General features: G+C 66.8%; 114 protein-coding genes and 1 pseudogene (1 of these 115 running past the window's edge). 49 read left to right on the top strand and 66 right to left on the bottom strand.

Annotation, left to right across the window (positions count from 1 at the left end; genetic code table 11):
* Positions 1–283: the 3' portion of an META domain-containing protein gene (locus IE00_RS04125; RefSeq protein ID WP_072295809.1), read on the top strand. It extends 176 nt beyond the left edge of the window; 283 of the gene's 459 nt are visible here — the last part of the coding sequence; the start codon falls outside the window, past its left edge; its stop codon occupies positions 281–283.
* On the opposite strand, the gene recO is transcribed toward IE00_RS04125, so the two are convergent.
* The 12 genes from recO to IE00_RS04065 form a co-directional block, all read right to left on the bottom strand.
* Positions 284–1,024, bottom strand: coding sequence for a DNA repair protein RecO (recO, locus tag IE00_RS04120; RefSeq protein ID WP_072295808.1), 741 nt, complete (start codon positions 1,022–1,024; stop codon positions 284–286).
* 81 nt (positions 1,025–1,105) lie between these two features.
* A complete protein-coding gene (locus tag IE00_RS04115) occupies positions 1,106–2,206 on the bottom strand; it encodes a Hint domain-containing protein (RefSeq protein ID WP_072295807.1) in 1,101 nt (366 codons plus the stop codon).
* A 180-nt stretch (positions 2,207–2,386) separates the two neighbouring features.
* A complete protein-coding gene (gene rarD, locus IE00_RS04110) occupies positions 2,387–3,319 on the bottom strand; it encodes an EamA family transporter RarD (protein ID WP_072295980.1) in 933 nt (310 codons plus the stop codon).
* A 40-nt stretch (positions 3,320–3,359) separates the two neighbouring features.
* The gene (locus tag IE00_RS04105; RefSeq protein WP_072295806.1) at positions 3,360–3,695 is read right to left on the bottom strand and encodes a DUF1491 family protein; all 336 of its coding nucleotides are present in this window, start codon (positions 3,693–3,695) and stop codon (positions 3,360–3,362) included.
* A complete protein-coding gene (gene era / locus IE00_RS04100) occupies positions 3,688–4,638 on the bottom strand; it encodes a GTPase Era (RefSeq protein WP_072295805.1) in 951 nt (316 codons plus the stop codon). Before era ends, IE00_RS04105 begins: the two co-directional genes overlap by 8 nt.
* A complete protein-coding gene (gene rnc / locus IE00_RS04095) occupies positions 4,635–5,294 on the bottom strand; it encodes a ribonuclease III (RefSeq protein WP_072295979.1) in 660 nt (219 codons plus the stop codon). The genes era and rnc overlap by 4 nt, the downstream gene beginning before the upstream one ends.
* A 26-nt stretch (positions 5,295–5,320) precedes the next feature.
* A complete protein-coding gene (lepB, locus tag IE00_RS04090; protein WP_072295804.1) occupies positions 5,321–6,112 on the bottom strand; it encodes a signal peptidase I in 792 nt (263 codons plus the stop codon).
* Positions 6,113–6,188: 76 nt separating this feature from the next.
* Positions 6,189–6,599 (bottom strand): holo-ACP synthase, encoded by a 411-nt coding sequence (gene acpS / locus IE00_RS04085; RefSeq protein ID WP_072295803.1) that lies wholly within the window; start codon positions 6,597–6,599, stop codon positions 6,189–6,191.
* A 37-nt stretch (positions 6,600–6,636) separates the two neighbouring features.
* The gene (locus IE00_RS04080; protein WP_072295802.1) at positions 6,637–7,371 is read right to left on the bottom strand and encodes a pyridoxine 5'-phosphate synthase; all 735 of its coding nucleotides are present in this window, start codon (positions 7,369–7,371) and stop codon (positions 6,637–6,639) included.
* A gap of 29 nt (positions 7,372–7,400) precedes the next feature.
* Positions 7,401–8,237 carry a 4-(cytidine 5'-diphospho)-2-C-methyl-D-erythritol kinase gene (locus IE00_RS04075; RefSeq protein WP_072295801.1) on the bottom strand — a complete coding sequence of 279 codons (837 nt, stop codon included), beginning with the start codon at positions 8,235–8,237 and terminating at the stop codon, positions 7,401–7,403.
* Positions 8,234–10,075, bottom strand: a complete 1,842-nt coding sequence (locus IE00_RS04070) for a tetratricopeptide repeat protein (protein ID WP_139291313.1) — start codon at positions 10,073–10,075, stop codon at positions 8,234–8,236. Before IE00_RS04070 ends, IE00_RS04075 begins: the two co-directional genes overlap by 4 nt.
* 88 nt (positions 10,076–10,163) lie before the next feature.
* Entirely contained in the window at positions 10,164–11,819 is a 1,656-nt protein-coding gene (locus IE00_RS04065) for an electron transfer flavoprotein-ubiquinone oxidoreductase (RefSeq protein WP_072295800.1), read from the bottom strand.
* Positions 11,820–12,061: 242 nt separating this feature from the next.
* Between IE00_RS04065 and greA the strand changes: the two genes are divergently transcribed.
* Together greA and IE00_RS04055 are read left to right on the top strand one after the other, a co-directional pair.
* On the top strand, positions 12,062–12,532 hold the full coding sequence (greA, locus tag IE00_RS04060) for a transcription elongation factor GreA (RefSeq protein ID WP_072295799.1): 471 nt from the start codon (positions 12,062–12,064) through the stop codon (positions 12,530–12,532).
* Positions 12,533–12,536: 4 nt separating this feature from the next.
* Complete coding sequence (locus tag IE00_RS04055; protein WP_072295798.1) at positions 12,537–13,457, top strand: hypothetical protein; 921 nt, start codon at positions 12,537–12,539, stop codon at positions 13,455–13,457.
* Here the strand turns inward: IE00_RS04055 and IE00_RS04050 are convergent.
* Complete coding sequence (locus IE00_RS04050) at positions 13,454–13,969, bottom strand: GNAT family N-acetyltransferase (protein ID WP_170864076.1); 516 nt, start codon at positions 13,967–13,969, stop codon at positions 13,454–13,456. The genes IE00_RS04055 and IE00_RS04050 overlap by 4 nt on opposite strands.
* Before the next feature lie 40 nt (positions 13,970–14,009).
* Between IE00_RS04050 and IE00_RS04045 the strand changes: the two genes are divergently transcribed.
* Together IE00_RS04045 and IE00_RS04040 are read left to right on the top strand one after the other, a co-directional pair.
* Positions 14,010–14,801: an AzlC family ABC transporter permease gene (locus tag IE00_RS04045; RefSeq protein ID WP_083554038.1), complete on the top strand. Its 792-nt coding sequence runs from the start codon at positions 14,010–14,012 to the stop codon at positions 14,799–14,801.
* A 2-nt stretch (positions 14,802–14,803) separates the two neighbouring features.
* The gene (locus IE00_RS04040; protein ID WP_072295796.1) at positions 14,804–15,133 is read left to right on the top strand and encodes an AzlD domain-containing protein; all 330 of its coding nucleotides are present in this window, start codon (positions 14,804–14,806) and stop codon (positions 15,131–15,133) included.
* On the opposite strand, the gene IE00_RS04035 is transcribed toward IE00_RS04040, so the two are convergent.
* From IE00_RS04035 to IE00_RS04020, 4 genes are read right to left on the bottom strand one after another with little or no spacing between them, the layout of a single operon-like run.
* Positions 15,118–15,744: a hypothetical protein gene (locus IE00_RS04035; RefSeq protein ID WP_072295795.1), complete on the bottom strand. Its 627-nt coding sequence runs from the start codon at positions 15,742–15,744 to the stop codon at positions 15,118–15,120. The two genes, IE00_RS04040 and IE00_RS04035, sit on opposite strands and share 16 nt — an antisense overlap.
* A gap of 5 nt (positions 15,745–15,749) precedes the next feature.
* Positions 15,750–15,902 carry an aa3-type cytochrome c oxidase subunit IV gene (locus IE00_RS04030; RefSeq protein ID WP_072295794.1) on the bottom strand — a complete coding sequence of 51 codons (153 nt, stop codon included), beginning with the start codon at positions 15,900–15,902 and terminating at the stop codon, positions 15,750–15,752.
* Positions 15,903–15,911: 9 nt separating this feature from the next.
* Complete coding sequence (locus IE00_RS04025; RefSeq protein ID WP_072295793.1) at positions 15,912–16,976, bottom strand: MBL fold metallo-hydrolase; 1,065 nt, start codon at positions 16,974–16,976, stop codon at positions 15,912–15,914.
* Entirely contained in the window at positions 16,973–18,670 is a 1,698-nt protein-coding gene (locus tag IE00_RS04020) for an acyl-CoA dehydrogenase (protein WP_072295792.1), read from the bottom strand. The genes IE00_RS04025 and IE00_RS04020 overlap by 4 nt, the downstream gene beginning before the upstream one ends.
* 111 nt (positions 18,671–18,781) lie before the next feature.
* On the opposite strand from IE00_RS04020, the gene IE00_RS04015 reads away from it, so the two are divergent.
* The gene (locus IE00_RS04015; RefSeq protein WP_072295791.1) at positions 18,782–19,729 is read left to right on the top strand and encodes an L-threonylcarbamoyladenylate synthase; all 948 of its coding nucleotides are present in this window, start codon (positions 18,782–18,784) and stop codon (positions 19,727–19,729) included.
* A 66-nt stretch (positions 19,730–19,795) separates the two neighbouring features.
* Here IE00_RS04015 and IE00_RS04010 read toward each other — a convergent pair whose 3' ends face one another.
* Positions 19,796–21,220 (bottom strand): Glu/Leu/Phe/Val dehydrogenase, encoded by a 1,425-nt coding sequence (locus IE00_RS04010; RefSeq protein WP_072295790.1) that lies wholly within the window; start codon positions 21,218–21,220, stop codon positions 19,796–19,798.
* A 219-nt stretch (positions 21,221–21,439) separates the two neighbouring features.
* Between IE00_RS04010 and IE00_RS04005 the strand changes: the two genes are divergently transcribed.
* Genes IE00_RS04005 through IE00_RS03995 form a run of 3 tightly spaced genes read left to right on the top strand, consistent with a single transcriptional unit; the run spans position 21,440 to position 22,578 of the window.
* The gene (locus IE00_RS04005) at positions 21,440–21,916 is read left to right on the top strand and encodes a hypothetical protein (protein ID WP_072295789.1); all 477 of its coding nucleotides are present in this window, start codon (positions 21,440–21,442) and stop codon (positions 21,914–21,916) included.
* Between the two features lie 5 nt (positions 21,917–21,921).
* Complete coding sequence (locus IE00_RS04000; RefSeq protein WP_072295976.1) at positions 21,922–22,206, top strand: I78 family peptidase inhibitor; 285 nt, start codon at positions 21,922–21,924, stop codon at positions 22,204–22,206.
* A gap of 39 nt (positions 22,207–22,245) precedes the next feature.
* A complete protein-coding gene (locus IE00_RS03995) occupies positions 22,246–22,578 on the top strand; it encodes a DUF2794 domain-containing protein (RefSeq protein WP_072295975.1) in 333 nt (110 codons plus the stop codon).
* 8 nt (positions 22,579–22,586) lie between these two features.
* Here IE00_RS03995 and hrpB read toward each other — a convergent pair whose 3' ends face one another.
* Positions 22,587–24,992 carry an ATP-dependent helicase HrpB gene (gene hrpB, locus IE00_RS03990; protein ID WP_072295788.1) on the bottom strand — a complete coding sequence of 802 codons (2,406 nt, stop codon included), beginning with the start codon at positions 24,990–24,992 and terminating at the stop codon, positions 22,587–22,589.
* A gap of 126 nt (positions 24,993–25,118) precedes the next feature.
* Here hrpB and IE00_RS03985 point away from each other — a divergent pair, with 126 nt between their 5' ends.
* Positions 25,119–26,489, top strand: coding sequence for a YcjX family protein (locus tag IE00_RS03985; protein WP_072295787.1), 1,371 nt, complete (start codon positions 25,119–25,121; stop codon positions 26,487–26,489).
* Entirely contained in the window at positions 26,486–27,550 is a 1,065-nt protein-coding gene (locus IE00_RS03980) for a YcjF family protein (RefSeq protein WP_072295786.1), read from the top strand. Before IE00_RS03985 ends, IE00_RS03980 begins: the two co-directional genes overlap by 4 nt.
* Before the next feature lie 4 nt (positions 27,551–27,554).
* On the opposite strand, the gene IE00_RS03975 is transcribed toward IE00_RS03980, so the two are convergent.
* Positions 27,555–28,001 (bottom strand): GNAT family N-acetyltransferase, encoded by a 447-nt coding sequence (locus IE00_RS03975; RefSeq protein ID WP_072295785.1) that lies wholly within the window; start codon positions 27,999–28,001, stop codon positions 27,555–27,557.
* A complete protein-coding gene (locus IE00_RS03970) occupies positions 27,998–29,476 on the bottom strand; it encodes a 2-isopropylmalate synthase (RefSeq protein WP_139291312.1) in 1,479 nt (492 codons plus the stop codon). Before IE00_RS03970 ends, IE00_RS03975 begins: the two co-directional genes overlap by 4 nt.
* A gap of 135 nt (positions 29,477–29,611) precedes the next feature.
* Here IE00_RS03970 and IE00_RS03965 point away from each other — a divergent pair, with 135 nt between their 5' ends.
* Positions 29,612–31,270, top strand: coding sequence for an NAD+ synthase (locus IE00_RS03965; protein WP_072295783.1), 1,659 nt, complete (start codon positions 29,612–29,614; stop codon positions 31,268–31,270).
* Positions 31,271–31,277: 7 nt separating this feature from the next.
* Here IE00_RS03965 and IE00_RS03960 read toward each other — a convergent pair whose 3' ends face one another.
* Positions 31,278–32,927, bottom strand: coding sequence for an MFS transporter (locus IE00_RS03960; protein ID WP_072295974.1), 1,650 nt, complete (start codon positions 32,925–32,927; stop codon positions 31,278–31,280).
* Positions 32,928–33,375: 448 nt separating this feature from the next.
* On the opposite strand from IE00_RS03960, the gene IE00_RS03955 reads away from it, so the two are divergent.
* The 3 genes from IE00_RS03955 (at position 33,376) to IE00_RS03945 (ending at position 36,341) form a co-directional block, all read left to right on the top strand.
* The gene (locus IE00_RS03955; RefSeq protein ID WP_072295782.1) at positions 33,376–34,293 is read left to right on the top strand and encodes a L,D-transpeptidase; all 918 of its coding nucleotides are present in this window, start codon (positions 33,376–33,378) and stop codon (positions 34,291–34,293) included.
* Positions 34,294–34,449: 156 nt separating this feature from the next.
* Positions 34,450–35,367: a hypothetical protein gene (locus IE00_RS03950; protein WP_072295781.1), complete on the top strand. Its 918-nt coding sequence runs from the start codon at positions 34,450–34,452 to the stop codon at positions 35,365–35,367.
* A 29-nt stretch (positions 35,368–35,396) separates the two neighbouring features.
* Complete coding sequence (locus tag IE00_RS03945; RefSeq protein WP_072295780.1) at positions 35,397–36,341, top strand: lytic transglycosylase domain-containing protein; 945 nt, start codon at positions 35,397–35,399, stop codon at positions 36,339–36,341.
* A gap of 4 nt (positions 36,342–36,345) precedes the next feature.
* Here the strand turns inward: IE00_RS03945 and IE00_RS03940 are convergent, their stop codons facing one another.
* Positions 36,346–38,544, bottom strand: coding sequence for a primosomal protein N' (locus IE00_RS03940; RefSeq protein ID WP_072295973.1), 2,199 nt, complete (start codon positions 38,542–38,544; stop codon positions 36,346–36,348).
* 122 nt (positions 38,545–38,666) lie between these two features.
* Here IE00_RS03940 and fsa point away from each other — a divergent pair, with 122 nt between their 5' ends.
* The 5 genes from fsa to IE00_RS03915 are packed head-to-tail and all read left to right on the top strand — an operon-like array spanning position 38,667 to position 42,462.
* A complete protein-coding gene (gene fsa, locus IE00_RS03935; RefSeq protein WP_072295779.1) occupies positions 38,667–39,320 on the top strand; it encodes a fructose-6-phosphate aldolase in 654 nt (217 codons plus the stop codon).
* A 30-nt stretch (positions 39,321–39,350) separates the two neighbouring features.
* Positions 39,351–40,031: a DUF484 family protein gene (locus IE00_RS03930; RefSeq protein WP_072295778.1), complete on the top strand. Its 681-nt coding sequence runs from the start codon at positions 39,351–39,353 to the stop codon at positions 40,029–40,031.
* The gene (locus IE00_RS03925) at positions 40,028–40,960 is read left to right on the top strand and encodes a tyrosine recombinase XerC (protein ID WP_072295777.1); all 933 of its coding nucleotides are present in this window, start codon (positions 40,028–40,030) and stop codon (positions 40,958–40,960) included. Before IE00_RS03930 ends, IE00_RS03925 begins: the two co-directional genes overlap by 4 nt.
* Positions 40,961–41,017: 57 nt before the next feature.
* Entirely contained in the window at positions 41,018–41,593 is a 576-nt protein-coding gene (gene msrA, locus IE00_RS03920; protein ID WP_072295776.1) for a peptide-methionine (S)-S-oxide reductase MsrA, read from the top strand.
* Complete coding sequence (locus IE00_RS03915; RefSeq protein ID WP_072295775.1) at positions 41,593–42,462, top strand: 50S ribosomal protein L11 methyltransferase; 870 nt, start codon at positions 41,593–41,595, stop codon at positions 42,460–42,462. The genes msrA and IE00_RS03915 overlap by 1 nt, the downstream gene beginning before the upstream one ends.
* 84 nt (positions 42,463–42,546) lie before the next feature.
* On the opposite strand, the gene IE00_RS03910 is transcribed toward IE00_RS03915, so the two are convergent.
* Both IE00_RS03910 and IE00_RS03905 read right to left on the bottom strand, forming a co-directional pair.
* Positions 42,547–42,741: a DUF1127 domain-containing protein gene (locus tag IE00_RS03910; RefSeq protein ID WP_072295774.1), complete on the bottom strand. Its 195-nt coding sequence runs from the start codon at positions 42,739–42,741 to the stop codon at positions 42,547–42,549.
* A 191-nt stretch (positions 42,742–42,932) separates the two neighbouring features.
* Positions 42,933–43,652, bottom strand: coding sequence for a 16S rRNA (uracil(1498)-N(3))-methyltransferase (locus tag IE00_RS03905; RefSeq protein WP_072295972.1), 720 nt, complete (start codon positions 43,650–43,652; stop codon positions 42,933–42,935).
* Positions 43,653–43,667: 15 nt separating this feature from the next.
* Here IE00_RS03905 and ubiA point away from each other — a divergent pair, with 15 nt between their 5' ends.
* The 3 genes from ubiA to IE00_RS03890 all read left to right on the top strand — a co-directional run bounded on the left by ubiA (position 43,668) and on the right by IE00_RS03890 (position 47,181).
* Positions 43,668–44,606 carry a 4-hydroxybenzoate octaprenyltransferase gene (gene ubiA / locus IE00_RS03900; RefSeq protein WP_072295773.1) on the top strand — a complete coding sequence of 313 codons (939 nt, stop codon included), beginning with the start codon at positions 43,668–43,670 and terminating at the stop codon, positions 44,604–44,606.
* 62 nt (positions 44,607–44,668) lie between these two features.
* Positions 44,669–46,855, top strand: a complete 2,187-nt coding sequence (locus IE00_RS03895; RefSeq protein WP_072295772.1) for an OmpA family protein — start codon at positions 44,669–44,671, stop codon at positions 46,853–46,855.
* On the top strand, positions 46,852–47,181 hold the full coding sequence (locus IE00_RS03890) for a hypothetical protein (protein ID WP_072295771.1): 330 nt from the start codon (positions 46,852–46,854) through the stop codon (positions 47,179–47,181). The genes IE00_RS03895 and IE00_RS03890 overlap by 4 nt, the downstream gene beginning before the upstream one ends.
* Positions 47,182–47,237: 56 nt before the next feature.
* Here the strand turns inward: IE00_RS03890 and IE00_RS03885 are convergent, their stop codons facing one another.
* From IE00_RS03885 to smpB, 3 genes are all read right to left on the bottom strand, one after another.
* Positions 47,238–48,419: an amino acid aminotransferase gene (locus IE00_RS03885; RefSeq protein WP_072295770.1), complete on the bottom strand. Its 1,182-nt coding sequence runs from the start codon at positions 48,417–48,419 to the stop codon at positions 47,238–47,240.
* A gap of 1 nt (position 48,420) precedes the next feature.
* Positions 48,421–49,275: a 3-mercaptopyruvate sulfurtransferase gene (gene sseA, locus IE00_RS03880; RefSeq protein ID WP_072295769.1), complete on the bottom strand. Its 855-nt coding sequence runs from the start codon at positions 49,273–49,275 to the stop codon at positions 48,421–48,423.
* Between the two features lie 66 nt (positions 49,276–49,341).
* Positions 49,342–49,815: an SsrA-binding protein SmpB gene (smpB, locus tag IE00_RS03875; protein WP_072295768.1), complete on the bottom strand. Its 474-nt coding sequence runs from the start codon at positions 49,813–49,815 to the stop codon at positions 49,342–49,344.
* A 66-nt stretch (positions 49,816–49,881) separates the two neighbouring features.
* Here smpB and IE00_RS03870 point away from each other — a divergent pair, with 66 nt between their 5' ends.
* From IE00_RS03870 to IE00_RS03855, 4 genes are all read left to right on the top strand, one after another.
* Positions 49,882–50,319, top strand: a complete 438-nt coding sequence (locus tag IE00_RS03870) for an ion channel (RefSeq protein WP_072295971.1) — start codon at positions 49,882–49,884, stop codon at positions 50,317–50,319.
* A gap of 38 nt (positions 50,320–50,357) precedes the next feature.
* Positions 50,358–51,374, top strand: a complete 1,017-nt coding sequence (locus IE00_RS03865; RefSeq protein ID WP_072295767.1) for a P1 family peptidase — start codon at positions 50,358–50,360, stop codon at positions 51,372–51,374.
* Positions 51,375–51,589: 215 nt separating this feature from the next.
* Positions 51,590–53,062, top strand: coding sequence for an NAD-dependent succinate-semialdehyde dehydrogenase (locus tag IE00_RS03860; RefSeq protein WP_072295766.1), 1,473 nt, complete (start codon positions 51,590–51,592; stop codon positions 53,060–53,062).
* Positions 53,063–53,184: 122 nt separating this feature from the next.
* Complete coding sequence (locus IE00_RS03855; protein ID WP_072295765.1) at positions 53,185–53,442, top strand: GlsB/YeaQ/YmgE family stress response membrane protein; 258 nt, start codon at positions 53,185–53,187, stop codon at positions 53,440–53,442.
* Between the two features lie 84 nt (positions 53,443–53,526).
* On the opposite strand, the gene IE00_RS03850 is transcribed toward IE00_RS03855, so the two are convergent.
* Entirely contained in the window at positions 53,527–54,273 is a 747-nt protein-coding gene (locus tag IE00_RS03850; protein WP_072295764.1) for a DUF1013 domain-containing protein, read from the bottom strand.
* Between the two features lie 185 nt (positions 54,274–54,458).
* Here IE00_RS03850 and IE00_RS03845 point away from each other — a divergent pair, with 185 nt between their 5' ends.
* Positions 54,459–55,094, top strand: a complete 636-nt coding sequence (locus IE00_RS03845) for a ribonuclease T2 (protein WP_072295763.1) — start codon at positions 54,459–54,461, stop codon at positions 55,092–55,094.
* A 7-nt stretch (positions 55,095–55,101) separates the two neighbouring features.
* Here the strand turns inward: IE00_RS03845 and IE00_RS03840 are convergent, their stop codons facing one another.
* Both IE00_RS03840 and IE00_RS03835 read right to left on the bottom strand, forming a co-directional pair.
* Positions 55,102–56,094, bottom strand: coding sequence for an NAD(P)H-quinone oxidoreductase (locus IE00_RS03840; protein WP_072295762.1), 993 nt, complete (start codon positions 56,092–56,094; stop codon positions 55,102–55,104).
* Positions 56,095–56,103: 9 nt separating this feature from the next.
* Positions 56,104–56,757 (bottom strand): COQ9 family protein, encoded by a 654-nt coding sequence (locus IE00_RS03835; protein ID WP_072295761.1) that lies wholly within the window; start codon positions 56,755–56,757, stop codon positions 56,104–56,106.
* Positions 56,758–56,849: 92 nt separating this feature from the next.
* Between IE00_RS03835 and rpsU the strand changes: the two genes are divergently transcribed.
* Complete coding sequence (gene rpsU / locus IE00_RS03830; protein WP_022705914.1) at positions 56,850–57,056, top strand: 30S ribosomal protein S21; 207 nt, start codon at positions 56,850–56,852, stop codon at positions 57,054–57,056.
* A gap of 65 nt (positions 57,057–57,121) precedes the next feature.
* On the opposite strand, the gene IE00_RS03825 is transcribed toward rpsU, so the two are convergent.
* Positions 57,122–58,261 carry an alkane 1-monooxygenase gene (locus IE00_RS03825; RefSeq protein WP_072295760.1) on the bottom strand — a complete coding sequence of 380 codons (1,140 nt, stop codon included), beginning with the start codon at positions 58,259–58,261 and terminating at the stop codon, positions 57,122–57,124.
* A gap of 9 nt (positions 58,262–58,270) precedes the next feature.
* Positions 58,271–59,296 carry an A/G-specific adenine glycosylase gene (locus IE00_RS03820; RefSeq protein WP_072295759.1) on the bottom strand — a complete coding sequence of 342 codons (1,026 nt, stop codon included), beginning with the start codon at positions 59,294–59,296 and terminating at the stop codon, positions 58,271–58,273.
* An 85-nt stretch (positions 59,297–59,381) separates the two neighbouring features.
* Here IE00_RS03820 and IE00_RS03815 point away from each other — a divergent pair, with 85 nt between their 5' ends.
* From IE00_RS03815 to mscL, 4 genes are all read left to right on the top strand, one after another.
* The gene (locus IE00_RS03815) at positions 59,382–59,915 is read left to right on the top strand and encodes a DUF721 domain-containing protein (protein WP_072295758.1); all 534 of its coding nucleotides are present in this window, start codon (positions 59,382–59,384) and stop codon (positions 59,913–59,915) included.
* Between the two features lie 26 nt (positions 59,916–59,941).
* A complete protein-coding gene (locus IE00_RS03810) occupies positions 59,942–60,571 on the top strand; it encodes a DsbA family protein (protein WP_072295757.1) in 630 nt (209 codons plus the stop codon).
* The gene (locus IE00_RS03805) at positions 60,568–61,680 is read left to right on the top strand and encodes a CaiB/BaiF CoA-transferase family protein (RefSeq protein WP_072295756.1); all 1,113 of its coding nucleotides are present in this window, start codon (positions 60,568–60,570) and stop codon (positions 61,678–61,680) included. The genes IE00_RS03810 and IE00_RS03805 overlap by 4 nt, the downstream gene beginning before the upstream one ends.
* Positions 61,681–61,777: 97 nt before the next feature.
* A complete protein-coding gene (gene mscL, locus IE00_RS03800) occupies positions 61,778–62,212 on the top strand; it encodes a large conductance mechanosensitive channel protein MscL (protein WP_072295755.1) in 435 nt (144 codons plus the stop codon).
* Between the two features lie 57 nt (positions 62,213–62,269).
* Here the strand turns inward: mscL and ald are convergent, their stop codons facing one another.
* A complete protein-coding gene (gene ald, locus IE00_RS03795) occupies positions 62,270–63,388 on the bottom strand; it encodes an alanine dehydrogenase (protein WP_072295754.1) in 1,119 nt (372 codons plus the stop codon).
* Positions 63,389–63,524: 136 nt separating this feature from the next.
* Here ald and IE00_RS03790 point away from each other — a divergent pair, with 136 nt between their 5' ends.
* Positions 63,525–63,986: an Lrp/AsnC family transcriptional regulator gene (locus IE00_RS03790; RefSeq protein ID WP_072295970.1), complete on the top strand. Its 462-nt coding sequence runs from the start codon at positions 63,525–63,527 to the stop codon at positions 63,984–63,986.
* 90 nt (positions 63,987–64,076) lie between these two features.
* Here the strand turns inward: IE00_RS03790 and IE00_RS03785 are convergent, their stop codons facing one another.
* The 5 genes from IE00_RS03785 to IE00_RS03765 all read right to left on the bottom strand — a co-directional run bounded on the left by IE00_RS03785 (position 64,077) and on the right by IE00_RS03765 (position 69,368).
* Positions 64,077–65,210 carry a site-specific DNA-methyltransferase gene (locus tag IE00_RS03785; RefSeq protein WP_072295753.1) on the bottom strand — a complete coding sequence of 378 codons (1,134 nt, stop codon included), beginning with the start codon at positions 65,208–65,210 and terminating at the stop codon, positions 64,077–64,079.
* 88 nt (positions 65,211–65,298) lie between these two features.
* Complete coding sequence (locus IE00_RS03780) at positions 65,299–65,931, bottom strand: ribonuclease HII (protein ID WP_072295752.1); 633 nt, start codon at positions 65,929–65,931, stop codon at positions 65,299–65,301.
* Positions 65,928–66,407: an ureidoglycolate lyase gene (locus IE00_RS03775; RefSeq protein WP_072295751.1), complete on the bottom strand. Its 480-nt coding sequence runs from the start codon at positions 66,405–66,407 to the stop codon at positions 65,928–65,930. The genes IE00_RS03780 and IE00_RS03775 overlap by 4 nt, the downstream gene beginning before the upstream one ends.
* A 20-nt stretch (positions 66,408–66,427) precedes the next feature.
* Positions 66,428–68,155, bottom strand: a complete 1,728-nt coding sequence (locus IE00_RS03770; RefSeq protein ID WP_072295750.1) for a glycosyl transferase family 90 — start codon at positions 68,153–68,155, stop codon at positions 66,428–66,430.
* A 4-nt stretch (positions 68,156–68,159) separates the two neighbouring features.
* Positions 68,160–69,368 carry an MFS transporter gene (locus IE00_RS03765; RefSeq protein ID WP_072295969.1) on the bottom strand — a complete coding sequence of 403 codons (1,209 nt, stop codon included), beginning with the start codon at positions 69,366–69,368 and terminating at the stop codon, positions 68,160–68,162.
* Positions 69,369–69,571: 203 nt separating this feature from the next.
* Between IE00_RS03765 and IE00_RS03760 the strand changes: the two genes are divergently transcribed.
* The gene (locus tag IE00_RS03760; protein WP_170864075.1) at positions 69,572–70,318 is read left to right on the top strand and encodes a GntR family transcriptional regulator; all 747 of its coding nucleotides are present in this window, start codon (positions 69,572–69,574) and stop codon (positions 70,316–70,318) included.
* On the opposite strand, the gene IE00_RS03755 is transcribed toward IE00_RS03760, so the two are convergent.
* Genes IE00_RS03755 through IE00_RS03705 form a run of 11 tightly spaced genes read right to left on the bottom strand, consistent with a single transcriptional unit; the run spans position 70,315 to position 82,248 of the window.
* A complete protein-coding gene (locus IE00_RS03755) occupies positions 70,315–71,838 on the bottom strand; it encodes a class I adenylate-forming enzyme family protein (RefSeq protein WP_072295749.1) in 1,524 nt (507 codons plus the stop codon). The two genes, IE00_RS03760 and IE00_RS03755, sit on opposite strands and share 4 nt — an antisense overlap.
* On the bottom strand, positions 71,835–72,632 hold the full coding sequence (locus IE00_RS03750; protein ID WP_072295748.1) for an oxepin-CoA hydrolase, alternative type: 798 nt from the start codon (positions 72,630–72,632) through the stop codon (positions 71,835–71,837). Before IE00_RS03750 ends, IE00_RS03755 begins: the two co-directional genes overlap by 4 nt.
* Positions 72,629–73,036 carry a PaaI family thioesterase gene (locus IE00_RS03745; protein ID WP_072295747.1) on the bottom strand — a complete coding sequence of 136 codons (408 nt, stop codon included), beginning with the start codon at positions 73,034–73,036 and terminating at the stop codon, positions 72,629–72,631. The genes IE00_RS03750 and IE00_RS03745 overlap by 4 nt, the downstream gene beginning before the upstream one ends.
* A gap of 1 nt (position 73,037) precedes the next feature.
* Positions 73,038–74,054, bottom strand: coding sequence for an acyl-CoA dehydrogenase family protein (locus IE00_RS03740; RefSeq protein WP_072295746.1), 1,017 nt, complete (start codon positions 74,052–74,054; stop codon positions 73,038–73,040).
* A gap of 4 nt (positions 74,055–74,058) precedes the next feature.
* Positions 74,059–75,246, bottom strand: coding sequence for an acyl-CoA dehydrogenase family protein (locus IE00_RS03735; RefSeq protein ID WP_072295745.1), 1,188 nt, complete (start codon positions 75,244–75,246; stop codon positions 74,059–74,061).
* Positions 75,246–76,421: an acetyl-CoA C-acyltransferase gene (locus tag IE00_RS03730; protein WP_072295744.1), complete on the bottom strand. Its 1,176-nt coding sequence runs from the start codon at positions 76,419–76,421 to the stop codon at positions 75,246–75,248. Before IE00_RS03730 ends, IE00_RS03735 begins: the two co-directional genes overlap by 1 nt.
* A complete protein-coding gene (locus IE00_RS03725; RefSeq protein ID WP_371328421.1) occupies positions 76,418–78,508 on the bottom strand; it encodes an FAD-dependent oxidoreductase in 2,091 nt (696 codons plus the stop codon). Before IE00_RS03725 ends, IE00_RS03730 begins: the two co-directional genes overlap by 4 nt.
* A gap of 10 nt (positions 78,509–78,518) precedes the next feature.
* Positions 78,519–79,346 (bottom strand): IclR family transcriptional regulator, encoded by an 828-nt coding sequence (locus IE00_RS03720; protein ID WP_072295742.1) that lies wholly within the window; start codon positions 79,344–79,346, stop codon positions 78,519–78,521.
* Positions 79,347–79,350: 4 nt separating this feature from the next.
* On the bottom strand, positions 79,351–80,679 hold the full coding sequence (locus tag IE00_RS03715) for a TRAP transporter large permease (protein WP_072295741.1): 1,329 nt from the start codon (positions 80,677–80,679) through the stop codon (positions 79,351–79,353).
* Entirely contained in the window at positions 80,679–81,185 is a 507-nt protein-coding gene (locus IE00_RS03710) for a TRAP transporter small permease (protein WP_072295740.1), read from the bottom strand. Before IE00_RS03710 ends, IE00_RS03715 begins: the two co-directional genes overlap by 1 nt.
* Positions 81,186–81,189: 4 nt before the next feature.
* Positions 81,190–82,248: a C4-dicarboxylate TRAP transporter substrate-binding protein gene (locus tag IE00_RS03705; protein ID WP_072295739.1), complete on the bottom strand. Its 1,059-nt coding sequence runs from the start codon at positions 82,246–82,248 to the stop codon at positions 81,190–81,192.
* Positions 82,249–82,372: 124 nt separating this feature from the next.
* On the opposite strand from IE00_RS03705, the gene IE00_RS03700 reads away from it, so the two are divergent.
* Both IE00_RS03700 and IE00_RS03695 read left to right on the top strand, forming a co-directional pair.
* Entirely contained in the window at positions 82,373–83,692 is a 1,320-nt protein-coding gene (locus IE00_RS03700; protein ID WP_072295738.1) for a L,D-transpeptidase, read from the top strand.
* Complete coding sequence (locus IE00_RS03695) at positions 83,689–84,438, top strand: extensin family protein (RefSeq protein ID WP_072295737.1); 750 nt, start codon at positions 83,689–83,691, stop codon at positions 84,436–84,438. Before IE00_RS03700 ends, IE00_RS03695 begins: the two co-directional genes overlap by 4 nt.
* 1 nt (position 84,439) lies before the next feature.
* On the opposite strand, the gene IE00_RS03690 is transcribed toward IE00_RS03695, so the two are convergent.
* Both IE00_RS03690 and IE00_RS03685 read right to left on the bottom strand, forming a co-directional pair.
* Positions 84,440–85,171: a Crp/Fnr family transcriptional regulator gene (locus IE00_RS03690; protein WP_072295736.1), complete on the bottom strand. Its 732-nt coding sequence runs from the start codon at positions 85,169–85,171 to the stop codon at positions 84,440–84,442.
* Positions 85,172–85,290: 119 nt separating this feature from the next.
* Positions 85,291–86,613: a FliI/YscN family ATPase gene (locus IE00_RS03685; RefSeq protein ID WP_371328420.1), complete on the bottom strand. Its 1,323-nt coding sequence runs from the start codon at positions 86,611–86,613 to the stop codon at positions 85,291–85,293.
* 86 nt (positions 86,614–86,699) lie between these two features.
* Between IE00_RS03685 and IE00_RS03680 the strand changes: the two genes are divergently transcribed.
* From IE00_RS03680 to IE00_RS03635, 10 genes are all read left to right on the top strand, one after another.
* Positions 86,700–87,089 carry a FlgB family protein gene (locus IE00_RS03680; RefSeq protein ID WP_072295735.1) on the top strand — a complete coding sequence of 130 codons (390 nt, stop codon included), beginning with the start codon at positions 86,700–86,702 and terminating at the stop codon, positions 87,087–87,089.
* A gap of 12 nt (positions 87,090–87,101) precedes the next feature.
* Complete coding sequence (gene flgC, locus IE00_RS03675) at positions 87,102–87,494, top strand: flagellar basal body rod protein FlgC (RefSeq protein ID WP_072295734.1); 393 nt, start codon at positions 87,102–87,104, stop codon at positions 87,492–87,494.
* Positions 87,495–87,508: 14 nt separating this feature from the next.
* Entirely contained in the window at positions 87,509–87,793 is a 285-nt protein-coding gene (gene fliE, locus IE00_RS03670) for a flagellar hook-basal body complex protein FliE (protein ID WP_072295733.1), read from the top strand.
* A complete protein-coding gene (locus IE00_RS03665; protein WP_072295732.1) occupies positions 87,793–88,059 on the top strand; it encodes a flagellar biosynthetic protein FliQ in 267 nt (88 codons plus the stop codon). Before fliE ends, IE00_RS03665 begins: the two co-directional genes overlap by 1 nt.
* Before the next feature lie 4 nt (positions 88,060–88,063).
* Complete coding sequence (locus IE00_RS03660; RefSeq protein WP_072295731.1) at positions 88,064–88,780, top strand: flagellar hook-basal body complex protein; 717 nt, start codon at positions 88,064–88,066, stop codon at positions 88,778–88,780.
* 10 nt (positions 88,781–88,790) lie between these two features.
* Positions 88,791–89,576 (top strand): flagellar basal-body rod protein FlgG, encoded by a 786-nt coding sequence (gene flgG, locus IE00_RS03655; protein ID WP_072295730.1) that lies wholly within the window; start codon positions 88,791–88,793, stop codon positions 89,574–89,576.
* Complete coding sequence (gene flgA / locus IE00_RS03650) at positions 89,576–89,989, top strand: flagellar basal body P-ring formation chaperone FlgA (RefSeq protein ID WP_072295729.1); 414 nt, start codon at positions 89,576–89,578, stop codon at positions 89,987–89,989. The genes flgG and flgA overlap by 1 nt, the downstream gene beginning before the upstream one ends.
* Positions 89,990–90,003: 14 nt before the next feature.
* Positions 90,004–90,729, top strand: a complete 726-nt coding sequence (gene flgH, locus IE00_RS03645; RefSeq protein ID WP_072295728.1) for a flagellar basal body L-ring protein FlgH — start codon at positions 90,004–90,006, stop codon at positions 90,727–90,729.
* A gap of 11 nt (positions 90,730–90,740) precedes the next feature.
* Entirely contained in the window at positions 90,741–91,283 is a 543-nt protein-coding gene (locus tag IE00_RS03640) for a hypothetical protein (RefSeq protein ID WP_083554031.1), read from the top strand.
* Between the two features lie 86 nt (positions 91,284–91,369).
* Positions 91,370–92,302 carry a glycosyltransferase gene (locus tag IE00_RS03635; RefSeq protein WP_072295727.1) on the top strand — a complete coding sequence of 311 codons (933 nt, stop codon included), beginning with the start codon at positions 91,370–91,372 and terminating at the stop codon, positions 92,300–92,302.
* Here the strand turns inward: IE00_RS03635 and IE00_RS03630 are convergent, their stop codons facing one another.
* From IE00_RS03630 to IE00_RS03575, 12 genes are all read right to left on the bottom strand, one after another.
* On the bottom strand, positions 92,303–93,406 hold the full coding sequence (locus IE00_RS03630) for a flagellar basal body P-ring protein FlgI (RefSeq protein WP_072295726.1): 1,104 nt from the start codon (positions 93,404–93,406) through the stop codon (positions 92,303–92,305).
* Complete coding sequence (locus IE00_RS03625) at positions 93,406–94,419, bottom strand: flagellin (protein ID WP_072295725.1); 1,014 nt, start codon at positions 94,417–94,419, stop codon at positions 93,406–93,408. Before IE00_RS03625 ends, IE00_RS03630 begins: the two co-directional genes overlap by 1 nt.
* Before the next feature lie 3 nt (positions 94,420–94,422).
* Positions 94,423–95,853 carry a flagellar hook-associated protein FlgK gene (flgK, locus tag IE00_RS03620; protein ID WP_072295724.1) on the bottom strand — a complete coding sequence of 477 codons (1,431 nt, stop codon included), beginning with the start codon at positions 95,851–95,853 and terminating at the stop codon, positions 94,423–94,425.
* A gap of 23 nt (positions 95,854–95,876) precedes the next feature.
* The gene (locus tag IE00_RS03615; RefSeq protein ID WP_072295723.1) at positions 95,877–97,178 is read right to left on the bottom strand and encodes a flagellar hook protein FlgE; all 1,302 of its coding nucleotides are present in this window, start codon (positions 97,176–97,178) and stop codon (positions 95,877–95,879) included.
* Between the two features lie 73 nt (positions 97,179–97,251).
* Positions 97,252–98,016 (bottom strand): flagellar motor protein MotB, encoded by a 765-nt coding sequence (locus IE00_RS03610; protein WP_072295722.1) that lies wholly within the window; start codon positions 98,014–98,016, stop codon positions 97,252–97,254.
* A 93-nt stretch (positions 98,017–98,109) separates the two neighbouring features.
* Positions 98,110–99,330: a phenylacetate--CoA ligase family protein gene (locus tag IE00_RS03605; RefSeq protein WP_072295721.1), complete on the bottom strand. Its 1,221-nt coding sequence runs from the start codon at positions 99,328–99,330 to the stop codon at positions 98,110–98,112.
* Between the two features lie 12 nt (positions 99,331–99,342).
* Entirely contained in the window at positions 99,343–100,164 is an 822-nt protein-coding gene (locus tag IE00_RS03600) for an ABC transporter ATP-binding protein (protein WP_072295720.1), read from the bottom strand.
* Between the two features lie 58 nt (positions 100,165–100,222).
* A complete protein-coding gene (locus tag IE00_RS03595) occupies positions 100,223–101,506 on the bottom strand; it encodes an ABC transporter substrate-binding protein (protein WP_072295719.1) in 1,284 nt (427 codons plus the stop codon).
* Positions 101,507–101,561: 55 nt separating this feature from the next.
* A complete protein-coding gene (locus IE00_RS03590) occupies positions 101,562–102,638 on the bottom strand; it encodes a branched-chain amino acid ABC transporter permease (protein ID WP_072295718.1) in 1,077 nt (358 codons plus the stop codon).
* A 69-nt stretch (positions 102,639–102,707) separates the two neighbouring features.
* Positions 102,708–103,694 carry a branched-chain amino acid ABC transporter permease gene (locus IE00_RS03585; protein WP_072295717.1) on the bottom strand — a complete coding sequence of 329 codons (987 nt, stop codon included), beginning with the start codon at positions 103,692–103,694 and terminating at the stop codon, positions 102,708–102,710.
* A 48-nt stretch (positions 103,695–103,742) separates the two neighbouring features.
* Complete coding sequence (locus IE00_RS03580) at positions 103,743–104,564, bottom strand: ABC transporter ATP-binding protein (protein ID WP_072295716.1); 822 nt, start codon at positions 104,562–104,564, stop codon at positions 103,743–103,745.
* A complete protein-coding gene (locus IE00_RS03575; protein WP_072295715.1) occupies positions 104,561–106,537 on the bottom strand; it encodes an AMP-binding protein in 1,977 nt (658 codons plus the stop codon). The genes IE00_RS03580 and IE00_RS03575 overlap by 4 nt, the downstream gene beginning before the upstream one ends.
* A 181-nt stretch (positions 106,538–106,718) precedes the next feature.
* On the opposite strand from IE00_RS03575, the gene IE00_RS03570 reads away from it, so the two are divergent.
* The gene (locus tag IE00_RS03570) at positions 106,719–108,617 is read left to right on the top strand and encodes a PAS-domain containing protein (RefSeq protein ID WP_072295714.1); all 1,899 of its coding nucleotides are present in this window, start codon (positions 106,719–106,721) and stop codon (positions 108,615–108,617) included.
* The gene (locus IE00_RS03565; protein ID WP_072295713.1) at positions 108,614–109,315 is read left to right on the top strand and encodes a response regulator transcription factor; all 702 of its coding nucleotides are present in this window, start codon (positions 108,614–108,616) and stop codon (positions 109,313–109,315) included. Before IE00_RS03570 ends, IE00_RS03565 begins: the two co-directional genes overlap by 4 nt.
* A 58-nt stretch (positions 109,316–109,373) precedes the next feature.
* On the opposite strand, the pseudogene IE00_RS03560 reads toward IE00_RS03565, so the two are convergent.
* Positions 109,374–110,694, bottom strand: a pseudogene (locus IE00_RS03560) (aldehyde dehydrogenase family protein); the annotation flags it as partial.
* Between the two features lies 1 nt (position 110,695).
* On the bottom strand, positions 110,696–110,902 hold a 207-nt coding region (locus IE00_RS19675), incomplete at both ends, for an aldehyde dehydrogenase family protein (RefSeq protein ID WP_240493794.1).

Below are 110,902 nucleotides of genomic sequence, written 5' to 3'. Positions count from 1 at the left end.
CCCCGAAGGCGTGTCGGGCCGCGGGCCGTGCAACGGCTATGCCGCCAAGAACACCGCCCAGCTGCCCGCCGTCGCCTTCGAGCCGCTGCAGACGACCGGCGTGTCCGACTGCAAGGATGCCGCCGTCGAACAGCGCTTCTTCAACGCCCTGCAGCAGGCCAACGTGATGGAATATTACGGCGGCGTCCTGCGCATCAAGGGGCCGACCTGGCTGATCTTCGAAAGCGGCCGCCCCGCCAACCTGCAGACCGACGCCCTGTCAGCGGCACGTGGCAACGAGTGATCAAACCGGCGGCTGGTCCCTGTCGCGGGCCAGCCGTCTGACCAGACGATCCCGCGCGGCGGGCAGATGGCGGCCGACCAGTTCGGCCCCCAGACGGTTTTCCAGGAAATGCCCAGTGATCGCCAGCCCGTCATGCAGGCCATGGGCGCGGTTCGTATCCGCGCCCCCCATGATGGCGGGCAGCGGGAACAGCCGGTCCGCCCATTCCCCCGCCCCTTCCCGGCTGACCGCGCGGCCCGATTTCGGACTGACATAGGCCAGACCGTCGCGCGCGCCCGTCACCGCACAGGATGACAGGTCCAGCCCGAAGCCCATCTCGTCCAGCAGGCGCATTTCCCAAGCCAGATACAGCGGTGCCCAATCCCCGCCCGCCTCGATCAGGTCCAGAAGGGCCTCGGTCTGTTCGACAAGCCGGGGATGGGGGTCGCGTTCGGGCAGGGCAAAGACCAGCAGCGCGCAGATGGCGTTCAGCCCGGCCAGCGACAGCGCATCACCCATCAGGCCGGGACGCAGGCGCAGGGGTTCGGCGGTGATGGTGCCCAGCTGATCGGCCTGGCGCGCACGCCAGCGCAGGGCCAGCCGGGAACCGGGCTGCAGCATCGCGGCCCGCGTCCGCGATGTGCCGCCAGGGACCACGCCGGCATGGCGGCCATGTTCCAGCGTCAGCACATCGATGATCACCGCCGTTTCGCCATGCGTGCGGCGTGCGATCACCGTTCCTTCAGCCTGCCATTCCATCACCGCCTCCGATCCGAAGGGCAGCTTGCGACAGGCAGGGCCGCAGGGCCAGACGCCGCAGCGTTCCGGCCCCGCAAATTCGCGTCAGGCGACCAGCATCGCGCCGCCTTCGGCATGGCGTTGGGCCATGTCGCGGCCCACGCGTCCCTTGACCAGCATCCGCGCGGGCGGGGCCTGGTGGCCCTCATCGGCCAGCATGGGGAACAGCGCCAGGATCTCCTCGCGCGCGGCGGGGCCGACCGACAGCAGGGCCTCGGGTCCGGTATAGAGCGATTCGGTCGGCGCCCCGTTCGAGACGACGACCTGGTGCTTGTCGAACAGGAAATGCGTATAGCCGACCCGGTCCAGGTCATCGGCGGCGTCGATGCCCTCCAGCAGCGTCAGCTGCTTGGCGGCGACCAGCACTTCGGTCGTGCCGAACATCTGCTGCGCGATGGCCGAACGGACCAGCACGCGATGCTGCGGCGACACCAGCAGGTCGGCCTGCGGCAGGCCACCGCCCAAGGCGCCGGCGCGGATGCGGATCGGGCGCATCCGGGGCATCGCGGCCAGATCGACATCGATGCGTCCGATCCAGCGGATGGGCTGAGGACCGTCGTCCAGCGTCGCAACCCTGTCGCCCACGCGCAGATCCTGAACGGGCACCTGGCCGTCGGCGGTGCGGATCATCACGTCATCGGCAAAGCAGACGAAATTCGTCACCGGGCGATCCTGCGTGAAGGACACCGTCGTGCTGTTGCTGATGCCGTCCACGCGCAGGGACTGGATCGGCTTGGCCTCCAGCTTGGCGACGTCGGCGGGGGCGACCGAGGGCGCAAGATAGGTGTCGCCATTGGTCATCTGGATCACACGCGCGGCGATCGTCGTCGTCGTCCCGTCCAGATAGGTCAACGTGGCGTTGTAATAGACCGCCGCGTCATGGGTATAGGTTTCTCTCGTGCCGTCTTCGTTCAGGTCGATGCGATAGGTGTCGTTGGCGGCAGTGTTGTTGTTGTCCATCACCCCCGCGGCGCCGCCATTATTCGTGGTGGCGGCCGAAAAGATCTGTTTCGACAAGGGCTGGGCGCTGGAACCGAAAATGCGGCCCGTCAGCAGTGCCGCACCTTCGGAATCGTTGTCACCTTCGGTCGGATCAAGAACCTGCGTCAGTCTTCCAAGATAAAGGGCGTTCCATGTCGTTGCCATGAGATCAATCCAGTCATTTCAGTCAGAAATATCGAACGAGATGCGCCCCCATCAACCAAGGCACGGGAAGCGCTTATCATATGATAGCCCTTGCATGAAACAACTTTGGGTAGAAACAGCGGGAATGCGCCGCGCATGCCCACCTTCGCGGCGCGGCTGTATGCCTGCCGTGGTCGCGGCCTATTGAATGCGCGCGGCGGTGGGTGCGATGGCCCGGCGACGGCGGCGCGCCTGTCCGACCAGCGTCGCCGTATAGACGACCAGCGCCGCCCAGATCATCGGAAAGGCGATCAGCCGCGCGCCCTCGAAGGGTTCGCGGAACAGGATCACCGCGCACAGGAAGATCATCGTGGGGGCGATATATTGCAGGATGCCGATGGTGGACAGGCGGATCAGCTTGGCCCCGTTGGCATAGAACAGCAGCGGGATCGCGGTGATCGGGCCGCAGGCGATCAGCATCACCGTATCAAAGGTCGTGGCACCGAAATGCGCCTGTCCCTGCAGCGCCTGCCAGATCAGGAACCCGGCGGCCAGGGGGGTCAGCAGCAGCACCTCCAGCGTGAAGCCCTGGTTGGGGCCAAGCGGCAGGCTTTTCTTGAAATAGGCATACATCCCCCAGCTGAGCGTCAGCCCCACCGCCACGATGGGCAGGCTGCCCGCGCTGACCGTCAGGATGACCACCGCGCAAGCCGCCAGCGCGATGGCCGCGATCTGGCCGCGCGACAGGCGTTCGCGCAGCAGCGTCGCCCCCAAAAACACGCTGAACAGCGGATTGATGTAATAGCCAAGCGCCGCATCCAGTGCGTGGTCATGGGCGATCGCCCAGACATAGATCGTCCAGTTGACCGAGATCAGGACCGCCGTCAGCGCCGCCATGCCCAGCATGCGCGGACTGCGCAGGGCGGCGCGCACCTCGGCGGTGCGGCCTTGCCAGATCAGCACGCCCGCCGCGATGGGCAGCGACCACAGCACGCGATGCGCGATGATTTCCGCCGCCGGCAGATGCGACAGCGCCTTCATGAAGACCGGCAAAACACCCCAGATGGCATAGGCCGTGATCGCAAAGATCAGGCCCTTGGGCGAATCGGTCTGGGGATCGGGAATGCTGCTCATGGCCACGTGCATATTCTGCAAACGGAAACCGCGCCAGAACTTAGAACAGGCCGTCCTGATCCAGCAGGGTCCGCCCCTCGCGGCTTTCGATTTCCAGCACCCACAGGTCGGGGTCGCGGGACCGCTGGCGGGCGATGGCGGCGTCGATGTCGCGTTCGGGGCCGCCATTGACACGGACCCAAGGGCGCGTGTCGCTGTCCATGTCCCATTCGCGCATCCACAGATCCGCCTGCCCGTCCAGGCGCGCGCATTTCACCGCGACCGCGCCTGCCGTGTCGTCGCCCCGCGCCGTGACATAGGCGGGGATGTTGGCCTGTCCCAGACGCGCCAGATAGGCCGCGACCCAGATCCCGGCGGCCAGCCTGGCTTCAGGCATTCCCGTCGCGGAAATTCAGCCCCATCTCGTCATAGCGTTCGGCCTCGTTCAGCCAGTTCTCGCGGACGCGGACCTGCAGGAACAGGTGGCAGCGACGGCCCATGAACTCCTCCAGCTCGACCCGTGCGGCCTGGCCCACGGCCTTGATCGTCTCGCCGCCCTTGCCCAGCACGATGCCCTTGTGGCCCTGACGCGCGACATAGACGACCTGTTCGACCCGGGCGCTGCCGTCGTCCTTTTCCTCCCAGGATTCGGTTTCCACCGTCAGCTGATAGGGGATTTCCTCGTGCAGGCGCAGGGTCAGCTTTTCGCGGGTGATCTCGGCGGCAATCATGCGCATGGGCAGATCGGCGATCTGATCCTCGGGATAGAGCCAAGGGCTGAGGGGCAGCGTTTCCGACAGCCAGCGACGCAGACCACCGCAACCATGGCCGCGCTCGGCCGAGATCATGAAGGTTTCCACGAAGGGGAAGGCCGCGTTCATCTTGGCCGACAGCTCCAGCAGGGCTTCGGCCTTGACGCGGTCGATCTTGTTGATGACCAGCGCGACGGGGGTGTGTTCGGCAACCTGCGCCAGCTGTTCCAGGATGGCCTGGACGCCGTCGGTCAGACCGCGATGCGCCTCGATCAGCAACAGGACGATGTCGGCATCGGACGCCCCGCCCCATGCGGCGGCGACCATGCTGCGATCCAGGCGGCGCTTGGGGCGGAAGATGCCCGGCGTGTCCACAAAGACCAGCTGCGCGGGGCCGTTGACGGCGATGCCGCGGATGCGGGCACGCGTCGTCTGCACCTTGTGCGTCACGATCGCGACCTTGGCGCCGACCATCTGGTTCAGCAGCGTCGATTTTCCGGCATTGGGTTCGCCGATCAGCGCGATGAAACCGGCGCGGGTCGGGCCGTGATCCTCGGGGGTGTCGGTCGGGTCCAAATCCTGTGTCATGTCATTCCTTCCAGCCGGGCCAGCAACGCCTGTGCGGCGGCCTGTTCGATGCTGCGTTTCGTTCCTGCGCCCTGCGCCTGGGCGTGACGCCCATCGGCCAGGCGGACGGTGATGCGGAAGACCGGCGCATGGTCGGGGCCGCTGCGTTCGGTCTGTTCATAGACGGGGGGTGGCATGCCCTGGGCCTGGGCCCATTCCTGCAGGGAGGTCTTGGCGTCGCGGCTGTCATCCTCGACCGTATCCAGGCGGCGCTTCCAGTGGCGCAGCACGACCCGGCGGGCGGCGTCGAACCCCGCATCCAGATAGACGGCGGCCAGCACGGCCTCCATGCCGTCGGCCAGCAGCGCATCCTTGCGCCGCCCCCCCGACAGCATTTCCGAACGGCCCAGCTTCAACACCTCGCCCAGGCCGATCTGGCGGGCGATGGCGGCGCAGGTCTCGCCCTTGACCAGGGCGTTGTAGCGGGGCGCCATCTGGCCTTCGCTGGCCTTTTCATCGGCAAAGAACAGCGCCTCGGCCATGACCAGGCCCAGGACGCGGTCGCCCAGGAATTCCAGGCGCTGGTTGTCGGGGCGCGTGACGCTGGCGATCGAGCCGTGGGTCAGCGCGCGCAGCAGCAGTTCGGGCCGCGCAAAGTCGTGGCCCAAGCGGTCCATGAAGGCGCGGATGTCGGCGCCGGGGGTCACTCCACCGCCTTGAAGAAGCGGTCCGGACGCCAGGTCCAGAAATACAGCAGCGAACGTCCCGCCGACGAGAACATGATCCGGTCCGCGCGGCCGATCAGATATTCGGCAGGAACAAAGCCCAGGCCGCCGATTTCCTGCGGGAAACGCGAATCCTCGGAATTGTCGCGGTTGTCGCCCATGAAGAAATACTGGCCTTCGGGGACAGTGAAGGTCGGCGTGTCATCGGCCACCCAGCCATCGACGATGTTCAGGATGGAATGGCTGGCCCCGCCGGGCAGTTCCTCGGTCGCGCGCTGCTTGACGCAATCGCCGCCCTGTCCCACCGGGTCGTTGACGCAGCGCGGCACCAGGCCCTGGGGCCCCTGCTGTTCCTTCGTCTCGACGAAATCGGGGGCCGGGGTGACGGGGACTTCCTCGCCGTTCAGCCACAGGCGACCGCCGCGCATCTGGATGGTGTCGCCGGGCAGGCCGATGACGCGCTTGATGAAATCGACGTTGCGGGTCGGGTGGCGGAAGACGGCCACATCGCCGCGTTCGGGCTCCGAGCCCAGGATCCGCCCCGAGATCGGGCAGGCCGAAAACGGGCAGGAGACGGCCGCATAGCCATAGGCCATCTTGTTCACGAACAGGAAGTCGCCGATCAGCAGCGTGTCCTTCATGCTGCCCGAAGGGATCCAGAAGGGCTGGAAGAACAGCGTGCGGAAGATCCCCGCGATGACAAGCGCCCAGAAGACGGTCTTGATCGTTTCCCAGATGCCGTCCTTTTTCGGGACCGTACTGTCGGCCATGATGTGTCCGTTCCTTCCTGGCACTTGTGCAGCCTGCCCGCACAGGCGTGTTCTTGATCCCCGACGGGGGGCAAAGTCAAGTCTGGGCGGGTCCGGGGCGGGCCTCGATCACCACGAAGGCCTGGGCCCAGGGGTGGTCGTCGGTCAGGGTGACATGCACGACCGCATGATGCCCCGCGGGCGTCATCGCCGCCAGTTTTTCGGCCGCCCACCCGGTCAGGGCCATGACGGGCTGGCCGCTGCGAAGGTTCGTCACCGCCATGTCGCGCCAGCTGATGCCCATGGCAAGCCCCGTCCCCAGGGCCTTGGAGCATGCCTCCTTGGCGGCCCACCGCTTGGCCAGGGTCCCGGCCTCGTCGGCGCGGCGGGCCGCCTTGGCCAGTTCGGTGGCCGTGAACACCCGGTTGCGGAACCGGTCGCCAAAGCGGTCCAGCGTGCCCTGGATGCGGTCGATATTCGCCAGATCGGTGCCGATGCCCAGAATCATGCCGCGGGTCCGGATGGGTATTTGGTCAAAGGAGAGATCACGCCCGCGCCGCGTCCATGCGCGCGCGCATTTCCCGGATGGCCCCCTCCAACCCCAGAAAGACGGATTCCGAGATCAGGAAATGGCCGATGTTCAGTTCCCTGATCTGCGGGATCGCGGCGATGGGGGCGACGGTGTCATAGGTCAGGCCATGGCCCGCATGCACCTCGAGGCCCAGGCTGTCGGCCAGTTCGGCGCCCCGGCGCAGCGCGTCCAGTTCCGCGTCGCGTTCGGCGTGACGGCCCTCGGTATCCAGATCGCAATAGGCGCCGGTATGCAGTTCGACCACCGCCGCGCCGATGCGGGCGGCGGCGCGGATCTGGGCAGGTTCGTGGCCGATGAACAGCGACACCCGGCAACCCGCCTCGCGCAGCGGCGCGATATAGCCGGCCAGCGCATTGTCGTTGCCCGCGACATCAAGGCCGCCTTCGGTCGTGCGTTCCTCGCGCTTTTCGGGGACGATGCAGACGGCGTGGGGGCGGTGGCGCAGGGCGATGGCCTGCATCTCCATCGTCGCGGCCATCTCGAAGTTCAGGGGCCGGGTCAGGTTGGCCATCAGCGCATCGATGTCGGCATCGCTGATATGGCGGCGATCTTCGCGCAGATGGGCGGTGATGCCATCGGCACCGGCTTGTTCGGCAATGCGGGCCGCGCGCAGGGGGTCGGGCCAGGGCGTGCCCCGGGCGTTCCGGATGGTGGCTACGTGGTCGATATTGACGCCAAGGCGCAGCATGGGATCCTCCGCAAGAGTTCCGGCGCAGTCTAGCGGGCGTCGGGCGGGGATGCCAGTTCGGTCGGCACCGCCCACCAGCCTTTGCGCCCAAGCGTCGCAGCGGCGGCTTCGGCGCAGGGTGCGCTGTCGAAGATGCCAAAACAGGTGGCGCCGGACCCCGACATGCGGCTGAAGCCCGCCCCCAAACCGTCCAGCGCCCCCAGCACCTGGCCGATCACCGGGGCGACGGACATGGCCGGGGGCTGCAGGTCGTTCCGGGTGTCGCGCAGCCAGGCGATCAGTTCCCGCGCATCGGCAAAGGTCGGGATGGGCGGCAGGGGCGGATTGTCGCGTTTCGTCATGGCCGCGAAGATTTGCGGGGTCGGAATGGCGATGCCGGGATTGACCAGAACCAGGTGCAGCGCGGGCAGATCGGCCAGCGGGGTGACGATCTGGCCCACGCCCTGCATGCGCGCGGCCCGCGATCCGATGCAGACCGGCACATCGGCGCCCAGCCTTTCGGGCGCATCGGGCAAGGGATGGCCAATCCGCGCCAAGCCACGCAGGACCGCCGCCGCATCGGCCGAGCCGCCGCCGATGCCCGACGCCACCGGCAGGTTCTTGGTCAGCCGGATCGCCGCCTGCCCGCCCGTCATCCGCGCCGCACGCAGGCACAGGTTGTCGTCATCGACCGCCAGTCCCGCCGCAAAGGGCCCGTCGATGGACAGCGACAGCGGACCGGGCGTCAGCGCGATCCGGTCGCCTACAGCCGCAAAGCAGACCAGCGAATCCAGCAGGTGATAGCCGTCGTCCCGACGCCCCGTCACATGCAGCGCCAGGTTCAGCTTGGCCGGCGCATCGATCCATAGCGGCGCGTTTGCGGTCATTCCGAGGCTTCGGTGGCGGGTTCCGGGTTGTCGGGCTGGGGCAGCGGGGTTTCGGCATCCTTGCCTTCGTCTTCCAGCACCGCGGTCAGGCCGCGATCCAGCTTGTCGCGGATGCGGTCCAGATCGACCTCGCCCGAACCCGCGGGGGCCAGCGACAGGGCACGTTGCCACTGGATCTGCGCCTCACGCTTGCGGCCCACCATCCAATAGATGTCGCCCAGGTGATCGTTCACCACCGGGTCCGAAGCCATGGTGCCGATCGCCAGCTCCATCGGGGCCACCGCTTCCTCATACCGGCCCAGCCGGTAATAGGCCCAGGCCAGGGAATCCTGGATATAGCCGTCATCGGGCGACAGCTTGACGGCCTTTTCGATCATGGCCAGCGCCCGGTCCAGGTTCTCGTTCCAGTCGATCCAAGAATAACCCAGGTAGTTCAGCAGGCTGGCCTGATCGGGGCGGATTTCCAGCGCGGCCAGCATGTCGGCTTCGGCGCGATCGAACCGGCCTGCACGCTCCAGCGCGATGCCGCGGGCATAAAGCGGGAACCAGCGCATCTCGGCGGGCGCATCCTCCAGCAGCTTCAGGGCCTTGTCATAGCTGGGGATCGCGGCCTCATAGTTTTCCTTCTGGCGCATCACGTCGCCAAGCGCGATCCAAGCGGGCGCCATGTCGGGATAGGCGGCGGTCAGGGCCAGCGCCGCCTTTTCCGCGGCATCGGTGCGGTCGGCACGCGCCAAGGCATCGATGCGCGACAGTTCGGCCTGCGGGCGCATCTGGCCCATGCGGCGGACGGTCTCGAACTCATCCTCGGCCAGGTCGAACTGCTGACGTTCCTGCAGGAACTGGGCGACCATCAGATGCGCCTCGGGGTTGTCGGGGGCGATCCAGACGGCCAGCCGGGCGTGGATCAGCGACAGCGGCTCGGGATCGGCGCCACCCGACAGCGCGGATGCAAAGGACAGCAGCAGATGCGCGATGCCGTCCTTAGGACCTTCGACCACGTCGAAGGCGATGGGTTCGTCATCCTGCAACTGCTGGCGCAGGGCGGCCAGCTGGGGTTCCTGATCGGCGCCGTTCAGGTTGTCCAGCAGGGCCAGCGCCTCGTCGCGGCGATCCAGCTGGGCCAGGATCTGGACCTGCGACTGGATGCCCAGCAGATGGCCGTTCGCCTCGGAATCCTGCATCAGCGTGCTGGCGGCCTCGTAATCGCCGACCAGGGCGCGGGCCAGGGCCAGGTGATAGTTCACGATGGGCAGGATGTTGGCGTTCTGGCCCATCTCCTCGAAGGCCTCGATGGCGTCGGAGGCGCGGCCCGCCCCCAGCATGGCCCAGGCCCGGATGATGCCGTCCAGCAGGTCGTCCTGCAGCGCGACATCGGATTGGCGGTGTTCGTCGATGAAGGCGATCAGCGCGTCCCATTCGCCGTCGCGGACCAGCTTGGCGCGACGCACCAACCCGGCCAGTTCGGTGTAATGGTCCTGTTCGATCAGGCTGTCCGACAACGCGACGGCCTTGTCCACATCGCCGGCCGAGGTCAGGGCGACCAGCGCGCTGTCCTGCAGATAGGTATCAGCGGGATCCTTGGCGGCGGCCTGCGCGAAATACCGGGCGGCGGCGCGGAAATCATTGTCCACGGTCGCCAGACGCGCGGCCAGATAGGGGCCGGCCAAACCGTCGGTCAGCGGGGCCTTCGCATCCGTTTCGTCATGCTGGGGACGGGCGGCCGGGCGCGGCTCGGTCTGTGCCCAGGCTGGCATGGCCAGACCACCGGTCATCGACATCAGGACAGCGATCAGTGCCAACCGCGAGGAAACCGGGCGAATTTTGGTCAGGGTCACGAAGGCGCCTTCCGGAAATCACATTTGCGTTTCCGCAAGCCTAGCGGTCCGGCAGGGGCGTCGCAACGCCCCCACCCCGCACCATGCATCACATGTTCGGGTAATTCGGCCCGTCACCGCCCTGCGGGGTCGTCCAGACGATGTTCTGGCTGGGATCCTTGATGTCGCAGGTCTTGCAGTGGACGCAGTTCTGGAAGTTGATGACGAAGCGCGGGCCGTCGGCATCCTCGACCACCTCATAGACGCCTGCGGGGCAATACCGCTGCGCGGGTTCGGCATATTCGGGCAGGTTGACCGCGATCGGCACCGAAGGGTCGCGCAGCTTCAGGTGGCAGGGCTGGCTTTCCTCGTGGTTGGTAAAGCTGAAGGCGACGTTCGTCAGCCGGTCGAAGGACAGCTTTCCGTCCGGGCGGGGATAGTCGATCTTCGGGTAATCCTTGGCCTTGCCGGTGGCGGCGGCGTCGGTCTTGCCGTGCTTCCAGGTGCCAAAGGGGTTCCAGCCGGTGACATTGGCCACCCACATGTCGATGCCGCCCAGCATCAGGCTGGCCGACAGGCCCAGGCGCGACCACATCGGCTTGACGTTGCGGACCTTCTTCAGGTCGTTGCCGATCACGCCCCCGCGCACGGCGCCGTCGTAATCCTCCAGCCGGTCTCCTGCGCGGCCCGCCTTCAGGGCGGCGGCGGCGGCGTCTGCGGCCTCGATGCCCGAATGCATGGCGTTGTGGTTGCCCTTGATGCGCGGCACGTTGACCATGCCCGCGCTGCAACCCAGCAGAACGCCACCGTCGAAGGACAGCTGCGGCAGCGACTGCCAGCCGCCCTCGCTGATGGCGCGCGCGCCATAGCTGATGCGCTTGCCGCCCTCCAGCAGCTCGGCCACCATCGGGTGGTGCTTGAAGCGCTGGAATTCCATGTAGGGATAGAGATGGGGGTTCTGATAGTTCAGGTGGACGACGAAGCCCACCAGAACCTGGTTGTCCTCCATGTGATAGATGAAGCTGCCGCCGCCCGCGTTCTTGCCCAGGGGCCAGCCCATGGTGTGGATCACGCGGCCCTTCTGGAACTTCTCGGGGGAAACCTCCCAGATCTCCTTCATGCCCAGGCCGAATTTCTGCGGGTCATGGCCGTCCGACAGGTTCAGCCGCGCCATGATGTCCTTGGCCAGCGATCCGCGCACGCCCTCGGCGATGAAGACGTATTTGCCGTGCAGCTCCATTCCCGGCTCATAGCCGTCGCCGATGCTGCCATCGGGGTTGCGGCCGAATTCGCCCGCGACCACGCCCTTGACGCGATCACCGTCCCAGACCACCTGGCTGGCGGCCATGCCGGGGAAGATCTCGACGCCCAGCTCCTCGGCCTGTTCGGCCATCCAGCGGCAGACATTGCCCATGCTGACGATGTAATTGCCGTGGTTCGACATCAGGGGCGGCATCGGCCAGTTCGGGACGCGCATCTGCCCGCCCTCGCCCAGCACGAAGAAATTGTCGTCGGTCACGGGCGTGTTCAGCGGCGCGCCCTTTTCCTGCCAGTCGGGGATCAGCCGCGACAGGCCCGACGGGTCCAGCACCGCGCCCGACAGGATATGGGCGCCGACCTCGGAGCCCTTCTCCAGCACCACGACGGAGATCTCGGGGTCGATCTGCTTCAGGCGGATCGCGGCCGAAAGACCCGCGGGCCCCGCGCCAACGATCACGACATCGTATTCCATCGATTCGCGTTCGATCCCGGTCTGATCAGTCATCCGCTGGTGCCCTCCCTGGCAATCTGGCAGAGACAGGATTAGCGCGGCTTGCCGACAGGGGCAATCGTGACGCCGCGAAGCGATGGGCCGATTGCTGCCTGATTGACCAAGCAGGCTTGCATTGCTGTCGCTTTTGGGGTCACGATGCCTGCGAACAAGGTTCAGCGCCCCTGCCATCCGAATGGCGGGGGCGTTGCCTTAGGACTTGCATGCAAACCGCATCCCATAAGGACAGGGCAGCGATGGATAAGATACCGATGACCCGCAAGGGCTGTGAACGGCTCGAACTCGAGATGGGCCACCTGAAATCCAAGGAACGTCCGGCCATCATCCGCGCCATCGCCGAGGCGCGCGAACATGGCGATCTGTCGGAAAACGCCGAATATCATGCAGCCCGCGAGAAGCAGGGCTTCATCGAGGGCCGCATCAAGGAACTGGAAGGCATCCTGTCGCGCGCCGAGGTCTTCGACCCCGCCAAGCTGTCGGGCAGCATCAAGTTCGGCGCCACGGTCGACCTGGTAGACGAGGATACCGACGAGGAGCGCACCTATCAGATCGTCGGAGAGGCCGAGGCCGATATCGAGAATGGCCGCCTGAACGTCCGCTCGCCCCTGGCCCGCGCCCTGATCGGCAAGGACGAGGGCGACAGCGTCGAGGTCGTGACCCCCGGTGGCCAGCGCAGCTACGAAATCATCGCGATCCGGTACGAGTGATCCCATGTCGGTGATTGCACGCATCTCAAGCCTTGCGACACGCGATCGCATCACCACGGTCGGCCTTGCGCTGACGGGGGGCTGGCTGTTCCTGGTCGCCCTGTTCTGGCTGCTGGCCCCCGGTGGCGAAGGATCGGCCGGCGGCATCGCGCGCCTGGTGTCCGCGATGGGGGTCATCCTGCCGGTGGCGCTGGTCTGGCTGGGGGTTTCGCTGGCCCGCCAGGTCGCCATCCTGCGCGCCGAGGCCGATGAACTGCGCACGCGCCTGAACCGCATGCGCGGCACGCCCGAGCCGGTCGGCGATACCGCCGAACCCGCGCCCGCCCGTGATCGCAAGCCCGCGCCCCTCGCGTCGGCCGCAAGGCCCGCGGCCCTGCCGACGCGACCGCGCCCCACGGCGCCCGAACCGGCACCCGCCCGTACCGAAACCCGCGCGGATGCACCATCCGGCCAGGCCGTGGATTCCATCACGCTGATCCGGGCGCTGAACTTCCCCGACGGTCCCGAGGATCAGGACGCCATCGACGCCCTGCGCCTGGCGCTGAAGGACCCTGCCAATTCGCGGGTCCTGCGGTCGGCGCAGGACGTGGTCACGCTGCTGGCGGGGCGCGACGTCTATATGGACAACCTGCCCCCCGAACCCGCTCGCCCCGAGGTCTGGCGCCGCTTCGCCGCCGGCGAACGGGGCAGCGCGGTTGCGGCCCTTGGTGGCATCGACGATCCCGATGCCATGGAGATCGCCGTCGGCATGCTGGAACAGGACGAGATCTTCCGCGACACCGCGCATCACTTCCTGCGCCATTTCGACGGGTTGATCGGGCGCGTCGTGCCAGGTCTGGACGACATGCAGATCTCGGTCCTGGCCGACAGCCGTTCGGCGCGGGCCTTCATGCTGCTGGGGCGCGTGTCGGGGATCTTCGGCTAGGGGGCGATGTCGCGGTGCAGCACATGGACCTGCCCCCACCAGGGCAGGCCATAGCGCCCGCGACATTCCAGCCCGAAGCCAAGCGCCCGATAGAAATCAAGCGCGCCGGGGTTCGACGACCGGACCTCGGCGCGCAGACCCGCAAAGCCGCCCTGCCCTGCCAGCGCCAGTGCACCTTGCACCAGCGCCCGCCCCAGACCCATGCGCCGGTCGATCACGGTGATGCCGTCGATCACCAGGTCGCCCGTCGGTGGCGCAGGCCGATAGAGCCAATCGCGCCATCCCCCGTCCTGCCGCCAAAAGCCGCCCTGCGCGTCGCGCAGCCCCATCACCCCCAGCACCCGGTCCCGCCTGTCCAGCGCGACAAGCCCGCGCGTCGGATCATACCCGCCCCGCCCCGTCGGGCGGCCGCCGAAATGCGCACGCCACAGCCGCGCCGCCTCGGGCAACGCCTGTGGCGGGATCGGGCCCAGAATGCGGGCCGGTTCGGCTTGCCATGGGTTGCGCGTCATGCAAGCAAGGTGCCGCGAACAGCGACCAGACGAAAGTGCCATGTCACCCACGCCCCATCCCCGGCCCGACAATGGGCAAGCGCCCGCCGACGCGACCTCGGCCAGGGCACTGGCGCGCAGCCCAAGGGCCGCGTTTTGGCACGGCGTGACGCAATCCCTGCCCTTTCTGGTCGTCATCCTGCCATTCGCGGTGCTGTTCGGCGTCGTCGCCACCGAGGCCGGCCTGAACATCACGCAGGTGATGGGATTTTCGGTCCTGGTCCTTGCGGGCGCCTCGCAATTCACGGCAGTGCAGCTTCTGTCCGACAATGCGCCGACCATCGTCATCCTTCTGTCGGCATTGGCGGTGAACCTGCGGATGGCGATGTATTCGGCATCCCTGCTGCCTTGGCTGCGCGAGGCGACCGCGCGTCAAAAGGCCTGGGTGGCCTATGTGCTGATCGACCAGACCTATGCGCTGTCGATCCAGCATTACGAACGGCATCCCGGGCTGAGCATGCGCCAGAAACTGGCCTATTTCGCCGGGGCGGCACTGGTGCTGTGCGCGCCCTGGATGGCGGGGACATGGGCGGGGGCGGCGCTTGGCGACATGATCCCCGAGGATATCGCGCTTGATTTCGCGCTGCCCATCACCTTTCTGGCGATGATCGCGCCGATGCTGCGCACGGTGGCGCATCTGGCGGCCTGTTTCGTGGCCATCCTGGCGGCGCTGCTGCTGGCGGGGCTGCCTTCGGGGCTGGGGCTGCTGATCGCGGCGCCCCTGGGAATGGCGACCGGCGCCATCATCGAAGCGCGGAGCGAAGCGCGCGCGGCACGTCAGGCGGGGCAATGACCATGCAGGCTTCGGCATTTCAGATCTGGCTGATCATCATCCTGCTGGGCATCGGGACATACCTGCTGCGCTGGTCGTTCCTGGGCGCCCTGGGCAATCGCGAACTGCCCGGATGGGTGATGCGGATGCTGCGCTATACGCCGGTTTCGGTCCTGCCCGCGCTGGTCGCGCCGCTGGTCGTCTGGCCCGCGGCGACAAACGGCGAAACCGACCCGTCGCGCATCGCGGCGGCGGCGGCCACCGTGGCGGTGGGTGTCATGACGAAGAACGTGATGCTTTCGATCGCGGCCGGAGCGATCACGCTGTTCGGGATGCTTTACGTCCTGGGATAACCCGTGATCGTCCCGTCCTTCTGCTGCAGCAGGACGTCATGGTTGTTGGCGGGATCGCCGTCCATGCTTTGACGCGACCGCACGTTCGGCAGGGTCAGGAACCAGTTGCGCAGCTTCAGCGGCGAAAAGCCCCGCGGCGCGGCCTGGAACCCCGGCACGCCCGACAGGACGGTCCCGGTTTCCACGGCGCAGAAGCTTTTGTTGGCGGCGCCGTTGGCCTCGGCCCGGCGGATGGCGATGTCGGCCACCTCGCGCGGGACGAAGACGGTCTCCTCGGCGACGTAATAGGTCTCACGCGCGTGGTAATCGATATAAAAGTTCTTGAAGTTGTCCGTGATCCCGTAAAGCACGTCGTGGCGTTCGGGGATGTCGGGATGGCGCCAGCTGCCCGCCGGGTCATAGATGACGCGCTGGCTGCCATTGATCATCAGGGCGGAATGCCCGCCCTCGCCACGCGGAATCCCGATGACGGTCAGCAGCGTGATCGAAGGCGGCTGGTCGGACACGAAACGCGCCGCGCGCACCCGTTCATCGCTGGCCCAGATATTGTCGGCGCCGCAGGCAGCCAGCACCGTGGGCAGCGCGGCTGCCAGGAAGACGCGTCTTTTCATGTCGATCAGGCGTTCGTCAGGGCCATGAAGATCAGCGCGGCCAGCGACAGGCAGACGACCCAGATGGTCGCACGGATGAAGCCTGCAAAGGTCTTCTGGTGTTCGGTAATATCCATCGTTCCGGGCGTGCTATAGGAATTGTCGCGTTTGTTCGTCATGACGTCACCTCAGTTTGGCGTTTTTTCTGCGATAGCGGAAACTTGACCGCCTGTCACGCCCCAGAGCGTCGCATCCCGGCTTTCACCGACAGCCCGGATCACGCCGACGCGGCGCAGATGGTTGATATGGGCGACGGCCTCGACCAGGGCCAGGCCGAATTCCCCGTCGCCGATGCGGCGCTTGAACAGCAGGTCGAAACAGCCGACCGCGGTGCGGGGCGCGACGGCCAGCGCGGCGGTCAGGCGGGTCAGGGCGGCGTGGTGGTTTTCGGTCATCTGGCGCAGGCGGAAGGGCAATCCGGTGAAGGGCAGCTTGTGCCCCGGCAGGATCAGCTGATCCTCGCGCGCAAGGATGGACAGACGCGCGCAGCTTTCCAGCCATTCGCCCACGGGATCGGCGGCGGGTTCGGTCGGATAGACCCCCAGATTCGGAGAGATCGACGCCAGCAGCTGATCACCCCCGATCACCAGATCGTCATCCAGCGACCAGAAGGTGGCGTGGCAGGGCGCATGGCCATGCCCCATCGCCACGCGCCAGCGGCGCTGGCCAAAGGTCACGATGTCGCCTTCGGTCAGGCGGGTGAAGCCGACGGGCATCGGATGCACGACATCGGCGAAATTGAAGGGCCGCGCCGCCGCGCGTTTGTCCAGCATCTCGGCGGGCATCCCGGCCTTGCGCCAGAAATCGACCTGCTGGGGGCTGGCGGTGGCCTGTTCGTCCAGCGTCAGCATGCGCGCGGTCAGCCAGGCGGTGCGGCTCATCAGCAGTTCGGCCCCGTCGGTGTCCATGAACCAGCCCAGCAGGCCCACGTGGTCGGGGTGATGATGGGTGCCGATCACCCGGTTGATGCGCCGCCCCTGCAGGGGTCCGGCGCGCAGATCGGACCAGATGGCGCGGGCGCGCGTCGTGTCGAAACCGGTATCGACGATGGTCCAGCCATCGCCATCGTCCAGCGCATAGACATTGACGTGATCCAGCGCCATCGGCAGCGGCAGGCGCAGCCACAGGACGCCGGGGGCAACGGTGACGGCGCCACCCTCGGGGGGCGGCGCCGGAAAGGGGGTCCGGATCACGCGGCGAAATCGCCGGCCAAGGCGGCGTCGCTGATGCCCGTCAGGTCGTCCAGACCAGCCAGCGCCTCGGCCAGGTCGCCGGCATGGCGCGGCAGGATGCGGGCCATGAAGACCTGCGCCAGGGCCACATGCGCGGCGGTTCCGGCCTGGGCCGCACGCAGGTGGTAATGCCCGCCCAGGACCCGCGCAAAGGCGGTCAGATAGGCGGCCGCCCCGGCAAAGCGGACCGGCATCTCGGCCTCCAGCAGGTTCTGGGTGGCCTCGCGCAGCGTCTCGGCGGCCTGCCACAGCTGGTGGGCCATTTCCGGATGGGCCGATTGCGCCGCGCGGGCGCCGTCCGTCACCTCGTCCAGCAGGCGCATGGCGGCGTCGCCCCCGTCGGCCAGCTTGCGGCCGACCAGATCCATCGCCTGGATGCCGTTCGTGCCTTCATAGATGGACGTGATGCGCACGTCGCGCAGATACTGCGCGGCGCCCGTTTCCTCGACATAGCCCATGCCGCCATGCACCTGCACGCCCATGTCCGACACGCGGATGCCGACATCGGTGCCATAGGCTTTGGCGATGGGGGTCAGAAAGGCCGCGCGGGCGTTCTGGTCGGCGTCGCCCGTGGCACGCGCCATGTCGATGGCGGTGGCGCAGGCCAGACCGATGGCGCGGGCGGCAAAGATTTCGGCCCGCGCGGTGGCCAGCATGCGGCGCACGTCGGGATGCTGGATGATCGGGCCCATCTGGTTGCGGTCGGTGGCATAAGCGACGGCCTTCTGCAGCGCGGCCTCGGCCACGCCGATGCCCTGCATGCCGACGCCAAGGCGGGCGCAGTTCATCATGGTGAACATCGCGGCCATGCCCTTGTGTTCGGCGCCGACCAGCCAACCCTTGGCCCCCTCGAAGCTCATGACGCAGGTGGGGCTGCCGTGGATGCCCAGCTTTTCTTCCAGGCTGACCACCTTCAGATCGTTGGCGACGCCGGGATTGCCCTGATCGTCAGGCAGGAATTTTGGCACCATGAACAGGCTGATCCCGCGCGTCCCCTTGGCCGCGCCCGGCAGGCGCGCCAGCACCAGATGGCAGACATTGCCGGTGACGTCGCTGTCGCCCCAGGTGATATAGATCTTCTGCCCGGTGATCAGATAGCTGCCGTCACCCTGGGGTTCGGCCTTGGTCACCAGCGCGCCCACGTCGCTGCCCGCGCCCGGTTCGGTCAGGTTCATCGTGCCGGACCATTCGCCGCTGATCAGCTTGGGCAGATAGGCGGCCTTCAATTCGTCGCTGGCGTGATGTTCCAGCGCCTCGATCTGGCCTTGGGTCAGCAGCGGGTTCAGCTGCAGTGCCAGGCAGGCGCCCGACATCATTTCCGCGACCGCCATGTTCAGCGCCTGCGGCAAGCCCATCCCGCCATATTCGGGATCGGCCGACACGCCGACCCAGCCCCCTTCGGCAATGGCACGGAACCCTTCGGCAAAGCCGGGCGAAGACCGCACCACGCCGTTTTCCAACCGCGCGGGATGGGCATCGCCCACCATGTTCAGGGGTGCCAGAACATGCGTGGCCAGCTTGCCGGCCTCGGACAGGATGGCGCTGGCGGTTTCGGACGTCGCCTCGGCGAAGCGGTCGGTTCCGGCAAGCTCCGCGAAGGGCACGACATGGGTCAGGATGAAGTCGATCTGTTCGACTGGTGCCTTGTAGCTCATCGGGTCCTCCTCCAAGCGCCTTGGCATCCCGGGCCGGCGCGACTATCAGAACGGTCAGGCGGCATCTTGGGCCGCGAACCGATCAGGCTCAACCGAAACCCCGCGTCACGCATGTACACCCTTCGACTGACCCCGGATGCAGACGGCCTGTCGCGCGCCAGCGCGCTGCTGTCGGCTGGCCGGACCGTCGCCATCCCGACCGAGACCGTCTATGGCCTGGCCGCCGACGCCCGCAACGGCGAAGCGGTCGCCCGCATCTATCAGGCCAAGGGCCGGCCCAGCTTCAACCCGCTGATCGTCCACCTGCCCGACACGGGGGCCGCGGCCGCGATCGCCACGATGCATCCGCAGGCGCAGGCGCTGGCCCATGCCTTCTGGCCCGGTGCGCTGACCATGGTGCTGCCGCTGCGTCCCGAGGCGGGCATCGCCTCGCTGGTGACGGCGGGGTTGGCGACCATCGGGTTGCGCGTCCCGGCCCATCCGGCGGCCCGCGCGCTGCTGCGCGATTTCGGGGGCCCGTTGGCCGCGCCGTCGGCCAATGCATCGGGCCGCATCAGCCCGACCAGCGCCGATCATGTGCTGTCCCCGGATGGCGGTCTGGACGGGCGCATCGCGGCCGTGCTGGATGCGGGTCCCTGCGATGTGGGTGTCGAATCCACCATCATCGGCTGGCCCGATGGCATCCCAACCCTGCTGCGCCCCGGCGGCATCCCCGCCGAGGCGATCGAGGCCGTTCTGGGCGCCGCCCTTGCCCGCCATGACGGCGATCCGGTCGCGCCATCCGCCCCCGGCCAGCTGACCAGCCATTATGCCCCGAAGGCGGCCCTGCGCCTGAACGCGGAGCCACGTCCCGGTGAAACGCATCTGTCCTTCGGGACCCCCGGTCCCTTCAGCCTGTCCGATGACGGCGATCTGGCGCAGGCGGCAGCGCGTCTGTTCGATCTGCTGCGCCGGGCCGATGCCCTGGGGCGGCCGATCTCGGTCGCGCCCATCCCGCAGCACGGTCTGGGCGCGGCCATCAACGACCGGCTGCAGCGCGCGGCAGCCCCGCGCGCCTAGGCGTCACGCCCCCGGACGTGCCGGGGAACGTGGTGCAGCGATGGGGGGCAGAGCCCCCCGCCGCCCTTACAATCCAAGCGAATTGTAGACGTTCGAGATGCGGCGGATCGCCACCACATAGGCCGCCGTGCGCATGTCGTTGACCTTGGCGTTGTTCATCCAGACCTCCTTCATCTTCTTGAAGGATTCGCGCATCGTGTCGTCCAGGCCCGACCGCACCAGGTCCAGTTCGTCCGCGCCGTGCAGGAAGGATTCCTTGAACCCGCGCGCCAATTCGAAATTCGTGCCCGTATCGGCCGAGATCCGCTCCAGCTCCTCGATCAGCATGCGGGCGCGGGCTTCCTCGTGGCGGCGTTCCAGGCGGCCCAGGCTGATCTGGGACAGGTTCTTGACCCATTCGAAATAGGACACCGTCACGCCGCCCGCGTTGGCATACATGTCGGGGATGATCACCACGCCACGACGGCGCAGGATCTCGTCGGCATCGGCGGTGACGGGACCGTTGGCGGCCTCGATGATCAGCTTGCAGCGGATGCGTTCGGCATTGTCGCCGTCGATGACGCTCTCGATGGCGGCGGGGATCAGGATGTCGCATTCGTCTTCCAGCGCGCGCAACCCGTCATCGCTGTAATCGCCGCCGGCAAAACCCTTAACGCCCCCGGTCGCGCGGATATGGCCGCGCAGCGCGTCGATGTTGATGCCCTGCGGATTGCGGATGACGCCGTCGCGCTCGATGACGCAGGTGACCAGGCACTGATCCTCGGCCGACAGGAACTGGGCGGCATGATAGCCCACATTGCCCAGGCCCTGCACGACGACGCGCTTGCCACCCAGGCCGTTCGTCAGACCCGCCTTGGTCATCACGTCGTCATGGCGGAAGAATTCGCGCAGGGCGTATTGCACGCCCCGGCCCGTCGCCTCGACCCGACCGTCGATGCCGCCCGCCGTGCGCGGCTTGCCGGTGACGCAGGCCTTGGCGTTGATGTCGTCGGGATGCAGCCGCTTGTAGGCATCGGCCATCCACGCCATCTCACGCTCGCCGGTGCCCATGTCGGGCGCGGGCACGTTTTGGGACGGAGAGATCAGGTTGCGGCGCGACAGCTCATAGGTGAAGCGGCGGGTGATCCGCTCCAGCTCGTCCTCGTTCCAGGCGCGCGGGTCGATGCACAAGCCGCCCTTGGACCCGCCGAACGGCACTTCGACCAGCGCGCATTTGTAGGTCATCAGGGCTGCCAGCGCCTCGACCTCGTCCTGATTCACGTCCAGCGAATAGCGAATGCCGCCCTTGACCGGTTCCATATGTTCCGAATGCACCGACCGATAGCCGGTGAAGGTATGGATCTGACCGCGCAGCCGCACCCCGAAGCGGACCGTGTAGGTCGAGTTGCAGACCCGGATCTTTTCCTCGAGCCCCGGCGACAGGTCCATCAGACCGGCAGCGTGGGTGAACATCCGTTCGACTGATTCGCGGAACGAGGTCCTGTGGGCCATGGGGGCTTTCCTCCTGAATGACAGCGTCATGATTGCGCTGCCTAATGCTAAGGCAATCCGTTCTTGGCCGCCACCACGGAACGGCCCGCGCGCGGGGCTGTGACATTCCTGCGATGATCGAAACGTGATTCACGCGGCGGGTTCTCATGCGCGGGGTTGGGGCGTAGTGTCGGGACAAAACAAGGGCCCGGTTACAGGGCCGGCAGGGAACAGCAGGACATGATCCGTCACATTTGGATTTCGCGGGCCGCCGTCGCGGCCCTTGGCCTGGCCGCACTGGCAGGCTGCAATCGCATGCCGCCCATGGCACCTGTCCAGGGCGTGGCGCCGGTCCAGGGCGTGGCTCAGGCGCCCGGATACGGCTATCCCCCGGCGGCAGGCTATGGTGCGCCGCAGCCCGCCATGGCGCAGCCCGTCGCGCCGGTGCCCGCCCCGATGCCGATCCCGGTTTCGGACCCCGCGCCCGCGCCTGCACAGGGCATCAGCGGCTTGACAGAACGCAAGCCCGACCTTTGCGGGGCGGCCAAGATCGCGGATGCGGTGGGCAAGCCCTCCAGCGTGATCCCGACGCTTGGCTTGACGCGCGACTATCGCATCGTCGAATATCGCGGGATCGAGGCGCAGGTCTATGTCCCCAACCGCGTCGTCTTCCGCCTGGACGAGGCCGGCACCATCACAAGCATCGATTGCGGATGACCCCCATGACCCGATTTGCGACCACCCGTCTTGTCCTGGCCATCGCGGCCCTGCCGCTGCTGGCCGCCTGCCAGCCCGCCCCCGAAACGCCCGATCAACCCGATCTGTGCGGCGCGTCGGGGTTCCAGGGCCTGATGGGCCAGAACCGCACCGCGCTGGACCAGCTGACCCTGCCGCAGGGCACCCGCGTCGTCGGCCCCGACGACATGGTCACCGCCGATTACCGCACCGACCGGCTGAACATCGAATATGACCGCAAGGGCGTCATCCACAAGATCGGCTGCTACTGATCGTTGATCTGCACCGGCAGGCTGTGCCACCATCGCGTGATGAACGCACAGCCGCCGATCCAGCCGATCCCCGATCAGGTCGTCTTCGACCGCAAGGAACTGAACCTGATCCTGTCCACCTATGGCCGTTTCGTGGCGGCCGGTGAATGGCGCGATTACGGCATGTCCTTCCTGCGCGACGTGGCGATCTTCAGCGTCTTTCGCCGCGCCGCCGAACACCCCCTCTATCGGATCGAGAAACGACCGCGGCTGCGCAATGCCCAGGGGCTCTATGCCGTCATCGCGATGGACGGGCGCATCCTGAAACGTGGGCATGACCTGGCGACCGTGCTGCGGGTGCTGGACCAGAAGCTGATCCGCCCCATCGACTGACCGTCACGTCACGTCCCACGCGGCTTGGCGCGCATGGTCGGGTCGGCCTGAGTCGGGTCCTCGGGCCAGGGGTGGCGGGGATAGCGGCCGCGCATGTCCTTGCGCACGTCATGATAGGAACTGGCCCAAAACCCCGGCAGGTCCATCGTCACCTGCACCGGCTTGCCCCCCGGCGACAAAAGCGCCATCCGCAGCGGGCGGCCGCCGACGACGGGATGGGTGGTGACGCCAAAGACCTCCTGCAGGCGCAGCTGCACCTCGGGGTGGTCCCCGTCGTAATCGATGGGCACCTTGCGGCCCAAGGGCGTCACGAAATGCGCGGGCGTGGCCTGATCCAGGCGGCGCTGGCCATCCCATCCGATGCGGGCCTTCAGGGCCTCGGTCAGGTCCAGGCCGCGCAGGTCCGACAGGCTGCGCGCCCGCCCCAGCCAAGGCAGCAGCCAGTCGCCATCCCCCAGCAGGCTGGCATCATCGACATCGCCCAGGCCGCCGACCAGTTCGATGCGCGCGCGGTATCGGGCGGCGGCGGGCGACCATGTCAGGCCGTTCAGGCGCAGACCCTCCAGCGCGGCACGGGCAATGGCATCGTCGGGGGCGTCGCGCCAGATGCGGTCTGACAGCACCAGCGCGCCAAGGCGGTCCTGTTCGCGGGCCAGAACCCGGTTGTCGCGGCGCGACCATTCGCAGACCTGCACCTGGTCGATGCGGTCGCCATGCAGGGCGCGCAGCTCGGCCTCGTCCAACGTGGCGGCCATGCGGATGCGGGCCTCGCGCTGATCGCCGTCCAGATCCACGGCGACGATCAGGCGCTGGCCGGCCAGCAGATCCGCATTGTCGATGACGGCTCCCTTGCCCCCCGACAGGACGAAGCGCGCGTCATCGCCCTTGCGCCGCAGCCCGATCCGGTCGGGATAGGCCAGCGAGGCCATGCCCCCCGGCGACAGCGCGGGCTTGTCCCCCACCATGCGGCGCAGGCGGGCGGCCTCGTCGCGGATGCGCTGGACGCCCTGACGGTTGACCTGTTCGGGGAACCGCTTGGGGTCGCGGATGGCGGTCAGGCGCAGCGCCAGGTCCACCCCCACCCCGCGCAGGGGATCGCGGTCCGACAGCAGCGCCGCCAGATCGGCCGCCCCCCGTCCCGCCAGGATCAGCATATGCGCCAGACGCGGGTGCAGCGGCAACCGCGCCAAGGCCCGCCCGTGATCGGTGATGCGCCCGTCCCGGTCCAGCGCCTGAAGGGCGGTCAGCAGGGACCGCGCCTCGGCCAGCGCGCCTTCTGGGGGCGGGGTCAGGAAGGCCAGGTCGGATGCCTCGGCACCCCAGCTGGCCAGCTCCAGCGCCAGCCCCGACAGGTCGGCAACGGTGATTTCGGGGGGCGCATAGGCGGGCAGCGCGCCTTCCTCGACCCGCGCCCACAGGCGGTAACAGATGCCCGGCGCGACGCGGCCCGCGCGGCCCCGGCGCTGGTCGGCCTCGGCCCGGCTGACGCGTTCGGTGACCAGCCGCGACATGCCGCTGCCCGGATCGAACCGCGCCCGGCGCGCGCGCCCCGCATCGACGACCACCCGCACCTGCGGGATCGTCAGCGAGGTTTCCGCGATGGCCGTGGCCAGCACGATCCGCCGCCGCGCGCCCGGTTCCGACAGCGCCGCGCGCTGCGCCTTGGCGTCCAGCGCGCCGTAAAGCGGCAGGATGTCGTGATCCATGCCCGACAGCTGGGACATGACGCGGCGAATCTCTCCCTCGCCCGGCAGGAAGGCCAGGATGGTGCCGCCGGTATCAACGGTGTCGGCGGCGGCGGTCCGGATCAGGCGCGCGGCCTCGTCGACCAGGCGGATGCCCTGCGGCAAGGGTCGGTCCAGCCAGCGGGTTTCGACCGGAAAAGCCCGCCCGTCCGACGTGACAACCGGCGCGTCATCCAGCAGCGCTGCCACCGGGCCCGCATCCAGCGTGGCCGACATGACCAGCACGGCCAGATCCTCGCGCAGGGCGCCGCGCGCCTCCCACACCAGGGCCAGGCCCAGATCGGCATTCAGGCTGCGTTCGTGGAATTCGTCGAAGATCACGCAGCCGATTCCCTCCAGCGACGGGTCGGACTGGATCATGCGGGTCAGGATGCCCTCGGTCACGACCTCGATCCGGCTGCCCGCGACCGATTCGCCGCGGATGCGGTACCCGATGCGACCGCCCACCGGCTCGCCCAGGGTGTCGGCCATGCGTTCGGCGGCGGCGCGGGCGGCCAGACGGCGCGGTTCCAGCATCAGGATGCGGCCCGGCACCTGGTCCATCAGCGCCAGCGGAACCCGCGTCGTCTTGCCCGCGCCGGGGGGCGCCACCAGCACCGCGCGGCCCGCGCGGGCCAGCGTTGCGCAAAGTTCGGGCAGGATCGCGTCGATGGGCAGGGTCTGTGACATGGGGCGGTGATACCGCCCCCCGCAACCCGCATGCAATCGCGATGTGGGGCCGTGACTTTCCCCACCCTGCGGACCTATCCTCGCGGCAAAGGCGTTAAGCCGCAGACACGACACCAGAGGGGCAGTATGGGCATCGGCAGCGACGTGATCGAGGGGCTGGGCCTTGGCGATCCGGTCATCAGGATCGGCGTGACGGGACTGTCCCGCGCGGGCAAGACGGTCTTCATCACCTCGCTTGTGGCGAATCTGCTGGAACGCGGGCGCATGCAGGCGCTGCGCGGTGCCGCCGACGGGCGCATCAAGGCGGCCTGGCTGCAACCCCAGCCCGACGACACCATCCCGCGTTTTGATTTCGAACGCCACCTGTCGGCGCTGACCGGTCCCGAACCGCATTGGCCCGACGGCACCCGCCATGTCAGCCAACTGCGCCTGTCGCTGCGCATGGAATCGGGGGGCCTGTTCGGCAGCCTGCGCGGCGCGCGGGTGATGCATCTGGACATCGTCGACTACCCCGGCGAATGGCTGCTGGACCTGCGGCTGATGGATCGCGATTTCGCGCAATGGTCCGCCGAGGTCTTTGACCGCATCGATGGCCGCCCCGGTGCCGACCGTTTCCGCGCGGCACTGACGGCGGTGCAGGCCGCCGACCATTTCACCGAACCGCAGGCGCAGGACCTGGCCGACATCTATACCGCCCATCTGAACGCCGCGCGTGATGCGGGCTGGTCCGATTGCACCCCTGGCCGCTTCCTGATCCCCGGCGAAATGGCCGGATCGCCGGCGCTGACCTTTGCGCCCCTGCCCCCCGAACTGCAGGGCGGCAAGCTGGGCCGCGAGTTCCGCCGCCGCTTCGACGCCTACAAGTCGCGGGTGGTAAAACCCTTCTTCCGCGACCATTTCGCCCGGATCGACCGTCAGGTCGTGCTGGTCGACGTGCTGGGCGCCATTCACCAAGGCCCCCGCGCGGTCGAGGACATGCGCCGCGCCATGGCCGACATCCTGACCGCCTTCCGCCCCGGACGCGCGGGCTGGCTGGCGCAGCTGCTGGGGACGCGCCGGGTGGAACGCATCCTGTTCGCCGCGACCAAGGCCGACCACCTGCATCACATCCAGCACAACCGGCTGACCGCCATCCTGTCTTCCATGCTGCGCGAGGCCCGCGACCGCGCCGATTTCCAGGGCGCCCGGACCGAGGCCATGGCCATCGCCGCCCTGCGCGCCACGACCGAGGACATGATCCGGCAGGGCGATGACGAACTGCCCGTCGTGCGGGGCCGCCTGCTGGACGGGCGGCAGGCGGCGTTCTATCCGGGCGAATTGCCAGCCGATCCCTCGATGCTGCTGCATCCGGCGCGGGCGGGGGCGGATGCCTGGCTGGACGCCGATTACGCGATCATGAACTTTGCCCCCGCCCCCCTGACCACGCGCCCCGGCGACGGACCGCCCCATATCCGCCTGGACCGCGCCGCCGAATTCCTGATCGGAGACCGCCTGTGAGCGACCAGCCCAAGCGCCCCCGCGGCCCCGTCCTGATCCAGCTGGACGAACCCGTCCGCAACCAGGCCCGCGCGCCCCATGTCGACACATCGGACAGCGACGCGCCCAGCCCCGCCGACGCGCCCCCCATCGACGAACCCTCCGCCCCCCTGCCCCGTCCCCGCACGATGGAGATGGTAACCCGCCTTGTCGGTCGCCCGCCGTCACGGATGACGCGGTTCTTCATCAATACGGGTGTCGCGCTGTTCACCTTCCTGCTGGGTGTGGCGGCGCTGGATTTCATCAATGGGCTGATGGTCAGCTATCCGCTGTTGGGCTGGATCGCGATCACGCTGTTCGGCCTGTTCACGCTGGCCTGCCTGGGGATGGCGCTGCGCGAATGGCGCGCCTGGCGGCGCTTTGCCAAGATCGATGCCTTGCAGCGCCAGGCGGGCGCCGCGCTGGCCGATGACAGTTTCGACCAGGCAAAGCTGGTTACCGACCAGCTGGTCGGGATCTATGCCAAGCGCCCCGAAATGGAATGGCAGCGCCAGCGCCTGGCCGAGCGCCGCCACGAGACTTTCGACGCCACCGCCCTGCTGACCCTGGCCGAGGCCGAGCTGTTGGCCCCCCTGGACCAGCAAGCACGGCGCGAGATCGAGGCCGCCGCTCGCACCGTCGCCGCCACCACCGCGCTGGTGCCGCTGGCGCTGGCCGATGTGGCCGCGGCGCTGGCGGCCAACCTGCGGATGATCCGTCGCATGGCCGAGATCTATGGCGGGCGTGCCGGGGCCGTGGGTGGCTGGCGTCTGGCCCGCACGGTGATGACGCATCTGATCGCGACGGGCGCGGTCGCGGCGGGGGATGATCTGGTCCACACGGTGGCGGGTGGCGGCATCCTTGCCAAGCTTTCGCGCCGTTTCGGCGAAGGTCTGGTCAACGGCGCCCTGACCGCCCGCGTCGGCATCGCCGCGATGGAGGTCTGCCGCCCTCTGCCCTTCATCGCCCAGCCCCGCCCCAAGGTCGGCAACCTTGTGACGCGGGGCCTGCGCGGGCTGTTCGGGAACGACGATCAGGCGTGATCCGTCACAGGATCAACTTGTAGCCCAGATGCGACTGCTCGAACCCCAGCCGGTCATAGAACCGGTGTGCATCGACCCGCGTCTTGTCGGTCGTCAGCTGCACCATCGCGCAGCCATGCGACCGGCAGGCGGCGATGGCCCATTCGATCATCCGCTGGCCGATCCCCTGTCCGCGCAGATGGCCCGCGATCCGCACGGCCTCGATCTGGCCGCGTATCGCGCCGCCGCGTGACAGGCCTTGGGTGAAGGTCAGCTGCAGCGTGCCGATGACCTGCCCCTCATCCTCTGCCACGACCAGCAGCTGGTTCGGATCGGCGTCGATGCGGGCGAAGGCATGGGCATAACCCGCAGCCGACGCCGCCTCGCGCGCGGCGCCCAGCCTGTCATCGGTCAGCAGCGCGACGATGGCAGGCAGGTCCCCGCCACGGGCGCGGCGGAAGTGGACCGTCACGGTTGCGCCGCGCTTTCATCCGGCAGCTGCGGGGCCGCCGCGCCATCGGCCGGAACCTGCCCTTCCGAGGCATCGTCGGGCTTCACCAGCCGGTTGTCCTGCCATTCGCCCGACGCGACCTGCCCCGTGGCATAGCGCATGACGCCTTCGCCCTGACGCTTGCCGGCGGCGAAATTGCCTTCGTACCGGTCGCCATTGGCATAGGTGGCCACGCCGGAACCGTCGATCTCTCCGGCCTTCCAGCCGCCCTCATAGATGAAGCCGTCTGGCGTCGTCAGGCGGCCCTGACCTTCGCGGACGCCATTGACGAAATTGCCGGTATAGACCGTGCCGTCGGGATAGGTCGCCTGGCCTTCGCCGTGACGCTGGCCATCCTTCCAGGCGCCGGAATAGACATAGCCGTCGGGATAGGACATCCGCCCCTGCCCGTCATTGCGCGCATTGCGGAAGCTGCCCTCATAGACCATGCCATTGGCATAGCTGGCCTTGCCGTCGCCCTCGATCACGCCCTCGGACCACTGGCCCTCATAGGTGGAACCGTCGGCATAGGTGATCTTGCCGGTGCCGTCTGGACGGTCGGCGCGCATCTGGCCCAGATAGACCGACCCGTCGGGATAGGTGATCTGGCCGCGCCCCTCCATCCGGCCCTTGGACCATTCGCCGACATAGACATAGCCGTCGGCGCCCGTGAAGGTGCCCTGCCCGTCGCGGCGGTCATTGGCGAATTCGCCGTCATAGACATCGCCATTGGCATAGGTGGCGACACCCTGGCCCTGGCGGCGGCCGCCTTCCAGCGCGCCTTCGTACTTGTCGCCGGTGGACTGGATCAGCACGCCGGTGCCCGACATCTGGCCCGCGGCCCAGACCCCGTCATAGGTCAGCCCGTCGGCCATGGTCAGCTTGCCCTTGCCCGCGCGCTGCCCCGCCAGCATCCCGCCTTCATAGGTCGCGCCGTCGGGATAGGTGATCTTGCCCTGGCCTTCCTTGACGCCCGCGACCCAATCGCCCTCGTAGCGGTATCCGTTCGACTGGCGCAGCACGCCCTTGCCGTGATGCAGCCCCTTTTCGAACTGACCTTCATAGACGGAACCGTTGGCATAGGTGGCCTTGCCCGCGCCGGTGATCTCGCCCGCGGCCCAGGCGCCCTCATAGGTGCCGCCATCGGCATAGGTGATCTTGCCGGTGCCGTCGGGCTTGCCGCGGGCGAACTGACCTTCGTAGACGGAGCCGTTGGGAAATTCAGCCCGGCCCTGACCCATGATCTGACCTTCGACCCAGTCACCCTCATAGCGGTAGCCGTTCGGCAGGACATAGCTGCCCTGGCCATGCTGCAACCCGTTGCGGAAGGTGCCTTCATAGACACCGCCGTCGTCATATTGCTTGGTGATGACCTGGGCACCCGCCTGCGCCGTCATGCCCATCACGGCCAGCGCCACCGCGCCCACTGCCGTCGCCGCCCGAGTTGCCGCCTTCATCGCCTCTGCCCTCATCGTGTTTTGACCGAAGGTTTACCCCAGCAAGGCCGCGCACGCAAAGGCCGACTTTTCCTTGGCGTCCCGATCCTCTATCCCAAGGGCCAAGCCATCGCCCAACCCACCGGGGATCTGACCATGACCGACCGCTTCCGCCTGACCATCGGCCAGTTGAACGCCACCGTGGGCGACCTGCCCGGCAATGCCGCCAAGGCGCGCGAGGCATGGGACCAGGCCCGCGCGTCCGGCGCCGACATGCTGGCCCTGCCCGAGATGTTCATCACCGGATACCAGACGCAGGACCTGGTGCTGAAACCCGCCTTCACCCGGCAGGCGATCGAGGCCGTGATGGAACTGGGCACATCGCTGACGGACGGCCCCGCCATCGGCATCGGCGGCCCCTGGGCCGAGGACGGCAAGCTGTATAACGCCTATTGGGTCTTTCGCGACGGGGCGCTGGTCGCGCGCGTCCTGAAGCACCACCTGCCCTACAAGCAGCTGTTCGACGAATTGCGCCTGTTCGACAGCGGACCGATCAGCGGCCCCTATCCCGTCGGCCCCGCCCGCATCGGATCCCCCATCTGCGAGGACAGCTGGTATCCCGACGTCACCGAGACGCTGGAGGAGACGGGCGCCGAAATCCTGATCGTCCCGAATGGCAGCCCCTATCACCGCGACAAACTGGACCTGCGCATGGGCCACATGGTCGGCCGCGTGGTCGAGACCGGCCTGCCGCTGGTCTATGTGAACCTGGTCGGCGGCCAGGACGACCAGCTTTACGACGGGGCCAGCTTCGTGCTGAACCCCGGCGGCAAAAAGGTCGTGCAGCTGCCCGCGTTTCAGGAAGCCATCGCCCATGTCGATTTCATCCGCGGCGATGACGGCTGGCTGGCGCAGCCGGGCGACATGGCGGTCCAGCCCGATGCCTGGGAACAGGATTACTTTGCCATGATGCTGGGCCTGCGCGACTATCTGCGCAAGTCGGGCTTTCGCAAAGTGCTGCTGGGCATGTCGGGCGGCATCGATTCCGCGCTGGTCGCCACCATCGCCGCCGACGCCATCGGGCCCGACAATGTCCGCTGCGTGATGCTTCCGTCGGAATATACCTCGCAGACCAGTCTGGATGATGCCGCCGATTGCGCGACCCGTCTGGGTGCGCGGCTGGACACGGTGCGCATCGACGGTGCCCGCGACGCGGTGGGCGGCGCGCTGGCGCATCTGATGGAGGGGACCGAACCCGACATCACCGAGGAAAACATCCAGTCCCGCCTGCGCGGCGTCATGCTGATGGCAATCTCCAACAAGTTCGGGGAAATGCTGCTGACCACCGGCAACAAGTCCGAGGTCGCTGTGGGCTATGCCACCATCTATGGCGACATGGCGGGCGGCTATAACCCGATCAAGGATCTCTACAAGACGCGCGTCTTCGAAACCTGCCGCTGGCGCAATGCCAACCATCGCGACTGGATGCTGGGCAACCCCGGCGAGGTGATCCCGCCGCGCATCATATCAAAACCGCCCTCGGCCGAACTGCGCCCCGACCAGAAGGACGAGGATTCGCTGCCCCCCTACGAGGTGCTGGATGCCATCCTTGAGGGGCTGGTCGAAAAGGACCTGGCGCTGGCCGATCTTGTCGAACAGGGCTTTGACGCCGAGACCGTGCGGCAGGTGGAAAAGCTGCTCTATGTCAGCGAATGGAAACGCTATCAGGCGGCGCCGGGGCCGCGCATCTCGCCCCGCGCCTTCTGGCTGGACCGCCGTTATCCGCTGGTCAATCGCTGGCGCGACATGCTGTAGGGGACGCTCACGGAACCTCGATCTTGCCGACCAGGGGCATGTCGTCGCGCGGTCCGACGCTGTGGCGTTCGATCATGCGATGGACGACCGGATCGCCATCGCCGCGATGCAGGGCGCGCAGCTGGATCGTCACCTCGGCGTCGGTCTTGGTGCGGCGCAGGTTGTGGCGGACATATTCGTCCCATGTGGCGATGTGATAGCTCTCGCTCCAATGGTCGGGATGTTCCAGATCGCGCAGCAGCGCCCAGCCCCGCGCCCCGTCGCGTCTGCGGATCATCCGGCGCTGCTGCATCAGGCGCAGGAATTCCGGCACGTCGTCGTGATCGATGCGGTAATCCACCATCACCATGACCGGCCCCGACCGCCCCCGCAGGTCCAGCTGCAGCGCCGGTTCCCGGAACCTGTTGGCCGGGTCCAGATCGTGGCTGCCGAATTCGGGGGCCCGCAGCCAGATGCCCAAGGCACCCCCCGCCAGCAACAGCAGCCCCGCCGCCGTCAGCGCCGTCTGCACGCCATGCGCCCCCGCCACGCCACCCCAGGCCCATGACCCCGCGGCCATTCCGCCGAAGGTCGCCGTCTGGTACAGCGCCAGCGCGCGGGCCACGACCCAACGCGGCGTGGACAGCTGAACCGTCACGTTGAACAGCGACAGGGCCAGCACCCATGACGCGCCCGCAGGCAGCATCGCCAGCGCATGCAGCCAGATCGCGTCGGTCAGTCCCAGCACCAGCGCCGCGAAGGCGAACCCGCCAAAGGCCATGCGCACGACATGTTCGTTCGACATGCGCGCCCGGATGCGCGGGTTCATCAGGGCGCCGCCGATGGCGCCGACGCCATAGCAACCCAGAAGCCCCCCGAACAGCAGCGACCCGCCCTCGGGGTGGCTTTTCGCCACCAGGGGCAGCAGCGCCAGAACGGCGATGGCGGCAAAGCCGAACAGCGCCCCGCGCACCAGCACCCGGATCAGGTTCGGCGACAGCGCGACATAGCGCAGCCCCGCCCCCATCGCGGCCATGAAGGGCTCGGGCGTGGTGACGCGCGGGGCCAGCTGGGGCTTCCACCGCGCCATCGCCCCCAGAAGCGGCAGATAGCTGAGCGCATTGACCGCGAAGGCCGCCGCCGCCCCGAAGGCCGCGACGATGAAACCACCCGCCGCCGGTCCCACGCTGCGCATCAGGTTGAAGCCGACCGAATTCAGGCTGACCGCCGCAGGCAGGTCTTGGCGGCCCACCAGATCCCCGATGCTGGCCTGCCAGGGCGGATTGTAGAGCGCCTGCCCCGCGCCCAGCATGAAGGTGAAGCCCAGCAGGATCCAGGGCGTCAGCCCGCCCGCATAGGCCACCGCCGCCAAGGCTAGCGACACGACGGTCATGAAGCACAGCGCCGCCATCAGCAGGCTCTTGCGGTCGAAAATATCGGCCAGCGCCCCCGAGGCGATGGCCAGTAGCATGATGGGCAGGGTGTTGGACGCCTGAACCAGCGCGATCAGCGTCGCGCTGTCGGTCAGCTGCGTCATCAGCCAGGCCGCCCCCACGGCCTGGACCAGCCCGCCGAAATTCGAGACCAGCGTCGCGCTCCAGAGAAGGCGGAAATCGGGATAGGACAGCGGGGCCAGGGCGCCGTTCGGGCGCTTGCGGTCGGGGTCGGTCGCAGAGATGTCGGGCACGGGCTTTTCGTCTTTCGAATTGGCGGTCGGGCTTTCTTGGCAGGCGTGTCGGGCTTGGCAGGCGTGTCGGGAATGCCGCGCGGTCCCCCGCACCCTGCCGTCGAACCGGGCAGATGGCGGCCCGGATCGCGGCGCGGCGATTCCCGGAATGGTTTATCAGGGGCATTTGCGCGGCGATGATGAAACCTTTCCACACGCCAAGTTGTTCCGACGGCAGCGAAAGTTGATCAGGCTGACGCCGCCGCGCAACAGGCGACGCCGCGTCTGCCTGCCAAGACCCGTTCGGCGGCCCGCAAGGCTTGACGCGCGAGGGGCCCTGTGCCCATGGAATGATGATGAATCACGGATCGGGGCGACCCTTTGCCGTGGTGGAATGTTTTTGCTGCCTCGGTGCGGGCTCTGCCGCCTGCGACCGACGATGAACAAGGAAATTGAAACGATGCGCCTCGCTTCTCTTCTCGCGGCGGCGGCCCTCGGGCTGGCGGCCTGCGGTCCCTCGCAGGAAACCGCCGCTCCGGCCGTGCAACAACCCGCGACGGTTCCCGACATCTACAAGGCCCGCACCGATACCGGCCCCGATGGCAACCCGATCCAGATCGCGGCCGTGCGCGCCGCCTATCTGACCGATCGCAACCGCCGTCAGCTGGTCCCCTATAACGGCACCGAAACCCCCGGCACCATCGTCGTCGACCCCTATGCCCGCGTGTTGTATCACGTGCAGGACGGCGGTCAGGCCATGCGCTATGGCGTCGCGGTGGGCCGTGCCGGCAAGGGCTTCGAGGGCAGCGCGACCATCGCACGCAAGGCGTCTTGGCCCAGCTGGCGTCCGACCGACAACATGCTGCGGACCGAGCCGGAACTGTATTCCCAGTTCGCCGGCGGCCTGCCGGGCGGCATGCAGAACCCGCTGGGGTCGCGCGCGCTCTATCTCTATCAGGGCAGCGTCGATACCTATTACCGCATCCACGGCACGCTGGACCCCTCCTCGATCGGCAAGGCCACCTCGGCCGGGTGTATCCGCATGTTCAACCAGGACGTGATGGATCTGTTCGAACAGATCCCGACGGGCACCAAGGTCATCGTGCGCTCCGAGGCTGACAGCCTGCGCATGGAAGGCCCCATGGCCGAAACCCCCGAAGGCTATGTCCAGCCCGCCGCCCAGGTTCAGCCGGACCTGCAGACGTCCGCCGTTTCGGGCGCTGCCGCGGCACCCGCCGCGACCCCGGCCGCAGGTTCGGTCACGGCTGCCGATCCCTATGCCTCGACGGCGACCGTGCAGACCGCGATGGTGACCGACCCCTATGCCGACGACGCAGCCTTCGTGTCGCCGGTGGAAAGCGCCGTTCCCGGCCAGTGACGCGCCGCGCGCATCCGTGACCGCCCCTGCCCCATGGGCAGTTCGGCAACTGTGACAGACCCCGGTTCGCGCCGGGGTCTTTCCAATTGCAAAAACGGCAATCTGTGCGCAATGTCGGTCCAAGCCGTCCGACCATTCCGTCCAAGAGTTTTTGCCATGCCCAATTACGCAAGACGTGAACAGGAAATCCTGACCGCCGAACATCAGGCGCTGATGGTCAAAAGCCGCGCGCCGGACCTGGGGCTTCTGGCCGATGCCGACCTTCTGGCCCTGCTGGAACAGCTGCGTGCCGAAAAGACTCTGGTCGCGGATGATCCCGCCGATGGCGGTCCTGGACCCGCCCAACTGCTGGCCGCCGCCATCAAGCGGGTGGATTTGGAACGCCGCAAGCGCGGCATCGCGCCTGGCATGGCAGCAGCTTCGGCCAAGGCCGGACGCACGCCTGCCACGCCCAAGGCCGTCGCCACCACCCGGCGGCGTGCCGCGGCCACGCCCCGCAAGCCTGCCGGTCGCAAATCCGCCGAGGCGCGCAAGACCGACCTGCGCACCGAACCCCACCGGGTGCCGAAGCAGAAGGCAAAACGACCCGCCGCCCCCATCGAGGCGGATGCGGAAGACGCCATGGTAACGAGGAACAGCAAGATGCCGTTGACGGACACTGAGAAGGCCGCGAAGAAGGCCGCCCGCAAAGCCGAAAAGGAGGCCACCAAGGCCGCCGAGAAGGACGCCGCGCGCGAAGCCCGCCGCGCCGAGCGCAAGGCCTTGAAGGACGCCGAAAAGGAACAGGCTCGCGCGGAACGCAAGGCCGAGCGGAAGGCTGAGAAGGACGCGGCACGAAAGGCCGAAAAGCAGGCCGAGCGCGCCGAACGCAAGGCCGGGCGCAAGTCCGCAGAGGGTGCCGAAGCCACCCCTGCCACCGTCGAGACGCTATCGGCTGAAAAGCCGAAATCGGACAAACCCAAGGCGGACACCGCAAAACCCGCCAAGTCCAAGACGGCAAAGACACCCAAACCCAAGACGCCGAAGGACAAGACCGCCAAGGACAAGGGTGCCGCAGCCAAGAAGGCCAAGTAGGGCCCGCGCCGGCGGCGGAAACGCATGATATGAAAAGACTGCCCGGATACATTCTTTGCGGCGCGCTGGCCCTTGGCGCGACGCTGTCCACCGCGCCCGAAACCCGGGCGCGGCCTGCGGTCGATGCCTATCACGGCTATGCCCCCCGCCCCCCGTCCGAGGATCGCCGCTGCACCGATGACGGGCGCGACTGCATCCGCAAGGCCAGCTACGCCGCCGATGTCTGCAAGCTGATCGAGCGCAACGCCAGCGAACAGGGGCTGGACCCGAATTTCCTGGCCCGCCTTCTGTGGAAGGAAAGCCGGTTCGAACCCTCGGCGGTCAGTCCCGCCGGGGCACTTGGCATCGCCCAGTTCATGCCCGGCACGGCGGATCTTTACAGGCTGGACGACCCCTTCAACCCCGCGCAGGCGATCCACAAGGCGGCGTGGTATCTGGCGACGCTGTCGGACCGTTTCGGCAATATCGGCATGGCGGCGGTCGCCTATAACGGCGGGGAAAACCGCGCCGCCCGGTTCATGCAGCAGCAGACCACCCTGCCCTATGAGACGATCGACTATGTCGAGGCGATCACCGGTTTCGGCGCGCATCGCTGGCGCGACAATCCGCCCGGCGCGAATGAATTGACGCTGGCCCTGGACAAGGACCTGGATTTCCGGCCCGCCTGCGAAAAGATGGCGGGCGATCGCAGCCTGCGCGAATTCGAGACCCAGCCCCGCGTCTTTCCCTGGGGCGTGATCGTGGCCAGCCATCCCAGCCGGTCCGGCGCCGCCCAGCAGGTGGCCCGCCTGAACCGCACCCTGCGCCCCATCCTGGATCGGGGCGCGCAGGTCGGCTATGTCCGCAAGCGCATGAACGGCATGCCGCGCGCGGTCTATACCGCGCAGGTCGGGTACAATTCCAAATCTGCCGCCGCGACCTTCTGCAACCGCTTCAAGCGGATCGGCGGGCGCTGCATCGTCCTGAAGAACTGATCCGTTACAGAAAGCTTTGCGGGTCGATATCCACCGACAGCCGCAGGTTGGTCGGCGGCTTGGCCAGGGCCAACCAATCGGCGATGGCGGTCTGCAAGGGCGCCTGGCGCGGGGCGCGGATCAGCATGCGCATCCGGTGACGTCCCCGGACCCGCGCGATGGGCGCAGGTGCGGGCCCCCATAATTCGGCCCCCGCCTGCGCCAGGGGGGCGGCCAGAGACGCCAGGTGGCGGGCGAAATCGCTGACGACGCCCAGGTCGGGATGGGACAGGATCACCCCCGCCAGCCGCCCGAAGGGGGGCATGCCCGCCGCCTGACGGCCTGCGGCCTCGGCGTCCCAAAAACCCTCGTCCTGCCCCGACAGGATGGCACGGATGACCGCGTGGTCGGGCTGATGGGTCTGCAGCATCGCAACCCCCGGCGCCGCCCCCGATTGCCGCCCCGCCCGGCCGGCCACCTGCCGCATCAGCTGAAAGCTGCGTTCCGCGGCGCGCAGGTCCGCGCCCTGCAGGCCCAGATCGGCGTCGATGACCCCCACCAGCGTCAGGCGGCTGAAGTTATGGCCCTTGGCGACGATCTGGGTGCCGATGATGATGTCGGTATCGCCATCGGCGATCTGGGCGATCGCCTCCTTCAGCGCACGCGAGGAGTGGAACAGGTCCGAGGACAGCACCGTCGCCTTGGCATCGGGGAAACGGGCGGCGACCTCTTCGGCGATGCGTTCGACGCCGGGACCGATGGGGGCCAGCTTGCCCTCGACCCCGCAAGAGGGGCAGGCGGCGGGGATGGGCCGGGTCTCGCCGCATTGATGACAGACCAGGCGGTTCTGGAAGCGGTGTTCCACCATCCGCGCATCGCATTGATGACAGCCGATCTGTTCCCCGCAGGCGCGGCAGACCGTCACCGGCGCAAAGCCGCGGCGGTTCAGGAACATCAGCGACTGTTCGCCCTTGGCCAGCCGCGCTTGGACCTCGCGCACCAGGGTGGGCGAAATCCAGCGGCCCGGTTCCATCGCCTCGGCCCGCAGGTCGATGGCCGACATCTGCGGCAGCTCGGCCTCACCGTATCGTGACCGCAGGTCCAAACGGGCGTATTTGCCACTGGCCGCGTTCACCCAGCTTTCCAGGCTGGGCGTCGCGGATGCCAGCACCACCTGCGCCTTGTTGATCGAGGCCCGCATCACCGCCATGTCGCGGGCGCTGTAGAAGACCACGTCCTCCTGCTTGTAGCTGCTGTCATGTTCCTCATCGACGACGATCAGGCCCAGATCGGCGAAGGGCAGGAACAGCGCGGACCTTGCGCCCACGACCAGCCCCACCTGGTTCGTGCCGGCCATGTGCCACAGGCGCCTGCGTTCGGTGCGGGTGATGCCGCTGTGCCATTCGCCGGGGCGGGCGCCGAAACGCGCCTCGACCCGGTCCAGGAACTCCGATGACAGCGCAATTTCCGGCAACAGTACCAGCGCCTGACGGCCCTGCGCCAGGCATTCGGCGACGGCCTCCAGATAGACCTCCGTCTTGCCCGACCCGGTGACCCCGCGCAGCAGGGTGGTGCCATAGCTGCGGGCGCGGATCTTGTCGCGCAGCGTGTCGGCGGCCTCCTGCTGATCGGCGGCCAGGGGCTTGCCGGACATCTGCGGATCAAGGCGCGGATAGGGCAGGTCGCGCGGGGCCTCGATCTCGGCCAGCGCGCCCATGGCCACCAGCCCCTTGACCACGGATGTCCCCACCCCCGCCAGCTGCGCCAGCTCGGATGCCGCGAAACTGGCCCCGCCATGATCGGCCATCACCTGCAGCACGCGGGTCCGCGCCTCGGTCATGCGTTCGGGCTGGCCCGCGCCCGGCACGATGACGCGCCGCGCGGCGGGCGGCTGGTCCAGATCGGGGGCGCGAGTGGCCATGCGCAGCATCAGGGGCAGCGGCGTCAGGGTGTAATCGGCGGCCCGCGTCAGGAAATCCAGGAAACCGGCGGAAAAAGGCTGCGCGTCCAGGACGCGCGCGACGGGGCGCAGCTTGGCCAGGTCGAAATCGCCCAAGCCCTCGCCCCAGACCAGGCCCAGGACGCGGCGCGGCCCCAGCGGCACCAGCACCAGCTGGCCCTGGCGCACGCCGCCCTCGGGCGACAGGTAGTCCAGCACGCCCACCGGCTCGCAGGTCAGGACCGCGATCCGGGCGCGGGAGGGGAAAAAGGCGGGCGTGTCCATCATCACCCGCGATAACTACGCCCCCCCCGCGCGGTTGCAAGCCCCGCAGCGGGGGTTGTTTCCGTTTCCGCCCTGCGCCACAAGTCGTATGACCCCGCTGAACCGAGCAAGAGGAGCCGGCCATGAAATTCTTCGTCGATACCGCCGACGTCGCCGCCATTAAGGAACTGAACGATCTTGGCATGGTGGACGGTGTGACCACCAACCCGTCGCTGATCCTGAAATCGGGCCGCAACATCGCAGAAGTCACCAAGGAGATCTGCGACCTGGTCGACGGTCCCGTCAGCGCCGAAGTCGTCGCCGAAAAGGCCGATGACATGATCCGCGAAGGCAAGCACCTTGCCCAGATCGCGGAAAACATCACCATCAAGGTGCCGCTGACCTGGGACGGCCTGAAGGCCTGCCGCGTCCTGACCGACGAAGGTTTCATGGTCAACGTGACCCTGTGCTTCACCGCGGCCCAGGCGCTGCTGGCCGCCAAGGCCGGCGCGACCTTCATCAGCCCCTTCATCGGGCGCCTGGACGACATCAACCTGGACGGCATGGACCTGATCGCGGATATCCGCGAGATCTATGACAACTATGGCTACGAGACCGAGATCCTGGCGGCATCCATCCGCAGCGTGAACCACATCGTCGATGCCGCCAAGATCGGTGCCGACGTGATCACCGCCCCCCCGGCGGTCATCAAGCTGATGGCGAACCACATCTTGACCGACAAGGGTCTGGCGCAGTTCAATGCGGACTGGGCACAGACCGGCCAGAAGATCGGTTGACCACCAAGAAACGGCGACAAGGGGCAAGGCATGAGCGACGGTCTGGAACAGGAACTTCGTGACAGGCTGCTGGCCAGCCCCCAGGACCTGCTGGCGGACCGCGATGTCATGCGCGCCCTTGTCGCCACCCACGAGGCCGAGACGGGTGCCAATGTCATCGACATCCGCGGCCGCGCCATGCAGGCGCTGGAAACGCGCCTGAACCGGCTGGAGGCGACGCATGAAAGCGTGATCGCCGCCGCCTATGACAATCAGTCCGGCGTGGCGATCGTGCACCGCGCCGTGCTGGCCCTGCTGGAGGCGGCCGACCTGCCCGACCTGGTGGGCCGCCTGCAATCGGACACCGCCCCCCTGCTGCGCATCGAGACGCTGCGCCTGGTCGTCGAGGGCACCCATGACATCGACTGGCCCGAGGACACGCTGATCACCCCCGAAGGCGCGATCGACAGCATCCTGCAGGCCGGACGCCGCACCCCGCGCGGCGACGACATCGTCCTGCGCGCCGCCCTGGTTCTGACCCGTCCCCTGCATGGCCGAACCGTCGCCTCCGAGGCGCTGCTGCCCCTTGACCTGGGATCGGACATGCCGCGGGCCATGCTGCTGATGGGCAGCGCCGATGCCGCGCGCTTCATGCCCGCCCATGGCACCGACCTGCTGCGCTTTTTCGCGCAGGTCTTCCGGATGGTCCTGCTGGACCGCCACCGGCGATGACCGCGCCCGCGCTGCTGGCCCTGGCGCCGGCCACCAGCCATGCCCTGGCTCGCTGGCTGGATACCGAAGCCTCGACCCGGGACCGGTCCGACCACACGATCACCGCCTATCAGTCCGATGTGATCGCCTTCCTGCACTTCATCGGCCGTCATCACGGCGAGCCGGCAACGCCCAATTCGCTTGGCACGCTGCGGCAGGCGGACATGCGCGCCTTTTCGGCATCCGAACGCACCCGCGGCCTTGGCGCGCGGTCGCTGGCGCGGCGGCAATCGGCGGTGCGCAGCTTCCTGCGCTGGCTGTCGGACCGCGAGGGGTATGACCTGTCCGCCGCCCTGTCGGCGCGCAGCCCGAAATACGCGCGGTCCCTGCCCCGCCCCCTGACCCCCGACCAGGCGCAGGACACGCTGGCGCAGGTCGGTCTGCATGACACGCCCTGGATCGCGGCGCGCGATACCGCCGTTCTGACCCTTCTGTGGGGCAGCGGGCTGCGCATCTCGGAGGCGATGGCCCTGAACGGCAGCGACTGGCCCTTCCGCGAGGCGCTGACCATCCGCGGCAAGGGCGGGCGCGAAAGGCAGGTGCCGGTGCTGCCCGTCGCGCGTCAGGCCATCGCCGCCTATCTGGAGCTGTGCCCTTGGGGGCACCGCGCCGATCAGCCGCTGTTTCGCGGCATGCGCGGCAAGCGCCTGACGGGGGATGCCGTCGCGGGCGCGATGCGCAAGGCGCGGGCATCCCTGGGCCTGCCGGCCACGGCCACGCCCCATGCGCTGCGTCACAGCTTTGCCACGCATCTGCTGTCGGCGGGGGGCGATCTGCGCACCATCCAGGAATTGCTGGGCCATGCCAGCCTGTCCACCACCCAGGTCTATACCGGGGTCGATGACGCCCAGTTGATGGCCGTCTATCGGTCGGCCCATCCGCGCGGTTGAACCCGCGCCACATGGGCGGCGTTGTCCCGACAACATGTTGAAAAGAAGGCTTTCAGGATGACCAACCACGCGATCTTCGACCGCCCCCTGGGTGTCGCCCCGCCCCCGGGATACGACCAGGCCATCTTCGGGATGGGCTGCTATTGGGGGGTGGAACGCCTGTTCTGGCAGCAGAACGGCATCTGGCTGACCGAGGTCGGCTTTGCGGGCGGCGATGTTCAGAACCCCACCTATGACCAGGTCAAGCGCGGCGATACCGGCCATGCCGAGGTCGTGCGGATCATCTATGACAGCTCGCTGATCAGCTATGATCACCTGCTGCAGCTGTTCTGGGAAAACCACGACCCGACGCAGGGCGACCGGCAGGGCAGTGACATGGGCAACCAGTATCGCAGCCTGATCATGACCTTTTCCGAAGGCCAGGAAGCCGCCGCCGAGGCATCCAAGGCCGATTACAACAACCGCTTGGCCGTGCAGGGTTTCCCCGAGATCACGACCGCCATCCTTCCCGCCGGACCCTTCTGGCCCGCCCACGAGGCCCATCAGCAATACTTGGAAAAGAACCCCGAGGGTTATTGCGGCCTCAAGGGGACGGGGGTAGAGGCGTCCATGCCCAACCCGGATCCCATCTGATGCCCACATTCACCGCACTGACCCATCTGCAAGGCCGCGAAGCCGCCGAAGACCTGGCCGAGGCCTGCGAGGATCTGACCCCCGAACCGGTCGGCACCGGCGTCTTCGAGATCGAGGACGGATCGGAGCGGTGGGAGGTCGGCGCCTATTTCACCGAAAGCCCCGACGAGATCGGTCTGGCCCTGCTGGCGGCGGCGCATGGCGCGAACCCCTTCGTCATCTCGGAACTGCCCGAGGTGGATTGGGTCGCGCATGTCCGCCGCGAACTGACCCCCGTCCATGCGGGACGCTTCTATGTCCATGGCAGCCACAATGCCGATGAGATCCCCGATGGCGTCGAGCCCTTGTGGATCGAAGCGGCGATGGCCTTCGGCACCGGCCATCACAACACCACCAAGGGCTGCCTCGAGGCCTTGGACCGGCTGGCGACCGAAGGCTTCAAGGCGACGCGCATCGCCGATATCGGCTGTGGCACCGCCGTGCTGGCGATGGGCGCCGCGCGCCTGTGGCAGGTGACGGTGCTGGCCAGCGACATCGACCCGGTCGCGGTCGACACGGCCGCCGCCAATGTCATCGCCAACGGCCTGGACGGGCGCGTCGTCTGCATGGAGGCCGCAGGATTCGAGCATCCGACGCTGGAACAGGCCGCGCCCTATGATCTGGTGCTGGCCAATATCCTCAAGCAGCCGCTGATCGACCTGGCGGGCGACATGGCCCGCAATGTCGCGCAGGCGGGCAAGATCATCCTGTCGGGCATCCTGACCACCCAGGCCGACGAGGTCGTCGAGGCCTATGGCAAGACCGGCTTCACGCTGGATCGCCGCGACGATCAGGGCGACTGGACGACGCTGGTCCTGACCCGCGACTGACCCCGCCCCACCGTCCGGACATGAAAAAACCCCCGCGAGCCTCGGCTTTCGGGGGTTCGTTCGTCATTTGGATGGGCAGTGGCTTCAGAAGCCGCGCGCAATCCGCTCGATGTCGCCACGGCACAGACCGATATCGTCCAGCTCGCGGTCGGACAGGCGGCTCAGCTCGCGACGGGTCACGCGGGTATCTTTCCACGAGCCGAACAGCGAGATGATATGCGCGACGATGTTGCCCACGCCTCCGACAGCCATGCTGCGGTTCGTTTCGATCGTCGTCATCGTGTCACCTGTTTTCAGATTGCCCTATCGTCGGGCAGTTTTCGGATACACAGGAGATAATTCGGGCAAGGGGCAAAGAGTAGCCGCCAAAGGGTCATTGCCGCTATGCGATGACTGCAACAGCCACCGGTGATTTCGTTGCCGAAATGTCGCAAATTCCCTGTAGGGGGGTCGGTTGGCGCCAGGTTGACCTAACGCCAATCGCCTAGGGACGCCTGCCACAGGGCCAGCGCCGCGACCGCTGCCGTATCCGCGCGCAGGATGCGCGGCCCCAGGCTGACCGGCGTGACGAAGGGCAGCGATCGCAGGCGGGCGCGTTCGGTTGCCGAAAATCCACCCTCGGGGCCGATCAGGATCGCCCAGGGGCCGCCCTGCAACCCCGCCAGGGTTTGGGCGGGACCGGCCAGCGCCTCATCCGCCCAGAGGATCCGGCGCTCCTCGTCCCATCCGTCCAGCAGGCGCGACAGCGGCGTCAGGTCATCGACGGGCGGGACATAGGTGCCGCCGCATTGCTCGGCGGCCTCGATGACGTGGGCCTGCAGGCGGTCCTGGCGGATGCGTTCGGAATTGGTGTGATCGGTCTGCACGGGCAGGATGCGGGCCGCGCCCATTTCGGCGGCCTTTTCGACGATGAAATCGGTCCGCGCCTTTTTGATGGGGGCAAAGCACAGCCACAGGTCGGGCGGGTTCTGCTGGGGGGCCGACGGCTCGACCGGGGTGACGCTGCCGCCCCGCTTGCCGACCTGATCCAGTTCGGCAAGCCATTCGCCGTCACGCCCGTTGAAGACCCGGACCCGGTCGCCCGGCTTCTGGCGCATGACGCCCGACAGGTAGTGCGCCTGTCCCTGTTCCAGCGGAACGGGTTGTCCAGCGGCCAGAGGGTGATCTATGTAAAGTCTGATTTTCGCCATGATGGGTGCGACGCTATGCAAAGCCAGACCGAAAGGCCAGATGCCGTCATCGACGCGCCCAAGGGAAATTGGGTCGACCGCTATGCCCCGCCGCGGACGCGCCCTTGGCTGCGCATGTCCCGCGCCGACCGCCCCATCGGGACCTGGCTGCTGCTGCTGCCCTGCTGGTGGGGGGTGGGGCTGGCGATGATGACGGATGCACCGCGCTGGTTCGACCTGTGGATCGCGCTGGCCTGCGCCATCGGCGCCTTCGTCATGCGCGGCGCGGGATGCACCTGGAACGACATCACCGATCGCGACATCGATGCCCAGGTGGCCCGCACCCGGTCGCGGCCCCTGCCCTCGGGTCAGGTGTCGCTGCGGGGGGCCTATTTCTGGCTGGGGCTGCAGGCGCTGGTCGGGCTGGCGATCCTGGTGACGCTTGGGCGGGCGGCGGTCTGGATGGGGGTGGCGTCGCTGGTGCTGGTGGCGATCTATCCCTTTGCCAAGCGGTTCACCTGGTGGCCGCAGATCTTCCTGGGGCTGGCCTTCAACTGGGGCGTGATGCTGGCCTATGCCGCGCATATGGGCCGGGTGGACGTGGCGCCGGTCGTCGCATGGCTGGGCGCGATCGCCTGGACGATCTTCTATGACACCATCTATGCGCATCAGGATGCCGAGGACGACGCCATGATCGGCGTGAAATCGACCGCGCGCCTGTTCGGCGATGCCAGCCCCCGCATCCTTGCGGGCTTTGCGATCCTGGCCGTCGCGGTGCTGGCCGTGGCCACCGCCCTTCCCGGTCGCAATCTGTTGATAGCCTGGGCGGGCCTGGCCGGTTTTGCCGCGCATCTGGCATGGCAGCTGAAGAAATTCAAACCCCATCAAGGGGATGTCTGCCTGCGCCTGTTCCGGTCGAACCGCGATGCGGGGCTGATCCTTGCGCTGTTTCTTGCCGTGGCCGGCTTGGCGTGATTGCGCCACGGGGGTGCGGGGGCTAAACCTTGCGCGCTTGCAACAGACCAAGGTTTTCACGCATGGCTTCCCCGCGCCGCAGATTTTCCACCACATTGGCAACCGTCCTGGTCATGGGCGGGGCGGGTGGCCTCTGCTGGGTGGGGGCCGAAGCGGCCGCGACCTTCATCGAGGAACGCGCGGCGCAGGATGTCGGGCTGGCGCTGCAAAGCGGCGGCTTTGACTGGGCGACGGTATCGACCGATGGCCTGCGCGTCCGGCTGACCGGGACCGCCCCGACCGAGGTCGAGCGCTTTCGTGCCATGACCCAGGCCACGGGCGTCGTCGATGCCAATCGCATCGTGGACGAGATGACCGTCGCCTCGGTCGAGGCGATGACGCCCCCCGATTTCAAGATCGAGCTGCTGCGCAACGACCAGGGCGTGTCGTTGATCGGGCTGGTCCCCGCCGCGACCGACCGTCAGGCGATCCTGCGCAGCCTGCGGGCCGATGCGCCGGACGGACAGGTGACCGACCTGCTGGAAAGCGCCGATTACCAGGTTCCCGACCTGTGGGACGCTTCGGTCGCATACGGCATCAAGGCCGCGCAGATGACCGATCAGGCCAAGGTCTCGATCGGGCCGGGGCTGGTGGTAATCGCGGCCCTTGCCAAGGACCGCGAGGACAAGGGCCGGCTGGAAGCGGCGTTGAAGCGCGACCTGCCCAAGGGGGTCCGGCTGGACAGCAGGATCACGGCCCCCCGCCCGGTCATCGCGCCCTTCACGATGCGCTTCGCCATCGATGACAAGGGCCCCCGATTCGACGCCTGCGCCGCCGATGACGAAGCCGCCCAGGATCGCATCATCGGCGCCGCCCGCACCGTCGGGCTAGAGGGTGCGGTGGACTGCACGCTGGGGCTGGGCGCGCCATCCCCCGACTGGGGCACCGCCGCCGAGGCCGCCATCAAGGCCGTGGGCCAGCTGGGCGCGGGGCAGGTCACGATCTCGGACGCGGATGTGGCGCTGGTCGTGTCGGCGGGCATGGACCAGGGCCGCTTCGACGCCGCCGCCGGCGCGCTGGAACAGGCCCTGCCGCAGGGCTTTTCGCTGAAGGCGGTGCTGGAAAAGGCCCGCCCCAAGGATCAGGGCCCCGCCACGTTCGAGGCCACCCTGACCGAAAGCGGCAGCCTGTCGATGACGGGGCGCATCGCCGACCAGCAGATGCGCGAGGCCGTGGACAGCTTTGCCACGTCGCGCTTCGACGTGACCCAAAGCGGGCTGCGCAGCGATCCCGACGTCCCCGGCGGCTGGACCGTCCGCGTCGTCGCCGCGCTTGAGGCGATCGATGCCCTGCAAGCGGGCAGCGTCCGCGTCACGCCGGACCTGTTGCAGGTCACCGGCATGTCGGGCGACCCCAATGCCACCGACCGCACGGCGGCCCTGCTGTCGCAGCGCCTGGGGACGGGCGCGCGCTATGCCCTGACGATCGGCTATGACCGGCGGCTGGACACCGCGCTTGGGCTGCCGGATGGCGATGAATGCGTCGCGCAGCTGAACACGGTGATGTCGGAAAGCGAGATCGGCTTCGAGCCCAGCAGCTCCTCGATCGCGGGGGATCCGGGTCCGACGCTGGACCGTCTGGCGCAGACCATGGTCGAATGCGCCGATTTCCAGATCGAGGCGGGTGGGCATACCGATGCCCAAGGCTCGGACGGGTTCAACGCCGAATTGTCGCGCGGGCGCGCCCAGGCCATCGTCACAGCGATGAAGGATGCCGGGATCGATATCACCAACATGACCTCGCGCGGGTATGGCGAAAGCCAGCCCATCGCCACAAACGACACCGAGGAAGGCCGCGAGGCCAACCGCCGGATCGAGTTCCGCCTGCTGTCCCCCCACCCTGCCCGTGCAGCCGCCCCCGCGGTCACGGCCGTCACGGGCATCACCGGCCAGCAGGCCGAACAGCCGGACGCACCGCCCGTCCAGGGACCGAACCTGCCGCAGATGCAGGGTCCGAACCTGCCGCCGCGCCCGGCCCAGATGCAGGGACCGAACCTGCCGCGCAGCAATGACGGGTCCAGCATGACCCCCCTGACCATCGGCGTCAGCGAAGAGTTCGAGTCGCTGGACGCGCGCGAGGAAAACCTTAGGGTGCCGGTGCAGACCCCCGATGCCGACACGCCGCGTCCGGGTCCGCGTCCCGATGGTGTGGCCGAACGCGCCGCGACCCAAGAAGCCGCGACCCAGCAAGACGAAGCGAAGACCCCATGAACCGATCCGAATTCATCGCCGTGACCGCCGTGATCCTGTTCGGGGCCTTTGTCCTTGGTTGGATCGCCAGCTGGCTTGTGCATCGCATCGCGCGTCCGGTGCGGGCCGACATGACCGAATTGGATCACATGGCCCAGCAGCTGCACGAGGCCGAGGAACAGCGCGACAGCGCCGTGGCCCTGCTGGAACAGCGCGAGGCCGAACTGTCATCGCAACTGGTGGGCGCCCGCGCCGAGGCCGAGGCCGCGCTGGAGGGCCTGCGCGACAGCCGCACCGAGATCGAGGAACTGCGCGACTATATCGAGGCCAAGCTGGCCCGCCGGTAATCGCGCATGAAAAAGGGGGCCGCGGGGCCCCCTTTCGCATCCGGTCGGTGGCGGGATCAGATCCCGGCTTCGATGATCGCCCGCGCCAGGACCGGCACCGTGTCGGTGTTCAGCCCCGCGATGTTCAGCCGCGAATCGCCCACCATATAGATGCCCGCGTCGCGCTTCAGCGTCTCGACCTGTTCGGTCGTGGCCCCCAGGCGAGAGAACATGCCGCGGTGATGTTCGATGAAATCGAAACGGTCGCTGCCCGACAGCTGGCGCAGTTCGGATGCCAGCTGCGTGCGCAGGCCCAGCATGGTGTTGCGCACATCCTCCAGCTCGGCGGCCCAATCGGCACGCAGGGCGTCGTCGGTCAGGATGGTGCTGACGATGCGGGCGCCGTGATCGGGCGGAAAGGAATAGTTCTGGCGGTTCAGGAAGGCCAGCGATCCTTGGGTCAGATCGCGCGTCGCCGTATTGTCGGTCAGCGCCATCAGGATGCCGGTGCGTTCGCGATAGATGCCGAAATTCTTGCTGCAGGACGCCGCGATCAGCACCTGCGGCAGGCGCTGCGCGATCATGCGGGTCGCCGCGGCATCGGCGTCCAGACCGTCGCCAAAGCCCTGATAGGCCAGGTCGATCAGTGGGATCGCCCCGGATTTCTCCAGGATCGCAGCAACTTCCTCGAACTGTTCCAGCGTCAGATTGGCGCCGGTCGGGTTGTGGCAGCAGCCATGCAGCAGAACGATGTCGTCCTTCTTGGCCTTGGAGATATCGGCCTTCATCGCCTCGAAATCGACGCCGCGCGTTTCCGCATCGAAATAGGCGTATTCGACGAAGGGCAGGCCCATGAACTTCATGATCGACAGGTGGTTCGGCCAGGTCGGGTTCGACACGAAGACCGTCACGTCGGGATTGGCCAGACGCGCCAGTTCCAGCGCCTGACGGATGGCACCCGTGCCACCCACGGTGGCGACCGAGGCCAGACGGTCGGCGGGCACCTCGCCCAGCACCATCTGCGCCATGGAATTGCGATACTCGGCCTCGCCCGCAAGGCTGGTATAGGCCTTGGTGGTCTGGCTTTCCCAGATGCGCTGCTCAGCCGCCTTGACCGCCCGCATGACCGGCGTCACGCCCTGCGGGTCCTTGTAGACGCCGACCCCAAGGTCGATCTTGCCCTGTCGGGTGTCGGCCTTGAATTCCTCGATCAGCATCAGGATCTTGTCGGGGGCTTGGGCTTTGAGGTTGGACAGCATCTTAAGCGTCTCCGGTTGCGATGTTCAGGTCGGCGAAGCTGCCCCATTCGGTCCAGCTGCCGTCGTAGAGTGAGTGGTTGCGATGCCCCAGCCGTTCCAGCGCCATCGACAGGATCGCCGCCGTCACGCCGCTGCCGCAGGTGGTGATGGCGGGCTGGGTCAGATCGACACCGGCAGCATCGAAACGGGCCCGCAGGGTGTCGGTATCGACCATCGTGCCATCCGCGTTGAACAGCTGCGGCCAAGGCAGGTTGCGCGATCCGGGGATGTGGCCCGAACGCAGGCCCGCGCGGGGTTCGGGCGTTTCGCCGCGGAAGCGGTCGGGGCTGCGGGCGTCGATGATCTGATGATCGCCCAGCTTGCTGGCCGCCGCGACCTGCGTCACGTCGCGGACCAGCCCCGCCTGACGCTGGACGGTGATGTGGCGGTCGCGCATGACGGGGGGCATGTCCTCGACCGGGCGGCCTTCGGCCCGCCACTTGGCGAAACCGCCATCCAGCACCGCGACATCGGTCTTGCCCATCAGGCGCATGGTCCACCAGACGCGGAAGGCGCTGTGGACGTCGGAATTGTCATAGATGACCATCTGGTGCCCATCACCGATGCCCATCGCGCGCATGCGGCTGATGAACATCTCGACCGGGGGGGCCATGTGCGGCAGGGTGCTGCGCTTGTCGCTGATGGCGTCGATGTCGAAGAAGCGTGCGGCGGGGATATGGGCGGCGTCATATTCGGCGCGCGCGTCGCGCCCGGCATCCGGCATGTGCCAGCTGGCGTCGATGATCCGCAGGTCGGGGTCGTTCAGATGCGCCGCCAGCCAGTCGGTCGAGACCAGAGTTTTCGGATCGTCCTGCATTGCGGCCCCCCTTGCTGCGCCGCCCCGATTTACAGGGCCAGCGCCTGCGCTGCAATGCCGCAAGGCCTAACCTTGCTTCAGAAGCCGCTGTTTCTGGCGTCCCCAGTCGCGTTTGGCGCTGGTTTCGCGCTTGTCGTGGTTCTTTTTGCCCTTGGCGATGCCGATCTTCAGCTTCACCATGCCACGATGGTTGAAATACATCACCAGCGGAACAAGCGTCATCCCCTCGCGGCCCGTGGCCTGCCACATGCGGGCCAGTTCGCGCTTGCTGACCAGCAGCTTGCGGCGACGGCGCGCCTCGTGGCCGAAGACACCGGCGCGCAGCAGGGGCGCGATATAGCCGTTGATCAGCCACAATTCGCCATCCTCGACCGAGGCATAGCTTTCGGCGATGTTGGATTGGCCGACCCGCAGGGACTTCACCTCGGACCCGGTCAGCATGATGCCCACCTCGAGATCGCTCTCGATGAAATAGTCGAAGCGTGCGCGCCGGTTCTCGGCGATCACCTTGTAGTTCTTGCTGTCATCGTCCTTGGCCATGACGATGTCAGATAGGGTCGCGGGCGGGCTGTGTAAAGGTGGCCCCGACGGGGAATGGAAAAAGACATGCTGCAACAGATCGCATTCGGATCGCTGCTGATGGTGGCCAGCGTCGTGATGTCGGGCATGACGTTCTGGGCGCTGGAGCTGGTCCTGGCCCGTGCCACCCCCTGGCTGGTCCAGCCGCCCCATCGGCTGAAGCTGTTCATGGTGGTGATCGCCACCAGCCTTGCGGTGATGGCGATGGTGACCATGTCGGTCTGGCTGTGGGCCGTCGTCCTGCATCTGATGGGCATCTTCCAGGGATTCGAACAGGCGATGTATTTCACCTTGGTCACCTTCACGACGCTTGGTTATGGTGATGTCCTGATGCCGGATCAGTGGCGCATCATGGGCGGGCTGGCGGCGGTGAACGGCCTGGTCGTCTTCGGCCTGACGACCGCCCTGATGGTCGAGGCCCTGCGCCATGTCCGCATCCGCCAGATCGAATTTCTGAAGGAATAGCGCATCGTGACATTCATTCGTCCCAAGGCCCTGCGCCCATGAAGGCCGGACCGCGCAATCTGATCACCGATGTGGCGGGGCTGCGGGTCGGCCATGCCGCCGATACCGCGCTGAAATCCGGCGTGACGGTACTGACTGCCGATGCCCCCTTCGCGGCGGGGGTTCACGTCATGGGCGGCGCCCCCGGCACGCGCGAAACCGACCTGCTGGCGCCAGACAAGCTGGTGCAGGCCGTCGATGCGCTGGTGCTGTCGGGGGGATCGGCCTTTGGGCTTGCGGCCTGCGATGGCGTGGCGGACGGGTTGCGGCGGGCCGGGCGGGGTCACGCGGTGGGACCGGTGCGCGTGCCCATCGTGCCGGGGGCGATCTGCTTTGACCTGCTGAACGGCGGCGACAAGGATTGGGGGGAAAACCCCTATCCCGCCCTGGGCCGCCAGGCATGGCAGGATGCCACCAGCGATTTCGCCATCGGCAGCGTCGGCGCAGGCACCGGGGCGATGACGGGGTCGTTGAAGGGCGGGCTGGGATCGGCCTCGGCTGTGCTGGACAGCGGCATCACGGTCGGCGCGCTGGTGGTCGTGAACGCCTTGGGCCATGCCAATATCGACGGCAGCCGCCATTTCTGGGCCGCGCCTTGGGAACTGGACGCCGAATTCGGCGGGCTGGGCCTGCCCGCGACCTTCCCGGCCGCCATGGAACCCATCCCCGGCAAGACCTTGGGCCAGGCGACCACCATCGCCATCGTCGCCACCGACGCCGCGCTGGACAAGGCAGGCCTGCAGCGGCTGGCGATCGTGGCCCATGACGGCATGGCGCGCGCGCTGGTGCCCAGCCACACGCCGTTGGACGGGGATCTGGTCTTTGCGATCTCGACCGGAGCGCGGGCCATGCGGGATGACGGGACCGATCCCTTTGTCCTGGGACACGCGGCCGGCTGCACTCTGGCGCGGGCCATCGCGCGCGCCGTTCATGCGGCGCGGCCCGCACCGGGCGACCTGCAATCCTGCTGGTGCGATCTGCCCGCGACCGATCGGCCGAACGATCCGGCAAAATAGGAAAGGGGCAGCGCACCGGTAAATGCGCCGCCCCACACAGAGAGAGATCATCAAGAGGGAAGCCTGATGATTCCATCCCGAACGCATCACCCCGGCATCGGGTTTCATGCGAAGTTGCACCCTGTCAGGCCTGGGCCGCGTCTTTGGAACGCGCCGGGGCACCGACGGTTATGCATGACAGATATCTGCCCGAAACCCTGCGCAAGGATAGTCCGATGACCTCTGGCACCACAGACCTCAAGACATTGCTGAAAGACCCGTCGCTTCTGGAAACCCGCGCTTATGTGGCGGGCGAATGGATGGATGCGCCTGACGGCGCGACCTTCGACGTCAAAAACCCGGCGCGGGGCGACGTGATCGCCAAGGTGGCCGATATGGGCCGGGCGCAGGTCTCGCGCGCCATCGATGCCGCCGAGGCCGCGATGAAGGATTGGGCGGCGCGTCCGGCCAAGGAACGCGCCCAGGTGATGCGCAAATGGTATGACCTGATGATGCAGAACCAGAATGACCTGGGGACCATCATGACCGCCGAACAGGGCAAGCCCCTGGCCGAGGCCAAGGGCGAGGTCGCCTATGGCGCCAGCTTCATCGAATGGTTCGGCGAAGAGGCCAAGCGCGTTTACGGCGAGACCATTCCCGGCCACCAGGCCGACAAGCGCCTGACCGTGATCCGCCAACCCATCGGCGTCGTGGGCAGCATCACGCCCTGGAACTTTCCCAATGCCATGATCGCCCGCAAGGCCGGCCCCGCGCTGGCGGTGGGCTGCGGCTTTGTCGCCCGCCCGGCGCGGGAAACGCCGCTGTCGGCGCTGGCCATGGCGGTCCTGGGCGAACGCGCGGGCCTGCCCAAGGGCATCCTGTCGGTCGTCACATCGTCGAAATCCAGCGATGTCGGCAAGGAATTCTGTGAAAACCCCAAGGTCCGCAAGCTGACCTTCACCGGATCGACCGAGGTCGGGCGCATCCTGCTGGCCCAGGCCGCCGACCAGGTGATGAAATGCAGCATGGAGCTGGGCGGCAACGCGCCCTTCATCGTCTTCGACGACGCCGACCTGGATGCGGCAGTCGAAGGGGCGATGGCGTCGAAATTCCGCAACAACGGCCAGACCTGCGTCTGCGCCAACCGCATCTACGTGCAGGCGGGGGTCTATGACGCCTTTGCCGAAAAGCTGGCGGCGGCGGTGGCCAAGCTGAAGGTCGGCGACGGGCTGGAGGACGGCGTGACCACCGGCCCGCTGATCAACCAGGATGCGGTCGACAAGGTCCAGGAGCATATCCGCGACATCAAGGACAATGGCGGCCAGGTCCTGACCGGCGGCAAACCCATGGAGGGTCTGTTCTTCGAACCCACCGTCGTCACCGGCGTCACCGACAGCATGAAGGTCGCGACCGAGGAAACCTTCGGCCCCCTGGCGCCCCTGTTTAAATTCGACACCGAGGAAGAGGCCATCGCCAAGGCCAATGACACGATCTTCGGGCTGGCCTCCTATTTCTATGCCCGCGACATCGGCCGCATCACCCGCGTCCAAGAGGGGCTGGAATACGGCATCGTCGGGGTGAACACCGGCCTGATCTCGACCGAGGTGGCGCCCTTCGGCGGCGTCAAGCAGTCGGGGCTGGGCCGTGAGGGCAGCCATCACGGCATCGACGACTATCTGGAAATGAAATACATCTGCCTGTCGGTGTGACAGATTTCCCACAAAAGTCCCGGTCGCGCAATTTCACGGGAACGCAAAGCGCGGCCGGGACTTTTGACTCGGAAGGGTCATCACAGCGGTGGCCGCACAATTCTTGATCAAGGGGACTTCTCATGGAAGGTATCGGCTGGATTCTCGCCATCATTCTGGGCGCACTGGCAGGTTGGATTGCCGAAAAGGTGATGAAATCCAACATGGGCTTGCTGATGAACATCATCGTTGGCATCGTCGGCGCGCTGATCGGTAATTTCCTGTTCGACCTGGTGCTGGGCAGCAGCGCCGAAGGCAGCATCATCGGTCAGCTGATCATCGCCGTCATCGGCGCGTGCATCCTGATCTGGCTGGTTCGCCTGGTGCGCGGCCGCACCTGATCGGCGCAGGATCGGAAATGACAAAAGGCCGGCATTGCGCCGGCCTTTTTCATGTCTGACTGCCTGTCGGCGGACCGGGTCGCCTCAGCGATCGTCGTCCTCGTCCTCATCCTTGCTGTCGGGCAGGTTGAAGAAGCTTTCGGCATCCAGGGGCACCTCGGGCTTTTCGTCTTCGTCGCGGCTGAGGCTGAAGTTCTCCAGCCCCGCGATCGAGGACGGCAGGCGCGGTTCCTCGGACATCGCCAGCGACGTTTCGGTGCTGACCAGCTTGCGACGTTCGTCGTCGGTCATCACGATGCCTTCGGCGGCGCGCTTCTTGGCGGCCTTCTGAACGGCGGCGTCCAGTTCGGTCTGGCGGCACAGGCCCAGGGCGACCGGGTCGATCGGCTGGATGTTCTGGATGTTCCAGTGGGTCCGTTCGCGGATCGAACCGATGGTCGGCTTGGTCGTGCCCACCAGCTTGGCGATCTGGGCATCGGCCAGTTCCGGGTGGAACTTGACCAGCCACAGGATGGCCGCCGGACGGTCCTGACGCTTGGACAGGGGGGTATAGCGCGGGCCGCGACGCTTTTCCTCGCCTTCCGAGGCGGGGTTGTGCTTGAGGCGCAATTTATAGGTGGGGCTGGCCTCGGCGCGCTCGATCTCGGCTGCGTCCAGCTGCAACGAGGCGATCGGGTCGAAACCCTTCACGCCGGCTGCGACATCGCCATCGGCGATGCCCTGGACCTCAAGCTCGTGCAGACCGCAGAAATCACCGATCTGCTTGAAGCTCAGCGTCGTGTTATCGACCAGCCAGACGGCGGTGGCCTTGGCCATCAGCGGCTTGCTCATGTCAGTCTCCTTCGCATGTCTGTCCCGAACATAGGGGCTTACGCCGGAAAAACGGCTTTGGCGGACGCCATTCCTCGTTCTCGGGGGGGAATTGCCGCGTGATATAGCGTTTCCGGCCCCCGGAGAAAAGAGGATTCGCGCAGATCGCGGGTGCAACGCCCGCGGCATCGCGCTAACCTGCATCCATGCGCGCCTTCATTCCCGCCCTTGCGGCCCTGCTGATCCCCCTGCCCCTGGCGGCCCGCGATATCGCCGGGCAGTTCGATTACTATGTCCTGGCGCTCAGCTGGCAGCCGTCATGGTGCAGCAGCACGGGCGATGACCGCGACGCGACGGAATGCGATGCGGGCACCGGGCGCGACTTCAGCGTCCACGGGCTTTGGCCGCAATATGAACGGGGCTGGCCCGATTACTGCGAGACGCGCGAACGCGATCCGGCGCGGCGCGAAAGCCAGGCCATGGCCGATGTGATGGGGTCCGGCGGGCTTGCCTGGCACCAGTGGCAGAAGCACGGCCGCTGTTCGGGGCTGTCGGCGGCGGATTATTTCCAAGCGACGCGTGACGCGCGGGACGCGATCACCATCCCTGCGGTCTTTGACGACCTGGCCCGAGACATTGCCGTGCCGCCCCCGGTCATCGAGGAGGCCTTCATCGAGGTGAACCCGGACCTGACGCGCGACGCGATCACCGTCGCCTGCCGCGACGACGCCCTGACCGAGGTGCGGATCTGTCTGACCCGCGACCTGCAGCCAAGGGATTGCGCCCCCGATGCCCGCCGCGACTGCAACCGCCGCAGCGTCGTGATGGAATCGGTGCGCTGACCGCCGTTCAGTCGGCTTCGGCGACCTTCAGGACGATCTTGCCGATATGGCCGCTGGATTCCATCCGGCGATGGGCATCGGCCGCGTCGGTCAGGTCGAATTCGCTGTCGATCGTCACCGCCACCGAACCTGCGGCGATCATCGGCCACAGCTTCTTGCGGATCTCGTCGGCGATCTCGGCCTTGGCGACGTCGGACTGGGGCCGCAGGGTCGAACCTGTCACGGTCAGGCGGTTCATCATGATATGGGCAAAGTTCAGTTCGACCTTGGGCCCCTCCAGGAAAGCGATCATCACCAGACGGCCATCCTTGGCCAGGCTGGCGATGTTGCGCGGGATATAGCTGCCGCCCACCATGTCCAGGATCAGGTCGGCACCGCCCGCTCCGGTCAGGACCTTGGTGAAATCCTGCGTCTTGTAGTTGATGGCCGTGGCACCCAGTTCCTCGACCGCCTTGCATTTGTCATCGCTGCCCGCCGTGGCAAAGACGCGCGCGCCAAGCGCATGGGCGATCTGGATGGCCATCATGCCGATGCCCGACGTGCCGCCATGCACCAGGAACCGTTCCCCGCCCGTCAATTGGCCGCGCTGGACGACATTCGACCAGACGGTGAAAGCCGTCTCCGGCAGGCAGGCGCCCTCCTTCATCGAAAGGCCCTCGGGGATGCGCAGCGCGTGGTCGGCGTGGCAGACGGCATATTCGGAATACCCCCCGCCCGGCAGTAGCGCGCAGACCTTCTCGCCCTTCTTCCAGCGCGTGACCCCGGCGCCCATGCCCACGATCTCGCCCGAGGCTTCCAGTCCCGGCAGATCGGATGCCCCCGGCGGCGGCGCATAGGCCCCGGCGCGCTGCAGGCAATCGGGACGGTTGACGCCGGCATAGGCGATCTTGATCAGGATCTGGTCGTGACAGGGAACGGGCACGGGACGCGTCACCTTGCGCAGCACGTCGGGGCCGCCGGCCGAGGCGATCTCGATCGCGGTCATCGAATCAGGGAACATGGTCTCTCCTTAATGGGTCTTGCCGGGCAGCGGTTTGGCGCGGGGCGCCCGGATCCAGCCGAAGGCGGCCTTGGTCAACGCCTCGGCCCCCGGCAGACTACGCAGACGCGCCTTGATGGTTTCAAAATTCATCACCCCGTCGATGCGGCGGTCGATGAAGGCGCGGGTATCGGCATGGTCGGGCGAATCGTCGCCCAGCCAGAACAGCACGCTGGCCGAGATCACCGCCGACAGCGTCACCCGCTTGGAATACCAGTTCACGTCATCGGCCCGATCGCCCAGCCCCGTCCAGATGACATCGGCGGTTTCCCAGACCAGCCGCGCGGCAAGGGCGGCGTTCTGCGGCAGCGCCAGCGTCGATGCGCCCGCGCGCACCAGTTCCGGATCGACCAGATGCAGCCGGCGCCAGAGGGCTTGGGCCACACGGTCGCGGAACCGTCCCTCGGGCGGGGATTCGGCCAGCGATTCCCGCAATTTGCGATCCGCGCGCCGGTGATAGGCGGCGGCAAGCCCCGCGCCCCCTTGGGGGAAATGCACCCGCACCAGCGCGGGCGACATGCCGATGTCGCGGGCGCCCGCCATCAGGGCAATGTCGTTCATGCCCTCGAAAGGGACATGGGTCAGGGCGGCATCAAGAAGGGCTTCCTGGTCGGTCTGGGTCATGGCACACCTATCTGGACAAACGCGCCCACGGCTGTTAGGGGGACGCTTCCTGCAATCTTGCAACTCTAACCTAGGAAGGTGGTGACAACCACATGCAGGTCAATGTTCGCGACAACAACGTCGAGCAAGCGCTCCGCGCCCTGAAGAAGAAACTTCAGCGCGAAGGTGTCTTCCGTGAAATGAAGCTTCGGCAACATTTCGAGAAGCCGTCGGTCAAGAAAGCCCGTGAAAAGGCCGAGGCCGTTCGCCGTGCCCGCAAGCTGGCCCGTAAAAAGGCACAGCGCGAAGGCGCACTGTAAGACGACGCGTTCAGCGTTATCGAAAAACCCCCGCGGCACCATGTCGCGGGGGTTTTGCTTTGTGATCACAGCGCATTGCGGGGCATCGGCAGCGTGCCGCGGTTGTAATCGGTCCAATCGGTAATCTCGGGGTAGAACTGCTTGCGCCAAGCGCGCACGCGGGGGTTCATCCGACGCCGCCAGAGGGGCGGGACCATCGCGATGAAGGTCATCGTCGGATAGCCGCGCGGCAATTGCGGGGCTTGGTCCTGGCCATAAGTCTGCAGCAGGGGAAAGCGGCGGTCGGGTTTGTAATGGTGGTCCGAATGGCGCTGCAGATTGATCAGCAGCCAGTTCGACGCCTTGTGGCTGGCATTCCAGCTGTGCCGCGGCAGGATATGTTCATAGCGCCCATCCCCCAGATGCTTGCGCGACAGGCCGTAATGTTCGACGTAATTCGTCAGCTCCAGCTGCCAGACAGCGATGAAGGCCTGAAAGGCGAACAGCCCCAGCCCCGCCCATCCGCCCAAGATCAGCGCCAGTACCAGCATGGCCAGTTGCAGCGCCGCATAGCGCCAGAACGGGTTGCGCCGGTCCAGCGGGCTGCGTCCGGCGCGGGCCAACATGCGGGTTTCGGCCCGCCATGCGCTGCGCGGACCATCGGCCAGAACCCGGATGAAGAACCGATAGAAGCCTTCGTTATAGCGGGCCGAAACCGCATCGCGCGGGGTCGAGACCCAGGAATGATGCACCAGCAGGTGTTCCGTCCTGAAATGCGAATAAAGCACGCTGGCCAGCAGCAGATCGCCCAGCCAGCGCTCCAGCGCGGTCTTCTGGTGCAGCAGTTCGTGGGCATAGACGATGCCGATGCTGCCCGACAGGACGCCGATGCCAAAGAACAGGCCCAGCTGTTCCCAGCCCGACAGGTGGCCCGTCGCCCGGACATACCAGATCGACCCGAAGATTGCCGCGAATTGCAGCGGAAACCAGATGATGGTGATGGCGCGATGCCAGAACAGCCGCGCGGTGTCGGTCTGCGGATCGGGGTTTTCCCGGTTCAACCCCAGGATGCTGTCCAGCACCGTCGTCAGGTACCACGCGTAAAACGGCAGCAGCGCCCACCACATCCCCCCGTTGACCGCCGCCAGCACCACCAGCGGGATCATCAGGATGGACAGCCAGAAGGGTGCTGCGGCGGGAAGGTTTCCGACGGGTGACTCGCTCATGCCGCGATGCTACGCGGCGATTTCGCTTTGCGCCATATCCCAGACCTTGCGCATCAGCCCCGGCAGGGCATCGCGGTCGATCTGACGCAGGGGAATCAGCTGGCCGCGTTCGGGATTGCCGGTCAGATCGCCGATCATCACCGTCAGGGTCAGGCTGAAATGGGTAAAGACATGGCGCACATCGCCGATGGGGCGCCAGTCCGCCGGGCCGGGGGGCGGCAGGTCGCGCCCGTCCCACCCCGCCGAGGGGAAGCCCGTCGTCCCCCCCAGCAGGCCCTTGGCCGGCCGTTCCTCCAGCAGGATGCGGTCGCCGCTGCGCGCGATCCAGGCGATGCCGCCGCGTTCGGGCTTGGGGGCCTTGGGGGTCTTGGCGGGCAGGTCGGCGGCGATGCCCTGCGCGCGGGCATCGCAGGATGCGGTCAGGGGGCAGATGACGCAGGCGGGCTTGCGCGGGGTACAGATCGTCGCGCCCAGATCCATCATCGCCTGCGCGTAATCGCCGGGGCGGGTTCGGGGCGTCAGGGTCTCGGCCAGGGCCGTCAGTTCCGGCTTGGCCCGCGGCAGGGGCGTGCGAACCGCGAACAGCCGCGACACCACGCGTTCGACGTTTCCATCCACCACGGTTTCCGGCAGGTCGAAGGCGATCGCCGCCACCGCCGCCGAGGTATAGGCCCCCACCCCCGGCAGGTCGCGCAGGCCGTCGCGCGTGTCGGGAAAACCGCCGCGTTCGGCCACGACCCGCGCGCAGGCCAGCAGGTTGCGGGCACGGGCGTAATATCCCAGGCCCGCCCATTCGCCCATCACCTGCGCATCGGGCGCCGCGGCCAGGTCCTGGACGGTGGGCCAGATGCGCGTAAATCGAAGGAAGTATTCCTTGACGGCCGCGACGGTTGTCTGTTGCAACATCACCTCGGACAACCACACGCGATAGGGGTCGGCGGGCGCGCCGCCCGGCGGCACGCGCCATGGCAAAACGCGGGCATGGCGGTCGTACCAGTCCAGCAGCGTTTCTGCGATCACCTTGCTGTCACGCAATTATGTGGCCTCGTGTGAATGGGTGCGCTTTCATCCTTGCCTTTGGCTGGCTAAGACTATGGGCGTGATAACAGATCATGGAACGATGGCACAGGCACCCGGACCCACATATTCCAAGACCCGTCGTCGCAGCCGCGGCTTTCAGGCGGCGTCATCGCTGCTGGCCACCCGTGTCCAGAAGGCGGCCGAGGGTCGCGGCTTTGCCGTCGCCCGCCTGCTGACCCATTGGCCCGAGATCGCCGGCCCCCAGCTGGCCGCCGCCACCCGCCCCGTCAAGATCAGCCACAGCCGTGGTGCCTTCGGGGCGACGCTGACCCTGCTGACGACCGGCCCCATGGCACCGATGGTGGAGATGCAGCTGCCGACGCTGCGCGACAAGGTGAATGCCTGCTATGGCTATAACGCCATCCAGCGCATCACGCTGACCCAGACCGCCGCCAGCGGCTTTGCCGAAGGCCATGCCAGCTTTTCCCACGCGCCGAAGCCCCCCAAGGCCCCCGACCCCACCACGGTCGCCCAGGCCGACAGCATCGGCGCGCAGTTCACCGACCCGACATTGGCGCAGGCCATGGCCACGCTGGCCCTGAACGTCGCCACCAGACAATCCCGCAAGCCCTGATCCGACAAGACCCGAAAGGACTTCCCATGTTTCTCCGCTCTGCCGTGACCGTTTTCGCGCTGGCCCTGGCCGCCCCCGTGATGGCGCAGGATGCCCCCGAAACCCTGCCCGACATCGCCCTGGGCGCCGAGGATGCGCCCCTGACCATCGTCGAATATGCCAGCTTCACCTGCGGGCATTGCGCCAATTTCCACAAGGATGTCTTTCCGCAGCTGAAGGCGGATTACATCGACACCGGCAAGGTCAAGTTCGTCCAGCGCGACATCTATTTCGACCAGCCCGGCCTCTGGGCAGGCATCATGGCCCGTTGCGGCGAGGGCGAGAAGTTCTATCCCGTCGCCGACATGCTGTTCGACGAACAGCAGGAATGGCTGTCGGGCGGTTCGGGCGACGAAGTGGCCGCGAACCTGCGCAAGATCGGCCTGAAGGCCGGCATGACCGATGACCAGATGACCGCCTGCTGGGACGACACCGCCAAGGTGGAACAGCTGATCGCGACCTTCCAGGAAAACGCCAAGGCCGACGATATCCAGGCGACCCCGACCTTCATCATCGGCGGCGACACCGTGCCGAACCAGGCCTGGGACAGCATGAAGGAGATCATCGACACCAAGCTGGCCGAAGCCGACACCGGAACGGAAGCCGCCGATCAGTGACGACCCCGCTGGCCGGCCTGAAGGTCGTCGAACTTGCGCGCATCCTGGCCGGCCCCTGGGCCGGTCAGATCCTGGCCGATCTGGGCGCGCAGGTCATCAAGGTCGAATCCCCCCAAGGTGATGACACGCGCCGTTGGGGGCCGCCCTTCATCGACCATCAGGGCGACCGCAGTGCCGCCTATTTCCATGCCGCCAATCGCGGCAAGCAGTCGGTCGTCGCGGATTTCACCACCCCGCAGGGGCAGCAGAAGGTCCGCGACCTGATCGCCGACGCCGATATCCTGATCGAGAATTTCAAGGTCGGCGGGCTGGCCAAATACGGGCTGGACCATGCCAGCCTGTCGGCGCTGAACCCCCGGCTGATCTATTGCAGCGTGACGGGGTTCGGGCAGACCGGCCCCTATGCCCATCGGGCGGGCTATGATTTCATCATCCAGGGCATGTCAGGCATGATGAGCGTGACGGGCGACCCCGCGGGCCAGCCCCAGAAGGTCGGCGTCGCGGTCACCGACATCTTCACCGGCGTCTATGCCGCGGTCGGCATCCTGGCCGCGCTGCATCAGCGCCAGCGGACCGGGCGCGGTCAGCATGTCGACATGGCGCTGATGGACGTGGCGACCTCGGTCATGGCCAATCAGGCGATGAATTACCTGACGACGGGGAAGGTGCCGGGGCGGATGGGCAATGCCCACCCCAACCTTGTGCCCTATGCCGTCTTCGACTGTACGGATGGCTGGATCATCATCGCGACCGGCAACGACGCGCAATATCGCAGGCTCTGCACGGTGCTGGGCCTGCCCGCGCTGGCCGATGCGCCGGCCTATGCGACCAATGCCGACCGCATCGCCAACCGCGACACGCTCAGCGCTCTCTTGTCCTCGGTCACCGTCACCTGGCCGCGCGACCGGCTGTTGGCCGCGCTGGAGGATCAGGGCATCCCCGCCGGTCCCATCAACGACATGGCCGATGTCTTTGCCGATCCGCAGGTGATCGCCCGCAAGATGCGCATCGATCCCCAGGGCGTGCCGGGACTGCGCCTGCCGATCACCTTTTCGGATGCGGAACTGTCGCTGGACCGGGCATCGCCCGGCCTTGGACAGGACGACTGACGGTCCCTTCCCGACGGGATCGTTGATTTCCGCCCGCCGTCGCGGCAATCTGCGCATGCGGCAATGTGCCGCGAAGCTTGGCAGGGACAGAGGCAGCATGTTTTCGGAATTCAAGACCTTCATTGCCCGCGGCAATGTCGTCGAACTGGCGGTCGGCATCATCATCGGCGCGGCCTTCACCGCGATCGTCAACTCGGTCGTGGTCGACCTGATCAACCCGATCATCGGGTTGCTGACCGGGGGCGTCGATTTCACCGACAAATACGTGGTTCTGTCCGGCGAGGTTCCCGCCGGCGCCAGCCTCGAGGTCGCGCGCACATCCGGCGCGGCCATTTTCGCCTATGGCGCCTTCGCCATGGCGGTCCTCAACTTCCTGATCATCGCCTGGGTGGTCTTCCTGATCGTGCGCATGGTCAACAAGCTGCAATCGCGCATCGTCCCCGCCAAACAGGCCGCCGAGGAAGCCCCCGCGGGCCCCAGCCAGGAAGAACTGCTGGCCCAGATCCGCGACCTTCTGGCCGCGCGGGCCTGATCGGATCATCCGACCGGCAAGGGGCCGCGCCGCATGACGCGACGCGGCCCCTTCGCATCACTGACCCAACAAGGCTTCCGGCGTGATCGCGTCCAGCCCCAGGGCCTGCCCCACCGGGACCGAAGTCAGCTGCCCCTCATGCGTCGACAGCCCGGCACGCAGATGCGAGTCATCCATGATCGCCTGACGCCACCCCTTGTCGGCCAAGGCCAGCAGATGCGGCATGGTGACGTTCCCAAGGGCCTGTGTGGCGGTGCGGGCCACCGCGCCCGGCATGTTGGCCACGCAGTAATGCACGATCCCGTCGACCTCATAGATCGGGTCCTGGTGGGTCGTGGCGCGCGAGGTCTCGAAACAGCCGCCCTGATCGATGGCCACGTCCACCAGCACCGATCCCTGCGGCATCAGCGACAGCTGCGCCCGGCTGACCAGCTTGGGCGCGGCGGCACCGGGGATCAGCACCGCGCCGATGACCATGTCGGCGGTGGCGATGGCGGCCTCGGTCGCGGCGGCGCTGGCGAATTGCGTGGTCAGCTTTCCCATGAAGATGTCGTCCAGATAGGACAGGCGCGGCACCGACCGGTCCATGACCGTCACGTTCGCGCCCATGCCGACGGCCACACGGGCCGCCGCCGCACCGACGACGCCGCCGCCGATGATGACGACATTCGCGGGACGCACGCCCGGTACGCCACCCATCAGAACGCCGCGCCCGCCATTGGCCTTTTGCAAGGCCCAGGACCCGACCTGCGGGGCCAGGCGGCCTGCGACCTCGGACATGGGCGCCAGCAGGGGCAGCCCGCCGCGTGCATCGGTCACGGTCTCATAGGCGATGGCGGTGACGCCGCTGTCCAGCAGGTCGCGGGTCTGGTCGGCATCGGGCGCCAGGTGCAGATAGGTGAACAGGATCTGGCCCTTGCGCAGCATCTTGCGTTCGCCGGCCTGCGGTTCCTTGACCTTGATGACCAGATCCGCCGCATCAAAGACCGAAGCCGCGTCGGGCGCGATCTTTGCGCCGGCTTTCAGGTAATCCTCGTCGGTGAAACCCGCACCGATCCCGGCGCCGGACTGGACCAGCACCTGATGACCGCGGCCCACGGCCTCGGTCGCGGCGGCGGGGGTCAGGCCGACGCGGAATTCCTGCGGCTTGATTTCCTTGGGGCATCCGATCTTCATGGCACTCCTCCCAGAGTTCTTGATGACCCATCCTGCGACGAAGCCGCGCGAATGTGCTGCGAAGCTTTGGCCTGCATGGCGGCGCTGGTCGAAGATTTCACTGGAATACCCTGCCCTTATCGAAGAACCTGCGGCCATGGCCGAACTTGACGCAATAGACCGACGAATCCTTGCCCTTCTTCAATCCGAAGGGCGAATCAGCAATGCCGAACTGGCGCTGCGCGTCCACCTGTCGCCATCGGCCTGCCACCGGCGCGTGCAGCGGCTGGAGGAGGCGGGCGTCATCTCGGGCTATGTCGCACTGCTGGATGCGCGGGCGCTGCGCCGCCAGACGACCGTCTTCGTCGAAATCACCCTGTCAGGCCAGGCGGATGAGGTTCTGGACGCCTTCGAAAAGGGCGTGCGTGCCATTCCCGACGTTCTGGAATGCCACCTGATGGCGGGCACGGCCGATTATCTGCTGAAGATCGTGGTCGAGGATACCGACGATTTCGCCCGCATCCACCGCCAGCACCTGTCGCGCCTGCCGGGCGTGGCGCAGATGCATTCCAGCTTTGCCCTGCGGACCGTGTTCCGCACCACCGCCATCCCGGTCTGACCCCTGTGAAAGGACCCGCCATCCGGGGATGGCGGGTCAAGGTGGCCCCGCCAGTATGGCAGATGCGGGGCGTCGGCGAACGGGAATGGCTCAGTTCGGGCGGGCCGTGTCGCCCTCCATCTCGGCACGGATCTGCTGGCGCAGGATGTCCAGCGGGATCATCTTGCCCTCGCGCCGGAAATGCCAATAGGTCCAGCCATTGCAGCTGGGCGCGCCTTCCAGCGCGGCGCCCACCTGATGGATGCTGCCCTTGACGTCATTGCCGATCAGGCTGCCATCGGCGCGCACGCGGGCCTTGTGCCGATTGCCGATGGAAAACAACTCCTCTCCGGCGCGCAGCATGCCGCGTTCGATCACCTGGCCGAAGGGGATGCGCGGTTCGGCCCGCTTGGCGCGCGTGGTGGCGATCACCTCGGCATCCAGGCGGCGGGTGCGTTCCAGACGCTTGGTCGCCGCCTCGCGATAGGCTTCCTCGCGCTCGATGCCGATGAAATCGCGGCCCAGCATCTTGGCGACCGCGCCCGTGGTGCCGGTGCCGAAGAACGGGTCCAGCACCACGTCGCCGGGATTGGTCGTGCCGATGATGACGCGGTGCAGCAGCGCCTCGGGCTTCTGGGTCGGGTGGGCCTTGTCGCCCTTGCCGTCCTTCAGCCTTTCGCCGCCATTGCAGATCGGGATGACCCAATCGCTGCGCATCTGCGTGCCTTCGTTCAGCGATTTCAGCGCCTCGTAGTTGAAGGTGTATTTCGACGTCTCGGACTTGGCGGCCCAGATCAGCGTCTCATGCGCATTGGTCAGACGCTTGCCTCGGAAATTCGGCATCGGGTTCGACTTGCGCCAGATCACGTCGTTCATGATCCAGAAACCCTGGTTCTGAATCTCGGCGCCGACGCGAAAGATGTTGTGATAGCTGCCGATCACCCAGATCGCCCCGTTGGGCTTCAGCAGGCGGCGCGCGGCGGCCAGCCAGTCGCGGGTGAAGGTGTCGTAGATGGCAAAGCTGGCGAACTGGTCCCAATGGTCGTCGACCGCATCGACCTTGGAATTGTCGGGCCGGTGCAGGTCGCCCTTCAGCTGCAGATTATAGGGCGGATCGGCGAAAATCAGGTCGACGCTGGCCTCGGGAAGGGCATTCATCACCTCGATGCAGTCGCCGGCCAGAATCTGGTTCAGCGGCAGCGACGGCGGCACGGAATCCGCGCGCGGGCTTCTGGTTTTCGTCATTTTCTGCCTCTGGGAACGCCGGCTTTGACCGATCTGGTGATCCCTCAAAATGATTCAGACGCGAATCGGCGTCAATTTGTTTTTTGAATCAATTGCTTGGCAGCGGGGATTTACACAAGATGTTGTGGACGGGCTTGAAGCTGCGCCTATGATGTGGGGTCACGCCCAAGTCCAGCAGCGCCTTTTTATGCGCCGGGGTGGGGTATCCGGCGTTCACCTCCCACCCGTAACCGGGATAGTGTTGCGCCAAATCCTCCATGATGCGGTCGCGCAGGACCTTCGCCAGGATGGAGGCCGCGGCGATCGTCACGCTTCGCGCGTCACCCTTGACGATGGCTTCGGCAGGCAGGCCCAGGTCGCGCGGCAGCTTGTTTCCATCGACCAGCACGTGATCGGGCCGCTGTTTCAGCCCCGCCACCGCCCGGCACATCGCCAGATGCGAGGCGTGATAGATGTTCAGCCGGTCGATCTCCTCGACGCCGACATGGGCCACCGACCAGTCGCAATTCTGCGTCAGCCAGTCGAACAGCTCGTTCCGGCGTTTGGCCGACAGCTTCTTGGAATCGTTCAGTCCGGGGGGGATCATGTCCGGGTCCAGGATCACCGCCGCGGCCGTCACCGGGCCGCACAGGGGACCGCGCCCGACCTCGTCCACGCCGGCGACATGGCGCGCGCCCCGCGCGATGGCCGCCGCCTCAAAGCTGAAATCGGGGCCGTTCATCGGTCGAAGACCACCGGCGGGATGGTCACCTCCTGCAGGTTCACGCCGTCCCCCTCGCGGTCGACGACCAGGAAATCGGCGGCGTTGTCCAGCGGCGTCAGCACCCCGTGCCAGACGCCGGCGCGCAGGTTCACCCCCACACCCGAGGGCACCAGGAAACCGCGCGGCGTGCCGGGGCGGCCATCCACGTCTGGGGCCACCACCGAAAGCCACGCCCCCTGCCCCATCGGCATGAAGGCCTGCGACCCAAGCGGATGGCGTTCCAGCAGCGCGCATTCATAGGGCAGGCTGACCGGATCGGACCGGAAGATGCTGATGATGGCTTCGCCGCCGTGGCGTTCGACGGTCGCCAGCGCGTGATGGCGTTCGCAGCGCCCCGCATTGATCATGCGATCGGGCGCGGGTTTCGGGGCCAGCACATCGCCAAAGGGGGCGAAAGCGTCGGCGGTCAGGGGTTCGATGCGGATCTGGGTCATGACATTCTCCTGTCGGCGGTCTATCGCGCCCCGGCCAGCCCGTCGAGGATATGCGTCATCATCTGCCGGCGCGCGTGGGCGTCGCGCAGATGGGCGGCCTCGGTCCGGGCGGCGCGGGACATGGCCTTGCATTCGGCGGGATGGGACCGCGCCCAGTCCAGCTTGTCCAGAATGTCGGTGCCGTACCGTTCGACCGGGATGAAGTGTTCCCAAGGGCGGAAGCGACCGGAATAAAAGACCTGCCAGCCGTCATCTTCGGCGAACAGCACCGATTGACTGTCCAGCGCCGAGATGAAGTTCGACCCGTGATCATATCCGGTCAGGCACAGCTGGTACCGGAAGCGCTGGAAGAAGGCCCGCCCCCGCCTTGGCCCGCAATAGGGCGCCAGCAGCGGGTCCTGGGCGAAATGGCGATAGGCGAAGGCCATCACCACCCCGATGTCGAAATCGGGATGCCCCATGAAGCGGCGCACGAAGTTCAGGCGGCTGGTCCGGCACAGGCCCTGCCACGCCGCGTCGCGGGCATCCGCATTGTCGCCCGCCTGCAACAGCTGCGCCAGCCAGACATGGGATGCGGGGCCGGGACGCACGCCTTCGCGCATCTCATTCCCCGAGATCATGCCCCGCCAGACGATCCGGTCTTCCTTGTCGTCAAAGCCGGTCGGGTCGGGGGCGGCGGCCGGATCAAAGCCCGGCAACCCGATCGCGTGCTGGTCGGGCAAGGGCCACAGGACCGGCCCCACCGCGCCGGCGCGCCGGTTGTGACACAGCACAGGCCGGTCCGGGGCCGCCCCCTGCGGCGACCCCATCCAGCGCGAATCCTCCATGTCGATGCAGACCGGATCGCGGCGGCCAAGGCGCAGGATGTCGTTGATGACACCCTCGGCGCGGATGACCTTGAAGTGGCGCCCTTCGGGGCCGGTGGCGACGGGGGTGCCGCCCTGCGGGGTGTGCACCGCGACCTGGCGCACGCCACCCTTGACCAGGTCACGGACCAGCGGCCCGCCATCCCATGTGCAGGCATAGCCCGAAAACCCCTGCGTGCCGCCACCCGGCCCGGGCCGCCCACCCTGCAGGCAGAACGCGGCGACATCGGCGGCCCAATCCCTGGGGGCCCGGGGGCGGTCCTGTGCGCGATCGTACAAGGCCAGCATCGCCGTTTCGATCGCTGACCCCGTGGGGGTGGGCCATTGCGCGAAAGGCAGGTGCGACATCGGCAGCATCGGATCGATCCGGGCGGCCAGCGTCGCGGGGTCCTCCTGCGGCAGGTCCACCACGATCAGCCGGGGATCATCGCCGAAATGATCCAGCACCGCCTGCTGATGCGCGGCCAGTTCCGCCCGCCACAGATCCGGCAGGGCCAGTTCGTCGACATTGCGGTGAAAGGCGTGACAGCGGGCGACGGCGCCTTCGTCGCGGGTCAGGCGTTCAATCACCCATTGGTCGGGATCGGGGCGCGTCAGGATGAAGCGGGCATGGGGGATCCGGCGGGCCAGATGCGCAAAGCAGCGCCATGCCTCCAGCGGGGGGCGCCAATGGGGGGCGGCCCGCCACAGCCCCGCGAACAGGCGGATGCCCGGACGCTGGCGCAAAGGGCGCTGATCGCGGCTTTCGGCAAAGATGATCTCGGACGCCAGGGCGCCCTTTTCGTGGCAGACGGTCTTGTAGCCGTTGGCCGCGAACAGCCGCACCAGCGCCTCATCGGCCACGCCGTCGGGGCCGATATGGATGAAGACCGGCTTGGGCATCGCCCTACTGCGCCATCTGCGCGCGCCGTGGCAGCAGGATGGTCAGCAGGCCCAGCACCGGCAGGACCGAGCAGAGCTGGAAGACGGTCTGGATGCCGACGCGATCGGCCAGCAGGCCAAGCGCCGCCGCCGCGATCCCGCCCATGCCGAAGGAAAAGCCGAAGAAGATCCCCGCGATGGTGCCCGTCCGCCCCGGCACCAGTTCCTGGGCAAAGACCACGATGGCCGGAAAGGCCGAGGCCAGGATCAGCCCGATCACCACCGCCAGCGCCCCCGTGGCCTGCAGCCCGACATGCGGCAGCGCCAGCGTGAAGGGCAGCACCCCCAGGATCGACACCCAGATCACAGTCAGCGGCCCAACCCGGTCGCCGATGATCCCGCCCAGCATGACGCCCCCGGCCATGCCCAGCAGGAACAGGAACAGCATGATCTGGGACGCCTGGGTGCCAAGGTCGAATTTCTCGATGGTGAAGAAGGTGAAATAGCTGCTCATGGATGCGGTATAGATGTTCTTGGTGAACACCAGGATCGTCAGAACCAGGATGGCCCGCATGACGACCGGCCGGGGCAGGCGCAGGGTGGTGTCGGGGCGGGCGGCGCTGGCCTTGCGACGATCCTCGGCCCAGGCCCCCACATGCCACAGCATCGCGGCGCCCAGGGCCGCGGCCACCGCGAACCAAGCCACCGCCGGACGCCCCAACGGCACCACGATGAAGGCCGCCAGCAAGGGCCCCAGCGACTGGCCGAAATTGCCGCCCAGCTGGAACAGCGACTGCGCCGTGCCGAACCGCCCCCCTGACGCCAGCCGCGCCACGCGCGAACTTTCGGGATGAAACACCGCCGAGCCGATGCCGATCATCATGGCGCCGACAAGCAACATCTGGTAATGTGTCGCGAAGGCCAGCAACAACACCCCGCAGAAGGTCGACCCCATCCCAAGGGGCAGCGATCGCGGCTGGGGACGCCGATCCGTCGCGATTCCGATCAGCGGCTGCAGAAGCGATGCGGTCAACTGGAAGGCGAACGTCATCACCCCGATCTGGGCATAGCTGAGGTCGAATTCATTGCGCAGCAACGGATAGATCGCCGACAGCATGGACTGCATCACGTCATTGATCATGTGGCACAGGCTGATTGCCAGGAGGATGCCCCAGGTGGTGGTGGGTGAACCAAATCCCGCAACGCCCGCAATGGGGGTTTTCACCTGCTGCATCATGCCGCCTCCGATCCTGTGCAGAGCGCACGGTATCCTGCAGAGACTGGAAATAAAAATCCAATTATCTGCGTGATTAACCACTTTCTGTGCAAATGCGACGATAAGTCTTGTCTATTTTAGGAGCGTTCATGTAACATTTGAAGTCAGGCTATTTAATTCTGGTGCGTCTTTCAGTCAATTTTCCGTTCGGGATGCTTATAGTGAACCACGAATCGTCCTCTTCGCTGAAGTCCCGGTCATCGGATCATCCGACCAAGCGGCTGAACACGTGGCAGGCCATCAGGGCGGATGTCCTGGCCCGCATCAAATCCGGCGAATGGCCGCCCGGCGCCCTCATCCCGACCGAACATGATCTTGCGATCGAGATGGGATGCGCCCGTGCCACGGTCAACCGGGCGTTGCGTGAACTGGCCAACAGCGGCATCATCCAGCGACGCCGCAAGGTCGGGACAAGAGTCGCGGCGACCTCTTCCCGCCGCACCACGCTGAACCTGCCCGTCATCCGCGACGAGATCGAGGCCCTGGGCGCGGAATATCTTTACGCCCTGATCGAGGTCGAGATGCGCACCGGGACCGAGGGCGCGATGCGCGCGCTGCAGGTCGATCCGGATCATGTCCTGATGCTGGTCAAGACGCGCTACATGGCCAATAGCGATCCCTATTGTTGCGAGGCGATCTGGCTGAACCCCCAAGCCGTCGATCTGCCCGACCCCAAGCTGTTCGAGGCCGAGCCGCCGCAGGAATGGCTGACCCGCCACCTACCCGTCCAGCAGACCCGCTTCACGATTCTTGCCGACGAGGCGTCAGGCGCCTGCGCCGCCGGCCTAGGGCTGGAAAGCGGAACGCCCGTCCTTGCGATCGAGCGCGTGAATTCGATGGATGCGGTACCGGTCAGCTTTGCGCGCCAATTCTATCCACCCCAGCATCGGCTTGTCTTCGACGATTAGCTGACCTTGCCGGATTTCAGCAGATCGGCAAAGTGCTCCATCAACTTGTGCTTCAGCACCTTGCCCGTCGCGGCCGCCGGCAGGGGCCCCACCAGCAGGATATGCGTCGGCCGCTTATAGGCTGAGAGACGCTCGGCTGCATGGGCGGCAAGCGCCTCGGCGGTGGTGCCGCCTTCCTGCAGCAGCTGGCAGAAAGCCAGAACCTCCTCATCCCCGCCGTCGCGCTTGCGCCCGATGACCGCCGTCTGCAGAACGGCCGGGTGGTCGTTCAACGCGGCCTCGACCTCGGGGGGATAGACGTTGAAACCGCCCCGGATGATCAGCTCCTTGCAGCGCCCGACGATGTGCAGCCGGCCCTGCGGATCAAGGCGCCCCAGATCGCCGGTATGCATGAAACCCTGATCGTCCAGCACCTGTGCCGTGGCCTCGGGGTTGCGGAAATAGCCCAGCATCACATGCGGACCGCGGGTCAGAACCTCGCCCGTGCCGGGTTCGCGTCCGACCGATTCGTCCAGGCGGATCTCGACGCCCGGCAGGGGGTGGCCGGCCGACGGATCGGGATCACCGATGGCATTGTCGGTGATGGTGACGCCCGCGGTGGTTTCGGTCATGCCGTAACCGTTCTGCAGGGCGATGCCATAAAAGGCCTCGGCCCGGCGTTTCCAGTCCGGGTCCAGGGGGGCCGCGCCGCTGCTGACATAGCGCAGGGGTCCCTTCAGCCGGGTCATGCCCCGCGCGGCGGCCTCGGCCATGATGGCGGCATGCATCTGCGGGACGGCGGGCAGGACGGTGACGCCCGCCTGCAGCGCGTCCAGCACCGCGGCCGCCGAAAAGCGCGGCACCAGCCAGATCTGCGCCGCCTTGCCGATCCCCGCACAGAGCATCGAAGTCAGCCCGAAGACATGCGTCATCGGCAGTACGCCATAGATCAGGTCCGTCGGCACGATCCGCCGCAGCTTGGCCGACGACATTCCCCCGAAGACAAGGTTCCCGTGGCTCAGCATCACGCCCTTGGGCATGCCCGTGGTGCCGGTGGTATAAAGGATCACCGCCGTCATGTCGCCGTCTGCCACAACAGGCTCGGGCGTGCAGTCGCGGGTGGCGCCGACATGCAGAGCGGCGCCGCCGATCGGGGTGGGCGCCGCCTTCGCCGCCATGGCATGGGCCAGCGCGGGTTCGCTGACATCGGACAGATAGAGGACGAGACGCGGGTCGGTGTGACCCACGATCTTGGCCAGTTCCGGCCCGGTCATCCGCGCATTGACCGGCACCGAGACCGCGTCCATCCGGCTGGTCGCCATCAGCAGCACGGGGATCGATACCGAATTCTCCGACACGATCACCAACCTGTCGCCGGGCCGCACGCCAAGGGCGCGCAATTCGCCGATGGCCTGTTCGATGCGGCCGTCCAGCTGGGCATAGCTCAGCGCGTCGCCCGTTGCGTCGCGCAGGGCGGGACGATCGGCATGGTCGGCCAGACTCTGGTCCAGCAGGTGGTGGATACGTGTCGGTGTGGTCATGTCGCCTCGCGCAATCTGCGGAAATCGGGGGGACGCTTGGCCAGGAAGGCGCTGATGCCTTCGCCGGCCTCGCGGGCGGCCAGGGCATGGGCCATCGCGTCGCGTTCGGCGGCCAGCTGCGCCTCGAAGGCGGCGGCGCGCCAGCCGGTCAGCAGGCGCTTGATCGCGGCCTGCGCCTCGGCGGGGCCCTGGGCCAGGCGGTCGGCCATGGCCATGGCGGCCATGATCGCCTCGCCGGGTTCGGTCAGCTGGTTCACGACGCCAAGGGCGTGCAGGCGTCCGGCGGTGACGGGCTGGCCGGTCAGGCACATCTCGGCGGCGATCTGCGGCGGCAGGGCGGCCCCCAATGCGGCGGTCAGCCCGCCATCGGGCACCAGCCCCGCATTCACATAGGCGGCGGTGAACTTGGCGTCATGCGCGGAAATCACCATGTCGCAGGCCAGCGCCAGCGACAGGCCGGCACCCGCCGCACCGCCTTCGACCACGGCGATGACGGAGCGCGGGCAATGGACGACGGCGCGGATCAGGTCGTTCAGCGCGTCGATCCGGGCGCGGCGCTGATTCTCGTCCATCTGCTGGGCGGTGATCAGGGCGTTCAAATCGCCGCCGGCGCAGAAGAAGTCGCCCTCGCCCATCAGGATCACCGCCCCGATGCGCGGCTGTTCGGCGGCCATCTGCAACGCCTCGTGCAGGCCGTCATAGAATTCATGGGTCAGCGCGTTGCGCCGCGCGGCGTTGCGGTTCTCGACGACAAGGCGGTCGCCAAGATCGCTGATTTCACAATGAGGGTTCATCGGGCCTCCGGGGGTCTGGACTTGCGGAACACGCCGGTCGCGGTGGCGATCAGCGTGCCGTCCTGATGGCGCAATTCGCCGTCGACAAACAAGGTGCTGCTGCCGCCCCCGGTGATGCGCCCGATGGCCTGAACCTGGCCCGGACGTCCCGGCGCCAGATAGTTCACCGTCAGGGCCAGCGTGGTGAAGGGATGCCGGCCGGTGTCGTCGACCGACAGGCTGGCCGTCGCCCCCATCGCATTGTCCAGCAGCGTCGCCGCGATGCCGCCATGCAGGATGTCCTGGCGGTTCAGGTGGCGGTCGTCCAGATCCAGGCTGCACCGGGCGCGGCGATCATCGCCGCCCACGTCCAGCACATATCCCAACAGCCGCTGCGTGCCCGTTTCGTCGCGGATCACGCCCATCTCAGGCCCAGGCCGGTTCGCCAAGCGCAAACCGCTCCAGGTGGTAATCGGCATCCCCCATCGCCGTATCGGCGGCCAGCAGGCGGCGGATCATGCCGGCCAAGGCATATTCCTCGGTCATGCCGATGCCGCCATGCAGCTGGACCGATTCCTCGGCCACCAGGCGGGCGACGCGGCCCACGGTTGCCTTGCAGGCCTGCACGTGGCGGTCGCGGATGGCAGGATCGGCGGTCAGGTGCCCCGACAGGTTGGTGACGGCGGAACGGGCCTGCTCGACCTCGACCGCCATGTCGGCGACGCGATGGGCCAGGGCCTGGAATTCCAGAATCGCGCGGCCGAACTGCTTGCGGGTCTTGAGGTAATCCAGCGTCAGCTCGGTCGCCGCGATGATGCCGCCCAGTGCAAAGGCCGAATGGCCCAGCACGCCGCGCGACAGGGCACCGCCGAAATCGGACAGCGCGCCAAGGCGTGTGGCGGGGGTGGCGTCGAAAGTCAGGTCGGCGCCGCGTCCGCCCTCCATCATCGGATAGGCGTTCAGCATCAGGCCCGATGCCTTGGCATCGACCAGCCACAGCGCATCGGCGGTGGTGACGATGATGGCGCGGGCATCCTCGGCCCCGGCCACCATGGTCTTGCGGCCCGTCAGGCGATCGCCCTCGACCCGGATCGTCACGCCACGGTCATAGCGGGTGCCGGGTTCGGCATCGGCAAAGGCCAGTCGCGCGCTGCCTTCGGTCACTTCGGCCACCAGATCATCCTGCCCCGCCGCGGCCAGGGCCGCAGCCCCGATCATCGCCGCGACCAGCGGCAGGCTGGCGCCCGCGCGGCCCAGTTCCTCGAAGGTCAGCGCGATGGCGGCACCGCTGCCGTCAAAGCCGCCTTCGTCTTCCGTCAGCAGGGCGCCGATGACGCCGGCCTCGGCCAGCGCGGGCCACAGGTCGTCGCCCTGATGGCGGGTCAGCAACCCGCGTAGCGTATCCTGAAGCATGCGGTGTTCGTCGGAAAGCGCAAAATCCATCGCCTTATCCTTTCGCCAGAGTGCCGGCGATGATGCCGCGCTGGATCTCGTTCGAGCCGCCATAGATCGACAGCTTGCGGTTGTTCAGATAGCTGGCCGTGGCCGACAGCACGTCGTCGGCCTCCAGCGGCTGGCCCTGATTGCCGATCTCCATCGGCAGGGCCTGCGCCCATCCGCCATAGGCACGCCGCGTCAGCGCATCCAGCTGCTGGCGGATCTGCGTGCCCTTGATCTTCAGCATGCTGCTTTCGACGCCAGGCGCCTGCCCCTGGGCCGCGGCCGACAGCATGCGCAAATTGGTCGTGGACATGGCCATCAGCTCGATTTCCGTGGTGGCGATCTGGGCCGCGAACAGCGGGTCCTGGTCCAAGGGTTTGCCGCGATGGGTCTGCGATTTCGCCACGCGCTTCAGGTTGTCCAGCGCCGCCGTCGCGAAACCGACGCCCGCGATGTTGGTGCGTTCATGGGTCAGCAGATACTTGGCATAGGTCCAGCCTTCGTTTTCCGTGCCGACCAGGTTTTCGACCGGAACCTTGACGTCGTCGAAAAAGACCTCGTTCACCTCGGCGGTGCCGTCCAGCAGCACGATGGGACGGACGCTGACGCCCGGCGTCTCCATGTCGATCAGCAGGAAGCTGATGCCTTCCTGCTTCTTGCCCTCGGTCGAGGTGCGCACGAGGCAGAAGATCATGTTGGCGTGCTGGCCAAGCGTGGTCCAGGTCTTCTGGCCGTTCACGACGTAATGATCGCCCTGACGTTCCGCGCGACAGCGCAGGCCCGCAAGATCGGACCCCGCACCCGGTTCGGAATAGCCCTGGCACCACCAGTCATCGCCGTTCAGGATGCGCGGCAGCCAGTAATCCTGCTGTTCCTTGCTGCCGAATTTCTGCAGGACCGGCCCCAGCATGGCGATGCCGAAGGGCACGATGCGCGGGGCATGGGCCTTGGCGGATTCCTCCTCGAAGATGTGACGCTGGATGGCGGTCCAGCCTGCGCCGCCGAATTCGCGCGGCCAGTTGCCGGCCAGCCAGCCCTTGGCGTTCAGCTTGGCGTGCCATCCCTCCATCTCTGCCTTGGTCAGGGGATGATGCAGGCGGTTCTTTTCGGCCAGCGCCGGGTCCAGCTCGGCCTGCAGGAAATCGCGAACCTCGGCGGCGAAGGCCTGTTCGTCGGGGGTGAAACGCATATCCATCAGAAGAACTCCACAAGTCCGGCGGCGCCTTGGCCTCCGCCCACACACATCGTGACGACGCCCCATTTGGCGCGGCGACGCTGGCCTTCGCGCAGGATGTGCCCTGCGGCCCGCGCGCCCGTCATGCCGAAGGGATGCCCGATCGAGATCGCACCGCCATTGACGTTGTATTTGGCCGGATCGATGCCCAGGACGTCGCGGCAGTACAGACACTGGCTGGCGAAAGCCTCGTTCAGCTCCCACAGGTCGATGTCGTCGACGCTGAGACCCGCGCGCTCCAGCAGGCGCGGCACGGCGAAGATCGGCCCGATGCCCATCTCATCGGGCGCGCAGCCTGCGACCGCGAAACCACGGAAGGCACCAAGCGGGGTCAGCCCTTCGGCCGCGGCCAGATCGGCGTCCATGACCAGCAGCGCCGCCGCACCGTCCGACAGCTGGGAGGCGTTGCCGGCGGTGATGAAATTGCCCTGCCCGCGCACGGGCTCCAGCTTGGAGAGGTTCTCCAGCGTGGTGCCGGGGCGGTTGCCTTCGTCGGCGGTGATGGTGACCTCTTCCTCGCGGGTTTCGCCCGTGGCCTTGTCGGTGACCTTCTTGGTGACGGTCATCGCGATGATCTCGTCGTCGAAGATCCCGGCTGCCTGGGCGGCGGCGGTGCGGGCCTGGGACTGGACCGCATATTCGTCCTGTGCCTGCCGGCTGATCTCATAGCGCGCGGCGACATTGTCGGCGGTCTCGATCATGGTGACGTACAGGTCGGGGCGGTTCGCCTCGATCCAGGCTTCGCGCGAATTGCGCACTGGCGGCTGGACCATGGAAATGCTTTCCACGCCACCGACCAAAATGGCGCGTGCGCCTTCCTGGGCGACCATATGGGCACCCATCGCCAGCGCCTGCAGGCCCGAGGCGCAGAAACGATTGACCGTGGTGCCCGCCACGCTGTCGGGCAGCCCCGCGCGGATCACGATCTGGCGTGCGATGTTGCCGCCCGTCACATATTCCGGATAGCCGCAGCCCCAGATGCTGTCCTCGATCAGGGCGGGGTCGATGCCCGCACGGTCCACGACGGCGCGCGCGACGGCACCCGCCATGACGGCCCCGTGGGTCATGTTGAAGGCTCCACGCCCGGCCTTGCCAATGGGCGCGCGGGCGGTCGAGACGATGACCGGCTGTTTCATGCGGGTTTCCCTTCGTTCAGTTCGGCAAAGCTGCCACCGCGCTGCGCCAGATCGCGCAGCAGGGGGGCGACCTGCCAGTAATGGTCGTCGGTTTCGGCAAAGCCTTCGATATCGGCCACGATGCCCGCCAGACCCTGCCGGTCCGCCCAATGCAGCGGGCCACCCCGCCAGCGCGGAAAGCCGTATCCGTTCAACAGCACCACATCGACATCCAGCGGGCGCAGGGCGGTGCCGTCCTGCACGACGCGGGCGGATTCGTTCACCGTCGCCGCCATATAGCGGGCCACGATCTCGGCATCGGTGAAATCGCGCGGTGTGATGCCCAGATCGGCGCGGACCTGCCCCAGCAGATCCTCCAGCGCCGGGTCCTGACGCCCGTTCGGGCTGCCCGCATCATAAATGTAGTAGCCCTGCCCCGATTTCCGCCCCAGATGCCCCTGTTCGTACAGGCGATCGGCAAAGACCGGGACGCGGTCGCGCGGATCCCGGTCGGCCGCCTTCCGCTGGCGGGTGAAATACCCGATATCCAACCCCGCCAGATCCGACACGGCATAGGGGCCCATCGCAAAGCCGAAATCGGTCAGCGCGCGGTCGATCTGATAGGGCGAGGCCCCGTCCAGCACCATCGCATCCGCCGCCGCCCGGTAATGGGACAGGATGCGGTTGCCGATGAAGCCGTCGCAGACGCCCGCGCGCACTGCGATCTTCTTCAGCTTGCGGGCCAGGGCAAAGCCGGTCGCGGTGACGTCTGGCGCTGTCTTGTCGGCGACCACGACCTCCAGCAGGCGCATCACATGGGCGGGGGAAAAGAAATGCAGGCCGATCACGTCCTGCGGGCGGCCGGTCACGGCGGCGATGCGGTTCACGTCCAGATAGGAGGTGTTCGTGGCCAGGATCGCGCCGGGCTTGGCGATGGCGTCAAGGCGGGTGAAGACGTCTTCCTTGACCTCCATCTTCTCGAAGACGGCCTCTATGATCAGATCGGCCTGCGACAGGGCGGCGTAATCGCCCGCCGCGCGGAAGCGGCCCGACAGGATCGCGTCGCGCTTCTCGGCCTTCAGCTTGCCGCGCTTGACGCTGCCCTCCAGCATCTTGGCGACGCCCGCGGCGGCCTTTTCGGCGGCCGCGTCATCGCGTTCGACCAGCGTGACGTCCAGCCCTGCCAGCAGCGCCGACACGGCGATGCCCGCGCCCATCGTGCCGCCGCCGATCACGCCGATCCGGTCGATGGCGCGCGGCGTGACGCCCGCGATCTCGGGCAGCTGCGCCACGGCGCGTTCGCTGAAGAATGCGTGGATCATCGCGGCCCGCTGCGGGGTTTGCATCAGCTCTTGGAACTTGTCGCGTTCCTGCGCCAGGCCCTGGGCGAAGGGCAGGTCCAGCCCCTGGACCACCGCGTCGATGGCGCGGGCCTGCGCCACCTGTCCGGGGACCTTGCGCGCCAGCTTGGTCTTGATCTGCTCGACCAGCGCCGGATCATTGGCTGGCGCCGGCAGGTCGCCCGTCCGGCGCGGCGCGGTGCCGGCCAGTTCGCGCGCCAGATCCATGGCATCGGCGGTCAGGTCGCCCTGGGACAGGCGGTCGATCAGGCCCAGATCAAGCGCTTCGGGGGCGGCGACCTGGCGGGCGGAACTGACCATGTCCAGCGCCGGGGCCAGGCCCGTCAGGCGCGGCAGGCGCTGCGTGCCACCGGCGCCGGGCAAGAGGCCAAGCGTCACCTCGGGCAGGCCCATCCGGGCCTGGGGGGCGGCGATGCGGGCATGCGCGCCAAGCGCCAGTTCCAGGCCGCCGCCCAGGGCGGTGCCGTGGATCGCGGCGACGACGGGCTTCTCGACCGCCTCCAGCCGGTTGATCAGGTCGGGCAGATAGGGTTCGACCGGCGGCTTGCCGAATTCGGAGATATCGGCCCCCGCCACCCAGGTGCGCCCGTCGCATAGCAGCACCGCCGACAGCGCCTGATCGTCGCCGGCAAAGGTGTCGATGGCCGTGGCCAGACCTTCACGGACAGCATGGGACATGGCGTTCACGGGCGGGTTGGCAATGGTGATGATGCCGACCGCGCCATCGCGGTGATAGGTCACGGGCATGAGGCCTCCTTCAGTCATTGGGTGATCCGGACCAGGCGGGATGCCCTTCCTGTCCGATCAGACGTTGCAGCCGGGTCACGGCGTCGCGCAGCAGCGGGCCGACCTCGGCGTGGATGCGGGCGTCGGGCAGGACATCGTCCAGCGCGCCGCAGGAAAAGGTGACCGGTCCCGCCAGACGCGACGACCGGAAGGGCACCGCCACCGCCGAGATGTTGCGCGAATAGCGAAGGTTGTTGCGCACCACGGCATAGCCCTGGGCGATCAGCTGGCCGCGCGCCTCCATCCGCAGGTCGGCCAGGCTGCCGCCATCAAGGGGCGGTTCGGGGTGGTCGGCATGCAACCCCGCGAATTCCTCACGCGTGCTGGCCCCCAGCCAGCCCAGCCCCGAGGACGACCCGCCGATGGGCAGCCTATGCCCGACCTCGAGCCAAATGGACGCCGCGCGGCGCGGGCGCCAGGTCCGCATCAGCGCGATCTTGTCGCGGTCGCGCACGGCAAACAGGACCAGCGTGCCGGTTTCATCGGCCAGCGCCTGCATCATGTCATGGGCGGGGTCCAGAAAGGACAGCGACGCCGCCGCGACATGGCCCATGGCCAGCAGCGTCGGGCCGGGGCGGTACCGGTCGGCCCGCTGCGGCTGCGTCAGGTATCCAAGGCAACCCAACGTGAAGGTCAGCCGCGACACGGTCGATTTCGGCAGGCCCGTGCGTTCCGCGATCTGGGCATTGGTCAGACCGTCATCCCCCGCCCGAAAGGCGCGCAGCACCGACAGCCCCCGTGCCAGCGTCGTGGCGAAATTGCGGTCATCGGCGTAGTCGGGGCGGGGGTGTTCACTCATGTCGTCACATCGAGGCCGGGATGATGATCGAGATGATCGGGAAGGCCAGCAGGATGATCAGCACCACGAAATCGATCAGCAGGAAGCGGCTGACCCCGGCAAAGATCTTGTCGATGCCGACATTCTTGGTGACGTTGCTGACGACGAAGACGTTCAGCCCGACTGGCGGCGTGATCAGCCCGATCTCCAGCAGCTTGACGACGATGACGCCGAACCAGATCAGGTCCATGCCATAGCCCTCGACCAGCGGGATCATGAAGGGCAGCGTCAGGACCATGATGCCGATCGGGTCCAGGAACATGCCCAGCACCAGATAGATGACCACGATCACGAAAAGCAGCATGACATAGGACAGCTGCGCATCCTCGACCATGCCGACGACGGCGCCCGCGACCCCGGTCAGCGCCACGAAGCTGACGAAGATCTTGGCCGCCCCCGCGATCAGGAAGATGGCCGAGGTCTGGACCAGGCTTTCGCGAATGGCGCGCCACAGCACGTCCAGCGTCAGGCGGCGTTGGGCGAAACCGATGGCGGTGGTCAGCACGACGCAGACGGCCGCGGCCTCGGTCGCGGTGAAGATGCCGCCATAGATGCCGCCGACGATGACGACGAACAGCAGCAGCGCCGGCCACGCGGCGATCGCGGCCTCGGTCTTGCTGGCGCCATCCGACGTGCCGCGCGGCGCGGCCGACGGATCGCGCGACACCCACCATGCGATCACAAGCAGCATCCCGGCCAGCGACAGCAGCCCCGGCAGGATCCCGGCCAGGAACAGCTGCGCGATCGAGGTTTCGGTGAAGATGCCGTATAGGATGAACAGCACCGATGGCGGGATCAGCGAGCCCAGCGTGCCGCCCACCGCGACCGATGACGTGGCCAGGCGCGGATCATAACCCATGCGCAGCATTTCCGGGACGCAGATGCGGCCCATGGTCGATGCGCAGGCGATGGACGACCCCGAAATGGCCGAAAAACCTCCGCAGCCCAGGACCGAGGCCATCGCCACGCCCCCCGGCACCGTCCGCAGCCAGACCGCCGCCGCGTCATAGATGCGCGTCGTGATCCCGGCATAGAAGGCGATGTTGCCCAGCGCCACGAACAGCGGCACCATCGACAGGTCATAGGAATGGACCAGGTCGAAGAAATTCGACAGCACGACCGAACTGGTCGGATTCAGCGCCCGGTCCGGCGACCAGCCGCCCGTGCGGGTGGCATAGACCAGGAAGGTGCCAAGGCTGGCGACCCCCGCCAGCACGAAGGCGATGGGAACCCGCATCGCCAGCAGGATCAGGACCAGCGCAAGCGCGGCCAAGCCGATCGTCATGGCATCCATCAGTTCACCTCTTGTCCGTCAGCGTCCACGATGCGCCCGGTGGCCATGACCTGGCGCAGGTCGCCCACCAGCAGGATGACCAGCCGCACCCACATCAGCGCCAGCCCCGCAAAGAACAGCGCCAGCCCCGGCCAGCGCGGCAGGTTCAGGTCGCCATAGTAGAATTCCCCGGACATCCAGGTCTGGCCCAGCATCCGTTGCGCCGCATAGATCAGCGGCAGCAGCGCCAGCACGCCCACAAGATGGCCCAGCACGATCAGACGCGCCTGCACCGCCTGCGGCATGCGATCGCTGAGGAAGGTGACGGCGACATGGCTGCGCGCCGCAGTCGCCGCCGCCATGGGCAGCATCACGGCCGCGACCATCAGTTCGCGCACCATGATGATGGCATCGGGCAGACCCGTTCCGAAGGCCGCGCGCATCACCACGTTCACGAAGATGACGCCGCCCAGCAAGACAAGGGCCAGCACCGCAAGGTCCAGCAGGGTCCGCTCGATCAGTTTCATAGGATCACCCGCGTTCCCAGGGATAGCCCTGTTCGTCCTTTTCGGCGGCGTATTTGGCAATCAGGTCCTGGTATTCCTGCAGAAGCGCCTGACCGTCCAGACCCGCGGCGTCGGCGCGCCCGGCCCATTCGTCCAGGTATTTCTGGCCCGCCTCGGTCAGCTTTGCGCGGTCCTCGTCGGAAAAGCGGACGATTTCCTTGCCCTTGTCTTCCAGGATCTTGATGGATTCGTCATTCGCCTGGCCGATGATGCGACCGAATTCGTCGGCCAGCCCCTCGCCGGCGGTCATGATGACCTCCTGCTCCTCGGGGGTCAGGGCGTCGAACATCGACTTGTTCATCATGATGCCCAGGGCACCGATCTGGCCCCAGTCGATGAAGGTATAGCTGTCGAAGACTTCGTCGAACTTCAGCGCCGCGACCAGATAGGAATAGGTCTGCGTGCAATCGATCAGCCCGCTTTCCAGACCCTGGTAGGCCTCATAGACGGACATGTCGACCAGGTTGGCCCCCATGTCGCGGAAGGTCTGGCCATAGGCGCCCACGCCGCGGACCTTCTTGCCCGCAATGTCGTCGACCGTCTTCACGGCCGGACCCTTGCAGCCCATCTGCACCGCCGAGGTGGTATAGGTCCCGACATAGACCAGATTCTGCGCGGCAAGGTTCGCCTTGATCGATTCGTTGTTGCGCATCAGATCGTCGGTGGCCTTCATGCCCACCCAAGGGTCGGGGTTGTTCATCGGCAGGTCGGCGATGCCATAGGCCACCATGTCCTGCGGGAAATAGACGCCGATGACGCTGCCCAGATCGGCCACGCCGTCGCGCAGCGACTGGACGGCCGCCTTTTCGGAAAACAGCGCGCCCCCCCAGTTGATGTCCAGCCGCAGGTCGCCGCCGGATTGTTCGGCCACCTGGTCGGCGAACCATTGCGTCGCCTCGGCGCGCGCGCCGCGGTTCGGACCCGGTTCACCATAGATCAGAACCGTTTCGGCAAATGACGGAGCGGCGAGCGCCAAGGTCAGCCCAGCTGCCATCAGCGCCGTCTTGCAAGACTGCGTGGTCATCGTGAAACCTCCTCCCTGTTTCAATATGCAGGCTGCCATTCCGCAGTGCGGAACGCAATGATCAATTGACCGAAATCCTCACCGCAATGTATCTGGCGGTCTTTCGCCCAATGACTGATGTTGCATGCTGCATGATCGGAGCTTCCAGATGACCCCGCACCGCGCCACCTTCCTTGCGATGGCCCTTCTGACCGCAATGGCCCCGACCGGCCCCGCCCTGGCCCAAGACGACACCCCCTTCGATGCAGCCCAGATCGAAGCCGCGCAATATGGCGGCGGCGACCTGCCCCGCGGGCGGACCCCGCTGACCGCCAAGGTGCAGATCCTTCTGGACCGTTCGGGCACGTCGCCCGGCGTGATCGACGGCTTCAAGGGCGGCATGAGCCAGAGCGCGATCAAGGCCTTCGAACGGCGCACGGGCCTGCCCCAGGACGGCGTGATGGACCCGCATGTCTGGAACCTGCTGCAGGCCTTTGCCACGCGTGCCGTGACCCAGACCTATGTCATTACCCCCGAAGACGCCGAAGGCTTGGTTGACGCCATCCCCACCGACTATGCCGAAAAGGCGCATATGGCCGCGATGGCCCATACCAGCGTGGCCGAACGCCTGGGTGAGCGTTTTCACATGGATGAAAAATTCATCCAGTTCCTGAACCCCGGCGTGCCGCTGGTTCCCGGATCGACCATCCAGGTCATGGCCCCCAACGGCCCGATTCGCGGCCAGGTCGCCCGCATCATCATCGACAAGGCCAACCGCCGCGTGGCCGGATACGACGCCAGTGGCCGCATGGTCGTGGATTACCCCGCGACCATCGGTTCGACCGCCACGCCGTCGCCCGCGGGGTCGCATAACGTGAAGACCGTGGCGCTGAACCCGAACTATACCTACAACCCGGACGTCAATTTCCGGCAGGCCGGCAATGACAAGCCGCTGATCGTGCCGCCGGGACCGAACGGTCCCGTGGGCACCGTCTGGATCGGCCTGACCAAGCCGACCTATGGCATCCACGGCACGCCGACCCCGTCGCAACTGTTCAGCAACCAGTCAAACGGCTGCGTCCGCCTGACCAACTGGGACGCGCAGGAACTGGCCGGCATGGTTCGCATCGGCGGCACCTCGGTCGAGTTTCTGGAACCGGGCGTGACCATCGCGGATGTCACGGGCGCATCGGGGGCCACGACGCCGCCGGTCGCCGACATCGCCATGCCCGAGGGCACGACCGAACCGACGCTGCCGCAACCCGCCGAACCGCTGGCGTTGCCGGACCCGACGGCACCTGCCGCCGCCACCGCCCCCGAGGCGACGACCCTGCCCGCCCCGGCCACGCCCACCGATCCGGCACCCGAGCCTGATGCGCCCGCGGGCGACCCCCTGACCGATGCCTTGGACGAGGTTCTGCCCCAAGGCTTCGTCGTGCCGCCCGTGTCCGAGCCGCAGCCATGAGGACCAGGGCGGTCCTGACGCCCGCCCTGACCCTTGCGGTCATGGCCTGGGCGGCAGGGGCGGCGGCGCAGGATGAACGCCCGCCGCTGCGCCCCAGCACGCCCGACACGATCGGACAGATGCAGGGCCCGCCCGCCCCACCATCTGCAGCGCCGGTCGTGTTGGACGCGCCCGAGGACGATCAGGACTTCGCCGCCTGCCGTCTGGCGCTTTCGTTTCTGGGCACCAGCTATACCCTTTTGCCCCCGCAGAATGACGCCGATGACCCCGATTGCGGCATGGCGCGCCCGCTGCAGGTGCGGCAGATCATCCCCGGCGTTCCCCTGTCCGGAGAGCCGGTGATGCGCTGCGACACCGCGCGGGCCCTGGGGTTCTGGACGCGCGATTTTCTGCGCCCTGCCGCCGCCCTGCTGGACGATGCGCCGCGCCTCAGCGGCATCCAGACCGGACCGGGATATACCTGTCGTGCCAGGATCGGCACCGGCGCCGACCAGCCCAAGCAGTCTGAACATGCCTATGGCAGCGCCATCGACATCGCGGGTTTCGAATTCGACGATGGGTCGGTCATCGCGGTCAAACCGCGCACCGACAGCGGCAGCCAAGAGGAAAGCTTTCAGCGCGCCGCGCGCGGCACCGCCTGCCTGCTGTTCACGACGGTGCTGGGGCCGGGCGCAAATGCCGCCCATGACAACCACCTGCACCTTGACCTCGCGTCGCGCAACGGCGGCTGGCGGCTCTGCGAATAGGTCAGCGGCTCTGGCGTTCCAGATCCAGATAGGTGGGATCGAACCGCGCCAGGCTGGCCAGACCCTGCCAGTCCAGGATGGTGATGTCCGCCCCCGACCAGCGGATCAGGTTCCGGTCGCGCAGATCGCGCACCGCCCGGTTCACGTGAATGGGTGAATATCCCAGGATATCCGCCAGTTCCCGCTGCAGCAGGTTCAACGAGAACTGATAATCGCTGGCGGCGCCGACGGCGTTCAGGCGGGTATAGATCTCGCACAGCAGATGGGCCAGATGGGCGCTGGACCGCAGGGATGCCGCCGCCACCAGCCATTGCCGATGGATCGCCGCGTCGATCAGCGTCGCCATCCACAAAAGGCGCGTCAGGTGGGGAAAGTTCTCGGTCATCTCGACCAGTTCGAAATGGTCGATGAACTCGACCTCGACCGAACCGACGGCAATGACGGCATGCTCAAGACCCGCCAGCACGAAACCGTGCAGGTCGACGAAATCCCCCGGCACATGCAGGGCGGTGATGACCCTCTCCTTGGGCCGACCCACCAGGCTGTGCGACCGCGCCGAAAGACCGCGCAGCATCATGCAGCTGCGGTTGGCGGAGCGGTCGGCCGGAACGATGACCTCGCCGGGGGCAAAGCTGGCATGCTGGGTCGGAACGGCGCGAAGCCATTCCAGATCGCGCGGGGAAAGGGTGTCACGTCTTTGAAGAAAACGGATAAAATATTCTGTGATCGCCATTTTACCCACCTCCTTTCCAAGGCTTCGGGACACTTGCAAATCGCGATTCTGCGCGCAATAGCTCCCGCATGATGTTTAACAATGATTAAGCAGTTCAACAGTTTTCGCAGCGTTCGGTTTCAACGTCTTGGCCCCACCTGGCGCAGGGCCAGTTCCAGCGCGGTGAAGCTTTCGGCGACCGTAGCACTTTTCTTCGTCGTGAAATCGTCCAATTTGGGGAACAGCCGGACAGCCTCGTCCAACTTGGGGTCCGAACCCGGCGCATAGAGGCCCGCGCGAATCATCAGCTCGGATTCGGCATAGGCGCCAAGGGCCGCGCGCGCGCGCATGATCAGCGCGTTTTCCGGCGCGCTGGCGGCATCCGGCAGGGACCGCGACACCGACCTTACCACATCGACCGCGGGAAAGCGCCCACGTTCCGCGATGGCCCGGTCCAGAACCACATGCCCGTCCAGCGTGCCGCGCAGGATGTCGGCCACCGGTTCCTCCATGTCGGACCCCGCGACCAGGACGCTGAAGATGCCGGTGATGTCGCCCGCCCCTTCGGGTCCGGGGCCCGACCGTTCCGCCAGCCCCATGATCAGCCCCGAGACCGAGGGTGGAAAGCCGCGGAAGCTGGCGGGTTCGCCCGCAGCCAGGGCGATCTCGCGATGCGCCTCGGCAAAGCGGGTGATGCTGTCGGCCAGGAACAGCACATGCTTGCCCTGGTCGCGGAAATGTTCGGCCACGCTCATGGCGGCCCAGGCGCAGCGGCGACGCAGCAGCGGTGACTGGTCCGACGTGGCGGCCACGATGACGGCGCGCTTCATGCCTTCGGGGCCCATGGTCTTTTCGACGAATTCCCGCAATTCGCGGCCCCTTTCGCCGATCATGGCGATGACCACGACATCGGCCTGAACCCCCTTGGCCATCATCGACAGCAGCGTCGATTTCCCCACCCCCGACCCCGCGAACAGGCCGACGCGCTGTCCCGCGACCAGGGGCAGCAGCGTGTCAAAGACCGCCAGCCCCGTGTCCAGCCGCGCGCCAAGCCGCTTGCGGGTGACGGCGGGCGGGGCATCGGTGCGAAACCCGCGTTCCTGCACGCCCTGCGGCAGCGGGCGGCCGTCCAGGGGTCGGCCAAGCGGATCGACGATGCGCCCCACCCAGGCATCGCAGGGCGCGATGCGCGGCGCGTGCAGCAATTCGACCTGCGCGCCGACCGACAGCCCCTCGGTCCCGCCTTCGGGCAGCACCTCGGCATGGTCCTGGGCCAGGCCCACGATCTCTCCGGTCAGGGTGTCGGCGCTCAGCGTGATCGCGACCCGATCGCCAAGCGAGGCGCAGCCGTTCAGACCCTCGACCCGGATCAGGCCCGCGCGGATCGACTGGACCCGCCCGTAATGGGTGACCAGCCGCATCCGCGCCAGGCGACCCGCAATCGATTCCAACCTGTCCATCACATCACCCCGATCTTTTCGTCCTCATGAAAGGGTTTCTAAAGGAATCGGGGTTAAGACCGGGTTTATCGTGAATGAGGAGAAGCCTCATGTTTGAGAAGATCGAAATGATGCGGATGGTCCACGCCATGGGCCAGCACGTGTCGCAGCGCCAGCTTGTCGTGGCGCGCAACATCGCCAATGCGGACACGCCCGGATATCGGGCCGCCGACATGCAGGATTTCGACGAAAGCTATCGTCAGGCGTCCCTGGGCGGGGATCTGCGGGTCACCAACTCGCGCCACCTTCCCAGCCCCGAATGGGCGCTGCAGGCGGGGCGTGTCGTCGATACCGGCCAGCAGGCATCCCCCAACGGCAACACCGTGTCGCTGGAGGAGGAGATGGTCCGCGCCGCCGAGGTCAAGCGGGAAAACGACCTGTCGCTTGGCATCTATCGGTCCGCGCTGGACCTGATGCGGACCAGCCTTGGCCGCCGATAAGGGATTGAAACCATGACCGAACAGATCAGCGTCCTGCGTCTTGCCGCATCCGGCATGCGCGCGCAAAGCGAACGCATGCGCCACACGGCCGAAAACATGGCCAATGCCGACACGCCCGGCTATCGCCGCAAGCTTGTCACCTTTGAACAGGCGACCGATTTCGGCCGCCCCACGGGCGAGGTTCAGGCAGGTCGCCTGCAGCTGGACCAGACCCCGCTGCCCAAGATCCACGACCCCAGCCATCCGATGGCCGATGAACAGGGCTATTTCCAAGGCTCGAACGTCGATGTCGTCATCGAGATCGCCGACAGCCGCGAGGCCGGTCGCAGTTACGAAGCCAACCTTCGCATGTTCGAACAGAGCCGCCAGATGGGCAGCGCCCTGCTTGACATCCTCCGTCGCTAGAAAGGCAACAGCAGATGATTTCCGGATTGAACGCCGCCAACGCATATTCCGCCGCCCGCAGCGCCGTGGCCCCCGACGGGCAGGCATCGGGCACCGCCAAGCTGGGCCAGATGGCGCAGGATTTCGCCGCCCACATGGACCAGGTCGACCAAGTCGCCACGGGCGCGATGACCGGCCAGGTCAACACCCACCAGCTGGTCCAGACCATCGCCGAGGCGCAGATGGCCATGGAGACGGTCGTGGCCATCCGCGACAAGGTCGTCGAGGCCTATCAGGAAATCCTGCGGATGCCCGTGTGATGCCCGAAACCATCCTCTTCGACATGCTGCGGCAGGCGCTGCTGATCGCGATCCAGATCTCGGCTCCGCTTCTGGGGGTGGCGCTGATCGCGGGCGTCGTCATCGGGCTATTCCAGGCGCTGACCTCGGTCCAGGAGATGACGCTGACCTTCGTGCCCAAGGTGGGGCTGATGCTGGTGGTGTTCTGGGTGTCCATGAGCTTCATGACCACGGCGCTGTCGGACTTCTACCTGGGGCAGATCATCCCCCTGATCGCGGAAAGCTGACGCCATGGACAACGCCATCTATGCCAGCCTGACCCGCCAATCCGGCCTGATGCGCGAAATGCGCGTCGTGGCCAACAACATCGCCAACGCCAGCACCACCGGCTTTCGCCGCGAGGGGGTGATCTTTGCCGAACACCTGTCGGCGCTGGACCGTCAGGGCGGCACGCTGTCCATGGCCGATGCCCGCGGACGGATGCTGGACCTGAACCAGGGCGTGCTGACGCAGACGAACAACAACCTCGATCTGGCGATCGAGGGCGACGGCTTCTTCATGGTCGAGACCCCCGAGGGAATCCGCCTGACCCGCGCCGGCGCCTTCATGCCCGGCCCCGAGGGCGAATTGATGAATGCCGACGGCAACCGCCTGCTGGACGAAGGCCAGGCGCCGATCATCCTGCCCGCAGGGGCCAGTTCCGTGTCCATCGGGGCGGACGGAACGCTGTCGTCGAACGGTCTGCCCTTTGGTCGCATCGGGGTCTTCGCGGCGCCCGAAGGCGAAACGCCCACCCAGGCGGGCGGTACGCTGTTCAGCGTCCAGGGCGACCCGCAACCCACCGAGGAGCCCCGCATCCGGCAGGGCTTCCTGGAGGAATCCAACGTCGACCCGATCATGGAGATCACCCGCATGATCGAGGTCCAGCGCGCATACGAGCTGGGCCAGTCCTTCCTTGACCGCGAAGATCAGCGCATCCGCAGCGCGATCACCTCGATGACCCGATAAGGAACCAGCCATGAGAGCCCTGCAGATCGCCGCCACCGGCATGAGCGCCCAGCAAACCCGCGTCGAGGTCGTGTCGAACAACCTCGCGAACATGTCCACGACCGGCTATAACGCGCGTCGTGCCGAATTCGCCGACCTGCATTACCAGCAGGCCGCCCGCCCCGGCAGCGTGACCGCCGCCGACGGGACCGTCATTCCCGCGGGCGTCCAGCTGGGCCTGGGCGTGCGCCCCACCGCCGTCAGCGTCAACCTGCAACAGGGCGCGCTGACCGCGACCGGCGGCGATCTGGACCTGGCCATCGAAGGCGACGGCTATCTGGAGGTCACGCTGCCCTCGGGTCTGTCCGGCTATACCCGCGATGGCGGGCTGAAGCGGTCGCCCGACGGGCTGATCGTGACCTCGGACGGCTATCCGGTCGTGCCGGAAATCACCATTCCCGACGATGCGCGGTCGATCTCGATCAGCGCGGGCGGCGAGGTGAACGCTTATTTCAACGACCGGGTCGAACCGGAACTGTTGGGCCAGCTGACCTTGGCGGGTTTCTCGAACGAAAAGGGCCTCGAGGCGATCGGATCGAACCTGTTCATCGAAACCGCAGCGTCCGGGGGCGCGCAGGTCGTCAATCCGGGCCAGGACGGTCTGGGCACCCTGCGGCAGGGCTATCTGGAGGAAAGCTCGGTCGACGCGGTGCGCGAGGTGACCGAGCTGATCAAGGCCCAGCGCGGCTACGAACTGAATGCCAAGGTCATCACCGCCGCCGACCAGATGCTTGGCGCAACCACGCAGGTGCGGTGATGCGCGCCCTGATCCTGGCACTGGCGCTGCTGCCCGCGGGGGCATGGGCGGGGGGGCTTGGTGCCGCCCGCACCCTGCCCGCCGGTCATGTCATCGCGGCGGGCGATCTGCGCGTCATCGACACCGACCGTCCCGGCCTGACCGACCCTTCAGCCGCCATCGGCATGCAGACCCGAATCACCGTCTATGAAGGCCGCCCCCTGCACGCCAACATGCTGCGCCCGCCCCGCGTGGTCGCCCGCAACCAGGTCGTCCGCCTGTCCTTCCTGCGCGGCGGCCTGCGCATCGACACCGAAGGGCGCGCCATGGATGACGGCGCGACGGGCGACATGATCCGCGTGATGAATGTCGGATCGCGCAGCACCATCACCGCGCAGGTGATGCCCGACGGCACCCTGGCCGTCATCAACTGACAAGGAAATCTCCGATGAAACCCGCCCATCTTCTGTGCCTGGCCCTGTCGGTTGCCGGATGTTCGCGCGCCGCAAATGTCGGCCAGCCGCCCGAGCTGACCTCGCCCCGCGAAACCGAGGAGTTTCTGGCGATGACCAACCCGCCGCTGGACCTGGTCCCCGATTCGGGCCGCCCCGAGGCCGCCGCCTCGCTCTGGGCGGGGACGCAATCCTCGCTGATCAGCGACCGGCGCGCGGCGGTCCGCGGCGATATCCTGACCGTCGTCATCCAGATCGACGACCAGGCCGAGATCAGCAACAGTTCGGGGCGCAACCGATCCGCGGGCGAGAGCGTCTCGATCCCGCATATGGCCGGCATTCCGCAGCGTCTGGCCGACAAGCTGCCCGAAGGGGCCAGCTTCGACGATCTGGCCGACGCCTCATCCTCGTCCAGCTACAAGGGCAGCGGCAATATCTCGCGCCGGGACAAGCTGACCCTGCGGGTTGCGGCGACGGTGGTGGACAGGCTGCCGAACGGCACCTTGCAGATCGAAGGCACGCAGGAAGTCCGCGTCAATTTCGAACTGCGCGAACTGACCGTCAGCGGCTTCGTGCGCCCCGGCGACGTCGATCGCAGCAACGAGATCGCCTATGACCGCATCGCGGGGGCGCGCATCTCCTATGGCGGGCGCGGCCAGATCACCGACGTTCAGCAGCCGCGCTATGGCCAGCAGATCGCCGATATCCTGCTGCCCTACTGAGGAACGCTCGCATGATCCGCAAACTGATCCCCATCGCCCTGCCCGTCCTGGCCCTTGTCGGCGGCGCCTTCGGGGGCGACATGCTGCGCGCACCCGCAGATCCGCCAACGCATGAGGCAGCCGCCGCGGACGACCACGCCGCACCCGCTGACGACCACGCCCCAGCCCCCGACGATCATGCCGCGGCCAGCGACGATCACGGGGGCGGCGATGACCATGCTGCTGCCGGCGAGGATGGGTGGTTCACCTTTCCGACGCAGTTCTTCGTCCCCCTGGTCCGCCAAGGTGACATGGGCGACCTGATGATCATCACGCTGACGCTGCAGACCGACGGCGCCAGCCTCGAGGCGCTGCGCAAGAAGGAACACGCCCTGCGCGACGCCCTGCTGCGCCAGTTGCTGATCCATGCCAATACCGGCGGCTTCGACGGCAATTTCACGGCCGACCGCAATCTGGTCGTCTTGCGTCAGGAATTGGCCAAGGCCGCGACAGGGGTGACCGACCTGCCGATCAAGGCCGTCCTGATCGAGGATATCGCCCGCCAGCAGGGCTAGGCCTTGCCCCCGGGCGGGTGACAGGTCAGAACCGAAAAGGCCGGGCGGCGTCCCGGCCTTTTCGCGTTCCGTAGCCGAGGTTTTCCATGTCCGCCCCTGTCGTGATCCTGCTGGCCAGCTATCAGGGCGGCGAACACATCGCCGCGCAGCTGGACAGCATCGCGCGGCAGACGCATGCGGATTGGTCGTTGATCGTGTCCGATGACGCTTCGCGCGACGACACCTGCGCAATCGTACGCGACTTTGCGGAACGCATGCGCCCGGGGCAGGTGCAGCTGGTCCAGGGGCCGGCGCAGGGGGCGACCGCGAATTTCCTGACCTTGCTGGACCATGCGCCGCGCGGGGCGATGATCGCATTTTGCGATCAGGACGATCACTGGCTGCCGCACAAGCTGGAATGGGCTGTCGAATACCTGTCCCGGCAGGACGGCCCCGCCCATTACGCCGCCCGCACCATCATCACCGACCAGCAGCTTCGCCCGCTGACCCAATCGCGGCACTTTCCGCGGCCCTTGGGCTTTCGCAACGCGGTGGTACAGGCGATCATGGCGGGCAACACCTCGGTCTTCAATGCCGCCGCAGCGGATCTGCTGCGCCAAGGCGCGCCTTTCGCGCTGAAAGCCGGCATCCTGTCCCATGACTGGTGGGCGTATCAGCTGACCTCGGGGGTGGGGGCGGCGCTGTGGCACGATCCGCGCCCCGCACTGCTTTATCGCCAGCATGACCGCGCCGAGGTCGGACGTAACGACACGCTGCCCGCCCTGGCAGCCCGGCTGCGCAAATTGCTGGCGGGCGACTTTGGCGCCTGGATGGCCGCCAATCACGCGGCTCTGGTTCCGATGCAGGACCATTTGACCGCGCGGAATCGTGACATTCTGGATCGTGTCGACAAGATGCTGTCGCAACCAGGACCAAAAGCCCTGCTGACGATGCGTCAGGCAGGGCTCTATCGTCAGACGCGTCCGGGCAACGTGGCATTGGCCGCGACGGTGGCGGCAGGGCGGCTGCGCCGCCGCTGATCACTCGATGATCAGGTCGGCGTGCAGCGCCCCGGCCGAATGGATCGATTTCAGGATGTCGATCATGTCGCGCGGCCGCACCCCCAGGGAATTCAGCCCGTCCACCAGATCGGACAGGTTGGTTTCGCCCGCGACTTCGACAAAGCCGATGCCGGGTTCCTGGCGCAGTTCGACATTGGTGCGGGGAACGGTGACTGTCTCTCCTTCGGCGAAGGGATTGGGCTGCGACACCAGCGGCGCCTCGCTGACCCGCAGGGTCAGGTTGCCCTGGGACACCGCCACGCGCGAGATGCGGACCCGTTCGCCCACGACGATGGTGCCGGATTTGTGGTCGATCACGACCTTGGCGCGATCCTCGGGCTCGATCAGCAGATTTTCGATGCGGCCGACGACCCGCGCGGGGTTCACATCGCCCAGGCTGCGGAAATTCACGACCACGGTGCCACTGTCCAGGGTCACGGCCAGCGCCTTGTTGAAGTCGCGGTTGATCGCGTCCTCGACCCGGGTGGCGGTGGTGAAATCGGCGTTGCGCAGGGCGATGCGGATATCGTCGATGCCGGCAAAGTCGAACTCGACCTCGCGCTCGACCCGCGCGCCGACGGGGATGCTGCCGGTCGTGGGGACGCCTTCGACGACGCGGGCCGCGTCACCCTGGGCCGCGACGCCACCCGCGATGATCGACCCCTGCGCGACGGCATAGATGTTCCCGTCCGCCGCCTTCAACGGCGTCATCACCAGTGTGCCCCCCAGCAGGCTTTTTGCGTCACCGATGGCCGAAACGCTGACATCGATCCGGCTGCCCGATCGGGCAAAGGCCGGCAGGGCTGCGGTCACGATGACCGCGGCCACGTTCTTGGACCGCAGCGCCTCGTCGGTGACGTTGACGCCAAGACGTTCCAGCAGGCTGGCCAGCATTTCCTCGGTGAAGGGCGCGTTGCGCATGCCGTCGCCGGACCCGTCCAGACCCACCACCAGACCGTATCCCACCAGGTCGTTGCCGCGCACGCCGTCGAAATCGGCCAGATCCTTGATCCGGACCGGGATCGCCATTGCCGAGGTCGCGACGGTCAGCCAGACCATCAAGGCTGTGACAAGGGCCCGCATCACAGGTAATCCACCAGGTTCAGGCGCGACAGGCGCGCGGTGACGGCAAACAGGGTTTCGATCTGGGTCTGGACCTCGGTCAGGGCGGTCGCGGTCTGATAGGGATCGGCGCGCCGGATGTCGTTGCGCGACACTTCCAGCGTGCTGAGGACCGAGGCGTTTTCCGTTTGCGCCCGAGTCACGGCCTGCTGTTCCAATCCGACCCGGCCCATTTCGCCCAACAGCCCCGCATCGGCGGCGACCAGGGCGTGACCGCTTTGCCGCAGCAACGCCGCCCGTTCATCGGTTTGGCCTGCCAACGCACCACGATCCAGGATCGCCGCCGTCGCCAGCCCCTTGAGCAGATCGCGCACCGCAGGCGCGGCCGCCGAGGTCGTGACCTGCACGGTTTCGCGTTCGGTCACGGGTATGGTCGCGCCCTCGCCGGTCGTGCCGCGATAGGCGTCGTCCAGAAAGCCGCCCGCCCCTGCCGGGGCATCGAACCAATCCGCGATCGCGGCGCCGATCTGATCGGCGGTGGTCAGCCCCGCTGTGACGGCCTCGAGGCTGTCCAGCATCTGATCAGCCGGAACCAGCGGCGGCTGGTCGCTGGCCAGACCCGACAGCAGATAGCGGTTGCTGTCCATCCCGTTCAGCCGCTGGATGACGGTGTTCAGGGCATTGGCGACTTCGGTCGCGCGGGTGCCAAGCTGGGCGGTGCTGGCCGCAAAGGGATCGCTCAGCAGGTTCACGCCCAGATCGTTCGTGACCGAACGGACCCCGCTGAAGACATCCTGGATCGCTTGCAGCTGGACCGCCGCCTCGGCGGCGTTCTGCTGCAGCTGCGTGGTCCGCGACAGGCGGCCCTCGATCTCGTTCAGGGCCCGGGTGTTCCCCTCCAGCCTTTGCCCCAGATCCGCGACCTCGCCCGAGGACATTTCCTGCGTCAGGGTCGTCATCGTGGTCTTCAGCCTGTTGGTCGCCTGCTGCATCGCATAGTTGCGGGCCTGATCGCCGATACTGTTCAAGCTCATGATTCAAATCCCCAGAATCTGGTCTAGCATCTCGTCCACGGCACGCAGCACACGCGCATTGGCGGCATAGCTCTGTTCATATTGCAGCAATTTCTGCATCTCGGCGTCGCTGTCCACGCCGTCGGCCAGGATGCTGGACTGGATGGTCGACTGGCGGCTGCTGCGAATGGCCAGGTCCGCATCCGAATTCACGCGGCCCGTCGACACTTTCGCCTCCAGGGTGCCAAAGCGCGTCCCCAGCGTGGCCGTGCCCTGCAAACCGTCGGATGTCGGTGCGCGCGCGGCATCCAGCGCGGCGATCATCCCGTTCAGGATGCCCGACGCCCCCACCGGCCCCTGCGCTGCGGCCTGCAGGCCGTCGCGCAAACGCCAGGCTGCGCCGTCAAGGGCGGCATTGAGGATCAACCGACCGGCAAGACCCGTGATACTTGCGACGCTGGCCTTGGCACCCTGATCCGTGAACAACCCCGCATCCCCTGCGGCAAGGGTGGGGTCAACCTGCGGTCCTGACAGGCGTTCCTGAAGGTCGAAGGCCAGAGCGTCCAGGTCGGCTTGCAGATCCGGGCCCAATTCGTCGCGGATCTGGAAATTCGCCTGCAACGAACCACCACTGAACAGGCGCATCTGGGCCTGGCTCAGGGGCGTGCCGTTGAAGGTCAGCAGTTGCAGCGGCGCTCCGACCGTCTGGCCTGCCGTGACCTGGGACGCGCCTTGGAATTCGATCCGCGCCGGCAGGCTGCCATCCAGAAGCACCGCCCCTTCGGCGGTGAAAAGTGCCACCCGCCCCGCATCGCGCGTGACCTCCTGCACGGGAACGATGCCCGCGATGCGGTCGATCACCTGCTGGCGTTCATCCATCAGCGGAGAGGCGTCAGTCCCATCCGCATCCAGCACCGCGATGCGCGCGTTCAGATAGGCCACCCGCTCCAACGACGCATTCAGCACCGCCACATCCGAGGCGATCCCCTGTTGTGCCGTGCTGCGCGCCTCCTGGACGGCGGTCGAGGCGTCGTTCAATCGGTTCGCCAGGCTGCCTGCCGTCGCGACGACCTGCGCCAGGCGCAGATCGTCATCGGGGCGCGTCGCAGCCGCGCCCAACGCCGCCTGAAAATCGTTCAGCGCCGCCCCAAGCGATCCGGCCTGTCCAGGAAGGCCCACCGTGGCCTCCATCCGAACCTGAAAGGCGTTCTTCGTACTGGCGGCCGACAGGGCGGATCCGGCCAGACGCGATTCCGTCAACAGGCTCGAGTTGACGATCCGGGCGATGCCATCGACCCGGACCCCGCCCGTGACGGTCTGCGAACTGACCTGCATGTCGCGACGGGCATAGCCGGGCGTCATGACGTTCGACAGGTTTGCAGCCACCGTTTCGGTGCCGCGCGCCGTCGCGGTCAGACCTGACATGGCGCTGGATATGGCCTTGGCAATGCTCATTCATGGCCTCCTGCTGGCGACGATCAGCGTTTGATGTTGGTGGTTTCCTGCAGCATTTCATCGACGGTCTGGATGATCTTCGCATTCGAGGAATAGGCCCGCTGCGTGGTGATCAGATCCGTCAGTTCCTGCGCGATATCCGTGGTCGAGGATTCGCGCGCATAGCCCGCGATCGCCCCCGTCGGTCCGTCGCCCGCATTCCACAGGAAGAAGCTGCCCGAGGCCAGGGAGGGCTTGAAGGCCTGGCCTTCCAGCGCGATCAACCCGTTGGGGTTCGACACGTTCACGACCGGCACCCGGTACAATGTCTTGACGAAACCGGTGTCATAGGTGGCGTTCACCTTGCCCTCGGCATCGACCTCGACCGTGACCAGCTGCCCCACGGGAGAGCCGTTGCGCGAGATGTTCGAGGACGAGAAGCTGGTCGCAAGCTGCTTCAGCCCCGCATCGCTGCCCGGTATGCCGATGAACATGTCCAGCGCGCCGCCGCCAACCTCCAGGGGGACGGTTCCCGTGTCGACGTCATAGGGCAGGCCCGAAATCTGCGTGACCTCCTTGATGGTGCCGCCGGCCTCCTGGCTGTCGTCGAATTCGATCTGGAAGGACGAGATGACCGCATCACCCGAGGCACTGTCGCGGATTTCGACCATCCAGGTGTTGGTCAACTGTCCGTCCAGACTCGCGACGGGCGTGAAGGACATGTCCAGCGATTCCGACGTCCCCAGGTTTCCGAAGTATTCGACCTTGAGCGGCAGGGTCGCGCCGGTGCCATCCGGGCCGGTATCGGTGGCGGGCAGGTTCGCACCGATGCGGACCTGCGTCGTCGGGTCACCCACGGATTTGTTCGCATCGATACGGATCGGTTCAAGCGCGGTCGGGGTGTCGCGCGACACCAGTGGCATGCTGCCATCCGACGCCGTGGGCCATCCCATCAGCACCAGCCCGCTTTCGGTGCGCAACAGGCCCTGTGCATCGGGGCGGAAGGATCCGGTGCGGGTCATCATCAGGTTGGGCTGGTTGCCGCTGGCGACATCCGCCGCCCCGGCAACCGGCAGAAACCCGCGCCCCGTCATCGCCAGATCCAGCGGGTTCGAGGTCGTCACGACCGCCCCATCCTGAGAGATGATGCGCTGCGTGGCGCCCCTGACGCCCCCCGCCGTGTAAAGCCCGGTGCCCTGCCCCACGACCATCGAGTCGAATTCGGTTTCGACGCGCTTGTAGCCATAGGTCGAGGCGTTCGCGATATTGTCCGAGATGGTCCCGAGCCGCGACGAGTTTGCCGCCAGCCCGGCCACGCCGGCATTCATTGCAGAGGAGATGGACATGGACAGACACCCTTCCGGTTCAGTGTTGTCCATCAATCTGTCCGACAAGGCTTAAGATTCGGATAATGCCGGGCTAGCGCAGCAGAATCAGTTCGATCCGGTTGTTTTCCGGGGCCATCGGATTGCCCGAACGGTTCTTGCGGTCGGCATATCCGCTGACGCGCTGGATGCGCTTTTCGTCAAAGCCCGCCCGTTCCAGCAGGTTGCGCACAGTATGCGCGCGGGCGTCCGACAGGGGCCAGACGGGGTTCGCGACCATCATCTCGGGATAGGCGCGCACATGGCCCGACAACGCGATCTGGTTGCGCGTGCGGCCGATGACCCGGGCGATCACCGCGACCAGATCGGTCAGCGCGGGCATGGGTTGGCCGGTATCCTCGACGAACAGGGGGGCGTCTGTCAGATCGGTCAGTTCGATGACCAGCCCTTCGTCGGTCATGCGGGTGACGACATGCTTCAGCAGGTTGGTCAGCTGCATGGATTCGGCGCCCGTCCCGGTCAGGCTGTCCTGGACCGCCTTGGCGACCTGGTCGAAATCGCCGGCGCGGTCGCTATCGGGCAAGGCTGCCTGGATGGCGTGGCGAAGGCCTTCTTCGGTGCCGTCGCCGGCCGCGCCCATGCTGCGGGACACGCTTGGGGTGAAATACTGGGCCAGCCCCTTGCGCTGTTCCTCGCTGGTGGCGTTCAGCAGCCACATCAGCAGGAAGAAGGCCATCATGGCCGTCACGAAATCCGCATAGGCGACCTTCCATGCGCCGCCATGATGGCCGCCCTCCGGAGCGGCCTCGATCCGTTTGATGATGATCGGCGCTCCATTCGCACCCTTGCCCCCAGCCATGTCGCCAACCCTTCCTAAATGTCAGGGACCAATGTCGCCCCTGACAGGGTTGCAAACAAGTTAACGCATCAAATGCGCGCTATTTGGCGGGCCTCAGTCATAGCTGCGCCGATCCTCGATCACCTTGCCATCATTGGGCAGGCTGCCGACGGGAACCAGCTGGACCTCGGCCTTCAGCTTCAGCGTGTCCAGGATGCTTCCCTCATATCCCGATGCGTTGTCCGAGGCGGTTTCCAGCTGGACCGTCATCACATCCATCTGGTCGCGCCGATCGGCGATGACACGGGCCCGGGCGATGTCGGGATGGCGGGCGACCAGCGCCGCGACCTGTTCGGGGCGCACGAACATCCCCTTGATCTTGGTCGTCTGATCGGCACGACCCAGCCACCCCTTGATGCGCATATTGGTGCGGCCACAAGGGCTTGTGCCGGTCATCACCGCCGACAGGTCGCCCGTCGCAAAGCGGATCAGCGGGTAATCGGGGTTCAGCGTGGTGACCAGAACCTCGCCCACCTCGCCCTCGGCGACCGGGTCGCCGGTGCCGGGACGGACGATCTCGACGATGACGCCCTCATCGACGATCATCCCCTCCAGCGCCTCGCTTTCATAGGCGATATTGCCCAGATCGGCGGTGGCATAGCATTGCCGCGTGACGATGCCCCGGTCGGCATAGGCCTGGCGCAAGGACGGGAACAGCGCACCGCCACCGACGACGGCGCGGGTAAAGGACAGGACCTCGCCCATCTGATCGGCACGATCCAGGATCACCTTCAGGAAATCGGGCGTCCCGGCATAGCATGTGGTGCCGATATCGACCGCGGCGCGGACCTGCAGTTCGGTCTGGCCGGTCCCCGCGGGCAGCACCGCGGCATCGACCGCCCGCGCCCCGGATTCGAACATCATCCCCGCAGGCGTCAGGTGATAGCCGAAACAGTTCTGCACGATGTCACCGCGCCCCACGCCCGCAGCATGCAGGAACCGCCCCAACCGCCACCAGTCGCCGTCGCGCCGCCCCGGTTCGTAAATGGGACCGGGGCTTTGAAAGACATGGTCGAATTCGGCGGCAAGGCGCGTGGTATAGCCGCCGAAGGGCGGGGATTTGCGCTGCGCCTCGGACAGCTCGGCCTTGCGGATCACGGGCAGGCGCGCCAGGGCCGCGCGGTCGGTCACCTGCGCGGGGTCCACGTCGCGCAGCAACCGCGCCAGGGCCGGTGCGGTCTTGGCCCGCGTGATGGCCAGCGGCAGGGCCGCCGCCAGGGCGCGGTCGCGTTCGCCCTGATCGCGGGTTTCCAGTTCGTCGTAATATGATGCCATGATCGGGTCCCCTCAGGCCAGCCAGCGCTTGCGGCGGCGATAGCTGCGCGTGTCGCGGAAGGATTTGCGCCCTTCGTCGGACATGCCCAGATAGAATTCCTTGACGTCGGGGTTCTCGCGCAGCTCGCTGGCCAGGCCCTCCATGACGACGCGGCCGTTTTCCAGGATGTAACCCTCGTGGGCATAGCGCAGGGCGACGTTGGTGTTCTGTTCGGCCAGAAGGAAGGTGACGCCTTCGCCTTCGTTCACGGCCTTCACGATCTGGAAGATCTGTTCGACCAGCTGCGGGGCCAGGCCCATGGAAGGTTCGTCCAGCAGGATCATCTCGGGGCGCGACATCAGGGCGCGACCCATCGCGACCATCTGCTGTTCCCCCCCCGAGGTGTATCCCGCCTGGCTCTTGCGGCGTTCGCGCAAGCGGGGGAAATACTCATAGACCATCTCCAGGTCGCGCTTGACCGCGGCACCGCCATCGGCGCGGGTATAGGCCCCGGTCAGCAGGTTTTCCTCGACCGTCAGATGTTCGAAACAGTGGCGGCCCTCCATCACCTGGATGACGCCCTTCTTGACCAGGGCGGCCGGGTTCTGGCGGGCGACCTTTTCCCCCTTGTAGGTGATGCTGCCCTTGGTCACTTCACCCCGTTCGCTGGCCAGCAGGTTCGAAATGGCCTTCAGCGTGGTCGTCTTGCCCGCCCCGTTGCCCCCTAAAAGCGCGGTGATCCCGCCCTTGGGCACGGACAGGCTGACGCCCTTCAGCACCAGGATGACGTGATTGTAGATCACCTCGATATTGTTGACTTCCAGCAGCGTCTCGCGGTGTTCGGCGTCGAACATGGGGCGGCCCCTCTTGATGATGGGACCGGCGGCGGATGACCCCGCCGCCGGACAGGGATCAGTTGCAGCGCGGGGTCAGGCCGGCTTCCTGCGCATAGGCGGCGCTGTCTTCCTTGACCAAGGGGTCCAGGATCTCGGCATCCGGTTCGATGAAATCGGTGATCAGGTTCCACTGACCGGCCGCCGCGTCCCATTGCTGGATACGTCCCAGACCGTCACCACCGTGGTTTTCGCAGGACAGCTTGATCGGGGCACCGAAGTCCGGCAGGCCCAGCTCGACCATGCGTTCGGCGGTGATGTCCAGCGCCTCGAAACCGTCGCGCATCTGGGCGGCGTTGATCTCGGCGGTGCCCGCCAACTCCTGCGCCTTGGCGATCGCCTCGGCGATGACCAGCGCGGCATAGGCGCCGCGCGAATAGAGCACGGTGCCCGTCTGGTCGCCCGCACCCGCGGCCTTGCCCGTGTCATAGACATATTGCTTCAGGTCGTCATAGAGCGGGTAGTCCTGCCCCACGCCGTGGAAGGTCAGCGCTTTGTATCCTTCCGCCCCGGCCCCTGCGGGCTTCACGTCGTTTTCCGAACCCGACCACCAGATGCCGATGAACTTGTCCATTGGAAAGCGGATGTTCACGGCCTCCTGGATGGCGACCTGGTTCATGACGCCCCAGGCATACATGATGACATAGTCGGGCTTGTCGCGGCGGATCTGCAGCCATTGCGATTTCTGTTCCTGGCCGGGCGCATCGACGGGCAGTTCCGACAGCTCGAACCCGTGCTTCTTGGACAGTTCCTGCAGAGTGCGGATCGGTTCCTTGCCATAGGCGCTGTTGTGATAGACCAGCGCGATCTTCTTGCCCTTCAGATCGCCCCCCTCCTGATCCAGGATGTGCTTCACCGCGACCGAGGCGCCGTCCCAATAGTTGGCGGGCGCGTTGAACACCCATTCGAAGACCGACCCGTCCTTGGCCGATGTCCGGCCATAGCCGGGCGTATAGAGCGGGATGCCGTCGACGCCGATCTTGGGGATCAGCTGATAGGTGATGCCCGTGGACAGCGGGTTCAGCACCAGCGGGTTCTGGGATTTCAGCGCCTCATAGCACTCGACCCCTTTTTCGGTGTTATAGGCGGTTTCGCATTCGGGGACCTGAACCTTCTGCCCGCCGATGCCGCCGTCGCGTTCGTTCAGCAGCGTGAAGTAATCGGCAAAGCCGTCGGCATAGGGGATGCCATTGGCGGCATAGGGGCCGGTCCGATAGGACATGTTGGGCACGACCAGATCGGCCATGGCAGGCGCTGCGACCGTCAGGGCTGCGGCAACCAGTGCGGGGAACGTCAGTTTCATGCGGGTCTCCTCCCAGAGATGTGCGATGCCGGTTGCCCGGTTCTTCGATGAAAGCTTAGTGCGGGAACGGCCACAGCCGCAGCTTTTCCTTGGTCAGCGACCACAGACGGGCCAGCCCGTGCGGCTCGACGATCAGGAAGGTCACGATCAGCGCGCCGACGATCATCAGTTCGATATGAGCGGCCAGATCGGTGGGCCAGCCAAGGTTGCCGACCAGCAGGTTCTTCAGCAGCACCGGCAGCAGGACCAGGAAGGCCGCGCCCGCGAAACTGCCAAAGATGCTGCCCAGGCCGCCGATGATGATCATGAACAGCACCAGAAAGCTCTTGTTGATGCCGAAGGCCTCGCCCACTTCGGCCGCGCCCAGATAGACCGCGAACAGAAGCGCGCCGGCGATGCCGATGAAGAAGCTGCTGACGGCAAAGGCCGACAGTTTTGCGCGCAGGGGGTTCACGCCGATGATCTCGGCGGCGATGTCCATGTCGCGGATGGCCATCCAGCGCCGCCCGATGCTGCCACGGGTCAGGTTGCGCGCCATCCAGGCCAGCAGGAAGGCGAAGACCAGGCAGACCAGGTATTTCGCCGGGGCGGTGGCTGCGGGTCCGCTGATGGCATGGTCCATGAAGGTCCGCGTCGGCGCCGTGATCTGCCCCGAGGCCGAATAGTTGTAGAACCACGGCACCTTGTTGAACAGCCACACCAGGAAGAACTGCGCGGCCAGCGTGGCGACGGCCAGATAGAACCCCTTGATCCGCAGCGACGGCAGGCCGAACAGCACGCCCACGATGGCGGTGATGATGCCTGCCAGCACCACATGGATCAGCAGGCTGACATCGGGAAACGCGGTCATCAGCTTGTAGACCGAATAGGCGCCCACGGCCATGAAGCCGCCGGTTCCCAGGCTGACCTGACCCGCATAGCCCGTCAGGATGTTCAGCCCGAGGGCCGCGATCGCATAGATCAGGAAGGGGACCAGGACCGCGCTGGCCCAATAGTCGTTGATGACGAAGGGCACGATCCCAAAGGCCACCGCGACCACCGCGTAATATCCCCAGCGTTCTAGCTTGATCGGAAAGGTCTGGCTATCGTCCCGGTAGCTTGTCTTGAAATCGCCTGCCTCACGATACAGCATCGCGGCTCTCCTCTAATGCGTCCTTTCGCAGGGGCGCATCGCCCCCGCAGCCCCGCGCGATATCCACCCTCACACCCGCTCGATGATGCGTTCGCCGAACAGGCCCTGGGGTCTGAAGACCAAGAACAGCAGCGCCAGCACATAGGCGAACCAGTTCTCGGTCGCGCCACCGACCATCGGGCCGATGGAAAATTCGAACAGCTTCTCGCCCACACCGATGATCAGCCCGCCGACGATCGCGCCGGGGATCGAGGTGAAACCGCCCAGCATCAGGACCGGCAGCGCCTTGAGCGCGATCAGCGACAGGCTGAACTGGACGCCCGATTTCGTGCCCCACATGATGCCCGCGACCAGCGCCACGAAGCCCGCGATCGACCAGACCATCACCCAGATGAAGCGCAGGCTGATGCCCACCGACAACGCCGCCTGATGGTCGTCGGCCACGGCGCGCATGGCGCGTCCCTGCTTGGTGTATTGCGCAAAGGCGACCAGGGCCGCGACCAGCGCCGCCGCGATCACCGTGGCCCAGATGTCCAGCCGGTCGATGAAATAGCCATAGCCGAACCAGCTGTCCGTCACGCTCTCGATGCTTTCGGAAATGCCCTGCGGCAGGCCCACGTCCAGTGTCTTGATATCGGCGCCCCACATGACGTCGCCCAGCCCCTCAAGGAAATAGGCCAGGCCGATCGTCGCCATGAACAGGATGATCGGTTCCTGTCCGACAAGGTGCTGCAGGACCAGCTTCTCGATCAGGAAGGCCAGCCCCACCATGACCAGCGCCGTCAGCGCGACGGCCAAGACGGATGGCACCGTCCAGCCGAAATGATGCAGGCTGGTGCCGAAGGCCGCGTTGATCAGATGCGCGAAGGGCACCTGCCCGTTCTGGATGCCCACCAGCGTCAGCGCCGCAAACAGCGCCAGCACGCCCTGGGCATAGTTGAACACCCCCGACGCCTTGAAGATCAGGACGAAGCCAAGCGCCACCAGCGCGTACATCACGCCCGTCATCAACCCGTTCAGCATCACCTCGGATGCGAAGATCAGCTGCTCCATCACAGGCTCCTTTTCATGCGGGGTTCGATCGGGCGGGGTTCGGTGCGGCGGTCATTCATGGGCCACCCCCAGATAGGCGTCGATCACCTGCTGGTTGTTGCGGACCTCGTCGGGGGTGCCGTCGCCGATCTTGCGGCCGTAATCCATCACGACCACGCGGTCGGACAGGTCCATCACCACGCCCATGTCATGTTCGATCAGGCAGATCGTCGTGCCGAATTCGTCGTTCACGTCCAAGATAAAGCGGGACATGTCCTCCTTTTCCTCGACATTCATGCCGGCCATCGGTTCGTCCAGCAGCAGCAGCTGCGGTTCGGCAGCCAGGGCGCGCGCCAGTTCGACCCGCTTCTTCAGGCCATAGGGCAGGCGACCGACGGGCGTCTTGCGGATGTTCTGGATTTCCAGAAAGTCGATGATCCGTTCGACGGCGGCGCGGTTCTCGTTCTCCTCGCGCTCGGCCGGGCCCCACCACAGGGCCTGGTACAGGAAGCCCGCCTTCATCTTCTTCAGGCGGCCGGTCATGATGTTGTCCAACACGCTCATCCCGTCAAAGAGGGCGATGTTCTGGAAGGTCCGCGCGATGCCCAGGCCCGCCACCTGATGCGGCTTCATGGCCTGACGGCGCTGGCCCTTGAACCAGACCTCGCCCTCCTGCGGGTGATAGAAGCCGGAAACCACGTTCAGCATGCTGGACTTGCCGGCGCCGTTCGGGCCGATGATGGCGCGGATCTCGCCCTGGCGGATGTCGAAGCTGATATCCTTGATGGCCACCACGCCGCCGAAACGCAGGGTGATGTTCTTCAGCTCCATCAGCTTGCCGCCGATCTGGCGCCCGTCGGCGGTGATATAGCCGTCACTGGTCATGCTGTTCATTGCGCCGCCACCTTCGTTTGTGCCGCATCGCCAAAGACCGGCACGTCCATGATCTGCAGCGTCGCGCTGATATGTCCCTTGCGGCCATCTTCATAGGTGACCTCGGTGCGGGTATGGATGCTGTCGGACCCGTCATAGAGCGCGCCCACCAGATCGGCGAATTTCTCGTTGATGACGGCGCGGCGGACCTTGCGGGTGCGCGTCATCTCGCCGTCATCGGGGTCCAGTTCCTTGTGCAGCACCAGAAAGCGATGCACCTGGCAGCCCGACAGCATCGGGTCCTGCGCCACCGACCGGTTCACCTCGGTGATATGCTCGCGGATCGAGGCATAGACCTGCGGGTGCCCCGCCAGTTCCTGATAGCTGGAATAGGCGATGTTGTTGCGCTCCGCCCAGTTGCCCACCGCCGACAGGTCGATGTTGATCATCGCCGTGCAGAAATCGCGCCCGTTGCCGATGACCACGGCCTCCAGGATGCTGGGATAGAACTTCAGTTTGTTCTCGACATATTTGGGCGCGAACATCGTGCCATCGGCCATCTTTCCGACATCCTTGGCGCGGTCGATGATGCGCAGATGGCCCGTCGCTTCTTCGAAGAAGCCCGCATCGCCCGTGGCGACCCAGCCCTCGGCGTCCTTGGTCGATGCCGTGCTGTCGGCATTCTTGTAATATTCGACGAAGGTGCCGGGGCTGCGATAGTAAACCTCGCCATTGTCGCCGATGCGGACCTCGACGCCGGGGCTGGGCACGCCGACCGTGTCGGACCGCACCTGCCCGTCAGGCTGCTGGGTGATGAAGACCGAGGCCTCGGTCTGGCCGTAAAGCTGCTTGAGGTTGATGCCCAGGCTGCGATAGAAATCAAAGATCTCGGGGCCGATCGCCTCTCCGGCGGTATAGCCCACGCGGACGCGGCTCAGGCCCAGCGTGTTCTTCAGTGGCCCGAAGACGAAGATGCGGCCCAAGCCATAGGCCAGCTTGTCCCCGAACGACACCGTCTTGCCGTCCAGCAGCGCAGGCCCGGCGCGATGGGCGACCGCCATGCCGCGCTTGAACAGCCAGCGCTTGATGCGGCCCGCATCCTCCATGCGGATCATCACCGATGTCAGCTGGGTTTCGAAAACCCGCGGCGGGGCAAAGAAATAGGTCGGCCCGATCTCGCGCATGTCGGTCATCATCGTGTGCGCGCCCTCGGGGCAGTTCACGGTGAAGCCCGACCAGACCGCCTGCCCCATCGAGAAGATGAAATCGCCCACCCAGGCCATCGGCAGATAGGCGACGATCTCCTCGCCCTCGGTCAGGTGGTCGAATTCGCTGCTGTTCTTGGCGGTTTCGATGATGTTGCGGTTCGACAGCACGACGCCCTTGGGCTTGCCGGTGGTGCCGCTGGTATAGAGCATGACGCAGGTGCTGTCGTAATCCAGCGCCGCCGTCCGCGCGTCCAGTTCCGCCCCCAGGCGGCTGGCGGCCTTGCGGCCCCGATCCTGCAGGTCGGCCACGGAAGTCATGCGGGCATGGTCGTATTTCCGCAAGCCCCGCGCGTCGGTATAGATGATGCGGTCGATCGCATCGATGGTGCGTTCGACCTCAAGGACCTTGTCCACCTGTTCCTGGTCGCCGCAGATCACCATGCGCGCGCCGCAATGGCCCAGCACATAGGTCATCTCCTCGGCGACGGCGTCCTGGTACAGCGGCACGGGGATCGCACCGCACATCTGGGCCGCGATCATGCCCCAGTAATGGGCCGGACGGTTGCGCCCGATGATGGCCACATGGTCGCCGGGGTTCAGCCCCAGGTCCAGCATGCCCAACGCCATGGCGCGGATTTCGTCGGCCGCCTGCGACCAGGTCCAGCTTTGCCAGATCCCGTATTCCTTTTCGCGGTAAGCCGGCCGGTCGCCGAAACGGGCCACATTCCGCGCCAGAAGCGCGGGAATAGAACGCAATTCGCCCAAAGGCGTCTGCCGGTCCGTCATGTCTCCTCCCTCGTTGCGCGAAAGGCGCAATGCCGCCCGTGACCTCCTCCGCCACGGCGACGCGTTTACTGTCACGGCCAATCTTTGCCGCAGTTTGTCCCAATTCCAACAAAATGTTACGACGCTTCCGCAGAAGATGCCCCGATGCTATCGATGATCCACGATCATCAGTGGGGGGCCGATGCATCACGACGACCAGCAGGCCGGCGCCTTGAACAAGGCGCGCCTTCGTGCCGACCTGACGCGCTCGGGGCTAAACCTGATCGGACAGGCGCTGTCGATCTTCGATGCCGACCTGCAATTGGCGGTCGCCAACAACCAGTACCAGGCGATGTTCGACCTGCCCGACGCGCTGACCCGGCCCGGCGCCAGCTTCGAGGAGACGATCCGCTTCCTGGTCCTGCGCGGCGAATACGGACCCCAGGACGACCCCGAGGCCTCGGTCGCCTATCGCGTGGCCCAGGCCCGCCAGTTCCAGCCGCATTACTTCGAACGCCAGCGCGCCGATGGCCGGTGGGTCGCGGTCGAAGGCGCGCCCCTGAGCCAGGGCGGATGGGTCACCGTCTATACCGACATCACCGACATCAAGCGCCAGGAAACGTTGCTGCGCGCCCGTTCGGCGGAACTGTCCGACCAGGTCCTGCAGAATGCCGAACGTCTGGCCGCCGCGAACCGCCAGCTGGCCGCGACCAACGCCGCCCTGTCCGAGGCGCAGCGCATCCTGACCCGGACCGAGGCCCGCACCCGCCAAGTGACCGAGATGGTGCCCGCCCATATCGCCCATATGGATGCGCAGTTCCGTTATACCTTCTCGAATCGCAGGCTGCCGTCGATCTTTCCGGGCGCGGCGGATGACATCGTCGGGCTGACGGTGGAACGCGCGCTTGGGGCGCAGACCTTTGCCACGCTGCTGCCCTACATGACGCGTGCGCTGGCGGGCGATCCGCAGGTCTTCGAGATCACCCACCCCACCTCGGGCCGCCGCATCCGCATCGCCCTGACGCCCGACCGGCAGGGGGCCGGCGTCTATATCCTCTCGACCGATGTCAGCGCCGAGGTCCAGGCCCGCGAGGCGCTGGCCCATGCCGGCAAGCGCAGCCTGGCCGCCCAGCTGACATCGGGGATGGCCCATGATTTCGGCAACCTGCTGACGATCATCCTGGGGCTGCAGGGTCGCCTGGCCGCCCGCGACCTGCCCCCCGATGCGGCCCAGGACGTCCAGGCGACCCTTGCGGCCGCACGGCGCGGGGCCGATCTGCTGAACCGGCTGGCGCGGATCAGCGGCGAACGCGACCTGTCGCTGCACCCGGTGGACCTGCCCGCGCTGTGCCGGCAGGTGGCGACCCTGGCGCGCCCGTCCCTGTCCGAGGGGACGCGGCTGGACCTGCATCTGGCGAGCGTTCCCGGCCCCCTGCTGCTGGACCCCGACGCGCTGCAGGATTCCCTGCTGAACCTGATCCTGAACGCCGATGCCGCGACCGGGCCGGGGGGCTGCATCACGCTGCAGGCGGGGCGGGGGGGCGACTGGCTGCAGATCGCGGTCAGCGATACCGGCCCCGGTTTCACCCCCGAGGCCCTGACCCGCGCCACCCAGCCCTTCTTCACCACCAAGGGCGGCCAGGGATCGGGGCTGGGCCTGTCGATGGTCTATGACCAGACCAAGCTGGTGGGGGGCACCTTGCGGCTGGAAAACACCCCTACCGGTGCCCGCGTGACGCTGCGCCTTCCCTGGCGTCCGGTCGTGCCCCAGTTGGTGCTGCTGGTCGAGGATGACGATGCGATCCGCGCGCAGGTGCGCGACCAGCTGACGGGCCTGGGCCATGCCGTGATCGAAGCCGCGTCCCTGGCCGAGGCCAGCGCCCTGACCGACCTTCCCGGCCTGACGCTGATCCTGTCCGACATCCAGCTGGGCGACGGGCTGGGGCTTGACCTTGCGGCGCCGGTGCCGATCCTGCTGATGACATCCTTGCCGCCGGGCGATGCGCTGCGCTGTCGCAACGCCGGGCCGGTGCTGACCAAACCCTTCACCTCCGCGCGCCTTGCCGCTGCGCTGGCCCTGGCCACGAAAGACCAGCCATGACCGATGCCCCGCTGATCGCCATCCTGGACGACGAACCTCAGATCCGGCACCTGCTGTCGCAGGCCCTGGAACAGGCGGGCTTCCGCACCCAGTGCTTTGCCCGCGCCACCGAATTCGAGGCGGCGCTGCGCCGCATCACGCCCGATGTCTGCCTGATCGATCTGGGCCTGCCCGACCGCGACGGGTTGGCCGTGGTGCATCGGCTGGCGATGGATTCGGGGGCGGCGATCATCATCATCTCGGGGCGGTCGCAGGTGCAGGACCGGATCACCGGGCTGGAGCTGGGCGCCGACGATTACATCATCAAGCCCTTCGAACCCTCCGAGGTCGTGGCCCGCATCCGCGCCCGCCTGCGCAAGCCCGCCCAGGCCCAGACCCGCAGCGCCCGCACCCTGCGCTTTGCCGGGTGGAGCGCCGATTTCGACCGTTACCTGCTGACATCCCCCGAAGGGGTGGAAACCCCCCTCAGCCATGCCGAGGCCGAGGTGCTGCGCATGTTCACCGACAATCCGCGCCGCCTGATCACCCGCGCCCAGATGCTGGAGACGCTTGGCGGGGCTGCGGGCGACAGCTTTGACCGGGCGATGGACGTGCGCATCTCGCGGCTGCGCACCAAGCTGGGCGAAGATCCGAAAAACCCGCGCCTGATCAAGACGATCTATGGCGCGGGCTATATCTTTCTTGCGGAACTGGATTGAGGTCAGAGGCGTGGGGGCTGCCCCCCCGCCTCCGCCTGCCCGTCAGGACGGGCCGTGGTCAGGCGTCGCGGTCCCAGCCGCTGATGGCCTTGCTGTCCATGAACTCCTCCAGGCCCATGATGCCCCCTTCGCGCGCCCGGCCCGATTTCTTGACCCCGCCGAAGGGCGCCCCGGCCCCCCGCGATTCGCCGTTCATCTCGACCATGCCCGCGCGCAGCTGACGCGCCACGCGGTTGCGCCGGGCGCCGTCCTGCGACTGGACATAGTTCGTCAGGCCATAGGGCGTGTCATTGGCGATGCGGATCGCCTCCTCCTCATCCTCGAAGGGGATGATCGACAGGACGGGACCAAAGATCTCCTCGCGCGCGATGGTCATCTCGTTCGTCACGTCGGCAAAGACCGTCGGGCGCACGAAATAGCCCCGGTTGACGCCTTCGGGCAGGCCGGTGCCGCCGGCGGTCAGGCGCGCGCCTTCGTCGATGCCCTTCTGGATCAGGCCCTGGATCTTGTCCCACTGGGCCTTGCTGATGACGGGACCGATATGGCGGCCATCGGCATGGGCGCTGGCGACCTTGGTGTCGTTGGCGACCTGCGTGGCGACCTCGACCGCGCGGTCATAGGCCGAACGCTCGACCAGCATGCGGGTGGGGGCGTTGCAGGACTGGCCGGTATTGTTGAAGCAATGCTTGGCGCCGCGGGCGACCGCCGCATCGTCGGCATCGGCAAAGACGATGTTGGCGCCCTTGCCGCCCAGTTCCAGCACCACCTTCTTCAGGCTGTCGGCGGCCGCCTTGGTGATGGCGATGCCCGCGCGGGTCGACCCGGTAAAGCTGATCATCTCGACATCGTCATGGGTGGACAACTGCGTGCCGACGCCCGGACCGTCGCCATGGACCATGTTGAAGACGCCCTTGGGCAGGCCCGCCTCCTCCAGGATCTCGGCGAAGACGATGGAGCTGAGCGGCGCGATCTCGGAGGGTTTCAGCACGCAGGTATTGCCCGCCAGCAGCGCCGGGATGACCTTCAGCGTCACCTGGTTCATCGGCCAGTTCCAGGGCGTGATCAGCCCCACGACCCCGACCGGTTCCCAGGATATCATCGTGGTGGGCGCATGATCGCCCAAGGGCCGCACGAACTGGAAGTCGCGGAAGGCGTCGATGAAATTGGTGATGTGGAAGGTGCCGCTGGCGACCTGGTTGTTCAGCGACATCTCGGCCGGCGCGCCCATTTCATGGCTGATGGCCCAGGCCATGTCCCCGGCCCGCTTCTGATAGATTTCTCGACCTTCGCCAGGCGTTCGGCGGGCGGCGTGGCGGACCATGCCGGGAAGGCACGCTTGGCGGCGGCGACGGCGGCATCGGTATCGGCCTGGTCGCCCANGTGCCGCTGGCGACCTGGTTGTTCAGCGACATCTCGGCCGGCGCGCCCATTTCATGGCTGATGGCCCAGGCCATGTCCCCGGCCCGCTTCTGATAGATCTCGAGGATCTTCTCGACCTTCGCCAGGCGTTCGGCGGGCGGCGTGGCGGACCATGCCGGGAAGGCACGCTTGGCGGCGGCGACGGCGGCATCGGTATCGGCCTGGTCG

The organism is Paracoccus sp. SM22M-07, assembly GCF_001887735.1.
Lineage (GTDB): Bacteria > Pseudomonadota > Alphaproteobacteria > Rhodobacterales > Rhodobacteraceae > Paracoccus.
The sequence above is the reverse complement of the archived record's forward strand: the minus strand, read 5'-3'. Positions and strand labels throughout refer to the sequence as shown.

Bases quoted from the DNA above. Each gene is read 5' to 3' on its own strand.
- IE00_RS04115 (WP_072295807.1), bottom strand. From the start codon at position 2,206: ATGGCAACGACATGGAACGCCCTTTATCTTGGAAGACTGACGCAGGTT.
- rarD (WP_072295980.1), bottom strand. From the start codon at position 3,319: ATGAGCAGCATTCCCGATCCCCAGACCGATTCGCCCAAGGGCCTGATC.
- IE00_RS04105 (WP_072295806.1), bottom strand. From the start codon at position 3,695: ATGCCTGAAGCCAGGCTGGCCGCCGGGATCTGGGTCGCGGCCTATCTG.
- era (WP_072295805.1), bottom strand. From the start codon at position 4,638: ATGACACAGGATTTGGACCCGACCGACACCCCCGAGGATCACGGCCCG.
- rnc (WP_072295979.1), bottom strand. From the start codon at position 5,294: ATGGACCGCTTGGGCCACGACTTTGCGCGGCCCGAACTGCTGCTGCGC.
- lepB (WP_072295804.1), bottom strand. From the start codon at position 6,112: ATGGCCGACAGTACGGTCCCGAAAAAGGACGGCATCTGGGAAACGATC.
- acpS (WP_072295803.1), bottom strand. From the start codon at position 6,599: ATGATTCTGGGCATCGGCACCGATCTGGCGAATATCGACCGCATCCAG.
- IE00_RS04080 (WP_072295802.1), bottom strand. From the start codon at position 7,371: ATGCTGCGCCTTGGCGTCAATATCGACCACGTAGCCACCATCCGGAAC.
- IE00_RS04075 (WP_072295801.1), bottom strand. From the start codon at position 8,237: ATGACCGCAAACGCGCCGCTATGGATCGATGCGCCGGCCAAGCTGAAC.
- IE00_RS04065 (WP_072295800.1), bottom strand. From the start codon at position 11,819: ATGACTGATCAGACCGGGATCGAACGCGAATCGATGGAATACGATGTC.
- greA (WP_072295799.1), top strand. From the start codon at position 12,062: ATGGATAAGATACCGATGACCCGCAAGGGCTGTGAACGGCTCGAACTC.
- IE00_RS04055 (WP_072295798.1), top strand. From the start codon at position 12,537: ATGTCGGTGATTGCACGCATCTCAAGCCTTGCGACACGCGATCGCATC.
- IE00_RS04050 (WP_170864076.1), bottom strand. From the start codon at position 13,969: ATGACGCGCAACCCATGGCAAGCCGAACCGGCCCGCATTCTGGGCCCG.
- IE00_RS04045 (WP_083554038.1), top strand. From the start codon at position 14,010: ATGTCACCCACGCCCCATCCCCGGCCCGACAATGGGCAAGCGCCCGCC.
- IE00_RS04040 (WP_072295796.1), top strand. From the start codon at position 14,804: ATGCAGGCTTCGGCATTTCAGATCTGGCTGATCATCATCCTGCTGGGC.
- IE00_RS04035 (WP_072295795.1), bottom strand. From the start codon at position 15,744: ATGAAAAGACGCGTCTTCCTGGCAGCCGCGCTGCCCACGGTGCTGGCT.
- IE00_RS04030 (WP_072295794.1), bottom strand. From the start codon at position 15,902: ATGACGAACAAACGCGACAATTCCTATAGCACGCCCGGAACGATGGAT.
- IE00_RS04020 (WP_072295792.1), bottom strand. From the start codon at position 18,670: ATGAGCTACAAGGCACCAGTCGAACAGATCGACTTCATCCTGACCCAT.
- IE00_RS04015 (WP_072295791.1), top strand. From the start codon at position 18,782: ATGTACACCCTTCGACTGACCCCGGATGCAGACGGCCTGTCGCGCGCC.
- IE00_RS04010 (WP_072295790.1), bottom strand. From the start codon at position 21,220: ATGGCCCACAGGACCTCGTTCCGCGAATCAGTCGAACGGATGTTCACC.
- IE00_RS04005 (WP_072295789.1), top strand. From the start codon at position 21,440: ATGATCCGTCACATTTGGATTTCGCGGGCCGCCGTCGCGGCCCTTGGC.
- IE00_RS04000 (WP_072295976.1), top strand. From the start codon at position 21,922: ATGACCCGATTTGCGACCACCCGTCTTGTCCTGGCCATCGCGGCCCTG.
- IE00_RS03995 (WP_072295975.1), top strand. From the start codon at position 22,246: ATGAACGCACAGCCGCCGATCCAGCCGATCCCCGATCAGGTCGTCTTC.
- hrpB (WP_072295788.1), bottom strand. From the start codon at position 24,992: ATGTCACAGACCCTGCCCATCGACGCGATCCTGCCCGAACTTTGCGCA.
- IE00_RS03985 (WP_072295787.1), top strand. From the start codon at position 25,119: ATGGGCATCGGCAGCGACGTGATCGAGGGGCTGGGCCTTGGCGATCCG.
- IE00_RS03970 (WP_139291312.1), bottom strand. From the start codon at position 29,476: ATGAAGGCGGCAACTCGGGCGGCGACGGCAGTGGGCGCGGTGGCGCTG.
- IE00_RS03965 (WP_072295783.1), top strand. From the start codon at position 29,612: ATGACCGACCGCTTCCGCCTGACCATCGGCCAGTTGAACGCCACCGTG.
- IE00_RS03955 (WP_072295782.1), top strand. From the start codon at position 33,376: ATGCGCCTCGCTTCTCTTCTCGCGGCGGCGGCCCTCGGGCTGGCGGCC.
- IE00_RS03950 (WP_072295781.1), top strand. From the start codon at position 34,450: ATGCCCAATTACGCAAGACGTGAACAGGAAATCCTGACCGCCGAACAT.
- IE00_RS03945 (WP_072295780.1), top strand. From the start codon at position 35,397: ATGAAAAGACTGCCCGGATACATTCTTTGCGGCGCGCTGGCCCTTGGC.
- IE00_RS03940 (WP_072295973.1), bottom strand. From the start codon at position 38,544: ATGGACACGCCCGCCTTTTTCCCCTCCCGCGCCCGGATCGCGGTCCTG.
- fsa (WP_072295779.1), top strand. From the start codon at position 38,667: ATGAAATTCTTCGTCGATACCGCCGACGTCGCCGCCATTAAGGAACTG.
- IE00_RS03930 (WP_072295778.1), top strand. From the start codon at position 39,351: ATGAGCGACGGTCTGGAACAGGAACTTCGTGACAGGCTGCTGGCCAGC.
- IE00_RS03925 (WP_072295777.1), top strand. From the start codon at position 40,028: ATGACCGCGCCCGCGCTGCTGGCCCTGGCGCCGGCCACCAGCCATGCC.
- msrA (WP_072295776.1), top strand. From the start codon at position 41,018: ATGACCAACCACGCGATCTTCGACCGCCCCCTGGGTGTCGCCCCGCCC.
- IE00_RS03915 (WP_072295775.1), top strand. From the start codon at position 41,593: ATGCCCACATTCACCGCACTGACCCATCTGCAAGGCCGCGAAGCCGCC.
- IE00_RS03910 (WP_072295774.1), bottom strand. From the start codon at position 42,741: ATGACGACGATCGAAACGAACCGCAGCATGGCTGTCGGAGGCGTGGGC.
- IE00_RS03905 (WP_072295972.1), bottom strand. From the start codon at position 43,652: ATGGCGAAAATCAGACTTTACATAGATCACCCTCTGGCCGCTGGACAA.
- ubiA (WP_072295773.1), top strand. From the start codon at position 43,668: ATGCAAAGCCAGACCGAAAGGCCAGATGCCGTCATCGACGCGCCCAAG.
- IE00_RS03895 (WP_072295772.1), top strand. From the start codon at position 44,669: ATGGCTTCCCCGCGCCGCAGATTTTCCACCACATTGGCAACCGTCCTG.
- IE00_RS03890 (WP_072295771.1), top strand. From the start codon at position 46,852: ATGAACCGATCCGAATTCATCGCCGTGACCGCCGTGATCCTGTTCGGG.
- IE00_RS03885 (WP_072295770.1), bottom strand. From the start codon at position 48,419: ATGCTGTCCAACCTCAAAGCCCAAGCCCCCGACAAGATCCTGATGCTG.
- sseA (WP_072295769.1), bottom strand. From the start codon at position 49,275: ATGCAGGACGATCCGAAAACTCTGGTCTCGACCGACTGGCTGGCGGCG.
- smpB (WP_072295768.1), bottom strand. From the start codon at position 49,815: ATGGCCAAGGACGATGACAGCAAGAACTACAAGGTGATCGCCGAGAAC.
- IE00_RS03870 (WP_072295971.1), top strand. From the start codon at position 49,882: ATGCTGCAACAGATCGCATTCGGATCGCTGCTGATGGTGGCCAGCGTC.
- IE00_RS03865 (WP_072295767.1), top strand. From the start codon at position 50,358: ATGAAGGCCGGACCGCGCAATCTGATCACCGATGTGGCGGGGCTGCGG.
- IE00_RS03860 (WP_072295766.1), top strand. From the start codon at position 51,590: ATGACCTCTGGCACCACAGACCTCAAGACATTGCTGAAAGACCCGTCG.
- IE00_RS03855 (WP_072295765.1), top strand. From the start codon at position 53,185: ATGGAAGGTATCGGCTGGATTCTCGCCATCATTCTGGGCGCACTGGCA.
- IE00_RS03850 (WP_072295764.1), bottom strand. From the start codon at position 54,273: ATGAGCAAGCCGCTGATGGCCAAGGCCACCGCCGTCTGGCTGGTCGAT.
- IE00_RS03845 (WP_072295763.1), top strand. From the start codon at position 54,459: ATGCGCGCCTTCATTCCCGCCCTTGCGGCCCTGCTGATCCCCCTGCCC.
- IE00_RS03840 (WP_072295762.1), bottom strand. From the start codon at position 56,094: ATGTTCCCTGATTCGATGACCGCGATCGAGATCGCCTCGGCCGGCGGC.
- IE00_RS03835 (WP_072295761.1), bottom strand. From the start codon at position 56,757: ATGACCCAGACCGACCAGGAAGCCCTTCTTGATGCCGCCCTGACCCAT.
- rpsU (WP_022705914.1), top strand. From the start codon at position 56,850: ATGCAGGTCAATGTTCGCGACAACAACGTCGAGCAAGCGCTCCGCGCC.
- IE00_RS03825 (WP_072295760.1), bottom strand. From the start codon at position 58,261: ATGAGCGAGTCACCCGTCGGAAACCTTCCCGCCGCAGCACCCTTCTGG.
- IE00_RS03815 (WP_072295758.1), top strand. From the start codon at position 59,382: ATGGCACAGGCACCCGGACCCACATATTCCAAGACCCGTCGTCGCAGC.
- IE00_RS03810 (WP_072295757.1), top strand. From the start codon at position 59,942: ATGTTTCTCCGCTCTGCCGTGACCGTTTTCGCGCTGGCCCTGGCCGCC.
- mscL (WP_072295755.1), top strand. From the start codon at position 61,778: ATGTTTTCGGAATTCAAGACCTTCATTGCCCGCGGCAATGTCGTCGAA.
- ald (WP_072295754.1), bottom strand. From the start codon at position 63,388: ATGAAGATCGGATGCCCCAAGGAAATCAAGCCGCAGGAATTCCGCGTC.
- IE00_RS03790 (WP_072295970.1), top strand. From the start codon at position 63,525: ATGGCCGAACTTGACGCAATAGACCGACGAATCCTTGCCCTTCTTCAA.
- IE00_RS03785 (WP_072295753.1), bottom strand. From the start codon at position 65,210: ATGACGAAAACCAGAAGCCCGCGCGCGGATTCCGTGCCGCCGTCGCTG.
- IE00_RS03780 (WP_072295752.1), bottom strand. From the start codon at position 65,931: ATGAACGGCCCCGATTTCAGCTTTGAGGCGGCGGCCATCGCGCGGGGC.
- IE00_RS03775 (WP_072295751.1), bottom strand. From the start codon at position 66,407: ATGACCCAGATCCGCATCGAACCCCTGACCGCCGACGCTTTCGCCCCC.
- IE00_RS03770 (WP_072295750.1), bottom strand. From the start codon at position 68,155: ATGCCCAAGCCGGTCTTCATCCATATCGGCCCCGACGGCGTGGCCGAT.
- IE00_RS03765 (WP_072295969.1), bottom strand. From the start codon at position 69,368: ATGCAGCAGGTGAAAACCCCCATTGCGGGCGTTGCGGGATTTGGTTCA.
- IE00_RS03755 (WP_072295749.1), bottom strand. From the start codon at position 71,838: ATGACCACACCGACACGTATCCACCACCTGCTGGACCAGAGTCTGGCC.
- IE00_RS03750 (WP_072295748.1), bottom strand. From the start codon at position 72,632: ATGAACCCTCATTGTGAAATCAGCGATCTTGGCGACCGCCTTGTCGTC.
- IE00_RS03745 (WP_072295747.1), bottom strand. From the start codon at position 73,036: ATGGGCGTGATCCGCGACGAAACGGGCACGCAGCGGCTGTTGGGATAT.
- IE00_RS03740 (WP_072295746.1), bottom strand. From the start codon at position 74,054: ATGGATTTTGCGCTTTCCGACGAACACCGCATGCTTCAGGATACGCTA.
- IE00_RS03735 (WP_072295745.1), bottom strand. From the start codon at position 75,246: ATGGATATGCGTTTCACCCCCGACGAACAGGCCTTCGCCGCCGAGGTT.
- IE00_RS03730 (WP_072295744.1), bottom strand. From the start codon at position 76,421: ATGAAACAGCCGGTCATCGTCTCGACCGCCCGCGCGCCCATTGGCAAG.
- IE00_RS03725 (WP_371328421.1), bottom strand. From the start codon at position 78,508: ATGCCCGTGACCTATCACCGCGATGGCGCGGTCGGCATCATCACCATT.
- IE00_RS03720 (WP_072295742.1), bottom strand. From the start codon at position 79,346: ATGAGTGAACACCCCCGCCCCGACTACGCCGATGACCGCAATTTCGCC.
- IE00_RS03715 (WP_072295741.1), bottom strand. From the start codon at position 80,679: ATGGATGCCATGACGATCGGCTTGGCCGCGCTTGCGCTGGTCCTGATC.
- IE00_RS03710 (WP_072295740.1), bottom strand. From the start codon at position 81,185: ATGAAACTGATCGAGCGGACCCTGCTGGACCTTGCGGTGCTGGCCCTT.
- IE00_RS03705 (WP_072295739.1), bottom strand. From the start codon at position 82,248: ATGACCACGCAGTCTTGCAAGACGGCGCTGATGGCAGCTGGGCTGACC.
- IE00_RS03700 (WP_072295738.1), top strand. From the start codon at position 82,373: ATGCTGCATGATCGGAGCTTCCAGATGACCCCGCACCGCGCCACCTTC.
- IE00_RS03695 (WP_072295737.1), top strand. From the start codon at position 83,689: ATGAGGACCAGGGCGGTCCTGACGCCCGCCCTGACCCTTGCGGTCATG.
- IE00_RS03690 (WP_072295736.1), bottom strand. From the start codon at position 85,171: ATGGCGATCACAGAATATTTTATCCGTTTTCTTCAAAGACGTGACACC.
- IE00_RS03680 (WP_072295735.1), top strand. From the start codon at position 86,700: ATGTTTGAGAAGATCGAAATGATGCGGATGGTCCACGCCATGGGCCAG.
- flgC (WP_072295734.1), top strand. From the start codon at position 87,102: ATGACCGAACAGATCAGCGTCCTGCGTCTTGCCGCATCCGGCATGCGC.
- fliE (WP_072295733.1), top strand. From the start codon at position 87,509: ATGATTTCCGGATTGAACGCCGCCAACGCATATTCCGCCGCCCGCAGC.
- IE00_RS03665 (WP_072295732.1), top strand. From the start codon at position 87,793: ATGCCCGAAACCATCCTCTTCGACATGCTGCGGCAGGCGCTGCTGATC.
- IE00_RS03660 (WP_072295731.1), top strand. From the start codon at position 88,064: ATGGACAACGCCATCTATGCCAGCCTGACCCGCCAATCCGGCCTGATG.
- flgG (WP_072295730.1), top strand. From the start codon at position 88,791: ATGAGAGCCCTGCAGATCGCCGCCACCGGCATGAGCGCCCAGCAAACC.
- flgA (WP_072295729.1), top strand. From the start codon at position 89,576: ATGCGCGCCCTGATCCTGGCACTGGCGCTGCTGCCCGCGGGGGCATGG.
- flgH (WP_072295728.1), top strand. From the start codon at position 90,004: ATGAAACCCGCCCATCTTCTGTGCCTGGCCCTGTCGGTTGCCGGATGT.
- IE00_RS03640 (WP_083554031.1), top strand. From the start codon at position 90,741: ATGATCCGCAAACTGATCCCCATCGCCCTGCCCGTCCTGGCCCTTGTC.
- IE00_RS03635 (WP_072295727.1), top strand. From the start codon at position 91,370: ATGTCCGCCCCTGTCGTGATCCTGCTGGCCAGCTATCAGGGCGGCGAA.
- IE00_RS03630 (WP_072295726.1), bottom strand. From the start codon at position 93,406: ATGCGGGCCCTTGTCACAGCCTTGATGGTCTGGCTGACCGTCGCGACC.
- IE00_RS03625 (WP_072295725.1), bottom strand. From the start codon at position 94,419: ATGAGCTTGAACAGTATCGGCGATCAGGCCCGCAACTATGCGATGCAG.
- flgK (WP_072295724.1), bottom strand. From the start codon at position 95,853: ATGAGCATTGCCAAGGCCATATCCAGCGCCATGTCAGGTCTGACCGCG.
- IE00_RS03615 (WP_072295723.1), bottom strand. From the start codon at position 97,178: ATGTCCATCTCCTCTGCAATGAATGCCGGCGTGGCCGGGCTGGCGGCA.
- IE00_RS03610 (WP_072295722.1), bottom strand. From the start codon at position 98,016: ATGGCTGGGGGCAAGGGTGCGAATGGAGCGCCGATCATCATCAAACGG.
- IE00_RS03605 (WP_072295721.1), bottom strand. From the start codon at position 99,330: ATGGCATCATATTACGACGAACTGGAAACCCGCGATCAGGGCGAACGC.
- IE00_RS03600 (WP_072295720.1), bottom strand. From the start codon at position 100,164: ATGTTCGACGCCGAACACCGCGAGACGCTGCTGGAAGTCAACAATATC.
- IE00_RS03595 (WP_072295719.1), bottom strand. From the start codon at position 101,506: ATGAAACTGACGTTCCCCGCACTGGTTGCCGCAGCCCTGACGGTCGCA.
- IE00_RS03590 (WP_072295718.1), bottom strand. From the start codon at position 102,638: ATGCTGTATCGTGAGGCAGGCGATTTCAAGACAAGCTACCGGGACGAT.
- IE00_RS03580 (WP_072295716.1), bottom strand. From the start codon at position 104,564: ATGAACAGCATGACCAGTGACGGCTATATCACCGCCGACGGGCGCCAG.
- IE00_RS03575 (WP_072295715.1), bottom strand. From the start codon at position 106,537: ATGACGGACCGGCAGACGCCTTTGGGCGAATTGCGTTCTATTCCCGCG.
- IE00_RS03570 (WP_072295714.1), top strand. From the start codon at position 106,719: ATGCATCACGACGACCAGCAGGCCGGCGCCTTGAACAAGGCGCGCCTT.
- IE00_RS03565 (WP_072295713.1), top strand. From the start codon at position 108,614: ATGACCGATGCCCCGCTGATCGCCATCCTGGACGACGAACCTCAGATC.